General features: G+C 53.2%; 110 protein-coding genes (1 of these 110 running past the window's edge). 49 read left to right on the forward strand and 61 right to left on the reverse strand.

All coding sequences use genetic code 11. The features are described 5' to 3' along the window. Positions 1-411: 411 nt before the first annotated feature. The 3 genes from ACTG3Z_RS03640 to ACTG3Z_RS03650 all read right to left on the reverse strand — a co-directional run bounded on the left by ACTG3Z_RS03640 (position 412) and on the right by ACTG3Z_RS03650 (position 4612). Positions 412-2337 (reverse strand): ATP-binding protein, encoded by a 1926-nt coding sequence (locus tag ACTG3Z_RS03640; protein ID WP_439141291.1) that lies wholly within the window; start codon positions 2335-2337, stop codon positions 412-414. Between the two features lie 64 nt (positions 2338-2401). Continuing rightward, positions 2402-3535, reverse strand: coding sequence for a hypothetical protein (locus ACTG3Z_RS03645; RefSeq protein ID WP_439141292.1), 1134 nt, complete (start codon positions 3533-3535; stop codon positions 2402-2404). After that, positions 3536-4612, reverse strand: coding sequence for a hypothetical protein (locus ACTG3Z_RS03650; RefSeq protein ID WP_439141293.1), 1077 nt, complete (start codon positions 4610-4612; stop codon positions 3536-3538). 164 nt (positions 4613-4776) lie between these two features. Between ACTG3Z_RS03650 and ACTG3Z_RS03655 the strand changes: the two genes are divergently transcribed. After that, a complete protein-coding gene (locus ACTG3Z_RS03655; RefSeq protein ID WP_439141294.1) occupies positions 4777-5898 on the forward strand; it encodes a serine/threonine protein kinase in 1122 nt (373 codons plus the stop codon). 41 nt (positions 5899-5939) lie between these two features. Here the strand turns inward: ACTG3Z_RS03655 and ACTG3Z_RS03660 are convergent, their stop codons facing one another. Continuing rightward, positions 5940-7148, reverse strand: coding sequence for an aminopeptidase P family protein (locus ACTG3Z_RS03660; RefSeq protein ID WP_439141295.1), 1209 nt, complete (start codon positions 7146-7148; stop codon positions 5940-5942). 241 nt (positions 7149-7389) lie between these two features. Between ACTG3Z_RS03660 and ACTG3Z_RS03665 the strand changes: the two genes are divergently transcribed. Continuing rightward, positions 7390-8865: an NAD-dependent succinate-semialdehyde dehydrogenase gene (locus tag ACTG3Z_RS03665; protein WP_439141296.1), complete on the forward strand. Its 1476-nt coding sequence runs from the start codon at positions 7390-7392 to the stop codon at positions 8863-8865. A gap of 37 nt (positions 8866-8902) precedes the next feature. Beyond that, the gene (locus ACTG3Z_RS03670) at positions 8903-9697 is read left to right on the forward strand and encodes a PaaX family transcriptional regulator C-terminal domain-containing protein (protein ID WP_439141297.1); all 795 of its coding nucleotides are present in this window, start codon (positions 8903-8905) and stop codon (positions 9695-9697) included. Here the strand turns inward: ACTG3Z_RS03670 and ACTG3Z_RS03675 are convergent. Then, positions 9683-10552, reverse strand: coding sequence for an SDR family oxidoreductase (locus tag ACTG3Z_RS03675; RefSeq protein WP_439141299.1), 870 nt, complete (start codon positions 10550-10552; stop codon positions 9683-9685). The two genes, ACTG3Z_RS03670 and ACTG3Z_RS03675, sit on opposite strands and share 15 nt — an antisense overlap. A gap of 65 nt (positions 10553-10617) precedes the next feature. Here ACTG3Z_RS03675 and ACTG3Z_RS03680 point away from each other — a divergent pair, with 65 nt between their 5' ends. Continuing rightward, on the forward strand, positions 10618-11244 hold the full coding sequence (locus ACTG3Z_RS03680) for a class I SAM-dependent DNA methyltransferase (protein WP_439141301.1): 627 nt from the start codon (positions 10618-10620) through the stop codon (positions 11242-11244). Positions 11245-11257: 13 nt separating this feature from the next. On the opposite strand, the gene ACTG3Z_RS03685 is transcribed toward ACTG3Z_RS03680, so the two are convergent. After that, positions 11258-12010 carry a class II aldolase and adducin N-terminal domain-containing protein gene (locus ACTG3Z_RS03685; RefSeq protein ID WP_439141303.1) on the reverse strand — a complete coding sequence of 251 codons (753 nt, stop codon included), beginning with the start codon at positions 12008-12010 and terminating at the stop codon, positions 11258-11260. Then, complete coding sequence (locus tag ACTG3Z_RS03690; protein WP_439141305.1) at positions 12007-12450, reverse strand: VOC family protein; 444 nt, start codon at positions 12448-12450, stop codon at positions 12007-12009. The genes ACTG3Z_RS03685 and ACTG3Z_RS03690 overlap by 4 nt, the downstream gene beginning before the upstream one ends. A gap of 68 nt (positions 12451-12518) precedes the next feature. Here ACTG3Z_RS03690 and ade point away from each other — a divergent pair, with 68 nt between their 5' ends. From ade to ACTG3Z_RS03720, 6 genes are all read left to right on the forward strand, one after another. Continuing rightward, the gene (gene ade / locus ACTG3Z_RS03695; protein ID WP_439141306.1) at positions 12519-14315 is read left to right on the forward strand and encodes an adenine deaminase; all 1797 of its coding nucleotides are present in this window, start codon (positions 12519-12521) and stop codon (positions 14313-14315) included. Between the two features lie 18 nt (positions 14316-14333). Then, complete coding sequence (locus ACTG3Z_RS03700; RefSeq protein ID WP_439141307.1) at positions 14334-15806, forward strand: AMP nucleosidase; 1473 nt, start codon at positions 14334-14336, stop codon at positions 15804-15806. A gap of 132 nt (positions 15807-15938) precedes the next feature. Then, positions 15939-16226, forward strand: a complete 288-nt coding sequence (locus tag ACTG3Z_RS03705; protein ID WP_439141308.1) for an HU family DNA-binding protein — start codon at positions 15939-15941, stop codon at positions 16224-16226. 74 nt (positions 16227-16300) lie between these two features. Further along, positions 16301-17176: a DMT family transporter gene (locus ACTG3Z_RS03710; RefSeq protein WP_439141309.1), complete on the forward strand. Its 876-nt coding sequence runs from the start codon at positions 16301-16303 to the stop codon at positions 17174-17176. Positions 17177-17234: 58 nt separating this feature from the next. Then, entirely contained in the window at positions 17235-17948 is a 714-nt protein-coding gene (locus ACTG3Z_RS03715) for a cytochrome c biogenesis CcdA family protein (RefSeq protein ID WP_439141311.1), read from the forward strand. Between the two features lie 24 nt (positions 17949-17972). Further along, positions 17973-18389: a thioredoxin family protein gene (locus ACTG3Z_RS03720; RefSeq protein ID WP_439141312.1), complete on the forward strand. Its 417-nt coding sequence runs from the start codon at positions 17973-17975 to the stop codon at positions 18387-18389. On the opposite strand, the gene ACTG3Z_RS03725 is transcribed toward ACTG3Z_RS03720, so the two are convergent. Next, entirely contained in the window at positions 18386-19384 is a 999-nt protein-coding gene (locus tag ACTG3Z_RS03725) for an asparaginase (protein WP_439141313.1), read from the reverse strand. The two genes, ACTG3Z_RS03720 and ACTG3Z_RS03725, sit on opposite strands and share 4 nt — an antisense overlap. 174 nt (positions 19385-19558) lie before the next feature. Here ACTG3Z_RS03725 and ACTG3Z_RS03730 point away from each other — a divergent pair, with 174 nt between their 5' ends. The 4 genes from ACTG3Z_RS03730 (at position 19559) to ACTG3Z_RS03745 (ending at position 22178) form a co-directional block, all read left to right on the forward strand. Further along, the gene (locus ACTG3Z_RS03730; RefSeq protein ID WP_439141315.1) at positions 19559-20086 is read left to right on the forward strand and encodes an invasion associated locus B family protein; all 528 of its coding nucleotides are present in this window, start codon (positions 19559-19561) and stop codon (positions 20084-20086) included. Positions 20087-20147: 61 nt separating this feature from the next. After that, on the forward strand, positions 20148-20537 hold the full coding sequence (locus ACTG3Z_RS03735) for a GFA family protein (RefSeq protein ID WP_439141316.1): 390 nt from the start codon (positions 20148-20150) through the stop codon (positions 20535-20537). Between the two features lie 85 nt (positions 20538-20622). Beyond that, positions 20623-21798 (forward strand): 23S rRNA (adenine(2503)-C(2))-methyltransferase RlmN, encoded by a 1176-nt coding sequence (gene rlmN, locus ACTG3Z_RS03740; protein ID WP_439141318.1) that lies wholly within the window; start codon positions 20623-20625, stop codon positions 21796-21798. Between the two features lie 167 nt (positions 21799-21965). Further along, complete coding sequence (locus ACTG3Z_RS03745) at positions 21966-22178, forward strand: hypothetical protein (protein ID WP_439141319.1); 213 nt, start codon at positions 21966-21968, stop codon at positions 22176-22178. A gap of 4 nt (positions 22179-22182) precedes the next feature. Here the strand turns inward: ACTG3Z_RS03745 and ACTG3Z_RS03750 are convergent, their stop codons facing one another. Then, positions 22183-22809, reverse strand: coding sequence for a TetR/AcrR family transcriptional regulator (locus ACTG3Z_RS03750; RefSeq protein ID WP_439141320.1), 627 nt, complete (start codon positions 22807-22809; stop codon positions 22183-22185). A gap of 177 nt (positions 22810-22986) precedes the next feature. On the opposite strand from ACTG3Z_RS03750, the gene ACTG3Z_RS03755 reads away from it, so the two are divergent. The 5 genes from ACTG3Z_RS03755 to ACTG3Z_RS03775 are packed head-to-tail and all read left to right on the forward strand — an operon-like array spanning position 22987 to position 26751. After that, positions 22987-23916: an AEC family transporter gene (locus ACTG3Z_RS03755; RefSeq protein WP_439141552.1), complete on the forward strand. Its 930-nt coding sequence runs from the start codon at positions 22987-22989 to the stop codon at positions 23914-23916. A 30-nt stretch (positions 23917-23946) separates the two neighbouring features. Then, positions 23947-24777 (forward strand): S-formylglutathione hydrolase, encoded by an 831-nt coding sequence (gene fghA / locus ACTG3Z_RS03760; protein ID WP_439141322.1) that lies wholly within the window; start codon positions 23947-23949, stop codon positions 24775-24777. Continuing rightward, on the forward strand, positions 24774-25229 hold the full coding sequence (locus tag ACTG3Z_RS03765; protein WP_439141323.1) for a YaiI/YqxD family protein: 456 nt from the start codon (positions 24774-24776) through the stop codon (positions 25227-25229). Before fghA ends, ACTG3Z_RS03765 begins: the two co-directional genes overlap by 4 nt. Next, on the forward strand, positions 25229-25849 hold the full coding sequence (locus ACTG3Z_RS03770) for an HAD family hydrolase (protein WP_439141324.1): 621 nt from the start codon (positions 25229-25231) through the stop codon (positions 25847-25849). The genes ACTG3Z_RS03765 and ACTG3Z_RS03770 overlap by 1 nt, the downstream gene beginning before the upstream one ends. After that, a complete protein-coding gene (locus ACTG3Z_RS03775; RefSeq protein ID WP_439141326.1) occupies positions 25846-26751 on the forward strand; it encodes an ornithine cyclodeaminase family protein in 906 nt (301 codons plus the stop codon). Before ACTG3Z_RS03770 ends, ACTG3Z_RS03775 begins: the two co-directional genes overlap by 4 nt. Positions 26752-26801: 50 nt before the next feature. Here ACTG3Z_RS03775 and ACTG3Z_RS03780 read toward each other — a convergent pair whose 3' ends face one another. Next, positions 26802-28043 (reverse strand): MFS transporter, encoded by a 1242-nt coding sequence (locus tag ACTG3Z_RS03780; protein ID WP_439141327.1) that lies wholly within the window; start codon positions 28041-28043, stop codon positions 26802-26804. Positions 28044-28145: 102 nt separating this feature from the next. Here ACTG3Z_RS03780 and zapE point away from each other — a divergent pair, with 102 nt between their 5' ends. Continuing rightward, positions 28146-29204 (forward strand): cell division protein ZapE, encoded by a 1059-nt coding sequence (gene zapE / locus ACTG3Z_RS03785; RefSeq protein WP_439141329.1) that lies wholly within the window; start codon positions 28146-28148, stop codon positions 29202-29204. A 4-nt stretch (positions 29205-29208) separates the two neighbouring features. On the opposite strand, the gene ACTG3Z_RS03790 is transcribed toward zapE, so the two are convergent. The 8 genes from ACTG3Z_RS03790 to ACTG3Z_RS03825 all read right to left on the reverse strand — a co-directional run bounded on the left by ACTG3Z_RS03790 (position 29209) and on the right by ACTG3Z_RS03825 (position 36452). Continuing rightward, entirely contained in the window at positions 29209-29811 is a 603-nt protein-coding gene (locus ACTG3Z_RS03790; protein WP_439141330.1) for a pyridoxamine 5'-phosphate oxidase family protein, read from the reverse strand. A 582-nt stretch (positions 29812-30393) separates the two neighbouring features. Beyond that, the gene (locus ACTG3Z_RS03795) at positions 30394-31302 is read right to left on the reverse strand and encodes a LysM peptidoglycan-binding domain-containing protein (RefSeq protein WP_439141331.1); all 909 of its coding nucleotides are present in this window, start codon (positions 31300-31302) and stop codon (positions 30394-30396) included. A gap of 10 nt (positions 31303-31312) precedes the next feature. Next, positions 31313-31954: a rhodanese-like domain-containing protein gene (locus tag ACTG3Z_RS03800; RefSeq protein WP_439141332.1), complete on the reverse strand. Its 642-nt coding sequence runs from the start codon at positions 31952-31954 to the stop codon at positions 31313-31315. Between the two features lie 121 nt (positions 31955-32075). Further along, complete coding sequence (locus ACTG3Z_RS03805) at positions 32076-33350, reverse strand: bifunctional folylpolyglutamate synthase/dihydrofolate synthase (protein WP_439141333.1); 1275 nt, start codon at positions 33348-33350, stop codon at positions 32076-32078. After that, positions 33347-34327 (reverse strand): acetyl-CoA carboxylase, carboxyltransferase subunit beta, encoded by a 981-nt coding sequence (gene accD, locus ACTG3Z_RS03810; protein ID WP_439141335.1) that lies wholly within the window; start codon positions 34325-34327, stop codon positions 33347-33349. The genes ACTG3Z_RS03805 and accD overlap by 4 nt, the downstream gene beginning before the upstream one ends. A 62-nt stretch (positions 34328-34389) precedes the next feature. Then, complete coding sequence (locus ACTG3Z_RS03815) at positions 34390-35301, reverse strand: lysostaphin resistance A-like protein (RefSeq protein WP_439141337.1); 912 nt, start codon at positions 35299-35301, stop codon at positions 34390-34392. Between the two features lie 25 nt (positions 35302-35326). After that, entirely contained in the window at positions 35327-36283 is a 957-nt protein-coding gene (locus ACTG3Z_RS03820; RefSeq protein ID WP_439141339.1) for a fatty acid desaturase family protein, read from the reverse strand. A gap of 49 nt (positions 36284-36332) precedes the next feature. Further along, entirely contained in the window at positions 36333-36452 is a 120-nt protein-coding gene (locus ACTG3Z_RS03825; protein ID WP_439141341.1) for a helix-turn-helix transcriptional regulator, read from the reverse strand. 442 nt (positions 36453-36894) lie between these two features. On the opposite strand from ACTG3Z_RS03825, the gene ilvD reads away from it, so the two are divergent. The 6 genes from ilvD to ACTG3Z_RS03855 all read left to right on the forward strand — a co-directional run bounded on the left by ilvD (position 36895) and on the right by ACTG3Z_RS03855 (position 43908). After that, complete coding sequence (gene ilvD / locus ACTG3Z_RS03830; protein WP_439141343.1) at positions 36895-38652, forward strand: dihydroxy-acid dehydratase; 1758 nt, start codon at positions 36895-36897, stop codon at positions 38650-38652. Further along, positions 38633-39433 carry a hypothetical protein gene (locus ACTG3Z_RS03835; RefSeq protein ID WP_439141344.1) on the forward strand — a complete coding sequence of 267 codons (801 nt, stop codon included), beginning with the start codon at positions 38633-38635 and terminating at the stop codon, positions 39431-39433. Before ilvD ends, ACTG3Z_RS03835 begins: the two co-directional genes overlap by 20 nt. A gap of 51 nt (positions 39434-39484) precedes the next feature. Beyond that, positions 39485-40258, forward strand: a complete 774-nt coding sequence (locus ACTG3Z_RS03840; protein ID WP_439141346.1) for a DUF6478 family protein — start codon at positions 39485-39487, stop codon at positions 40256-40258. 43 nt (positions 40259-40301) lie between these two features. Next, a complete protein-coding gene (locus tag ACTG3Z_RS03845; protein WP_375265393.1) occupies positions 40302-40679 on the forward strand; it encodes a hypothetical protein in 378 nt (125 codons plus the stop codon). Between the two features lie 103 nt (positions 40680-40782). Continuing rightward, positions 40783-42810 (forward strand): FAD-dependent oxidoreductase, encoded by a 2028-nt coding sequence (locus ACTG3Z_RS03850; protein ID WP_439141348.1) that lies wholly within the window; start codon positions 40783-40785, stop codon positions 42808-42810. A 192-nt stretch (positions 42811-43002) separates the two neighbouring features. Further along, complete coding sequence (locus ACTG3Z_RS03855; RefSeq protein ID WP_439141349.1) at positions 43003-43908, forward strand: LysR family transcriptional regulator; 906 nt, start codon at positions 43003-43005, stop codon at positions 43906-43908. 70 nt (positions 43909-43978) lie between these two features. Here ACTG3Z_RS03855 and rsmD read toward each other — a convergent pair whose 3' ends face one another. Next, positions 43979-44536, reverse strand: a complete 558-nt coding sequence (gene rsmD / locus ACTG3Z_RS03860; RefSeq protein ID WP_439141350.1) for a 16S rRNA (guanine(966)-N(2))-methyltransferase RsmD — start codon at positions 44534-44536, stop codon at positions 43979-43981. Next, positions 44533-45744, reverse strand: a complete 1212-nt coding sequence (locus ACTG3Z_RS03865) for an NAD(P)/FAD-dependent oxidoreductase (RefSeq protein ID WP_439141352.1) — start codon at positions 45742-45744, stop codon at positions 44533-44535. Before ACTG3Z_RS03865 ends, rsmD begins: the two co-directional genes overlap by 4 nt. Before the next feature lie 94 nt (positions 45745-45838). On the opposite strand from ACTG3Z_RS03865, the gene ACTG3Z_RS03870 reads away from it, so the two are divergent. Next, positions 45839-46327, forward strand: coding sequence for a peroxiredoxin (locus ACTG3Z_RS03870; RefSeq protein WP_375265398.1), 489 nt, complete (start codon positions 45839-45841; stop codon positions 46325-46327). 42 nt (positions 46328-46369) lie between these two features. On the opposite strand, the gene ACTG3Z_RS03875 is transcribed toward ACTG3Z_RS03870, so the two are convergent. Genes ACTG3Z_RS03875 through mnmD form a run of 7 tightly spaced genes read right to left on the reverse strand, consistent with a single transcriptional unit; the run spans position 46370 to position 51245 of the window. Beyond that, the gene (locus ACTG3Z_RS03875; RefSeq protein WP_439141353.1) at positions 46370-46945 is read right to left on the reverse strand and encodes a YdeI/OmpD-associated family protein; all 576 of its coding nucleotides are present in this window, start codon (positions 46943-46945) and stop codon (positions 46370-46372) included. Continuing rightward, positions 46942-47232: a 4a-hydroxytetrahydrobiopterin dehydratase gene (locus tag ACTG3Z_RS03880; protein ID WP_439141355.1), complete on the reverse strand. Its 291-nt coding sequence runs from the start codon at positions 47230-47232 to the stop codon at positions 46942-46944. Before ACTG3Z_RS03880 ends, ACTG3Z_RS03875 begins: the two co-directional genes overlap by 4 nt. Next, positions 47229-48416 carry a GNAT family N-acetyltransferase gene (locus ACTG3Z_RS03885; protein WP_439141356.1) on the reverse strand — a complete coding sequence of 396 codons (1188 nt, stop codon included), beginning with the start codon at positions 48414-48416 and terminating at the stop codon, positions 47229-47231. Before ACTG3Z_RS03885 ends, ACTG3Z_RS03880 begins: the two co-directional genes overlap by 4 nt. Continuing rightward, on the reverse strand, positions 48413-49183 hold the full coding sequence (locus ACTG3Z_RS03890; RefSeq protein ID WP_439141357.1) for a glycerophosphodiester phosphodiesterase family protein: 771 nt from the start codon (positions 49181-49183) through the stop codon (positions 48413-48415). The genes ACTG3Z_RS03885 and ACTG3Z_RS03890 overlap by 4 nt, the downstream gene beginning before the upstream one ends. Then, positions 49180-49644 carry a RidA family protein gene (locus ACTG3Z_RS03895; protein WP_439141359.1) on the reverse strand — a complete coding sequence of 155 codons (465 nt, stop codon included), beginning with the start codon at positions 49642-49644 and terminating at the stop codon, positions 49180-49182. The genes ACTG3Z_RS03890 and ACTG3Z_RS03895 overlap by 4 nt, the downstream gene beginning before the upstream one ends. A gap of 60 nt (positions 49645-49704) precedes the next feature. Next, positions 49705-50580 (reverse strand): DMT family transporter, encoded by an 876-nt coding sequence (locus tag ACTG3Z_RS03900; RefSeq protein WP_439141360.1) that lies wholly within the window; start codon positions 50578-50580, stop codon positions 49705-49707. Beyond that, entirely contained in the window at positions 50577-51245 is a 669-nt protein-coding gene (gene mnmD, locus ACTG3Z_RS03905) for a tRNA (5-methylaminomethyl-2-thiouridine)(34)-methyltransferase MnmD (RefSeq protein WP_439141362.1), read from the reverse strand. Before mnmD ends, ACTG3Z_RS03900 begins: the two co-directional genes overlap by 4 nt. A gap of 51 nt (positions 51246-51296) precedes the next feature. Here mnmD and ACTG3Z_RS03910 point away from each other — a divergent pair, with 51 nt between their 5' ends. After that, the gene (locus ACTG3Z_RS03910) at positions 51297-52337 is read left to right on the forward strand and encodes an NAD(P)/FAD-dependent oxidoreductase (protein WP_439141364.1); all 1041 of its coding nucleotides are present in this window, start codon (positions 51297-51299) and stop codon (positions 52335-52337) included. On the opposite strand, the gene ACTG3Z_RS03915 is transcribed toward ACTG3Z_RS03910, so the two are convergent. The 3 genes from ACTG3Z_RS03915 to ACTG3Z_RS03925 all read right to left on the reverse strand — a co-directional run bounded on the left by ACTG3Z_RS03915 (position 52334) and on the right by ACTG3Z_RS03925 (position 54651). Further along, entirely contained in the window at positions 52334-52870 is a 537-nt protein-coding gene (locus tag ACTG3Z_RS03915; RefSeq protein WP_439141365.1) for an NADPH-dependent FMN reductase, read from the reverse strand. The genes ACTG3Z_RS03910 and ACTG3Z_RS03915 overlap by 4 nt on opposite strands. Before the next feature lie 149 nt (positions 52871-53019). Further along, positions 53020-53685, reverse strand: a complete 666-nt coding sequence (locus ACTG3Z_RS03920; protein ID WP_439141366.1) for an OmpA family protein — start codon at positions 53683-53685, stop codon at positions 53020-53022. A gap of 96 nt (positions 53686-53781) precedes the next feature. Then, positions 53782-54651: a methylated-DNA--[protein]-cysteine S-methyltransferase gene (locus ACTG3Z_RS03925; protein WP_439141367.1), complete on the reverse strand. Its 870-nt coding sequence runs from the start codon at positions 54649-54651 to the stop codon at positions 53782-53784. A 194-nt stretch (positions 54652-54845) separates the two neighbouring features. Here ACTG3Z_RS03925 and ACTG3Z_RS03930 point away from each other — a divergent pair, with 194 nt between their 5' ends. The 3 genes from ACTG3Z_RS03930 to ACTG3Z_RS03940 all read left to right on the forward strand — a co-directional run bounded on the left by ACTG3Z_RS03930 (position 54846) and on the right by ACTG3Z_RS03940 (position 59770). Then, complete coding sequence (locus ACTG3Z_RS03930; RefSeq protein WP_439141368.1) at positions 54846-58052, forward strand: reductive dehalogenase; 3207 nt, start codon at positions 54846-54848, stop codon at positions 58050-58052. 75 nt (positions 58053-58127) lie between these two features. After that, positions 58128-58781 (forward strand): endonuclease III, encoded by a 654-nt coding sequence (nth, locus tag ACTG3Z_RS03935; protein WP_439141369.1) that lies wholly within the window; start codon positions 58128-58130, stop codon positions 58779-58781. Further along, on the forward strand, positions 58778-59770 hold the full coding sequence (locus ACTG3Z_RS03940; protein ID WP_439141371.1) for an adenosine kinase: 993 nt from the start codon (positions 58778-58780) through the stop codon (positions 59768-59770). Before nth ends, ACTG3Z_RS03940 begins: the two co-directional genes overlap by 4 nt. Positions 59771-59828: 58 nt before the next feature. Here ACTG3Z_RS03940 and ACTG3Z_RS03945 read toward each other — a convergent pair whose 3' ends face one another. Further along, positions 59829-60647 (reverse strand): sulfotransferase family protein, encoded by an 819-nt coding sequence (locus ACTG3Z_RS03945; RefSeq protein WP_439141372.1) that lies wholly within the window; start codon positions 60645-60647, stop codon positions 59829-59831. A gap of 160 nt (positions 60648-60807) precedes the next feature. Between ACTG3Z_RS03945 and ACTG3Z_RS03950 the strand changes: the two genes are divergently transcribed. Both ACTG3Z_RS03950 and ACTG3Z_RS03955 read left to right on the forward strand, forming a co-directional pair. After that, entirely contained in the window at positions 60808-62385 is a 1578-nt protein-coding gene (locus ACTG3Z_RS03950; RefSeq protein WP_439141374.1) for a DUF5928 domain-containing protein, read from the forward strand. A 74-nt stretch (positions 62386-62459) separates the two neighbouring features. After that, positions 62460-62930, forward strand: a complete 471-nt coding sequence (locus tag ACTG3Z_RS03955) for a DUF1203 domain-containing protein (RefSeq protein WP_439141375.1) — start codon at positions 62460-62462, stop codon at positions 62928-62930. Here ACTG3Z_RS03955 and ACTG3Z_RS03960 read toward each other — a convergent pair. Next, the gene (locus ACTG3Z_RS03960) at positions 62927-63856 is read right to left on the reverse strand and encodes an ABC transporter ATP-binding protein (RefSeq protein WP_439141376.1); all 930 of its coding nucleotides are present in this window, start codon (positions 63854-63856) and stop codon (positions 62927-62929) included. The two genes, ACTG3Z_RS03955 and ACTG3Z_RS03960, sit on opposite strands and share 4 nt — an antisense overlap. 84 nt (positions 63857-63940) lie before the next feature. Here ACTG3Z_RS03960 and ACTG3Z_RS03965 point away from each other — a divergent pair, with 84 nt between their 5' ends. The 3 genes from ACTG3Z_RS03965 to polA all read left to right on the forward strand — a co-directional run bounded on the left by ACTG3Z_RS03965 (position 63941) and on the right by polA (position 68052). Further along, the gene (locus ACTG3Z_RS03965; protein ID WP_439141377.1) at positions 63941-64120 is read left to right on the forward strand and encodes a zinc-finger domain-containing protein; all 180 of its coding nucleotides are present in this window, start codon (positions 63941-63943) and stop codon (positions 64118-64120) included. Positions 64121-64323: 203 nt separating this feature from the next. Beyond that, on the forward strand, positions 64324-65172 hold the full coding sequence (locus ACTG3Z_RS03970) for a calcium-binding protein (protein WP_439141378.1): 849 nt from the start codon (positions 64324-64326) through the stop codon (positions 65170-65172). Positions 65173-65256: 84 nt separating this feature from the next. Beyond that, positions 65257-68052, forward strand: coding sequence for a DNA polymerase I (gene polA / locus ACTG3Z_RS03975; RefSeq protein ID WP_439141379.1), 2796 nt, complete (start codon positions 65257-65259; stop codon positions 68050-68052). Between the two features lie 90 nt (positions 68053-68142). Here polA and ACTG3Z_RS03980 read toward each other — a convergent pair whose 3' ends face one another. Then, positions 68143-68712 (reverse strand): DUF1285 domain-containing protein, encoded by a 570-nt coding sequence (locus ACTG3Z_RS03980; protein WP_439141381.1) that lies wholly within the window; start codon positions 68710-68712, stop codon positions 68143-68145. A gap of 67 nt (positions 68713-68779) precedes the next feature. Between ACTG3Z_RS03980 and ACTG3Z_RS03985 the strand changes: the two genes are divergently transcribed. From ACTG3Z_RS03985 to ACTG3Z_RS04000, 4 genes are read left to right on the forward strand one after another with little or no spacing between them, the layout of a single operon-like run. Next, positions 68780-69790, forward strand: coding sequence for an AAA family ATPase (locus ACTG3Z_RS03985; RefSeq protein ID WP_439141382.1), 1011 nt, complete (start codon positions 68780-68782; stop codon positions 69788-69790). Next, entirely contained in the window at positions 69787-70662 is an 876-nt protein-coding gene (locus ACTG3Z_RS03990) for a DUF58 domain-containing protein (protein WP_439141384.1), read from the forward strand. The genes ACTG3Z_RS03985 and ACTG3Z_RS03990 overlap by 4 nt, the downstream gene beginning before the upstream one ends. Next, a complete protein-coding gene (locus ACTG3Z_RS03995) occupies positions 70659-73391 on the forward strand; it encodes a DUF4159 domain-containing protein (RefSeq protein ID WP_439141385.1) in 2733 nt (910 codons plus the stop codon). Before ACTG3Z_RS03990 ends, ACTG3Z_RS03995 begins: the two co-directional genes overlap by 4 nt. Beyond that, positions 73388-75430 (forward strand): hypothetical protein, encoded by a 2043-nt coding sequence (locus ACTG3Z_RS04000; protein WP_439141386.1) that lies wholly within the window; start codon positions 73388-73390, stop codon positions 75428-75430. Before ACTG3Z_RS03995 ends, ACTG3Z_RS04000 begins: the two co-directional genes overlap by 4 nt. Here the strand turns inward: ACTG3Z_RS04000 and ACTG3Z_RS04005 are convergent. Together ACTG3Z_RS04005 and ACTG3Z_RS04010 are read right to left on the reverse strand one after the other, a co-directional pair. Further along, complete coding sequence (locus tag ACTG3Z_RS04005) at positions 75427-75786, reverse strand: hypothetical protein (RefSeq protein WP_439141387.1); 360 nt, start codon at positions 75784-75786, stop codon at positions 75427-75429. The genes ACTG3Z_RS04000 and ACTG3Z_RS04005 overlap by 4 nt on opposite strands. 48 nt (positions 75787-75834) lie before the next feature. Continuing rightward, complete coding sequence (locus tag ACTG3Z_RS04010; RefSeq protein WP_375265425.1) at positions 75835-76542, reverse strand: DUF599 domain-containing protein; 708 nt, start codon at positions 76540-76542, stop codon at positions 75835-75837. Between the two features lie 85 nt (positions 76543-76627). On the opposite strand from ACTG3Z_RS04010, the gene ACTG3Z_RS04015 reads away from it, so the two are divergent. From ACTG3Z_RS04015 to ACTG3Z_RS04035, 5 genes are all read left to right on the forward strand, one after another. Further along, positions 76628-78076, forward strand: a complete 1449-nt coding sequence (locus ACTG3Z_RS04015; RefSeq protein WP_439141388.1) for an FAD-linked oxidase C-terminal domain-containing protein — start codon at positions 76628-76630, stop codon at positions 78074-78076. Next, a complete protein-coding gene (locus ACTG3Z_RS04020; RefSeq protein ID WP_439141389.1) occupies positions 78073-79188 on the forward strand; it encodes an FAD-binding protein in 1116 nt (371 codons plus the stop codon). Before ACTG3Z_RS04015 ends, ACTG3Z_RS04020 begins: the two co-directional genes overlap by 4 nt. Continuing rightward, on the forward strand, positions 79185-80504 hold the full coding sequence (gene glcF / locus ACTG3Z_RS04025; protein ID WP_439141391.1) for a glycolate oxidase subunit GlcF: 1320 nt from the start codon (positions 79185-79187) through the stop codon (positions 80502-80504). Before ACTG3Z_RS04020 ends, glcF begins: the two co-directional genes overlap by 4 nt. Positions 80505-80562: 58 nt before the next feature. Continuing rightward, a complete protein-coding gene (locus tag ACTG3Z_RS04030; RefSeq protein ID WP_439141392.1) occupies positions 80563-81381 on the forward strand; it encodes a trypsin-like serine peptidase in 819 nt (272 codons plus the stop codon). Positions 81382-81527: 146 nt separating this feature from the next. After that, positions 81528-81995 carry an Hsp20 family protein gene (locus tag ACTG3Z_RS04035; RefSeq protein WP_439141393.1) on the forward strand — a complete coding sequence of 156 codons (468 nt, stop codon included), beginning with the start codon at positions 81528-81530 and terminating at the stop codon, positions 81993-81995. A 58-nt stretch (positions 81996-82053) separates the two neighbouring features. On the opposite strand, the gene ACTG3Z_RS04040 is transcribed toward ACTG3Z_RS04035, so the two are convergent. The 9 genes from ACTG3Z_RS04040 to ACTG3Z_RS04080 are packed head-to-tail and all read right to left on the reverse strand — an operon-like array spanning position 82054 to position 90965. Next, entirely contained in the window at positions 82054-83946 is a 1893-nt protein-coding gene (locus ACTG3Z_RS04040) for a vWA domain-containing protein (protein ID WP_439141394.1), read from the reverse strand. Next, a complete protein-coding gene (locus ACTG3Z_RS04045) occupies positions 83943-84473 on the reverse strand; it encodes an RNA polymerase sigma factor (protein WP_439141395.1) in 531 nt (176 codons plus the stop codon). The genes ACTG3Z_RS04040 and ACTG3Z_RS04045 overlap by 4 nt, the downstream gene beginning before the upstream one ends. 52 nt (positions 84474-84525) lie before the next feature. Then, a complete protein-coding gene (locus tag ACTG3Z_RS04050) occupies positions 84526-85716 on the reverse strand; it encodes a cytochrome P450 (RefSeq protein WP_439141397.1) in 1191 nt (396 codons plus the stop codon). Beyond that, positions 85713-87641, reverse strand: coding sequence for a 1-deoxy-D-xylulose-5-phosphate synthase (dxs, locus tag ACTG3Z_RS04055; RefSeq protein ID WP_439141399.1), 1929 nt, complete (start codon positions 87639-87641; stop codon positions 85713-85715). Before dxs ends, ACTG3Z_RS04050 begins: the two co-directional genes overlap by 4 nt. A 24-nt stretch (positions 87642-87665) precedes the next feature. Next, positions 87666-88520: a polyprenyl synthetase family protein gene (locus ACTG3Z_RS04060; RefSeq protein WP_439141554.1), complete on the reverse strand. Its 855-nt coding sequence runs from the start codon at positions 88518-88520 to the stop codon at positions 87666-87668. Between the two features lie 14 nt (positions 88521-88534). After that, positions 88535-88777: an exodeoxyribonuclease VII small subunit gene (locus ACTG3Z_RS04065; RefSeq protein WP_439141400.1), complete on the reverse strand. Its 243-nt coding sequence runs from the start codon at positions 88775-88777 to the stop codon at positions 88535-88537. After that, positions 88759-89700, reverse strand: coding sequence for a histone deacetylase family protein (locus ACTG3Z_RS04070; RefSeq protein ID WP_439141402.1), 942 nt, complete (start codon positions 89698-89700; stop codon positions 88759-88761). Before ACTG3Z_RS04070 ends, ACTG3Z_RS04065 begins: the two co-directional genes overlap by 19 nt. Before the next feature lie 60 nt (positions 89701-89760). Then, the gene (locus ACTG3Z_RS04075) at positions 89761-90462 is read right to left on the reverse strand and encodes a response regulator (protein WP_439141403.1); all 702 of its coding nucleotides are present in this window, start codon (positions 90460-90462) and stop codon (positions 89761-89763) included. Continuing rightward, on the reverse strand, positions 90459-90965 hold the full coding sequence (locus tag ACTG3Z_RS04080; RefSeq protein ID WP_439141404.1) for a MarR family winged helix-turn-helix transcriptional regulator: 507 nt from the start codon (positions 90963-90965) through the stop codon (positions 90459-90461). The genes ACTG3Z_RS04075 and ACTG3Z_RS04080 overlap by 4 nt, the downstream gene beginning before the upstream one ends. A gap of 149 nt (positions 90966-91114) precedes the next feature. Here ACTG3Z_RS04080 and ACTG3Z_RS04085 point away from each other — a divergent pair, with 149 nt between their 5' ends. Then, positions 91115-91984, forward strand: a complete 870-nt coding sequence (locus ACTG3Z_RS04085) for a branched-chain amino acid aminotransferase (protein WP_439141405.1) — start codon at positions 91115-91117, stop codon at positions 91982-91984. A gap of 74 nt (positions 91985-92058) precedes the next feature. Here the strand turns inward: ACTG3Z_RS04085 and ACTG3Z_RS04090 are convergent, their stop codons facing one another. The 8 genes from ACTG3Z_RS04090 to ACTG3Z_RS04125 form a co-directional block, all read right to left on the reverse strand. Next, positions 92059-93237 carry an ABC transporter permease gene (locus ACTG3Z_RS04090; RefSeq protein WP_439141407.1) on the reverse strand — a complete coding sequence of 393 codons (1179 nt, stop codon included), beginning with the start codon at positions 93235-93237 and terminating at the stop codon, positions 92059-92061. A 4-nt stretch (positions 93238-93241) separates the two neighbouring features. After that, positions 93242-94522 carry an ABC transporter permease gene (locus ACTG3Z_RS04095; RefSeq protein ID WP_439141408.1) on the reverse strand — a complete coding sequence of 427 codons (1281 nt, stop codon included), beginning with the start codon at positions 94520-94522 and terminating at the stop codon, positions 93242-93244. 82 nt (positions 94523-94604) lie between these two features. After that, on the reverse strand, positions 94605-95714 hold the full coding sequence (locus ACTG3Z_RS04100) for an extracellular solute-binding protein (protein WP_439141410.1): 1110 nt from the start codon (positions 95712-95714) through the stop codon (positions 94605-94607). Positions 95715-95834: 120 nt separating this feature from the next. Then, on the reverse strand, positions 95835-96935 hold the full coding sequence (locus tag ACTG3Z_RS04105; RefSeq protein ID WP_439141411.1) for an ABC transporter ATP-binding protein: 1101 nt from the start codon (positions 96933-96935) through the stop codon (positions 95835-95837). A 207-nt stretch (positions 96936-97142) separates the two neighbouring features. Continuing rightward, positions 97143-97889 (reverse strand): SGNH/GDSL hydrolase family protein, encoded by a 747-nt coding sequence (locus ACTG3Z_RS04110; RefSeq protein ID WP_439141412.1) that lies wholly within the window; start codon positions 97887-97889, stop codon positions 97143-97145. Between the two features lie 107 nt (positions 97890-97996). Beyond that, complete coding sequence (locus tag ACTG3Z_RS04115) at positions 97997-98959, reverse strand: DMT family transporter (RefSeq protein WP_439141414.1); 963 nt, start codon at positions 98957-98959, stop codon at positions 97997-97999. Between the two features lie 106 nt (positions 98960-99065). Continuing rightward, on the reverse strand, positions 99066-100169 hold the full coding sequence (gene leuB / locus ACTG3Z_RS04120) for a 3-isopropylmalate dehydrogenase (protein ID WP_439141415.1): 1104 nt from the start codon (positions 100167-100169) through the stop codon (positions 99066-99068). 61 nt (positions 100170-100230) lie between these two features. Then, positions 100231-101139: a LysR family transcriptional regulator gene (locus ACTG3Z_RS04125; RefSeq protein ID WP_439141416.1), complete on the reverse strand. Its 909-nt coding sequence runs from the start codon at positions 101137-101139 to the stop codon at positions 100231-100233. Between the two features lie 90 nt (positions 101140-101229). Between ACTG3Z_RS04125 and ACTG3Z_RS04130 the strand changes: the two genes are divergently transcribed. Then, entirely contained in the window at positions 101230-102135 is a 906-nt protein-coding gene (locus tag ACTG3Z_RS04130) for an epimerase (RefSeq protein WP_439141417.1), read from the forward strand. Here the strand turns inward: ACTG3Z_RS04130 and ACTG3Z_RS04135 are convergent. The 5 genes from ACTG3Z_RS04135 to ACTG3Z_RS04155 form a co-directional block, all read right to left on the reverse strand. Further along, positions 102116-103087 (reverse strand): endonuclease/exonuclease/phosphatase family protein, encoded by a 972-nt coding sequence (locus tag ACTG3Z_RS04135; RefSeq protein WP_439141419.1) that lies wholly within the window; start codon positions 103085-103087, stop codon positions 102116-102118. The genes ACTG3Z_RS04130 and ACTG3Z_RS04135 overlap by 20 nt on opposite strands. Before the next feature lie 23 nt (positions 103088-103110). Then, the gene (locus ACTG3Z_RS04140; protein ID WP_439141421.1) at positions 103111-103941 is read right to left on the reverse strand and encodes a hypothetical protein; all 831 of its coding nucleotides are present in this window, start codon (positions 103939-103941) and stop codon (positions 103111-103113) included. Positions 103942-104336: 395 nt separating this feature from the next. Further along, positions 104337-104942: a 3-isopropylmalate dehydratase small subunit gene (gene leuD, locus ACTG3Z_RS04145; protein ID WP_439141555.1), complete on the reverse strand. Its 606-nt coding sequence runs from the start codon at positions 104940-104942 to the stop codon at positions 104337-104339. 435 nt (positions 104943-105377) lie between these two features. After that, complete coding sequence (gene leuC, locus ACTG3Z_RS04150) at positions 105378-106784, reverse strand: 3-isopropylmalate dehydratase large subunit (protein WP_439141423.1); 1407 nt, start codon at positions 106782-106784, stop codon at positions 105378-105380. Between the two features lie 256 nt (positions 106785-107040). Further along, entirely contained in the window at positions 107041-107658 is a 618-nt protein-coding gene (locus tag ACTG3Z_RS04155; RefSeq protein WP_439141425.1) for a hypothetical protein, read from the reverse strand. Between the two features lie 181 nt (positions 107659-107839). Between ACTG3Z_RS04155 and ACTG3Z_RS04160 the strand changes: the two genes are divergently transcribed. Then, positions 107840-109225 (forward strand): mechanosensitive ion channel family protein, encoded by a 1386-nt coding sequence (locus ACTG3Z_RS04160; RefSeq protein WP_439141426.1) that lies wholly within the window; start codon positions 107840-107842, stop codon positions 109223-109225. 271 nt (positions 109226-109496) lie between these two features. On the opposite strand, the gene ACTG3Z_RS04165 is transcribed toward ACTG3Z_RS04160, so the two are convergent. From ACTG3Z_RS04165 to ACTG3Z_RS04175, 3 genes are read right to left on the reverse strand one after another with little or no spacing between them, the layout of a single operon-like run. Continuing rightward, positions 109497-110276, reverse strand: coding sequence for an SDR family NAD(P)-dependent oxidoreductase (locus tag ACTG3Z_RS04165; protein WP_439141427.1), 780 nt, complete (start codon positions 110274-110276; stop codon positions 109497-109499). Further along, the gene (locus ACTG3Z_RS04170) at positions 110276-110803 is read right to left on the reverse strand and encodes an aromatic-ring-hydroxylating dioxygenase subunit beta (protein ID WP_439141428.1); all 528 of its coding nucleotides are present in this window, start codon (positions 110801-110803) and stop codon (positions 110276-110278) included. Before ACTG3Z_RS04170 ends, ACTG3Z_RS04165 begins: the two co-directional genes overlap by 1 nt. Beyond that, the gene (locus ACTG3Z_RS04175) at positions 110800-112119 is read right to left on the reverse strand and encodes an aromatic ring-hydroxylating oxygenase subunit alpha (RefSeq protein ID WP_439141429.1); all 1320 of its coding nucleotides are present in this window, start codon (positions 112117-112119) and stop codon (positions 110800-110802) included. The genes ACTG3Z_RS04170 and ACTG3Z_RS04175 overlap by 4 nt, the downstream gene beginning before the upstream one ends. 100 nt (positions 112120-112219) lie before the next feature. Here ACTG3Z_RS04175 and ACTG3Z_RS04180 point away from each other — a divergent pair, with 100 nt between their 5' ends. Continuing rightward, a complete protein-coding gene (locus ACTG3Z_RS04180) occupies positions 112220-113116 on the forward strand; it encodes a LysR family transcriptional regulator (RefSeq protein WP_439141431.1) in 897 nt (298 codons plus the stop codon). 731 nt (positions 113117-113847) lie between these two features. On the opposite strand, the gene ACTG3Z_RS04185 is transcribed toward ACTG3Z_RS04180, so the two are convergent. After that, on the reverse strand, positions 113848-115343 hold the 3' portion of the coding sequence (locus tag ACTG3Z_RS04185) for a flotillin family protein (protein WP_439141433.1). The gene runs 70 nt beyond the window's last position; only the last 1496 of its 1566 coding nucleotides appear in the window; the start codon falls outside the window, past its right edge; the stop codon is at positions 113848-113850.

Raw genomic sequence — 115343 nt, forward strand, 5'->3', positions numbered from 1 at the left:
CAACTGCTCATGTCCGCGAGCTATCACGCTGGATTCACACAGTGAATCCTACAGTGCCCGATTTGTGCAACAAAGCCACACTCACTAAAACCGTTGCCCAAATTCCAAATTTCATTGGTAACGCAGCAACTAAATATCTGCGCGTCAGGCACCTCGGAAGATGCCTCCAAGTTTTGTTCCGTTTCTTCTTCTCCGAACCCAACAAAACGTCAGTACTCCTCACACCCGTTCCACTCACCAGCGAGACTATGTCCCGTAGCGCCTTCCCTTCCCCCCATGGGGAAGGCGCTATTTTGCTGAAAATCTGTTTGGCGCGTAATCATTGCTTAACCCGTTTCGGTATAAACAAACGCACCACCCAAACCACAGGGGTTACCAGAAAGAACCAACCAAGTATGTCCCGAACCCGCTTCACCGTTTCGACTCCAAATACCGCTTCTTCGCCACCTCGGTCCGCTCATAATCCCGCACCATCGCGTCAATCGCCACCTCGTCCGACTTATCCGCATAGCGGAACTCACTATCGGCGTAGCGGTTGATCTCTTGTATGACCATCTCCACCGTGATCGGCTGGCGTAGCTCGGAAATCATGCCTTTCTTCTCGTCATAGGATTTGAACAGGAACAGATCAGGCTCTTCCATCCATTCATCGGGCAATTCAAAGTCCATCGCGCGCACCTTTACGGCGTCGGTGATATTCTTGATCGCACGGCCTGTGAAACGCTCATCCGCCTCCTGAATACCTTTCAAATAGGTACCCAGTTTCGCAATCGTATCCAACTCGCCCACTTGCGATTGCACAGCATCAAAGACCTTAACCAAGCCTTCTTCATGCGGTTTACCGTGGCTCTCAAAACTAGCAGCGACCGCCTTCTGGATCGCTTGCGCTTCGAACAGGTTATGCTCGCCCAGCGGAATATCGTGGTTCTTCCCCATCAAAAGCGCGAGGATGTCGATATAGTCATCACGCGTTTGCGGCCCATCCACCAAGAAGCGCGCGCCGGCGCGTTGGCGCAGCGCATCATCGACGTTTTCAGGATAGTTAGAGAACATACCAAACGTACAATTCCCGCGCACGACGGTATTCGCCCCCGCAAAACTCTCCATCAGAACAGCGGTAATCTCAAGCTGTCCCGCTGACGACTGACGATCCCCGCGTTTGCCTGCAAGCTGGTCGATGTCATCAATCGTGCCAAAGCCGATCACGCTTGGATCAATCACATGGTTAATAAACGCCTTCGCGTTCTGGCCTGATTTACCTTGGTAACTGTCAATATTCTCTGTGCTGAGATTTTGGTAGCGGAACGGATATCCGGCAACCTGACAATAATCGTTAATCAAGCCCGCCATCATCTGGATCAAAATGGTTTTGCCCGTCCCCGGCGCGCCATCGCCCATGAAGGTAAAGATAAACCCACCGAGTTCTGCGAAAGGATTGAGCCTGCGCTCAAAGTCATAGGCCATCAGCATTTTGCTAAGCTTCATGGCCTGATATTTGGCGATATGGTTGCCGACGATCTCATTCGGCTTCTTGAACGTCATCGTCAGCTTCGACGCCTTGCCTTTGGTGGCAGGCGTAAACCCGTTGACGACGAAATCATCCGCCTCGACCTTCCACGTTGCCGATTTAAACGCCTCTAAACGCCCGACGCTGCCAGCGCGCGCGGCAACCTTTTCCATCAACGCTTCGGCATAGGCCGTCACCGTCGCCACAAGCTTGGGATCATCAGACGCATGATCGCCGATGTCCTGATCCAGCTCCCACAAAGCGCCATGCAACGCCAAAGATGCGTTATCGGTCAGCACTTCTTCGACGTCGCTCAAAACAACCGACACCTCGCTCGCATGGGACGCCAGCAAGAACGACGATGCAGATGCAAACACATAGAGCGAGATCAACGCCTCCGCCGTAAGCATTTCGGCAAACTCGGCTTCTTTTCCGCTGGAAACGCCGCCCTGCAAATTCGCGCGCTTTAAATCGGACAAACCAACCTGTTCCGCATAATTTTCCGCAACCGCCATGGAAATCGCCAAGGCCCGGCGCAAGGCATTCATTACGGACGCCTGCAAAGGCGAAACCAGACCGCCCTCGTCGCCCTCAATCTGAGCAAGCAATTGAACACCTTCTGCACGCGCTGTGGAGCGTGTCACAAGGCCCGGTGTTGTAGATCGAAACCGCCGACGCGTGCCAATGCCAGAAGATTTTTCAACCGACGCCTCGCGCCCTTTCGCCACCCGAGGCGTATGATCAAACCCCTGCAAAAGGGCCAGAGCCGCTGGATAGTGTTTTTCAATATCCGCTTCGCGAAGTTCCATCTGATCAGCTGTCACACTCATTTAAATACCTCTGAATATCTTCATTTTTCAAAATAAACTCATCCGCAATATCCCGCTGCACAGCCTATCGATAACTCAGCACACGCCCCTCGGAACTGACAACAAACTTTCGCACGGAGGAAAAGCCGGGCGGGTTCTTCTCTTCCAAAACCTGATAGGGACGCTGTGGCAAAATAATACTACGCTCCATCCGCGTCGCACCGGTGTCCGCGCCCCGCCCTGCAAAAGGATCGAGCGCAAAAACCTCGCGATCTACAGTGCCAAACCAGCCAGAGCGTTCCTTTTCCACCCGCTCACTTTCCAGCTCCTCACGCGTCCACGCGAGCGCCCAGTCCTCGCCCTCTGGCGCTTTAGCCTCGGCTAAAACCGCATGCAAAGGGCCAGACTGACGCGTGTAGCCATGGGAATACATCGGGCCCAAATGAAACCGTCGCAGACTTTTGGGATGCAAATCATCAAAAGCTTCGTCAAAGCCTTTCGCGATTGTCAGTAGCTTCAAACCCGCCAAAGCCTGCCCCATCAAATGCGTTTGCACTTCTGGCCAGCGGTATTGATCCTTGGGCAAAGCAGTGCGCCCGCTGTCCTCAAGCTCCAACAAGTATACAACGGGCAAGTTCACCTGACTGTCATAAACGGCCCAATGAATCAGAAAACTGCGCCGCCCACCGACAAGGTTTTCGATCCAGATGCATTCAGGATCATTCTGAGCCCAGAACAATTGACCACGCGAAAGCTCTTCGTAGTAAAGCCGCTGGGACAAAGCGAATTGCAGTTTCGTCGGCAATTCTTGATCGCCCACAATGCGACGGACCATCTGTTCTTTATACTGGTCCACTGACGGCATATTTGCGAGATGCTTTTCCGCCTGAGCAGCATCATTGGCCATCGTGAGCAATTCACGATGCACAGGAAATCCACTTTCGCGCGTATCCATCGAGAGCGAACCGAAAAATTGTCCAGTGTCACGTCCAACAAGCAAATATTTCATCGAAAGCGCGCGGAAGGTGAACGATAGTTTCGTCACATATCGAGTGATCACCTCAACGTCGTTTTTGCTGAGTCTGCCTTCCGCCTGCATGACCGCTGCGACACGAGTCAAATGCTGGGTAATCTTGCCAAACTTGCGAAAATAGCGCCGGGACGCAAAGGCATCACTAAGACCCGCGTGATCCTGAGCAACATCAACGTGATCGCTCACTTACCCACCATACGCATTGCTATCGTGCTTCTCTACGATCTGCGCAAACCGCCGTGCAAACCGCTCATCCGCTTTCGCTTTGGCTTCCAAAACATCGCGGGCGAAGACCATGTGATCCTCGTGGGCTTCCATCATGTCGGCCATGCGCTGGTTTGTTGCTGTACCAATCGCAGCCATGGCAGTTTGGGCTTCTTGATCTGTCTCAACACCAATTTCATTGATGCGGTGCGCCACATCTTGCTGCTGGGCGGTCTTGAGGGACTTGGTCAACGCATCATAAAGCACAACACGCTGCTTTGTGTCTGTTTGCAGCTTGTTGATCAAAACCATCTGCGTCGCTGCTTGGTTTTGAAGGGAATCGATCCAAGTCTTGCCCTTCTCGATATACCGCTCAAGGGTTTGGGACTTTGCAAGTTTCACCTGCTCGTCTTGCACCAGCTCGTTATATTTGGCGTTCATATCCGCCAGTTCTGTTTCCAGTTTGGTGCGTGCGGCGGCGTCTTGCTCTACAGCAATTTTGCCTTCCAACGCGATAATCTTGGGGTCCATCGCCATGATGTCCATTTTGACGCCTTCAAGTTCACCAACCGTGAATTCACGCTCATCGAGGGTTTCCGCTAAATTCGCCTCAACCTTTGTTTTCTGATCGTTCAAAACGCTCAACTGACCCTCAAGCAACTTGGTGATAACATCCGACTTGGAAATCAAGTCTTGCAATTTGTCGTCAATGGACGCCGTGCGCACACGCTCTTGGCGCATGGAATCTGACTTGGCGCTGGCGAAAATCCCGACAAAGCTTTCCCAGCCCGTCTTATTGCGCATCTCATCGAAGTCTTTCGAAAAGGCCGCTGTGACGTCATCAAGCCCCATGATCAGTTCTGCAATATTGGCGTTCATCACGTCGGTGTGCGCATGCACATCCTCAAGGTTCGCATTTTCAATATCGATCATCGCATCATCACCCGCCTTCATCTTTTGGCGCGCAACTTCAATACGGCTTGTGAGTTCGGAAATTTTGGACTGCGCTTCGGCAACTTGGCTTTGTGACTCGGCCACTTGGCTTGCAAAATCGGACATTTAAAACTCTCCCGTTTTTATTGGTCTTTTATTTAATATAGGTATGTTAAAGCAATTTACATCACTTGATACCGCAAGAATCCGTCTGAGTGTCGCAAAACTCATGGCGGTTGGGAAGACGGATCGCTAAGAATGCCCAGAATTTATACAAATGGGAGCGATTCATGAGCTGGTCCGCGGATAAAACCGAAGTCAAAAGTTGGAACGAATGGGACACTTTGCGACACGTCATCGTGGGTCGCGCAGATGATTGCCACATCCCACCGGAAGAGCCCGCACTGGACGCAAAAGTGCCCGAAGACAGCGATATGCGTGGCCAATGGGGCCGACGACCGCAAGAAACAATTGATCGTGCCAATGAACTTTTGGACAACTTTGCAGGAATGCTTGAAAAACGCGGCTTGCGCGTCGATCGACCGACCTCAATCGATCATTCTGTGCCAGCGACCACGCCTGATTTTCACACACAAAGCCAGTTCGGCTGCATGCCACCGCGCGATGTTTTACTGACAGTCGGTCGCGAAATGCTTGAGGCGACGATGTCCTATCGCTGCCGCTGGTTTGAATACCTGAACTATCGGCCACTGATGCAACAGTATTTCAACGAGGACCCGAAATTCCGTCACGAAAGCGCACCAAAACCACGTTTGACAGATGCGGATTACCATCCTGACTATCTCAGCGATAAAATCGGCGTGGAGAAGCGTCTGAAATGGGCAGAAGAAAAGTTCTTTGTCACGACAGAAGAAGAGCCTTTGTTTGATGCTGCGGATGTTTTGCGCTTTGGCAAAGACCTGGTCGTACAACACGGTTTCACGACCAACCTCAAAGGCATCGAATGGCTCAAGCGTCATTTCCCTGAGCACCGCGTTCACACCGTGAATTTCCCCGGCGATCCGTATCCGATCCACATTGATGCGACTTTCACGCCTTTGCGCCCTGGCTTGATCCTGAACAATCCGCAGCGCCGCTTACCGGACGATCAGCGCAAAATGTTTGAGGCCAACGATTGGGAGATCGTGGATAGCGCACAGCCCGCGCACAACACACCGCCCCCTCTGTGCTATTCTTCTACGTGGCTCAGCATGAATGTGTTGGTTTTGGACCCGAAAACAGTCTGTGTCGAGAAATCTGAGGTCTATCAGGCAGAACAGATGGACAAGCTGGGAATGGAAGTCGTCGAGGTTGAACTACGCGATGCCTACGCCTTTGGCGGTGGTTTGCACTGCTGCACAGCAGACGTTTATCGCGATGGCGACTGCGAAGACTACTTCCCGAATATGTGAAGCATGTAAGGTGCGTGATATCACGCACCTTACCACTCCAACTACCCAACCACGTTGAACTCAGGCCCGTAAGGGTACTTGGTGATATTCTCGTTCCCATCTTCTGTAATGATCAGAATATCATGTTCGCGATAGCCACCTGCCCCCGGCTGGCCCTCTGCGATTGTCAACATAGGCTCCATTGATATCACCATCCCCGGCTCAAGAACGGTGTCGATGTCTTCACGCAACTCCAAGCCAGCCTCTCGGCCATAGTAATGCGAAAGCACACCGAAGCTGTGGCCGTATCCGAACGTCCGGTATTGCAGCAGATCGCGTTCTGCAAAGAAGGCGTTGATCTCCTCGGTAACCGCAGCGCAACTTACACCCGATTTAAGCAGAGACATCCCGAGCTCATGCGCACCGATATTCGCCTCCCAAAGCTTTAAAGACGCATCATCTACCTCCCCGACAAACAAGGTGCGTTCTAAGGCGGTGTAGTATCCTGAAATCATCGGGAACGTGTTGAGCGAGAGAATATCACCACGCTCCAAAACCCGACTTGTTACCGGGTTATGCGCGCCGTCTGTGTTGATGCCGGATTGGAACCACACCCAAGTGTCACGATATTCAGCATCTGGGAAACGTTTGGCAATCTCTGCCTCCATTGCATCGCGCCCCGCCATCGCAACATCAATCTCGCGTGTACCAGCGCGAATTGCATCCTTGATCGCAAAGCCACCAACATCCGCAACAGCAGCGCCAGCACGAATAAGCATTAATTCTTCCGCCGATTTATGCATGCGTTGCACCATCGACGCCTCGTAAAGATCGACGCACTGCTTCGGCATGAGGAAACTGTCGAGTTTGGCTTTTTGCAGCAGGCTCAGATGATCGCTCTCATAGCCGATGGATTTGCCTTTGTCCGCAACAGCTTCAATTGCGCGCCAGTAATTGTCACGCTGCCAATCCGTGTAGGTGATGTTATCCCCGTAAGAGCGCCGCCATGGTTGCCCTGCATCGATCCCTGCTGAGATCGTGACGGACGTGCTTTGTGTTACAACCAGCGCATATGGGCGTCCAAACGCGCAGTAGGTAAAGCCTGAAAAGTAAGAAACATTGTGCATAGACGTAAACACAGCAGCATCTACGCCCATGTCAGACATCGTTTGGCGTAGCTTTTGCAGACGGCCTTCGTATTCTGCTTCGCTGAATTGTAGGGGGGCTTTTTCACCATTGTGAAAACGATAGAAATTTGGTCGTGCAGTCATCGTATGACCTCCATTTTGACGTATCAAAGAGAGGTCCCGGCGTTCAGGACGTATTATGTGAGTTCGTCTTTGGTTCAGACGGGGTGACGCCATCACCCAGAAACATCAGTATGTGAGGGCCGAAACGCAGGCTCGTCGATCCGCGCCAAAGACCATTCTAAATCCGACACTCGCCGCACCGCACTAGACAAAATCACACCGTCATGCTTTTCGTCTTTCGGACACCACTTTGGAGAATATCATGCTCGACACACCAACAAACCTCGTCTCTTTACTCGAAGACCCAACTTTGTTGGCGACCAGAGCGTACATTGGCGGTGAATGGGTCGACGCCGACAATGGTACTACGTTTGAGATTTTGAACCCCGCTCGCGGTGACGTCATCGCAGAGGTCGCCGATGTAAGCCGCGCACAGGTTGCGGGTGCCATTGCTCAAGCCGAAGTCGCGCAAAAGGAATGGGCGAAAAAGACCGGTAAGGAGCGCAGCAACATATTGCGCGCTTGGTATGATTTGATGATGGCCAACCAAAAAGATCTGGCAGTCATTCTGACAGCCGAGCAAGGCAAGCCACTGGCAGAAGCGATGGGTGAGATTGCGTATGGTGCGTCATTCATCGAATTCTTCGCAGAAGAGGCCAAACGCATCTACGGCGAAACGATCCCCGGCCACCAACCTGACAAGCGCATAACAGTAATCAAGCAACCTATCGGTGTCGCTGCATCGATCACACCGTGGAATTTCCCAAATGCCATGATCGCACGCAAAGTTGCGCCAGCCTTGGCCGCAGGCTGTGCAATGGTCGCACGCCCTGCAGAAGACACGCCATTATCCGCATTGGCGATGGGCGTTCTGGCGGAACGCGCGGGCGTCCCTGCGGGTGTTCTAAGTATTCTACCGTCAACCCTGTCGAGCGAGATCGGCAAAGAGTTCTGTGAAAACCCCATTGTGCGCAAACTGACCTTTACAGGGTCCACGCAAGTTGGCCGTATTTTAATGCGCCAAGCCGCTGATCAGGTGATGAAGTGCTCAATGGAGCTTGGTGGCAACGCACCCTTCATCGTGTTTGATGATGCCGATCTCGATGCCGCTGTTGACGGAGCGATCATGTGCAAATTCCGCAACGCCGGCCAAACCTGCGTTTGTGCAAATCGCATTTACGTTCAGGCAGGCGTCTATGATGAATTTGCCGAAAAGCTGGCAGCAAAAGTTGGTGCAATGAGCATCGGTGACGGACTTGCGGGGACTGTTGATTTTGGCCCTCTGATTAATCCTAAAGCAACCGAAAAAGTGAGCGCGCACATCGCGGATGCAAAGGCAAAAGGTGCTACAGTCATCTTGGGTGACGAAGCAGATATGCAAGGCAACTTTATCGCACCCACGATTGTAACCGGCGCCACAAAAGAGATGGCGTTTTCAACAGAAGAAACCTTTGGACCGCTCGCCGCATTATTCAAATTCGAGGACGAAGACGAAGTGATTGCGCTTGCCAATGATACGATTTTTGGTCTGGCCTCCTATTTCTACGCCAATGACCTTAGCCGCGTCTACAAAGTCGCTGAAGCTTTGGAGTACGGTATTGTTGGTGTGAACACGGGGATCATCTCTACCGAAGTAGCTCCGTTTGGCGGTGTGAAGCAGTCTGGGCTCGGTCGCGAGGGCTCTCATCACGGGATCGAGGATTACCTCGAAATGAAATACATCTGCATGTCGGTTTAATCGCTTTTTTGCAGAGCAAAGCCTCGGTGAAAAAGACATGAAAAGCGCCAACTTTCTAACTGCAATAGATGCGCTTGGTGGGGATGAGGTGCCGCGCGTGTGGTCTCTTATCATCACTGTGTTTGGCGATCTTGCGCAACAAAACGGGGAGGAGATCGCTGGGCCAGTTTTGGGCGAACTTCTTGCACCTGTTGGCGTGCGTCCCGAAGCAATGCGTGTGGCTTTGCATCGATTGCGCAATGAGGGTTGGATAGAGACCAGCAAACAAGGGCGCACAGCGCGCCATGCGCTTAGCATATTTGGACTTGAGCAGAGTGCCGCCGCCAGTGAACAGATCTATGGTGAGGCACTCGTCGCGGATCCGGAGTGGCATATCCTATGTTTTGCTTCGAATACGACAAGCTCGGAGCAGACCCGCGGCAAAACACTCGCCCAGCGCGGCTACGTGAAGGCAACGAACGGGATCTATATCAAGAACAGTGCTTGTGATGATCTCGTAGACGACGCTCTTATTTTGCAAGGTGACGTGAAAAATATCCCACCTTGGCTAAGTGGCTCCCTTGCTCCCAACCCGCTTCGCGCGGGGTTTAAGCAACTCAGTAAAACGCTCAGTGATTTGAGCATCGACCCAATCTTCGCGCGCGAATTAACAGCTTTGCAAACAGCGACATTGCGTACTTTGATCGTGCATCGCTGGCGCAAGTTGGTGTTGAAATTGCCGCTTGTTCCAGACGCCCTTTTTGGCGGGGGCTTTGAAGGCACACAGTGCAGAAATCAGGTCTTAAGCATCCTAACCCTCTTAGAGCGCCCTAATATTTCAGACCTGACCTGAGCCACGCTCTGTTTCAAGCAAAGACGCAAGGCCCACGCGGTAATCAGGAAAGAGAAGGTTCACCCCTAACTCGGATTTGATGCGGTCATTTCGCACGCGCTTGCTCTCTGCATAAAAACTGCGCGCCATAGGTGTCATCTCGGCGGTCTCGAAATCGACTTCCGGTGGCAAAGGCATATCAAGCAGCTCTGCGGCATGGGCAATTACGTCTTGGGGCGGAGCCGGGTCATCATCGCACATGTTATAAATTGCACCCGGATTGGGGCGCGCAATGGACGCGGCAAGAATTTGGGCGATGTCATCAACGTGAATTCGACTAAAAACTTGACCCTTTTTGATGATACGCCGCGCGGTCCCTTCCCTTACTTTGGAAAACGGGCCACGTCCGGGTCCGTAGATACCTGCAAGGCGAAAAATATGCAGCGGCAAAGACGAAATAGAGCGCCAATCCGCTTCCGCTGCGACACGCATCTGGCCGCGTTTTGTTGAAGGCTTTAATGGGCTGTTCTCGTCAACCCAACCCCCATTCGCGTCGCCATAAACACCGGTTGTCGACAAGTATCCAACCCACTCAAGTTTGGGCGCATGTTTCGCAATATCATCTTTCAAAGCACTAAGGACAGGATCGCCATCAGCACTCGGAGCGGCGGAGATCAATAGATGCGTGGCGCGCTCTAGTTCACCCGATAGATCAGCGCCGGGCCAGGTCAGCGGGCGAACGCCTGTTGCTGCAAGTGCTTCGGCTTTCTCCGCAGATCTTGTCGTGCCAGCGATGCTGAAGCCTTGCGCCAACAAAAGCGGCGTCAAAGCGCGTGCAGAAAACCCGTGGCCAAAGGAAAGGAGGTGTTTTGTCATGTCCTGTTTGTGCGGCAGCTACGCTGGGGTTGCAAGAGCGCGCCGCGTTCGTTTGAATGCCTCCTATGACAGAGGATCCAGATTTATCGAAAGCTTATAGTCTGCAAGGCCCAGAAGCGTCCCAAAAGCTCTATGCTGCATGGGCAGACACATACGACACCGATTTCGCCGCGGGCATGCACTACCTTGCACCACAGGCGGTTGCTGACTGTTATGCGAAAGTCTCAGGCGCATCGCCTGTTCTTGACTTGGGCGCAGGCACTGGTTTGCTGGGACAAGCCCTCATGCAACATGGCATCACACACGTGGACGGCACTGACATTTCACCAGAAATGTTGGAACAAGCCAAAAAGAAGGGTGTGTACAATCGCGTGTTCGAAGGGGATCTGACAGGCCAGCTTGATGTCGCGACGGGCACCTATGATGGGATTGTCAGTTCTGGCACATTTACACACGGCCACGTCGGACCAGAGGCAATAGCCGAGGTCCTACGTTGCATGTCACACGGCGCATGGGCGGTTCTGAGTGTGAACGCTGCACATTGGGATGCACATGGGTTTGAGGATACGTTAAACCGCCTGACCCCTGAAATAGCAACCTGGCGCAAGCAGGCCTTCGCGCTTTACGGTGCAGGGTCGACAGGGCCCCACGCAAAAGACAAAGGCTGGCTTTTACAAATTTGCAAAGCTTAGGAATGAGGCGCAGTTAGGTGGCGTAATTGCTTCCCTCATCGTCCAGAATTCCCTTCAGTTCAGCCAAGTGTCGCGCGTCTTGTTCGGGATACTGCTCTAGCTCCCGCGCGGTCTTTTCTGCGATATCATCTGGCAAAACACGCAATGGCTGGCCCGTTTGCAGCGCTCGGATATAAGTCTCGCAGGAGCGTTCAAAGTAGAACAATCGGTTGAATGTATCAGCGACAGTATCGCCAATAATCATCACGCCGTGATTGCCCATGACCATGACTTTTTTCTTGGGATCATCAAAAAGTTTCGCACAACGCTCCCCCTCTTCTTCAAACGCAAGCCCACCGTAATTTTCATCAATCACAACACGGTTGTAAAACGTGGCGGAGTTCTGATCGATCGCAGGCAAACGACTATCCGCAAGCGAAGCCAATACTGTCGCAAAAATTGAGTGCACATGCATCGCACACCGCGCATGCGGACAGTGACGATGCATACCGCCGTGCAATCCCCACGCCGTCGGATCCGGTGCATCAGGACCTTTCAAAGTTTCAGGATCATTCGCATCCACGATAATGAGATCGGATGCTTTGATCCGACTAAAATGCACTTGGTTCGGATTCATCAAGAACCGCGTGCCTTCATCGTTAATGGATAATGAAAAATGATTTGCGACGGCTTCATGCATGTTCAAACGTGCAGTCCAGCGAAAGGCCGCGGCGAGATCAACGCGTTCTCGCCAGTGATCCATGTTCGGGCGTGCATTTGCGTTCATTTTAGATCTCTTTCTTCTTGAGTAAGTACACGCGACGGTACCCATGCATATCCGTTTTCGCACAGGATAAAGGCTTCACGTAATCCATGCGGCTTGTTTTTCGGCTCTTGCAAAACATGCCCGCCCAGCGCTTCGGCTTTGCCTGCGGCAACGTCGGGATCTGTCGCAAACAGATGAAACTGCGCCCCGCCACCACGTGGACCGGATTCGGGCATCAAGGATGGCAAAGGATGCGAGTGATACGTGCTATCACCGTGGAGTTGAAACACTTGGCCCTCGTAGGTCATAATCGCAAAATCGGCAGACACACGATGTGCTTTGATACCAAAAACTTCGCTTAAGAAGTGCGCTTGCGCGATCACATCACGCACCAAAATGTTCAAACCCAATCCCTTCAGGGACGCGCCAAACTCGGCAGCACCAACTGTCTCATAGTCCATCTTCACAAGCTCCTTTGGACATTCAATCAGATGCTTGAACATCCCTCTGGCTCATGTCAACTTTGCACATGAACTCAACGAATTTAAAAACATGGGCGCAAAGCGCGCCTCGTCTGGTCGCCGTTGCCGCAGGACGCGCAGCAGCAGACCTTGTTATTCAAGGCGGAATTTGGGTGAACGTGCATACCCGCGAATGCCTTGAAAACCACGACCTCGCGATTGCAGATGGACGTTTTGCGTATTGCGGACCAGATGCGTCTCATTGCATTGGGCCAGATACAAAAGTGATCCAAGCAGAGGGTCGCTATATGATACCCGGTCTTTGCGACGGGCACATGCACATCGAGAGCGGTATGCTTACCCCTGCAGAGTTCGCGCGTGCAGTGATACCGCATGGCACAACTTCTATGTTCACGGATCCGCATGAAATCGCCAATGTGCTTGGTCTTGCAGGTGTGCGCATGATGCATGATGAAGCATTGATGCAACCCATCAACATCTTCACACAAATGCCGTCTTGCGCGCCCTCTGCGCCGGGATTGGAAACAACTGGTTTTGAAATCTCAGCCGACGACGTCGCTGAAGCGATGCAATGGCCCGGCATCATTGGCCTTGGTGAGATGATGAATTTCCCCGGCGTTGTGAACGGTGATGCGCAAATGCTCGCCGAAATTGCTGCAACGCAGGACGCAGGTAAAACTGTCGGTGGGCATTATGCATCGCCTGATCTCGGCAATGCCTTTCATGCCTATGCGGCAGGTGGTCCAGCAGATGATCATGAAGGGACATGTGAAGCAGATGCCATCGCACGTGTGCGACAAGGGATGCGACACATGATGCGATTGGGGTCTGCTTGGTATGATGTGGAAAGCCAGATTACCGCGGTGACGGAAAAAGGGTTGGACCCGCGCAGCTTTATACTTTGCACCGACGACAGCCATTCCGGCACCATCGTAAATGAAGGTCACATGAACCGCGTTGTGCGCCATGCTATCGCGTGCGGCTGTGATCCTGTGATTGCTCTGCAAATGGCAACGATCAACACGGCGACACATTTCGGGTTAGAGCGCGAGTTAGGTTCTATTGCTCCGGGTCGTCGCGCCGATGTTATTCTGAGTTCTGATCTGACAACACTCCCGATTGAACATGTCATTGCGCGCGGTGAAACTATTGCACGAAACGGAATCTGCGAAGCAGAGTGTCCACACTTTGAGTGGCCAGATCATGCGCGCAACACGGTGCATATGGGTTCTGCGAAAACCGCTAAAGCGTTTGAAATTCAAGCGCCAGAGGGTGCGAATACGGTGCGCGCCAACGTTATTGGCGTCGTGGAAAACCAAGCGCCTACAAAAGCACTGCAAGCCGATTTGGCTGTGACGGATGGTTTGGTCGAAACGTCCGGCGATATTTGTCAGATTGCATTGGTTGAGCGGCACCGCGCGACAGAAGGCGTGGTGAACGGTTTTGTTTCCGGCTTTGGATATGACGGCAGAGTGGCAATGGCGTCGACCGTTGCGCACGACAGTCATCATATGATCGTCGTTGGGACAGATCGCGACATGATGGCTGCGGCCGCGAACAGATTGTCAGAGGTTGGCGGTGGTATCACGGTTTGGAAAGACGGTGCTGAATTAGCGCTTGTGGAACTGCCGATCGCTGGCCTTATGTCTGACGAACCCGCAAAAGACGTAGCGCGCAAGGCCGATCAAATGGTGCAAGCCATGCGCGATTGCGGATGCACACTTAACAATGCCTATATGCAGCATTCTTTACTCGCGCTCGTTGTGATCCCCGAAATCAGGATTTCTGATCTTGGGCTTGTTGATGTTACCAAATTTGAATTGACCCCGCTCTTTGAAAGCTAGGGGCATATTGAGGATATTATGACCGATAAATCTGTCGTCACACCAGACACCCTTCATCCAGAAGCGTTCCGCGATCCAAAAGCAGCGGTTGATCAGCTTGTTAAGCTCTACGATCAAGCAACGACGTTCCTGTGCGAAAAATTTACCGAAGCGATGCAAAAGGGCCATCCAGGCCATCGCTACCGCGCGTTTTACCCAGAAATTCGGATCACCACGACAAGCTTTGCGCAAGTCGATAGCCGTTTAAGTTTTGGTCACGTTTCATCACCAGGGATGCACGCCGCCACAATCACGCGACCTGATTTGTTTCGCAAATATCTGGAACAGCAGATTGGCTTACTGATTGAAAATCACGACGTCGCGGTCGGCATCTCAGTTTCTGACACACCGATCCCTGTACATTTCGCTGTCGCCAACGACGCGCGCATCTCTGTTCCGCAAGATGGCGCTGCTGAATTTACACTACGAGACGTGTTTGACGTGCCAGACCTAAGCACCACAAACGACGACATCGTAAATGGCACGTTCGACTTGCCCGAGGATGGCACAGAACCGCTTGCGCCCTTCACAGCGCAGCGCGTTGATTACTCGCTTGCGCGCCTTGCGCACTACACTGCGACCGAACCTGAGCACTTCCAAAATCATGTGCTGTTCACAAACTACCAGTTTTATGTTTCCGAATTTGAAGCCTATGCGCGTACGCAACTGGCAGATCCAGAAAGCAGATATACAAGTTTTGTCAGCACCGGAAACGTCGAAATCACGTCACCAGATGATGTGATCGATCCGGTGATGAAGATGCCGCAAATGCCGACATATCACCTGAAGAAAGCCGATGGCAGTGGAATTACTTTGGTCAATATCGGTGTTGGGCCTTCAAACGCAAAAACTGCAACAGACCACGTCGCTGTTTTACGTCCACATGCATGGTTGATGGTTGGGCACTGCGCGGGCCTCCGCAATTCGCAAAGCTTAGGGGATTTTGTGCTCGCACATGCGTATTTGCGCGAAGACCGCGTCCTTGATGATGACCTTCCCGTCTGGGTGCCAATTCCTGCGCTTGCAGAAATTCAAATTGCTTTAGAGAAAGCTGTGGCTGAAGTGACAGAGCTTGAAGGGTACGATCTAAAACGCATCATGCGCACAGGAACCGTCGCATCCGTTGACAATCGCAACTGGGAGTTGCGCGATCAAGATGGGCCAGTCCAGCGCCTTTCACAATCCCGCGCTGTTGCGCTTGATATGGAAAGCGCCACGATTGCTGCAAACGGCTTCCGGTTTCGCGTCCCCTACGGCACGCTTCTTTGCGTCTCAGACAAGCCCTTGCACGGCGAACTGAAGCTCCCCGGGATGGCGTCAGATTTCTACACAACACAGGTCGCGCGGCATTTGATGATTGGGATTCGCGCTATGGAAACACTTAGCAAAATGCCGCTTGAACGCATTCACAGTCGAAAATTGCGCTCATTTCACGAGACCGCCTTCCTTTGACCCTGCGGAAAATGGCCAAAACACCTGTTTTTCGCATTTTTTTGCGCCTCTATGCGTTGTGCTATCTCTCAAGATAACGTTACATGCATCGGTAGAGCCCCAAAATACGGGCAGTAAAGGGAGACCATGAACATGGCAAAACCAATGACAAAAACTCAACTGGTCGCTGCACTGGCTGACGAAATGGGCGGCGATAAGAAAGCTGCAGGCGCGGCACTTGATGCTGTATGTGCGTTGATCACGCGTGAAGTATCCGGCGGCGGCGCTGTGACACTTCCAGGCGTTGGCAAAATCTATTGCCGTGAGCGTCCAGAGCGTATGGTTCGCAACCCAGCAACGGGTGAGCAGATCAAGAAAGACGCGGACAAGGTTGTTAAGATGACAATCGCGAAAGCACTTAAAGACAGCGTCAACGGCTGATCTTGCTTTCAGAGAAAAATTTCAGGAAGGGTCGCTCAGGTTGAGCGGCCCTTTCTACGTTTAGGAGCAATCGAATGGATCTGCGCGCACTCTTCATGGGCCTTGCCTTTGCCTTCATGTGGTCAAGTGCGTTCACCTCGGCGCGCATTATTGTCCAAGATGCGCCGCCCCTCGCTTCCTTGAGCCTGCGTTTCATGGCGTCTGGCCTCATCGGAATTGCCATCGCCAAAGCACTCGGACAGCATTGGAAGCTCACCCCCGGACAATGGCGCGCGGTGTTCGTTTTTGGCTTGTGCCAAAACGCACTGTATCTCGGTTTGAACTTTGTGGCGATGCAAACCATTGAAGCTTCGCTCGCCTCGATCATCGCTTCAACGATGCCGCTGATGGTGGCAGGCGCAGGCTGGCTATTCTTAAACGACAAACTTCCAACACAAGGGATCATCGGCCTTGTGCTGGGTATTGTTGGTGTTGTTTTGATCATGGGCGCACGGTTTGACGGCACCGCAGATGCGTTTGGCATGGCAATCTGTGTAATCGGTGCACTTGGCTTGACCGTAGCGACCTTGGCGATGCGCGGTGCGTCCTCGGGCGGCAATCTGTTGATGATTGTTGGCTTGCAAATGATTGTTGGCTCTTTGATCTTAGGGATCGTCTCCGCTTTCACCGAAACGCTGTTTCTAAACCCGTCCCTAAAACTCGCCGCTGCCTTTGCCTACACGACACTCATCCCTGGCCTTGTTGCCACTTTCATATGGTTCAGCTTGGTCGAGCGGATTGGCGCAGTACGTGCATCAACATTCCACTTTCTGAACCCGTTTTTTGGCGTGTCGATTGCAGCCTTACTTCTTGGCGAAAAACTAGGGATTATGGATGTTGTTGGCGTCGTGATCATTACCGTCGGAATTTTGCTGGTGCAGCTTTCGAAACAAAAACCCACGGATAGTTGAACGCGCGCGAACACCTTGTTGCGTGACAGGCCAGTGGGTTTCACCTTAGGTCGTTCGTATGGAATTACTCTTTGCATACGGCGCAGGGCTGCTTACGCTTATCAACCCTTGCGTCTTGCCGGTGTTACCAATCGTGCTGGCCACTGCTCTGCAAGCCAGCCGTTGGGGGCCCGTTGCGCTAGCTGCTGGAATGAGCTTGTCGTTCGTCCTTCTTGGCGTCGCTGTCTCTGCCTTTGGACGTGCCGTTGGGCTTAACGCGGATGATATCGCACAAGCAGGCGCGGTTCTGATGATCCTTTTCGGGATTGTGCTGTTGGTCCCGCAAGCCTCTGCCGTATTCTCAACCGCAACTGCTGGTTTTGCCGCCAAAGCAGATAGCGGCCTTGACGATGTGGATCGCCGCTCACTCACGGGGCAATTCGTCGGTGGCATGCTGCTTGGCGCGGTATGGAGCCCCTGTGTTGGTCCGACACTTGGCGGTGCAATTTCCCTGGCGAGCCAAGGAGAGAGTTTGCTGCGCGCGACGTCCATCATGATCTTCTTTGCACTCGGCATCTCAACAATCATTCTCGTACTCGGCTATGGAGCCCGATCAGCTCTGCAAAAACGCCAAGCGGCGATGCGTCGCTTGGCAGTTGCTGCGCGTCCCTTACTGGGTGCCGTCTTCATCGCTGTGGGCTTTATGCTTTTCTTCAAATGGCACTATGTCATCGAAAGCTGGCTGCTCGATATCATGCCGATCTGGCTACAAGATCTATCCGTTGTTTTATAATTTGAACCAATCAAGGAGTTGAAAATGAACCGTAGAACTTTGATCCTCTCTGGCGCAGCAACGCTGGTACTGCCTGCTTTGCCAGCATTTGCGGCACCGCTGGACTATACGCCGGGCCTCATGAAAGAACGCCTCGCAGCCGGTGAAACCGTATTTCTGGATTTCAAAGCTCCTTGGTGTGGAACTTGCCGCGCGCAAGAGCGTGTCCTGAACAAGCTCAAGTCCGAAGATGGCGCATATGAGCAGAACATTACGTTCATCAATGTTGATTGGGACACATACGGTAAATCACAAATGGCAGATCGTTTGAAGATTCCACGCCGCTCGACATTGGTTGCCCTCAAAGGCAAGCAAGAGATAGGCCGCATCGTTGCGGATACGTCCGAGCGCAACATCAAGAAGTTGATGGATGCAGCCCTTAGCGCGGCAACAAACGCCTAAGCTGCCAGACTGGCCGCTGGCCTGATGTATCCTGTGAGCGTCCCGCGCCAATTGGTGATTGGGGCGTTCATGCGTTTCAGCGTTGCGGGATGGTTCGCATCAAGCACACCCGCACGTACCAAGAGCGCTGCAATCGCACATTCCGCACCGCGCGTTGTTCCGTCTGCCACCTTGAGAGCTATGCCAAGCTGTTGCTCTGGCAAGATCGCTACATAGAATGCTTCGGCGCCTGTCTTGATTGCGGTTCTTCCACCCATCGCACGCATGAGTTCGGTGCAAGCACGTGTTTCACCGGCAACCAATTCAGGATGCAGCGCCATCGCCTCGGTCAATCGCGCAGCAGCAGTGCTGAAGGTATCAGAACGCGTATGCGCAGATGAAAAGAAACCCATTGCACGCGCAATGCCATGCAAGGAACTTGCATGGTTGGGGGCAGAACAGCCATCAATGCCAAAACCCGGTGATGTAAGCTGAGTTGCCTGCTCAAAAGCGTCAAGACATGCTTTTTGCACAGCATGTGTAGGGTCAATATATTCCGGTCCCGCCCCCAGATGCTTGCTGAGCGTTAGAAAGCCAGCGTGTTTGCCAGAACAGTTGTTGTGAATCTGGCAAGGGCTTTTGTCTGTTTTGATCAAATCAGTTTTTGCAGGTAAATCGTCCGGCATTTGCGAACCGCAGCGCATATCGCTTTCCCCAAGTCCTAGATCATCGAGCCATGCGGAAACACGGTCAGTGTGGATCGCAGCTCCTTGATGAGATGCGCAGGCCAGCGCGAGATGCTCAGTGCTCAAACCTGCGGCGTCCGCAGCGCCCGAAGTGATCAACGGGATGCCCTGCAACATCTTGGAAGACGACCTAGGCAGTACAATTTCTTCAGGATTGCCCCAAGCGTCCACAATCTCGCCTGCGCCATCACAAATGATGGCATGCCCGAGATGAACGCTTTCCAAAAATTCGCCGCGCCAAATCTCAGCTAAAGGAACAGGTGCAATCATGGTAATCTCCAGAATTTGAACGGCGAAAAAATGCCAAGCAGGCATTCACCTGTGGTGGATTTCAGGCTAATGTGTTTTTGTCGAGAAGAAAAATACCTTTAGCGAGGAGAGCCGAGAACAGGTGGCGCGCAAAAGGTAGTGATTGAGGTTAAGGACAGCTGGAGGCTGGACACGATGAATTCATGGATCACGCGCACAAGTTTGGCAGCAGCTTTGGCTGTGGCAGCGACGGGCGCATTTGCTCAGGCACAGAGCACGAACCGCGTTGGCGCAAACACCGATTGGAGCGTTTTCGTAGAAAGCAATCCTAAGGAATGCTGGAGCGTTTCGTCCCCAAAAGAGACAGTAAACACGCGCGGCGGCCGTGTTGTCGCGGCCCGTCGCGGTGATATTTTGTTGTTCGTCTTCAATCGCCCGGGGTCCGGTGTGACGGGTCAAGTCACGTTTACAGGTGGTTATCCGTTTGCAAGCGGGTCGACCGTTAATATGAACATCAGCGGCACTCAGTTTGAACTGTTTACAGATGGTGAATGGGCGTGGCCTGCAACACCTGCGGATGATGCGAAGATCATTACAGCTATGAAGCGTGGCAGCAGTGCTGTCATGACAGCGCGGTCTGGCCGTGGCACACAGACAAAAGATACGTTTTCTCTTCTAGGTTTCACCGCGTCTGTTGAAGAGTCTGAGAAGCGCTGCAAGTGATATGGGTGCGTGCAAAAGCACGCCACCCTACTGAAACCCAGTAACGAGTGAAGGATGGGGCATGACCGAAGCCGTAGTGCAAGGACATTGCTTATGCGGCGCATGCACATTCACTCTGATCGGGCCACATAATTTTGTCGGGCATTGCCACTGCGAGAGTTGCAGACGCGCGACGTCCTCCCCATTCACGACTTGGATCGGACAGGAAAGCGGGCGATGGCACTGGACTGGCAAAACGCCTGTTTCTTATGACAGCAGCCCCGGCAATGAACGTGGGTTTTGCGGAACATGCGGATCCCCGATGTTTTTTCGCAGCGAACGCTTTCCAAATGAGTGTCACTTCTATGCGGTGCTCTTGAATGATCCCAACGCCGTCATGCCCGCAGCACAGTATCACAGCGACGAAATTCTGAATTGGACTCACGCCGCGTTGGAGCAACCTAATCACTGACCGTAGGGTGCGTGATATCACGCACCTTCACTTCGCCCCCGAATCCGTTGTATAGCGCGCCAACACCTCAAAAAGGCGATCCATCATGACGGCCACAGCTCCGATCACGCAAGATGTAATGACGATCCCGCGCAAATTGCCTGAGGGTCCGATCAACCTTGTTGGACTTACGCGCGAAGGCATGCGAACCGCTTTGATTGAAACTGGCACGCCTGAAAAGCAAGCCAAGATGCGCGTTGGTCAGATTTGGCAATGGATCTATCAATGGGGCAAGCGCGACTTTGCCGAAATGACGAACCTGAGCAAAGCGTTTCGGGCTGATCTTGCTGAAAAATTTGTTATTGAAGTGCCTGAAGTTGTCACACGCCAAGTCTCTGAAGATGGCACACGCAAATATCTCGTCAAAATCGCTGGCGGTCACGAGGTAGAGGTCGTCTATATTCCCGAAGACGGTCGCGGCACGCTCTGTGTGTCCTCTCAAGTTGGCTGCACACTGACCTGTTCCTTCTGCCACACAGGCACACAAAAGCTGGTTAGAAACCTGACCGCAGGTGAGATCATCGGCCAAGTCATGATCGCGCGTGATGATCTGGATGAATGGCCGGAGCAAGGCGCGCCCAAAGACGAGACACGCTTGCTCAGCAACATCGTTTTGATGGGCATGGGCGAGCCGCTGTATAACTTTGAGAACGTGCGCGACGCGATGAAGATCGCTATGGACGCCGAGGGCATTCAGCTGTCGCGCCGTCGTATTACATTGTCTACGTCAGGGGTTGTTCCCGAAATTGCCCGCACTGCAGAAGAGATTGGCTGCCAACTCGCCATTAGTTTCCACGCAACCACAGATGAGGTGCGGGACAAGCTGGTACCGATCAACAAACGTTGGAATATCGAAGAGCTTGTTGAAGCTCTGCGGGCCTATCCGCGCGTGTCCAATTCTGAGCGGATTACCTTTGAGTATGTGATGCTAGACGGGATCAATGACACGGATGCCGATGCACATCGTTTGATCAAATTGATCGAAGGCATTCCAGCCAAGATCAACCTGATCCCTTTCAACGAATGGCCAGGCGCCCCTTACAAACGCTCTTCGGGTAATCGCATTCACCGCTTTGCCGATATCATCTACAAAGCCGGCTATGCGTCGCCCATTCGAAAGCCACGCGGCGAGGATATTATGGCCGCCTGTGGCCAGCTTAAATCGGCGACAGAGCGTGCGCGCAAATCTCGTAAACAGATCGAGGCAGATGCCGGTCTGTAAAAGACACGCCAACGCTTCATTTTATATTCATACCTTGAGTCTACTTGATCAGTGGACAGGTCTACGGCGTCAAAGCTGCACATTTTGCACTCATTAAGGACACAGTCCTAGCGGAGCGTGAAACTGCATCGAATATGACTTTCGTACCACCACTCAAGGAGACGACTATGACATATCACGCGGCAGACCCAGTTACGATCTCACGCATCTTGAACTTGGTGCGTCCAGAACTTCGTAATGTTGCAACTCGCGATGAGCTAAAGCACCGACTGGCACGTTTGGGCTATGGAATAAGTGATACGCGGCGCGGCCGAATGTTGACGACTGTGCCTCACGGTATCGAAATTGCGCCGATCCCAGCGTCCTTCAACACGTTTTAATGCGTCAAAGATCTTTGGCACCATATTTCGCTAAGAAGGTGCTGACTGCACCGTCTATAATGCGGTCTAATTCTGATTGTTCGAAAACGGTCTGAAACCCGAAAAGAATCTTAAGAAAAATGTCGGCTTTGCAAAGCTCACCAAACTGATCTGCCGCCAAGTCAAAATCCGCAATTTCAAGCTGGCCTGCCTCTGCCGCCACCCTGAGATAAGCGCCAAGCTTTTCCCGCACGACCATGGGTCCGCTTTGATAAAATGCCAAACCAAGTTCAGGAAACCGATCTGCTTGGGCGACACATATGCGAAACATGCTTTGTCCGAAATCAGAGGTCATGAAACCTAAAAGGTGCCGTGCAGCGTTGCTTAGAACGATGGCTGGCGGTTCATTTTGATCAATGTGTTCCATCGCCTCATCAGATTGGCGCGCGCATTCGGTTTGGACAACAACGATGAACAAGCTCTCCTTGTCCGGAAAATAGCTATAAAGCGTTGCCTTAGACACACCGCTGGCTTTTGCAACATGATCCATATTGCTCGCACTAAAGCCTTGCGCAAGAAACACGTCCCGCGCGCCTGCTAAGACCTGAGCAAATTTGCGCCCCTTGCGGATTGCTGTGTCTTGTATGTTCACAAAAAACTCCAAAGCGCAGTTCGACTGCCGTGCTAGATGCATTTGCTAACATAAACACGCTTGCTTACCTACTTCGCGAACACAACTTATCGAAAAAACCTAACACTGTGACGTTTGAGGCAAGGACCACGCTCTTCCATCTTGCTCCGTTTCGCAGAGCAAGTTACCTCTGATGCAATGCTGGATATCTTTTTACAAACGCTGCCTTTCTTTGCGGTCATTGCTCTTGGCTTTGGCGCAGGGCGCACGGGCTTCTTCACCCCTGAAGCGACAGCATATCTCACAAAATTCGTCTTTTATTTTGCCCTGTCCGCAATGCTATTTCGCTTTTCTGCGACCCTATCGTTCAGCGACATTTGGAACGGCAGACTTGTCGTCGCGTACCTTTGGGGCACGGCATTCATATATGGTGTCGCAACCATCGTGGCACTTTTACGCAGACAAAGCATGGCCAAAACCGCAATCGAAGCGCAATGCGCAGTGATCGGAAACACAGGCTTCTTAGGCGTGCCGATGCTGGTTCTACTCATGGGGGAACAAGCGATTGGCCCTGTGATGTTGGTGTTGGCTGTAGATCTTGTCGTGTTTTCCAGCCTGATCGTTATTTTGATGTCCATCGCCCAAGACGGGCGCTTTGAGCTTTCAATCTTCAAAACCATCGGGATTGGCCTGCTGAAAAACCCAATGATCGTCTCTATGGTGCTTGGCCTGACGTGGTCAGCGACTGGCCTGCCTTTGCCCAAACCGGTTTTCGCCTTTACAGAGCTACTTGGCGCGGCGGCAACACCCGGTGCGCTTTTCGCGATCGGGGCGTCACTGGCGAGCAAGTCCACAGAAAAGATCGAAGTCGCTGCGTGGCTTACGTTCTGCAAATTGGTGTTGCATCCTGCTTTCGTCGCCATCGCTGCAATTTACATCTTCCCGCTCGACCCGTATTCCGCAGCAGTGATTATCGCCGCTGCCGCCTTGCCAGTCGCAGGCAACGTCTACATGTTGGCGCAGCATTATAACGTCGCTCCTCAAAGGGTGTCCGCCGCCATTTTGGTCTCAACCGCGATAAGCATTGTGACCGTTTCTTTAGTCATTGGGTGGGTCGGCCAACTATAGGCCAAGGCCCCGAAATAGGAGTTAATATCCATGATAACTGTATCCGAAAATGCCTGCTTTGGTGGTAAACAAGGTGTATACACGCACACTTCAAAGGTCTGCGGTGGCGATATGACCTTCGGCTTATTCATGCCAGCTGAAGCAGAAAATGGCCCTGTCCCCGTTTTGTGGTTTCTGTCTGGCCTGACCTGCACACACGAAAACGCGATGGTCAAAGCGGGTGCGCAAAACTGGGCGGCAGAGCAAGGAATTGCATTGATCTTCCCCGACACTTCCCCGCGCGGCGAAGGCGTTGCCAATGACGAAGCATACGATCTTGGCCAAGGTGCTGGATTTTACGTGGATGCAACCGAAACCCCATGGTCACCTCATTTCAAAATGTGGAGCTACCTTGCAGATGAGCTCCCTGCGCTCATTGAGGATCAATTTGAAGTCGATATGGAGCGTCAGGGCATCACGGGTCATTCGATGGGTGGCCATGGCGCACTCACTCTGGCGATGAATTTAGAGGGGCGCTTTCGCTCTGTTTCCGCTTTCGCACCCATCTGCAATCCGACTGCATCGGATTGGGGACGCAAGCAATTGGGCGCATATCTTGGTAGCGACGAAAGCACATGGGCCAAGCACGACGCCGCTTTGTTGATGAAGGAAAAGGGCTTTGATGGACCTGTGCTCATCGATACAGGCACCAACGATCAATTCCTTGATCTGCTCAAGCCTGAAACTCTGGCTGATGCCGCAACTCAGCGCCGACAGCAAATGACCTTTCGCATGCAGCCGGGTTATGATCACAGCTACTTCTTTATTTCGACCTTCATGGAAGATCATGTGACTTTCCACGCCGAAGCGCTGTATGCATGAGCGTCTACATTGACGCAGATGCCTGTCCGGTTAAAGCCGAAGCAGAAAAGGTCGCAACCCGCCACGGTGTAACGATGTATGTCGTTTCAAACGGTGGCTTGCGCCCCTCATCAAACCCATTGGTGGAAAACATCATCGTCGATGCCGGACCAGATGTTGCTGATATGTGGATCGCAGATCGTTGTGGCCCTGCGGACGTTGTAGTGACAGGCGACATTCCCTTGGCCGCGAAATGCGTTGAAGCAGGGGCAGAAGTGTTGCAGCACAATGGGGACCGTTTCACGGCGGCCAACATAGGGCAACGTTTGGCAATGCGCGATTTAATGGCTGACCTGCGCGAAGCCAATCCGCTTGGTGCGGGTGGTAGCGGCAAGCCTTTCTCCAAAACCGACAGATCGCGGTTTCTGGATTCATTGGAACGCGCGTTGAGGGCAGCAAAAGGAAAAAGCTAATGACTGTAGACGCGGTAATCTTTGACATTGGCAACGTGTTGATCGAGTGGCAGCCAGAGCGGTTTTATGATCGCGTGATTGGCGAGCAACGACGCCGCGCAATTTTTGATACCGTCGATCTGCACAAAATGAATGACCGCGTGGATCGCGGTGAGCCGTTTCGCGATGTGATTTACGAAACAGCTGAGCTTTATCCTGAAATCCGCGATGATATCCGTATGTGGCACGACAACTGGATAGAAATGGCCTCCCCCGCGATTGCGCATTCGGTGCGTTTGATGCGGGCTTTGCAAGCGAAAGGTGTTCCCGTATTCGCACTCACCAATTTCGGGGTTGAGAGCTTTGCCTACGCGCAAACAGAATATGACTTTCTCAACGAATTTGATCGCGCTTATGTATCTGGGTATATGAAGGTCATCAAACCTGACGCGGATATCTATGCACAGCTCGAAACCGATTGCGGGATTGAGCCCAAGCGCTTGCTTTTCACAGATGATCGTTTGGACAACATTGAAGCGGCTGCAGCACGGGGCTGGCAGACACATTTGTTCGAAGGATCGAAAGGCTGGGCAGCGCGGCTGGTTTCTGAACACCTGTTAAGCAAAGGCGAAGCAGCATGAGCGTTCAGATCGGGTTTGACGATGGGCAAAAAGGGCTCGACTGGATTGGCCTGACGGAGGCATTGGTCGCGGGACATCAGCTTCCCAAAGCAGAAATTGCTGATACGTTTCTTTATCGTGGTAAGGATACTCTGCTGAACCGATCTGCGTGGATTGATGGGCTTGGTCTTGCTGTGAAATGCGCCACTGTTTTCCCTGACAATCCGCAAGCGGGTGTGCCGATGATCAACGGTGCGGTGTCGCTGTTTGATGACGCGCATGGAAAACTAGAAGCAATTATCGATTTTCATTTGATCACCAAATGGAAAACCGCAGGGGATAGCTTGCTCGGTGCATTGCGTCTTGCGCGTCCAGAGAGCCGCAAAATTCTGATCATCGGGTCAGGCACTGTAGCGCGCTCTTTGCATGACGCCTACAGCGCTGGGTTTGCCGATGCAGAGTTCACAGTTTGGAGCCGCACGCGCGCGAACGCTGAACAGTTTGCGAATGAGCGTAGATCAGTTGTTGCCGATGACTTGGAACGCGCAGTAAGCGAGGCAGATATTATTACCAGCGCGACAATGAGCACAGAGCCTATCTTGCGCGGCGAATGGTTGCAAGCGGGTCAACACGTAGATCTGATTGGCGCTTATCGGCCTGACATGCGTGAAGCAGATGATGCCGCACTACAGAAAGCGCGGGTTTTTGTAGATAGCTTTGACACTACGATTGGGCACATCGGCGAGGTCCAAATCCCTTTGGAGAGCGGCGCAATAAGTCGCTCTGATTTGATTGCAGATTACTATTCCGCTGATGGCTTCAAACGACGTTCAAGCGATGACATAACGCTCTTCAAAAATGGCGGTGGCGCGCATTTAGATTTGATGGTGAGCCGGTATGTTCTGGATCGCTACAAAGGTTAGAGCTGGGGGCCAGCCCCCAGACCCCCGGAGTTTATTTGGAAAAATGAAATCTAAGCCGTGAGTGGGCGTGCGAGTTTTCGTTCCCTGATGGGCAAATGTATGATTGCACTAAACGCGCCAACACCGATGCCGACCCACCATACGACGGTATAGCTTCCATACACATCATACATTCGGCCACCGAGCCAAACGCCTAGAAAACTACCAAGCTGGTGACTGAAAAACACGATCCCATAGAGCGTACCCATGTAGCGCAGGCCATAAATGTGTGCGACGAGACCAGACGTGAGTGGGACCGTGGCCAACCATAAGGACCCCATGGCTACAGAGAAAATAATCACCGACGTTGGCGTAATCGGCATCATGATGAAGATGATCGCGATAATCGTACGGCCCGTGTAAATTCCCGCCAACAAGTATTTTTTGGAATAACGGTTACCGAGCCACCCGGCGAACAGCGTGCCCGCTATATTGGCCGCCCCGATCAAGGCGATTGCGAGAGCGCCAAGGGCAGACGTCGTCGTAATGCCAGCCGCGTGCAAAGCACCACCTGGCAGGATTGGGCCACACATCTCGGTCACAAATGCTGGAAAATGCGCAGTGATAAAGGCGAGCTGATAACCGCAGCTGAAAAAGCCGAGGAAAATGAACGTGTATGTTGGATCCTTGAACGCGCCTTTTAGGACTTGGCCAAGGCTCTGCTCCAGCTCTGCTTTGCCCGCAGTTTGTGGAGCGCGCATAAAAGGCAGCAACATCAGCACTGCAAGAATGGCAGCAGCAAATACGATGAACACGTTTTGCCAAGGCATAAAGGTCAACAGCAATTCGGCAGTCGGTGCACCAACAACCTGACCCGCGCTGCCAGCAGCTGTGGCAATCGCAAGTGACATAGACCGGTTCGCATCAGAACTTGCCCGCCCAACGACAGCAAGAATAACGCCGAACCCCGTGCCAGCGACGCCAAATCCAACGAGAATTTCGAGCATCTGATGGGCTTCTGGCGTCACTGCGAAAGACGATAGCACAAGGCCTGCAGCATAAATGACAGCACCGATGATGATGGCTTTGCGATCTCCGATCTTTTCAGCCAAAGCCCCAAAAATTGGCTGGCCGATGCCCCACGCGAGGTTCTGAATCGCAATGGCGAGCGAGAATTCTGAACGCAGCCAGTTAAACTCTGTCGCGATCGGGATCTGGAATACGCCAAAAGACGCGCGGATCGCGAAGTTTACCAAAATTATAACGCAGCCAACGATAAGGACGGGCGTGAACAAGGAAGACTGCTGTTTCATATTTGGACTTTCTGGTGGTCGCCGCGCGACGTTAAGCCTTTTAAAGCGCAGGTCAATCGCACGCGCTCTTTTCGCGCCGCAACACACAAGTTAAAGAGCAGCATGGACACCCTCTTAGACATCTACGCCGCGCGCGTTACAAATGGTGAGCTCACCGCCGACCCAGTACAAGAGCTTGCGCTTACGCGGTTCGAGCGCATTCGCGCAGCACTTGCTGAGCCTGTGAAAAAAGGCCTATTTCGAAAAGCGCCGCCACCCCCCAAGGGGCTTTATCTTTGGGGCGGCGTTGGTCGCGGCAAGTCGATGTTGATGGACTTGTTTGTAGATGCCTCTCCTGTTCCGTCGCGACGCGTGCATTTCCATGCTTTCATGCAAGAAATTCATGCGGGTATGCACAAGGCACGCAAAGACGGGATTGAAGACGCTTTGAAGCCCGTCGCACAAGCCGTCATCGCTGAAGTCAAGCTGCTTGCTTTTGATGAAATGCAAATCACCGATATTACCGATGCCATGATCGTGGGGCGCTTGTTCGAGATGTTGATGGAAGCAGGCGTTGTCATTGTAACGACGTCCAACCGCATCCCCGAAGACCTATATAAAGACGGTTTGAACAGGCAGCTCTTCTTACCCTTTATTGCCCTCTTGAAAGACCGGATGGAGGTGGCGGAACTCTCCAGTGACACGGACTATCGTCAAGATCGGCTTGCGGGCTCGCCGAGTTATTTCACGCCGATTGATCACACCTCACGCGCGCAGATCGAAGAGGTTTGGCAGCGTTTGAGCGATGGCAAAGGCAAGCCGCTTGACCTGATCGTGCAGGGACGAAAAGTAAGATTGCCCGGTTTTCACAATGGTGTGGCCCGCGCAAGTTTCTTCAATCTGTGCGGCGCGCCACTTGGGCCTGCGGATTATCTGACCATAGCGGAAGCCGCGCGCGTCTTGATCCTTGAAGATATTCCCCGCCTTAGTCGCAATAACTTTAACGAAGCAAAGCGGTTCGTGACGCTAATCGACGCGCTTTACGAAGCCAAGGTACAGCTGATTGCATCCGCGGCGGCGTCACCAGAAATGCTATACGTTGAAGGCACGGGTACGTTCGAGTTCGAGCGCACCGCAAGCCGACTGCGCGAGATGCAAAGCGCCGACTGGGGGCATGCGTAAACCGTTACCACATGCGCGACTTGGCATACTCTGGATAGCCCGCATCATAGCCATCCGCGTCAAACATCGCATCGCGTTCTTTGACGAAGGCACCAGCTGTCGGGACCGTTTGATCGCTTTGTTCATCGCTCCAAAGTTTAGAGCGCATCAAGGCTTTCGCACATTGGAAATACATCTCTGTAATCGTGATCGCGAGAACGCTTCTTGGAAGCTTACCCTTTTTCTCAAATCGCTTCAGCACTTCGGCATCATCCGTCACTATCCCCGTGCCGTTCACACGCACAACATTGGTACTGCTAGGGATCATAAACATCAGGCTCACGCGTTCGTCTCGCACCACGTTGCGAAGGGTATCCACACGATTGTTGCCGAACCAGTCGGGCATCAATAGCGTTTTATTGTCAGCAATTGTAACAACGGACCCGTCATCACCCCTTGGGCTGCCATCTGTTCCTTCTGGACCGACGGTTGAAATCACAACAAAGCGGCACGCTTCAATCCATTCGCGATAAAGCGGTGTCATCTGAGTAACGACTTTGGTCAAAGAGCGTGGATTTGCTTCGCCATATATCTCCTCCAAAGCAGCTATGGTTTTGATAGGTTTCATGATGCGCTCCAATGCCTGACAGGTGTCTTATGATAACACTTTTTCTGCGGGTTTTGAAAATCAATCCAACAAAAAAAGAAGGAGCCTTAAAAGCTCCTTCAAGTCTTTGCCTGTTATTAAGTCCCATTTTCCGCACGCCGCTCGATCAGACGTTGGTCCCGGAAGGATCTTTGGTTTTTAGGCTATTGAGATGAGAACACACATTGCGCGAAATAATTTTGCGTGTGTGTGATTACATAATTACGTCTCCCCCAATCGGATCTTTTGAAAAAACAACACTGGCAGGCGTTGCGTGATCCGGTTGGGATAAAGCTATAAGCGAATCGATTCGTGACAGTCAACATTCTGTGATTCGTCAAAATGTAACCACAGGATGTTGCAGCACATGCACGGCGATAGCACGAAGGAATAAGGATAAATCAGCGGAACGAATTCAAAGTACAGCAAGCCATTGAAGCGACTCATCAATTTAGAAGCGGCGTGCTTGGCAGACTAAATGTAGATAGTTCCGCACGAGAGCATTTCTGCCCTTTTCAGCTGTCGAAAAAAAATTGAAAAAAATTGAAATTTTTGCATTTCAGCCTAAGGCATGCTGTATTTTAGGACCTGACCAATACGCAACGCATTTGGATTTCGTCGCAAAGATGGGTTATCTGACAAAAGCCGATCGGTAGCGAGCGCGGATCCATAGAGCTTAATAGCAATCAGAGCCAGCGTATCGCCGGAGGACACTGTGTAGGTGTTGGACGCAGAACCGCTCAGCCCAGTCGTGCCGCGCTCGGGAGCAGCCAAGCGCGCAGTACGCTGTACCGGAACTTGTGCAGCAGGCACCGCAGTCGTGCGGGGCGCTGTGAAGGTGGTCGGGGCTGCTTGCAACGGCTGCGTTCCATCAACGTGACCCATGGAGCGGCGCACAATCGAGTTCAATAGGCTGCCCTCTTGGCCTGGCGCTTTGGACACCTGACCAAGACTGTTGAGCGCGTTGAGCGTTTGCCAGCTCATATCGCGCAACTCAGGTGCGATATAAGGCGTTGCATCGCGCGGCATAGTACCCGGTGTTGCGGCACGAACTGGCGCAGGTGTCGCCGATTGAGCTTCCCTTGCGGCTAGGATGGCCGCAAATGGTGTTGCCGCAGGCGCCGTGTTTGCAGGTGCAACCATCGTTTCAGGTGCAACAGCATCAGATCCTGTAAGTGCTTCGCGAACCGCCGCAGATGTGTCCAATGTTGCTTGCAAGCTTGGCTCGGGTTCAACCGTTTCTCGCGCTTGCGTATCTCTTGCAGCTTTAAGCTCGGACGCAACATTGTCAGGCATCTTGAGCATTGCATCAGCTACAGGCTCATCAAGAACTTGGAGCTGATTGCGTGATGTCTCAAAGAGCTCTAGATCGCTAGGCGAAGACGAAAAATCTTCACGCGGACCAGGCTGCAATACAATTACAAGAACCGTAGACAGAGTGAAGAAGGCGAAAATAGCTATACCACGTATCATATTACGACACTCACTTTGAAACTGTTAAACCAAGAACATGCCACATCTGCAAACCACCCCGATAATACAGGATCTTTTGCGCTGGGTATCCGGCGTCCAGTAGCAACTGAACGGCTTGGCGCGCAGTTGGCGACCAAGGTCCATCATCAAAAATCATTAGATCGAACGCACCAGAAAAATCCATCTGCCCGATTGCGCCTTTTGCACCCAGCGCGAGCAGCAGATCTTCACGGTAAGGGTTGTTGCCAACCAACGTCGCTGCAGGAACAGATATCGCGCCCGGTATGGTGCCTGCTGCGTACTCCTCGGGCAAACGCGCATCCACCAAAAGGCCACTTCCCGATGAAACGGCCTGTTGCATGAACGCAAACACTTCAAGTTCTGTAAGTGTTGTTACACCCGCTGCCGCAGTACCCGGTTCGATGCAATGTTCAGGGCAAGTGCGATCCGTTTGCGCGTACTGGCTTGGCAAGGTGGCTTCACCACTCGTGGCGCGTCGAATACTCAACGCTTGTCCACCAAATTCGAACTCAACACTCGAAAGGCCCAAAGCGATATCCGCCTTAACCGCTTGCGGCACAAACGCTAAAAGGAAAACGCATATAGAAATAGCGGACGCAAAAGCGCCGTAAACTGACTTAGAAATAATCATACCTGCTCGAAACGTTTTTTCGTTTTCGTTGGTTTTAACCTAGGTCCTCAGACTCTCGCGGTCAATATAGATCCAGGGTTGTATCGAAATCTTACATCACATTGAAAACGTTAAGATAGAGTTAACCGTTTTCCCGCAATACGTGACCTGCAAGGTACAGCGATCCACATATCAAAACACGCGCGCGTGGTGATCCTTTGGCGATAGCGTCAAGCGCTGCTTCAACGCTGTTAGCTTCATGTGCCGTCATGCCCGCAGCATGCGCCGCGTTGGCGGTGACCTCGCTTGGCAATGTGTTTATCTCACCTGGAATGCTGACCGCGTGTAAAGAATGCACATGCCGTGCAAGCGGGTTCATGTAGCCGCTCACGTCTTTCGTATTCAGCATACCGCAAATCAAATGCGTCTCGCGCTTGGGGAGTTTGTCCAGCAAATCAGCGATTGCCAACGCAGCAGACGCGTTGTGTCCACCATCAAGCCACAGCTCAATGCCCGGCACGCTCTCTGCCAGCGCACCGCTTTTCAGCCTTTGCATACGCGCGGGCCACGTCGCATCCGTCATCGCAGCTGCGCAAGCATCTTCACCGAACCCAAGAACACGCAAGCCTGCAATCGCAGCACCCGCGTTTTGAACCTGATGCGCCCCCAAAAGCGCGGGCATCGGTAAATCCAAAAGCCCTGTCTCATCTTGATAGATGAGACGATCCCGCTCTGTGCTGACGTGCCAATGCTGACCGTAAGCTAAAACAGGCGCACCAAGTTGGGCGGCCTTCGCTTCGATCACATCAAGCGCCGTATCCTCTTGCGGGCCAACGATGCACGGCACCCCACGTTTAATGATGCCAGCCTTTTCCCCCGCGATCTCTGGCAACGTCTCACCAAGGAACTGCTGATGATCGATCGACACAGGCGTGATAATCGTCAATGCGGGGCTATCGATCACATTCGTCGCATCAACGCGCCCACCAAGGCCAACCTCAAGCAATGTATAATCCGCATGCTTGCGCGCAAAGGCGAGCATGGCGGCGCAGGTCGTAATCTCGAAATAGGTTATGCTTTCACCGCCGTTGGCGCTGTAGCACTCATCCAAAATCTCGGTGAGATACGCTTCAGAAATCAGCTCTCCCGCGACTCGGATGCGTTCGTGAAAACGCGCAAGGTGCGGCGAGGTGTAGGCATGAACAGACTTACCTGCCCCCTCAAGGCCAGCGCGCATCATTGCTTGCGTGCTGCCTTTGCCATTGGTCCCCGCAATATGGATCACAGGGGGCAGTTTGCGCTCTGGGTGATCCAAAGCTGCAAGCAAACGTTCGCAACGATCTAGAACCAGATCAATAACTTTAGGATGCAGCTTCATCATCCGCTCTAGGATGACATCGGAAGAGGCTGCGCTCACTCTTTGGTGCCCTCAGGGTTTGAGGGGGCGAATTCTACAGCCTCACCATTATCAGCGTTAGCCGTTTCGACATCCGCCTCAACCAAAGCAGTAAGTTCTGGCTTTGGTAAATCCCCCATTACAGGCGGTGGCATATGCATGAGCATTCGGATGATCTGAACCAACTCCGCCTTCATCTCTGTGCGCTTGGTCACACGGTCAAGCATGCCATGATCAAGCAAATACTCGGCGCGCTGAAAGCCCTCAGGCAATTTTTCACCGATCGTTTGCGCGATCACGCGTGGCCCTGCGAAACAAATCAACGCATTCGGCTCTGCGATCTGCACATCACCAAGCATCGCATAGGACGCGGTAACACCACCCGTCGTCGGATGCGTCAGAACCACAATATAGGGTAAACCCGCCTCTTTCAGCATTTGCACCGCAACTGTCGTGCGCGGCATTTGCATCAAGCTAAGAATACCCTCTTGCATGCGTGCTCCGCCAGCAGCGGAGAACAAGACCAAAGGCTTGCCCGTTGCAACAGCACGCTCAGCCGCCGCGATAATCGCGTTGCCAACGTACATGCCCATGGAACCCGCCATGAACGAAAAGTCCTGACAGGCGGCGATGATTGGCGTGCGGCCAATCTCACCCTCGGCCACAAGCATGGCTTCTTTCTCGCCCGTGTCTTTTTGGGCAGTTTTCATGCGATCAGGGTATTTCTTTTGATCTTTGAACTGCAAAGGATCTGCAACAGGCTCTGGCACCTCCACCTCAGTAAAGATTCCGCCGTCGAACAACGCCTCAAAGCGGTCGCGCGCCGTGATGGCCATATGATGCCCGCAGGACGTACAGACATTCAGATTCCCGCTGAGTTCGCGGTGAAACAGCATCGTGCCGCATTCGTCACACTTGGACCACAAGTTCTCCGGCGTTTCGCGGCGCGAGAAAATCGAGTTGATCCGTGGACGGACGTAGTTGGAGATCCAGTTCATCGCAGTCCCTTTCCTGCGTTATTCTTTCTTTTGCAGATAAAGGCCCTTTGCCCCAATTGCAATCAGCGCCGCAAAGCAAGACGCGCTGCGAGCCAAGTGACCAGCATCATCGCAAAGTCTATGGGCAAAAGCGCGCGCACAGCTGCTTCGTCACTTGCGTCAAACGGATAATGAAATAGCGCAAGCCCTGACATTTCCCCCTGAGGTGCAATGATCAAAAGCGCCGCAATATTGTTGACAAAATGCATCGCGATCGCAGGACCAAGCGTGCCTGAACGCGCAGTCAAATCCGCTGCAAGCACACCGAAAACCGTAGCCCAGATCACGACAAGCCAAGCATTACTACCGTAGCTTTGGGGTGCATAATGCGCGAGGCCAAAAAGCAACGATGGGATCATCATCCAAACAAACGGACTGTTAAATCGTGCAGCAAGCTGTTGCTGGATATAGCCGCGAAACAGCACCTCTTCTGCGCTGGTTTGGATGAAAACAGCGACGAGTGCGGGCAATAGAAACCCAGCCCACTGTGCAAAGGGTAGCCCAGGCTCCAAAGCAGGTTCAAAACCGTAGGGCGGCAGCACCATCAGCGCAGCAGTCACTAAGAGCAACGCCACCACAACAAATTTTGCCTGCAAAAACGCAATGGTTGGAGAGCCAATCAACGTCTCAGGCCGGCGCAAATGAAGAACGATCACAACCGCTGCGACCGCAATCCACACCAGACCAAACGAATAAAGCAAAACAAGCATGCTTTGTGGCAACAAGAGCGTTTCGAAGTCGTCATAAAGTGCCTGGTGGCCCTCTTCGCTCATCACATACGACAAAAACTGCCAAAGAAGTGGCGAGCACAGCATGATCACCGCAGTCGCAAGCGCAAGTCCCACAATCAAACGCCAAAGCTCCGAACGTTCGCGCGCAGGGGCAACGAAACGCGCGTGTGCGGAATAATCAAAAGAGAGGAGAGTCTTCAACATACGCCCTATCTAGGCGCGCGCACAGCTAGGTACTAGTGGGCATTTCAGCTTTCGACGCGGCAAGGCGCAAGACCTGCCAGTAGCTTCGCGCAATTTGCATCTTGTCACCATAACCGCGCGCCACCATCTGCTCATGCATTTTTGGTAAACGATGGCAAGGAACGTGCATAACCAGATGATGTTCTAGATGGTAATTCACATAGTAGGGCGCAAGAAAAAGGCGCGTGATCGGTCCCGCATGGGTCGTGCGCACATTACGCAATGGGTCGTCGCCCTTCTCCACAACACCATGCTCTGCGATGTTGCGCACGCGCAAAACCAACTGGAACCACGTAAGCAGCGGCAACGCCCAAAAAGCAAACCACCACCACCAAGCGCCAAAAGCCCACATCAAAACAAAGATAATGGCGTTGGCGATCACGGCACGCCCGATCACAGGACCCGAAAACGCCTGAGCAAGATCTTGCGAGCTTGGTGCGTTCTCCACCTCACCCGCCATTTTGAATGCGAACATGATCTGTTGGCTACGCTGCCTGAAACCCGTTTGCCCTGTAATGTCTCGGATCAACTTGCGCTGCATCGACGCTTTGGTCGTTGGAAAAGGGGCAGAAAGCTTGAGATCGGGATCTTGCTCCGTTTGCGTATAGCGATGATGCTTGAGATGGTAGCTGCGATACTCATAAAGATCCGCAAGAATTGGGCGCCCGCAAAGCCACTCCCCGACAAACTCGTTCAGTGCGCGTGTCTTGAACATCGCCATATGTGCCGCCTCATGCATCAAGATCGCGAGGCCCAGCTGACGCGAACCGATGACAGTAAAAGCCAGCGCGAAGGTAACGATGTTCGGGGTGAAGCTGAACAAAACAAGCGCCGCGATAATAACACCCCAGCAATGCAAAATCAGCCAAACGCCCCAAAGGTCAGAGCGCTGCGCAAGGGGGCGGATCTCTTCAGATGTAAAAAAGCGTTCTTCGGTCGTCATAAAACGATCTTCATCGTTTGAGTTGTAAGCTGTCAAATCTAACGCTGTGTCACACAAACGCTTCGGGTTGTTTTTGAGTGTCACTCCATTGGCGAGGAGATTGCCCATAGGCGCGCTTGAATTTTCGATGAAACGCGCCCCGGCTCATACCTGCCCGCGACCAAGTCATCCACGCTAATCCGCGCGTTCAAATTGGAAGAAATGTCCGCAATCCATCGCGAAACAGCATTTCCGACGCCGAAGGCTTGCGTCGCAACTAAACCTGCCTCGCTTTTTAGAATCGCATAATAAACTTCGCGCAGACGCACACATACGATTTATCCGGATGGAACTCTCTGAGCTGGCGCGTCTGCGTGTTGCCGCCGCGCAGGTTCTAAGGGCGCTCCACGGGCCCACAGGACACATGGAAAGTGTCGGGCCCGTTGGGAAGGCAACGCTGAATTCCCACGCTTATGACAAAGCTCTAGGAGTTTCAGAAGAAGCGGCCGGTATACGTTGGACGTTTTCAGACTAAGTTGGCAATGCCAAAGCGACCCGCTTGAGTCACGTCGCACCTTGCGGCGCTGCCTTTGCTGATTTATCCCCGTTCCAAAGCATTTCGGGAGCCCTTCATGACCAAGTTCGACAAAAGCAAATTGCCCAGCCGCCATGTGACCGAGGGCCCTGCCCGCGCGCCACATCGGTCTTACTACTACGCTATGGGTATGACGGAGACGGAAATTCACCAACCCCTCGTTGGTGTCGCAACATGCTGGAACGAAGCAGCGCCATGCAACATCTCTTTGAACCGTCAGGCGCAAGCAGCAAAGATGGGCGTCAAAGCTGCTGAAGGTACGCCGCGCGAATTTACGACAATCACCGTCACAGACGGCATTGCAATGGGCCATGAAGGAATGCGCTCTTCCCTTGCGTCGCGCGAAGCGATTGCAGACACGGTCGAACTTACCATGCGCGGGCATTGCTATGATGCGCTTATTGGCCTTGCAGGATGCGACAAATCCCTTCCTGGCATGATGATGGCGATGATCCGTTTGAATGTCCCGTCCGTGTTTGTATATGGCGGTTCCATCCTTCCGGGTCGCGCCCCTGAGGGTGCAAAGGTTCCAGAAGCCTACGTTGATCGCGATTTGACCGTGCAGGACATGTTCGAAGCAGTCGGTCATCAGCAAAACGGCACCATGTCAGAGGCAGAGCTTGAGATTCTCGAGCGCGTTGCCTGCCCATCCGCGGGTGCCTGCGGTGGTCAGTTCACAGCCAACACAATGGCCTGTGTGTCTGAGGCGATTGGTCTTGGTCTGTTGAATTCCTCCGGTGCCCCCGCGCCATTCGAGAGCCGTGATGAGTATTCCAAAGCCTCTGGTATGGCGGTGATGAACCTGATCGAAAAGAACATCCGTGCGCGCGACATCTGCACACGCGAAGCGTTTGAGAACGCAGCGCGCATCGTTGCATGTACAGGCGGCTCCACGAACGCAGGTCTGCACCTGCCAGCCATGGCGCATGAAGCGGGTATTGATTTCTACCTTGAAGACGTCTGCGACATCTTCCGCGACACACCTTACTTTGTAGACCTCAAGCCAGGTGGGCAGTACGTTGCAAAAGACCTCTATGAGGCGGGCGGGGTTCCTGTTGTTCTCAATGAGTTGCGTCGCGCTGGCTTGCTGCATGAAGATTGCATGACCGCGACCGGCTATTCCATCGGCGAAGAACTCGAAAAGCACACGCTCAAGGCCGATGGCCGCGTGGTGTATCCTGTTGAGACACCCATCACCAAAACAGGTGGCGTTGTAGGCCTTAAGGGCAACCTTGCCCCTGAAGGTGCAATTGTGAAAGTCGCGGGCATGGCAGCACAGCATCAGCGTTTTGTCGGTCCTGCGCGTATCTTTGAATGCGAACAAGACGCTTTCGAAGCTGTTCAGAACCGTACCTATAGCGAAGGCGACGTCTTCGTGATCCGCAACGAGGGTCCAGCTGGTGGTCCGGGTATGCGCGAGATGTTGGCGACAACTGCCGCACTTTCTGGGCAAGGCATGGGTCTCAAAGTTGCTTTGATCACCGATGGTCGCTTCTCAGGCGCGACACGCGGCTTCTGCGTTGGTCACGTCGGTCCAGAAGCGGCGCATGGCGGGCCAATTGCATTGCTCAAGCAAGGTGACATCATCACGCTCGACGCTGTTGAAGGCAGTCTGGACGTTGATGTTTCTGACGAAGAGATGGCGAAACGCCGTGCCGAGTGGAAAGGCCCACGTCAGACAATCTATGCATCCGGCGCACTCTGGAAATATGCGGACCAAGTTGGTGAAATCTACAAAGGCGCGGTCACGCATCCGGGCGGTAAGGCAGAAAAGCATGAGTATTGGGATCTGTGATCTCACCAAAGGCCAAGCCCGTCGTTTGGGCTTGGCTTTGGTATGTTGCGCATCGTTAAGTGCATGTGTGGGTGGCGAAGGTTTTTCCTTTGCGCCCAATGGCGCTGCTGGGCCTGAAAACTCTCAAGCTGATAGAGCCTATGCGAAATCTACGCAGGTCACCTTGGCGCGCGGGGCCGTTAAGCTCAAAGCGCCCGAAGGGTTTTGCATTGATCCAGCTTCAGTCAGCTCCGGTCTACGCGGCAGCTCTGCAATGCTTGCAAAATGCTCCTCCTTGGATGGCAAAGGCGCAGGTGAGGATACCGCTGTCATGAGCGTGCAGATCTCTGCGCGTCGTGGAAGCACCGCAACTGCACCAAGTGGGCAAGACTTGATAAACGCAACACGTCCGCGTCGTACCCTTCAGTCCAAACAAAAAGGCGATCTCGCGCTTATCCAGATCGCAACTGGCGGCGATGAAGTCTTCTCTGCTGCTGATCCGGTCCATTGGCGCGGCGCAACCGCACTTAATACGCGGCTTGTGCTGTTAGGGCTTTTTGCGCCGAAGGGATCTGAAATAGCCTCTGATGAAGGTGCAGAGCTTTTGGCCTCCCTCGCGCGCGGTATTTCTGCGACACAGGGGTCTTTGTTGGGACTGGGACCAGCCGCTTCCGATGCTTCAAGCGAAACTGATGCAAAAAATCAAGCTAAAGATGTGTCTGAAAATTCCACAACCGAAAAAGTTGAACCAACAAAAAAAGGTGGCCAAGGCTTCATTGCCCGTTTGTTAAACCGCTCTTAATTTGGTTAAGGTACGTCCAAGAGCAGTTGATCAGGCAGGTAACTGAATACCATGGCAGCGAACAAACAGTCTATGCTGAGCAAATTGTTGTTCAAGCGTTCGGTACGACGCTGGGCACGTATTGCTGACGGTGCAAAAAGCGCGCACATCTCTGCCTTGCGCAAGCAGCGAGCCTCTGCGCGGCGTCTTTTGGTCCATCTTAACCGCTTTGTGCATGTGGCAGACAACCGCTTGGCGCTGCCCCTGATTGGCAGTCAGGCCATTCAAACCTCACACGATTCAGACTGGGCTTGGCGCCCCGAAGCATGGAGCGGCCCGCTTCCAGTGCAAGGCATGGCCACAGTTCCAAGCAAAGCGATGCTCGGCAGCGAAATTTCGATGCACCATGATTGCGAATTATCCGAGCTGTCGTTGCGCCAATTGCGCAATACCCGCGAAGCAGACTTGGCACCCTACGGTCTGCGCATGGATGTTTTCAAATTTGATGGCTCTTTCCTGTCCTTAGTGATTGATTTCCCTGAAGCGAGCGTTGTGGGTTTGCGCCGCAAACATTTAATCCGGTTGGAACCCATTATTGAAATGGAAAAGCCGCTTGAAATATTTGCGCGCTTAAACATCAAGCACGGGCCAAATACAGAACAGGTCGTTCGCGAACTGCCCTTGAACGAAAAAGTCCCAATGGTGGAATTCGATTTGGCTTACACCAAGCTAAACGAAAAGCGCATCGACAACATGTGGCTGGATTTAATCTTTGAAGGCCCACAGATGAACCAAGTGACTCTGCGGGATCTCACCTTTAGCAGACGCCCTCGCGCTGAGATGTAAAAGCCATGGCACCGCAAACCCAAACAACTGAAAGAGCAGCAAAATGAGTGCATTTGAACTAAGCAAAACGCGCCTGTTTGAGGGTGTTTGGGAAGGTGTGCTGACAGCGATTGATGAAAACGGGACGCAGCCGGACTTGGGTGTGACGCACTTGGACAAACCACTGGGCGAGTTGCAGCTCAAAGAGACCAAAGAGCCAAATCAATGGGCGGTGCGCATTCCGATCCCCATCGAATTAATCGGTGACGGTGCGCAGACTTTTTTGATCTTTGATAAAGACACAGGCGAAACGCTTGATAGTTTTACGATTATTTCTGGCGATGCTGTGAGTGATGACATCCGTGCGGAAGTTGCGCTGCTCAGGGCTGAATTGGACCTCGTCAAACGCGCCTTTCGCCGCCATTGTGTTGAGACAACTTAGACCCCTGACGCCCATATAAATTACGTAAAGCAAATTGACGCGGCGTTTAGGGTGACTCCGCGCCATGCCTTGCGCACTCTCATACCAACTTTGGGAGATATCTATGACCACCTATCCGCATATGCTTGCACCGCTTGACCTTGGCTTTACCACTTTGAAAAATCGTGTGCTGATGGGATCGATGCACACCGGTCTTGAAGAGAGCAAAGACTGGAACCGTGTCGCAGAATTCTATGCAGAACGCGCACGCGGTCAGGCAGCATTGATCGTCACAGGTGGTATGTCCCCAAGCAAAGAAGGCGGCGTGTTTCCCGGTGCGGCGGGTCTGTTCAGCGACGAAGATATTGCCAACCACAAGATCGTCACCGATCGCGTCCACGAAGCAGATGGCAAGATCGCGATGCAGATTCTGCACGCAGGGCGCTATGCCTATGGGCCTGAATGCGTCTCTGCGAGCGCGGTGAAATCGCCGATCTCCCCTTTTCCGCCTAAAGAGTTGGACGAAGAAGGGATTGAAAAACAGATCAACGACTTCGTTGTCGCCGCAACACGCGCGCAACAAGCGGGCTACGATGGGGTCGAGATCATGGGCTCTGAGGGGTATTTCCTCAATCAGTTCCTTGTCACCCACACCAACAAACGGACGGATCGTTGGGGTGGCTCTTACGAGAACCGCATGCGCCTGCCTGTAGAAGTGGTGCGCCGCGTGCGCGACGCTGTCGGCACCGATTTCATCATCATCTATCGCCTCTCAATGATCGACCTTGTGCCCAACGGCTCCACTTTTGACGAAGTCATCACGCTCGCCAAAGCTGTCGAAACGGCAGGTGCAACAATCATTAACACCGGTATTGGCTGGCACGAAGCACGCATCCCGACCATTGCAACGTCCGTGCCACGCGCAGCGTTTACTTGGGTCACGAAAAAGCTAATGGGCGAAGTGAGCATACCTGTCATCACCTCCAACCGTATCAATACGCCTGAGGTGGCCGAAGATGTGATCAGCAGTGGCGCGGCAGACATGGTCTCTATGGCGCGGCCTTTCTTGGCCGATGCGGAATTTGTCAGCAAAGCGATAGACGGCAAAGCCGATCACATCGCGCCGTGCATTGCATGTAACCAAGCCTGCCTAGATCACACCTTTGGCGGCAAGATGACATCATGTTTAGTGAACCCGCGTGCATGCCATGAAACGGAACTGACGATTGATCCTGCTGCGAAAGTTAAGAAGGTCGCTGTCGTTGGCGCAGGGCCAGCAGGCTTGAGCACAGCCATCACCGCCGCAGAGCGCGGGCATAATGTGACACTGTTCGATCGCGCCGATGATGTGGGTGGCCAGCTCAACATGGCAAAACAAGTGCCCGGCAAGGAAGAGTTTTGGGGACTGGTGGATTGGTATCGCACCATGCTTGAGACAAGCGGAGTCACAGTCAAACTGAACACTGAAGCGAGCGCAGATATGCTTGCTGACTTTGACGAGGTGATTATCGCAACAGGTGTGATGCCGCGTGATCCGGGCATCCCCGGACAGGATGCACCGCATGTGCTTTCGTATATAGACGTGCTGCGCGGTAAGGCTGAGGTTGGCAAACGCGTCGCGATTATTGGCGCTGGCGGCATTGGCTTTGATGTTGCAGAGACCCTTGTGCACGAAGGCACAAGTCCCACAGTTGACCTTGACGCTTGGAAAGAAGAATGGGGCGTAGGTGATCCCTCCGAAACACGCGGCGGTCTTGCACCTGCAGGCCCTCAACCGGATGCACCGGCGCGCGAAGTCACGCTTCTGCAACGCAAGGCCACTAAACACGGCAAGGGATTAGGCAAGACGACAGGCTGGATCCACCGCGCTGCGCTTAAAATGAAAAACGGCAAAATGATTGGTGGCGTAAATTACGAACGTGTTGAAAAGGGTGGGCTTTATGTCTCCTTTGGTGAAGCGCGCGAAAACCCACAGCTGATCGAAGCGGATACGATAGTGCTTTGTGCTGGCCAATTACCCGAACGTTCCCTTGCGGATGCGCTAGAAGCAAAAGGTGTCGCCTGTCATGTGATCGGTGGCGCAGATGTCGCCGCTGAGTTGGACGCAAAACGCGCGATCAACCAAGGAACACGACTAGCAGCCGCGCTTTAAATCTAAACCGTGGCAGGGGGCCAGCCCCCCTGACCCCCCGGGATATTTTTGGAAAGAGGAAACAGACGAGTTGTTTCCCCGCCGCAAACGATCCGCGACAAAACCCCAGCATTGTCCCGAGAGCGCCCCAATCGCGCCCTGATTGTGGTTGATACCTGATCCTCGAACACAGGAACGCAAAGGTAGACACGAATGGATCGCCTCACAGAAATGGAAGCCTTCGCCACGGTCGTGGATCAAGGTGGATTCACGGACGCTGCTAAGAAAATGGGGATTTCAAAATCCGCAGTTTCCAAGCATGTTTCCTCACTAGAGGCGCGCCTTGGAGCTCGTCTTTTAAATCGCACCACACGACGTGTGAGCCCAACCGAAATCGGCCTTGCTTATTACGACCGCGCCCGCCGCGTGCTGAATGACGCTGGTGAAGCCGATGCCTTGGTGACGTCCATGCAGTCTGCACCGTCTGGATTGCTGCGCATCTCTGTTGCGACAGATTTCGGGGTCAATCACCTAAGTCCAGTTTTAGGGGATTTCCTTTCTGAGTTCCCCGATATCACCGTCAATATGGTCTTGAATAACCGCTATGTTGAGTTGATTTCCGAAGGCTTCGACATGGCCGTACGTATCGGTGAGTTGGAAGACAGTTCATTGCGCGCACGCAAATTGACTGAGACCACAAAGCGGATGATCGCCTCGCCCGCGTATTTCGAGAAATACGGACGACCCGAGAAGATCGACGATCTGAACGATCACAAGTTGCTCCACTACTCAAACCAATCCAGCGGAAATGTTTGGAAAGTGACAGCACCGTCCGGCGAAAAACGTCAAATTCGCACCGCCGGTTGGCTCAGCGTGAATGATGGGCAGTCTTTGTTGAACGCTGCAATCGCAGGCCTCGGCATCGCTTATCTGCCAAGCTTTCTATACTCAGAAGCAATGGAGCAAGGTTTGGTTATCGACGCAATCCCAGAGCTTCCTACTGAAACCCAGGGCATCTACGCCGTATATCCGCCCGGTCGTTTCACACAACCAAAAGTACGCGCCTTCATCGATTTCCTTGTACATTCGTTTGCAGCAAAAGGACCCTCTGAGTGGTAATTTCGCTCAAGCTTTTGAAATCTCCCCCCGACCCGACTGGCCCTGTTGCTTTACGCATCAGGGCCATTTTTTATGTTGTCAGGAAACTGATGTTCGTGCCGCCAAACTTACGGGTCTCTCGCAGTTCACATTCAAGCGGCGGCGCGATAACTGCGCTCTCCTCCCATAAAATCAAAGCATCCTCAGCAATCCAGCCGCCAGTCAGCGCGCTTTTCAAAGCCGCTTCACCCATAGATTTCCCGTAAGGTGGATCGAGAAAGATCAAGCCATAGGGTGCATCTGGATTTGTCGGCAAACGCGTCGCATCGCGCGCAAAAAGCTTGGACATTGCTTTACAATCGCACAGCGCAATATTTTCACGGACGAGACTTTGACCTTTGCGACCCGTCTCCACAAACGTGGTATAGGATGCGCCACGCGAAAGCGCCTCAAGCCCCAAAGCGCCAGTGCCTGCGAAAAGATCAAGACAGCGCATATCCGTGATCGGGTCGCCGTAACGACCACCCGCTAGTACGTTGAACAAGCTCTCGCGCACGCGATCTGTCGTAGGACGCAAATGCGCACCAGCGTCGCCTTTGCCAACGTAGGCCAACGCACGACCACGAAAAGAGCCCCCAATAATCCTCACGCTTTGAGCAATGCTTTCATGTCGGTCTTTGGATCGGCGATGACATTAGGCGCTGGTGATTTACCAGCTTCGATCAGGCGTTTGCCAATCATATAGTTTCGCGGATCGTTCATCGCATCGACGGCCAAAAGCGTTGGGCCTTGATAGTACCAAAACGATACCGCAGCACTATTAGGATCACGACGCGCGACGACGCTGTCATAGCCAACATTCAAACCTGCGATCTGGAGTTTGACGTCGTATTGATCGGACCAGAACCAAGGTTTTGGCGTGTAGCTCTTGCCCGCGCCCATCATGTTTTCTGCAACTGCTTCAGCCTGATCAATCGCGTTCTGCACACTCTCTAGACGCCGCCGCGCACCGCGAAGCTCAAAGGACGCACAATCACCTGCAGACCAGATGTTCGGGTCAGAGGTACGGCCCTGCTCATCCACCGCAATACCGTTTTCGATACTCAAGCCAGCCTTTTCCGCAAGCGCGCTATTGGGCGTAATGCCAACGCCTACGATAACAAAATCAACATCAACCACTGTGCCATCGGACAGGGTCGCGCCACTCACGTGACCCTCACCATCGAGGGTCTTGAGACCCACGCCCTCCAAAACATTCACACCATGTGACCGATGCAAAGCCCGGAAATAATCAGACGTGTCAGGCGCTGCGACCCGTTGCAAAATACGCTCTGCCATCTCGACGACGGTCACTTCAACGCCCATCTTGCGCGCAACGGCTGCCGCTTCTAGCCCAATGTAGCCACCACCCACGATCAAAGCGCGTTTACCTTCAACAAACAAGGATGCCATCGCGTCAACATCTGCCAAGGTGCGCACGGTATAAACACCACCCAAATCACCACCAATGGACGCTGGCAGCGTATTTGCAGACGATCCAGTTGTCAGCGCAAGTTGATCATAAGGGACCGCTTCGTCGCCCAAATGCACTACGCGGCGCGCAGTATCAATCGACGTCACGGGCGTACCCATCTTCAAGGTGATCTTTTGATCCGCGTAAAAGCTTTCTGGTCGTAAAAACAAGCGCTCAAGTGACATATCCCCGAGCAAATACGCTTTGGACAAAGGAGGACGTTGATACGGCGGCACAGGTTCCTCACCGATCAAAGTGATCTCTCCCTCAAAACCAGCACTGCGCAGCTTGGCGACCAGCGAAGCGCCCGCTTGGCCTGCTCCGATAACGACATAATGTGCCATAAACACGTGTCCTTCTTGAATACGGGTGGCGAATATCTGCGCGGACCCTATATCTTTGAAGGGCAAGAACGCAATTCCAACAAAGGGCAACTTCATGACAATTTCTAAAGGCGACCGCCTCCCCTCATCCACTTTGGTCCATTTGGGCGACGCAGGTCCCGCACCTGTCGCTTTGGCGGACAAACTTGCAGGGCGCAAAGTTGTGATCTTTGCCGTTCCGGGCGCATTCACGCCGACATGCCATTCCGCGCATGTCCCCAGCTTCATGCGCACCAAAGATCAATTCACCGCTAAAGGTGTGGACGAGATTATCTGTGTGTCAGTCAATGACCCTTTCGTCATGAAAGCGTGGGGCGACGCAACAGGCGCAGCTGCGGCGGGCATCACGATGCTCTCTGATGCAGAAAGTGCGTTCACCAAAGCGATTGGCATGGATTTCGACGCGCCACCAGCGGGCCTCATCGCACGCTCCAAGCGCTATGCGATGGTGGTTGAGGACGGTGTTGTCACACACTTGAACGAAGAAAGCAGCCCAGGTGAGTGCGAGATTTCCGCAGGCGAAGGTTTGCTGGACGTTATGTAGGTCATTGGCACGCGCTCATATCGTGTGACGCGTGCCAATCACTTAGTATTGCGGAATTTTTTCACCGCGGGCGGAATACTCCGCGATTTTCTCAGCCCTCGCAACTTGGGTCTTTTGTTGCTTCGCCAAGTTCAACCATCGCAACACATTGCGACGATAGGATGGGGCCATCACGTCAAACTTTGAACGTGCATGTTTCGCTTCAAGCGCTTCTACTAGGACATCTGGCACCAAAAGCGCATCAACATCTTTCCCTGCATTCCAAAGACCTGCAGACTTTGCGAAAGCGATAGCAGCCCGGCCCGCGTCTTGCATGCGGCCCTCCTGCTCTAGCTTTACGGCTCTTTGCTTATACGTTTCGGCCCAAACAGTCTGGGCGCGCGGCGCTATTAGTTGGATCGTGCGCATTGCATCTTCATGTTTGTAACGGCGACCATCAATCCAACCATAAGCGATCAAAGCATCAAGTACGGCATCGCGGCCCACATAGGTTTCGCCAGCTGCTTTTTTCCAAGTGACCAGCAAAACGGACGCGTCTTGAGAATGATGTGTCTCGAGCCAAGCCCAGAGGGCTGCTTGCGACGTCACTTCGACCTGCTCTAAATCTGGCAGGGTCACAGACTATCCAACTTGCGCGCCAATTTCACATCCAGCGCACTTAACCCATCAACATCATGGGTCGTCAAAACCACATGCACCTTGTTGTAAACATTGAACCATTCGGGATGATGATCCCACTTCTCTGACCAGATCGCCGCACGGGTCATCCAGCCAAAGGCATCGGCGAAATTCTTGAACTTGAAGTGTTTTTCAATCGCATCGCGACCCTCCACCATGCTCCAACCAGTTGCAAACAACGGATCGAGCAAAATATCGCGTGTGTCATCAAATAGCTTTTCGCTCATTCGTGTTCCTCCACTTGGATTTTCTTGAACGGGCCATAGTCCGTGAGCACTTCAATGTTTTCTTCAATGGCTTCACGTTCTGCTACCAAATACCGCTCAATCGCTTCGGAGAACCCCTTATCCCCGACCCAATGCAGCGAATGGGTCGTTACCGGCAAATACCCGCGCGCGAGCTTATGCTCACCTTGAGCGCCTGCCTCGACACGGCTCAAACCCTGTTCAATCGCTGCATCAATCGCGCGGTAATAACAGAGTTCAAAATGCAGGCAGGGATGATCCTCAACACAGCCCCAATAGCGGCCATAAAGTACATCACGCCCTATGAAGTTCAAAGCCCCAGCAACTGGCACACCATCACGCTCTGCCAGCACAAGGATCACATCATCACGCATGCTTTCTTGCACAATATCAAAGAACTGTCGCGTCAGATAAGGCGTGCCCCATTTGCGCGCACCGGTGTCTTGATAAAATTGCCAAAAGGCATCCCAATGTTCAGGCAAAATATCATCACCCGTCAAAGCACGAATAGTCCCGCCAAATCCGTTGGCTTGCTCGCGTTCTTTGCGGATGTTCTTGCGCTTGCGCGACGCGAGCGAAGCAAGGAAAGCGTCAAAGCTCTCATACCTATCATTCATCCAATGAAACTGCTGACTGGCGCGTGCCATCAGGCCCATCTCCACGCCCGCTTGCATTTCCTCTTCGGTGCAAAACGTCAAATGAAGCGAAGAAATCTCGTTGTTCGCCGCCAATTGCACCGCACCTTGGATCAATGCAGATTGCCCGACCTGTTCAAACTCAGGCTTAACCAACAAACGTCGCCCCGTGGCCGGAGTGAACGGAACTGCAACTTGCAATTTGGGGTAATAGCGCCCGCCAGCATTTTCATAAGCATGCGCCCAGTTGTGATCAAAAATATACTCGCCCTGCGAATGATTTTTTGCATAAAGCGGCGCGACGCCGATGAGCTCACCGTTCAGCTTTGCAGTCAAATAATGCGGTTGCCAGCCTGTGCCCGCCCCGACAGAGCCACTTTGTTCAAGAGCGCTCAAAAACCGATACGTCGTGAAAGGATCGTTGGGCGCACCACCGTCACGCGTTTCTGGGCAAGCGCACGCATCCCAATCCTCTGGCGTGATCTGCGAAAGGCTTTGGACGATTTCAATTTCGACAGGCGTGTCGCTCATGTGTTAGGCAGCTTTGCCAAATATTGCTCAAACGTGATGTTATCGGCGACAACGCGCGCGCGCATTTCCTGCGCTTCGCTTTTTACGGTCCAGCACAAAATATTTGCGCCTTTGTTCTTCAAATCTGCCACACGCGTTGCTCCTAGATCTTCCACTTCGTGAGAGATAAAGCACGCGCCGACACTGTCAAAGTCAGGGATAGCGCGAAGACGATCCCGCGTGCCCGCAGGAAGAAGCGGCCAATCCTCAGCCCTATAAGAACTGGTGACGATGCCACGTGGCGCTTGCGGCGCATGAATTGCCATTTGTTGCACAGAATGGGGATTAAACGACATCAGGCCAATCGGTCCTTCATAGCGCTCGATATCGCGTGCCACAGCTTGTTCCAAGCGACCCACGTTCGCACCCATCATGCCGTCTTGATCCTTGATTTCGATAAGTAAAGGAACCCGCCCTGCAACCAATTCCAGTACTTCTACAAGCGTTGGAATTCCTTCCTCACTCCCGCGTAAGATAACGCGCGCAAGATCAGCGCCTGAGCGTTGCTGGATCGGCCCACTGTCTTTGGCGAGACGTTTCAGATCATAGTCATGAAACACCATCGCCGCGCCATCGCTCGACAGTTGAACATCGATCTCGATACCATAACCCGCGATAATCGCGGCTTTGATCGCCGCGCGCGAATTCTCTGGCCGGCCATCTTTGACATCATGCAAAGCACGGTGCGCGAGCGGTTTACTAAGAAACGAGGGGTCTAAACGGTTCATTTAATCTGAAAGATGCCTTCAATCTCAACAGCAACACCAAAGGGCAATGATGCCGCAGACACCGCAGAGCGTGCATGACGGCCCGCATCACCCAGCGCTTCAACCATGAAATCGGACGCGCCATTGATGACTTTTGGCTGCTCGCCAAAATCGCTGGTCGAATTCACAAAACCCACCAATTTCACAACACGCACCAGACGATCCAAATCGCCACCACATGCCGCTTTCGCCTGAGCCAGCAATGAAATCGCGCAAGTCTTGGCCGCCGCAGCGCCCTCCTCTGCGGTCATCGTTTCACCAAGCTTGCCGGTGATGAACCCATTCGCGTCATTCGAAATCTGACCCGACACGTGAACCAATTCACCCACTTGCACGAAAGGTACGTAATTCGCAGCAGGGGCGGGCGCATCGGGTAGTGTCACACCAAGTTCCGCAAGCTTGCTTTCAAAAATTCCAGCCATGTCGTCTCTCCTATTTGGATTTATGTACAGGCAATCATGCACGCTCATTGCACGCAAGCCTCAAACGCGGCGCGCAGCCATACGCTCCCGCACAAGCGTGAAAATTCCTGCCGCCACGATAAGCGATGCGCCGATTACAACGTTGGTGCGCAATTGCTCTGCAAAGACCAACAAGCCAAGCGAGGACGCCCAAACGAGTTGCAAATATGCGAAAGGTTGCACTGAACTCGCCTCTGCCACTTCGTATGTCTTGATCAGCAAGAAATGCCCCCCTGCCCCTGTCAGACACAAAAGCCCCATCCAAAGCCAATCTGAGCGGCTCATGGGCTCCCAAAAGGTGAGGCCAACCACAGTCATCGCCACCGCACCTGACACACCTGTCCAGAAAAAACTCGTCGCGGCACTGTCTTTGCGGGCCACAAAGCGCGTGAGCAAACCGTAAAGCGCAAACATCAAAGCTGAGACGAGCGGAATAAGCGCATAGGGCGAAAAGACCCCTGTGCCGGGCTGTAAAATAATCAACATCCCAATAAAACCAACCCCAATCGCTACCCATCGCCGCCAACCAACTTTCTCACCGAGCACTGGACCAGACAGGGCCGCGATAAGAAGCGGATAACACGCGAAGACCGCGTGACTGTCGATCAAGCCCAGATAGACGAAACCTTGAATCGCGATGCATATTTCTGCAGCAAGAAGAACCCCGCGGAATATCTGAAGTTTGGGCTGATCCGTGCGTACTGCCTGACGCAACCCCCCTGTCGCGCGCGAAGCAACCGCAACAACAAAGGCCGCAAAAAACCAATAGCGCACCATCACAATCATCATCACATTGTATTCACGCGCGAGGTGTTGAGAAATCCCGTCTTGCATCGCAAAAACGAATGTCGTGGCAATCATCAGCGCAATGCCGAGGGGGGCGTTATTCTGCGTCATGCTTGCTTTGTCCCGATACTCATATGGCGCTTGCGTCCAAAACCTTGAACCCGCTGCACATCAAAACCCGCATCCATTAGCGCGCGCCGCACAAATCCGGCGGCGGTGTAAGTTGCGAAGGTACCATTTGATCTGGTGTGTGATCCAACGTGGTCTAGCAACGAGGCCTCCCATAGTTCTGGATTTTTTGCCGGGGAAAAACCGTCAAGAAACCAAGCATCCGCTTTGCTTTGCCACTTAGGAAGCGTTTCTCGTGCATCGCCCACAACAAGGCTGAACACGAGATCATCACAGCTCGCACCCGTCGCGCTCAACCTGCTCAGCAACTCATTCGCCAGTTCCGACACGTCTGGAAATGCGTCCAAGGCTTTGCGCATCTCTGTCACGTCTAATGGATACGCTTCAAAACTGGTAAAATGAAGCGCGCCCTCTACACCGCTTTGTCGCCAAGCCTGCCAAGTTGCGAGCAAATTAAGCCCTGTGCCAAATCCAAGTTCGGCCACATGAAATGTGTCTACAAAACGCGCTGGCAAATCATTACCGCCCAAAAACACATGTTTGGTTTCAGCAAGACCGTCTTGTAGCGAAAAATACGGATCATCAAAGCGCTGCGAAATCGGGACGCCGTCTTCGTTCCAATCGAGCTTGCCTGTCTGGTCGTTCATGCGCGTTTGCCTTAGGTGCTATTCAAACGCATTGGACACGAGGACGCGCAAATGGCAATGGCAGATATCACCGTCTATGGCGCAGGTATTTTTGGCCTAAGCATAGCGTGGAGCTGTGTTCAGCGCGGCGCGCGCGTTCAAGTGATTGATCCTTATGGCGTTGGCGCAGGGTCTAGCGGCGGTGTTGTTGGTGCCTTGGCACCGCACACGCCAGAGAATTGGAACGACAAAAAACAGTTCCAATTCGAAAGTCTGATCATGGCAGAAAACTATTGGCAAAATGTCGAAGACGCAGGCGGTAAAAGCACCGGTTATGCGCGTTCGGGCCGTTTGCAACCTATCAACGATGAGCGGACGCTAGAGTTAGCAAAAACACGTCGCGAAGGGGCCAAAGAGCTTTGGCAAGGATTAGCTCAGTTTGATATCATCGACGCCCCTGGCCCATGGTCGCCAAAAAGCGAAACAGGTCTGGTGATCTTTGATACGTTAAGCGGGCGTATGCATCCTCGTATGACATGCGATGCTCTTGTTGCTGCATTGCAAAGCAAAGGCTGCTTTGTAAACGCGCAGGGCACCGCGCAAGGCATCATCGTTGAAGCGACCGGTTGGAAAGGTTTGCTCGCGCTCGCTGAACAGATGGCGCAACCTGTGGGCAATGGCGTCAAAGGTCAGGCGGCAGTCATGCAATTTGAGACCCCGTTGGATGCACCACAGCTTTTCGCAGATGCGTTGCACATTATTCCACATGCCAATGGAACAATCGCGATTGGCTCTACCAGTGAGCGTGAATTTGACGACCCCACCAGCACCGACACACAACTGGATGATGTTGTTTCGCGCGCGAAACATGCGTTTCCAGTGCTTGCGGATGCACCCGTTATTGAGCGTTGGGCAGGTGTGCGACCGCGTGCAAAATCGCGCGCACCAATGATTGGACATCATCCTGTGCGAAAGGGCGCTTTCATTGCGAACGGCGGCTTTAAAATTGGCTTTGGCATGGCTCCGAAAATCGCAGAGGTCATGGCCGATCTGATATTGGACAACACCGACCGGATTCCAGAAGGTTTCCGGCCGGAAGCATCTATTCGTTAGCCCGCAACGCTGCGCAAAACTTTAACGGCAGCATCAAGGCTCGCTTGATATTGCTCGCTTTTCAACGCGCCATCGTCGTTAAACTCGCCAAACGCACCAGCCACCAAAACCGCAGGGGTCGCTAAGACAGTCGCGCCCAAAGGCGTCAAACAATGGCGCGTCATGAAATAAGCCGTTTCGCCACCCGTGCGCCCCGCAGCCGCGCCAATGACAAGTGTTGGTTTGCCGCGAAAGACATTTCCTTCAACGCGGCTCACCCAATCCAAAGCGTTCTTGAGCGCACCAGAAATACCCTTGTTATACTCAGGGCTGGAAATGATGACAGCGTCGGCGTCAGCGACCTGAGCCGCGAATGCTTGAACCGCGTCTGGGATGCCCTGTGCTTCGATGTCACCATCGTAGAGTGGAAAGTTAATGTCCGCGACATTCGCTTCCGCGTCACCAAAAGATGTGATCGCAACGTTGAGCAACTTTGTGTTGAACGAGCCAGAGCGAAGCGAGCCGGAAATGCCAAGTACTTTAGGGGATGCCATGAGATAGGACCTTGTATGAATGAACGTTGACCTCACAAAAACTAAAGGAGGAGAGAGTTCAATCTCTGCTCATGCAGAGTGTCTGTGCAAAAATAAAAGCCCCACCAAAAAGGCAGGACTCTCATCAATGAAGTATGAAACGTTGTGGCTTAGGTTGTCGGAAGAATGACAATCTCAACCCGACGGTTCTGGGCTTTGCCCTCTTCCGTGAGATTGCTTGCTACGGGCTGATCTTCACCGCGGCCAATGCCTTGAAGGCGGAACTGTGGAACACCCGACCTTGCAAGAACGTTGGTTACGGCATTGGCGCGCTGTACAGACAAGTTTTGGTTATACCCTGCTTCGCCTGTGCTGTCGGTGTGACCGATGATTTGAACTGTGGAGTCCGGATAAGATTGCAGGTTGTTTGCAACCGCCATCAGATCATTCTGGATACCACCTGAAAGTACGGCACTATCAGATGCAAAGGTGATGTCCTGTGGCAAGGTTACGATCAAGCGATCACCCGTATTGGTAATTGTCACGCGGTCATTGCCAAGGTTTTGCTGAAGCTCTGCGGCTTGCTTATCAAGCACATTGCCAACGACCGCACCGCCAGCGGCACCAATAAGCGCGCCTTTGATTGCGTTGGATTTACGTTCTTGCGCGCTATCGCCGGAAATCAGGCCTGCGACTGCGCCGACACCTGCACCAATGGCGGTTCCTGTCTTAGTCTTTTTGAAATCATTGTTCGCTGAACTGTCCGGCGAAACGCAGGCTGTCAAAGCGATAAGGGATGCCGCCGAAAGCGCGAGTAGGGATTTGGATCGTGTCATTGTGTGCCTCATATGCTCTCTCCGTTGATCGGAGCTAAGCGTACTATAACACCTGCGAATCAGTTTCCCAAGAATTGGTTTTGGGGAATTTCAGCGCTATTTCGCCATTTCGTTCTGTGCCGCTTCGCGCCCAGCGCTTTCAAACGCCAACATTGCACGCTTTATAGGTGTTCCCCAATGATACCCACCAAGTTCGCCTGACTTGCGCAAAGCGCGGTGGCACGGGATGAGCCAACTGACAGGGTTCTTGCCAACCGCCGTTCCCACTGCGCGTACTGCTTTGGGGCTGCCAACCGCACGGGCAATGTCAGAATATGTGGTGACATGTCCGCTAGGAACATGCAGCAAAGCCTCCCAAACCTTGATCTGAAAGGGTGCGCCAATCAGATGAAGTTTCCGCTCGCCAGCACCCCCAAAAGCAGCGCTGACCCAAGCATCCAGCCGGTCAGGGCTTTCTACAAATGTCGCGTCGGGCCAGCGGCGCGCCATATCAGCATAACTGGCATCGCTACCCGTTTCCTCCGCAAAGGCCATGCCGCACAGACCTACGTCTGTTCCCATCGCGAGGACACGCCCAAAAGGGCTGTCAAACCACCCTGTGTAGATCGTCAAGCCCGCGCCGCCTTTCGCATATGTACCCGGGCTCATGGCTTCCCACCGCAAGAAAAGATCGTGCAAACGACCACCACCTGAAAGCCCTGTATCAACTGCAGTTTCCAAGGTGGAATGATGGGCCCGCAATAGCGTTTTGGCGTGATCCAGCGCAAGAAACTGTTGATAGCGTTTCGGAGACACCCCAGCCCATTTCGAAAACAACCGTTGCAGATACGTCGGACTGAGCTGCATTTCCTGCGCAAGCGCTTCAAGGGATACTGGCGCGTCACTGGTATCCAAACGCTCAATCGCTCTGCGAACAAGTTTGTAGTGATAGCTGGCCTCTTGGCCCTGTGTAACATGTGTGTTCATCACTGAACTCTAAGGGTTCAAATCCCTCAGAGCGATCCGTTTTTTGCACAAAGGCGGCGGGTCTATTAATTTTAGACTTTGGCAAGCCTTCCCCTGCCTGTTAGCGTTCATCAACATGAGCGATTGCTATCAACCCAAAGCTTTTTTGTTTGAGGGCCTGCGCTTACGAAACCTTGAGCAAGGCTGGATACGACATGGGCATGCGCTTCTTCTCAACCAAGGACCGTCCTTTTCATTTGGGGCCTTACCCGCTTGAACGCTTAAAACGCAGTGCAATCATGCCTAATTTGAGCCGCGTGCCGCAGGCAAAGCAGCTTGATTTTCGTGATCTCGCAACACCCCATTCGCTTGTGAACGCGATGGGAGAATACCAAGCCATGATGGATGCGATCCGCGACGGCGTGGTAAACGAGACACCCGCAGCCCTGCCCGACGATGTGCAAGAACGTAGCAATCATTTGAAAGCGTTTGGCTATTTTCAGGACACATCTATGGTGGGCATTTGTGCGCTGCCGAGCACTGCGTTTCTGGACGTCCCAACACGCAATCCGGACATAGATCGCCTAGCGGATGATATTCGCAACAAGCAGACTAAGACGCTTGCCTCTGGTATTGATCAAATCATGGCTGCGCTGAAGGAATCGATCGAAGCGCCGCTAGACAAAATCACCCATCACACCCATGCAATTGTCTTGCTCGTGGAGTATCACCGCGACCCTAAAGGGCATGAACCGGGGGCCGATTGGATTGTTGGGACGCAAGCACATCGCGCAGCGCTTCGAGCGACGGAAACTGCGACTATTCTGGCTGAATACCTACATCTATTGGGCTTCTCAGCGCGTGCGCATTCACCCACCTCTGCTGATGTTGATCTCAATCAACTGGCCGTAGCAGCAGGTCTTGCAAGTGTGGAAAAATCTCGCCTTTTCGCCCCATACATTGGGGAAGGCTTCGGCCTTGCAGTAGTCACCACCGATTTGGACATGGCAATCGACGCACCGCTTGCCCCATGGTCAGACCAACCAAATGGCCCAGACTGGTGGATTGGCAAAGGCACGTCCAAGAGCGCGTTCAACCGCGACCCATATGCCAAACGCAACTATGTAGACGGGGCACATGCGTTTGAAAAACTCAAGCGTGTCGAAAACCCAACAACCTACATCGACGAAGCCCGTGTTGCACGCGTGCCTAAGCGCGCAGATATGTTTGCCCGCGCACAATTTGGCGATATGGGCAAAAAACAACAACAAGCAGCAAGCGGTGGTTGGTATGCGCGCAAAAGCCCAACGGCCTTTGCCCAACGTCGCCTTCTTGGTGCGTTTGTCCTTTTGCAAGACGGCGCAAGCGATGTGGTTGAAGAACGGCCCAGCGACCCCAAGCAAAACGCTGCAAATGTGAAAGCAGCGAGCTACTTTTTGGGCGTCGATGCTGTTGGTATCTCACGTTGCCCAGATTGGACTTGGTATAGCCATGATGCAACGGGTGCGCCGATAGAGCCGCCCCATGATCAAGCGATTTCGATGATCATCGATCAAGGCTATGAAACGATGGAGGGTGCATCTGGTGATGATTGGATCAGCGTGGCGCAGTCTATGCGCGCCTATCTGCGCTTTTCACTTTTGGGTGGCGTGATTGCCAAACAGATCCGCAAACTGGGGTACAAAGCCAAAGCCCATTCTGTGATGGACGGCGAAGTCCTGCAGCCACCCTTACTGCTGCTGTCGGGGCTTGGCGAGGTCAGCCGCATCGGAGAAGTGATCTTGAACCCGCTTCTTGGGCCACGTTTGAAATCAGGAGTGGTCACAACAGACATGCCAATGGAGCACGACAAACCCATTGATTTTGGTCTGCAGAATTTCTGTGAAAGCTGCAACAAATGCGCGCGTGAATGCCCCTCTGGTGCGATCACGGCTGGCCCAAAACTCATGTTCAACGGCTACGAAATTTGGAAATCTGACAGTCAAAAATGCACGACCTATAGAATCACCACCGAAGGCGGTGCGATGTGCGGGCGCTGCATGAAGACATGTCCGTGGAACCTTGAAGGCATCTTCAAAGAAAAGCCGTTTCGCTGGGCTGCAATGAACTTTCCAAAAGCAGCACCTGTGCTTGCCAAACTGGATGATACACTTGGCAATGGCGGTCTCAACGATCTTAAAAAGTGGTGGTGGGATTTAGAACTAAAAGAGGACGGCGGTTACAAAGAACCGGCCGCGCCTGTAAACAGACGTGGAATCGAGCCTACGCTTGATCTGAAATATGAGGATCAAACTCTTGCGGTTTATCCTGCTCATCTTGCGCCGTGGCAGTATCCTTATCCTTTCATGATGGACCGCGAAGCAGGTATCAAAGCTTACCGCGAAATGATCAGTGCATCCGAGTACCAAGCCCGACTGGCGCGGGGCGACACGGATGGTTTGGCGCATCAACGCCCTGACTTCACAGATGCCCCAGTCATTATGGCGCGCGTCAGCAAAGCTGAAGCGATGACTCCAGATGTGACCAAATATGAGTTTAGCGCTTGGGATGGCTCCCCCTTGCCAGAGTGGACAGCGGGCGGGCATCTCGACGTGGTCGTCACCCCTGACTTTTTGCGCCAATATTCGATGTCCGGCGATCCTGCGGATACCTCCAAATATCAAATCGGCGTGTTGCGAGAGGACGAGGGCCGAGGTGGTTCCAAAATGATGCACCGTATCTTTAACGAAGGGCGCCGTGTTTTCATTTCTAAACCCATCAACCATTTTGATCTGGTTGAGGACGCCAGCAAAACATACTTGATGGGGGGCGGAATTGGTATCACGCCAATGATCGCTTTCGCGCATCGACTACATGCTTTGGGTAAACCGTTTGAGCTTCATTATTCCGCAAGCACAATGGCTGGTGCGGGCTATGTGAGCGACTTAAAGGCGATGCCTTGGGCGAAACACGTCACATTTCACTTTTCAGATCAAGGCAAGCGCGCAGATTTAGACAACTTGCTTACAGGCTACAAAGAGGGATGGCACGTCTACACATGCGGACCCGATCGCTACATGGAAGGTGTTATTCAAGCGGCTGCGAGACAGGGTTTCCCGGAAGACGCGCGGCATTTGGAGTATTTCTCCGTGCCCGAACAGCCCGATTATGTGAACCATCCCTTCACTGTGACACTCGCAAAATCAGGCAAAGAGCTGTCTGTGAGTGCTGAACAAGATCTGTCTGATGTACTGATCGAAAATGGCATTTCTGTTGATGTAAAATGCTCTGATGGCATCTGTGGCGTCTGCAAATGCGGGCTTGTTAAAGGAGAGGTCGAGCACCGTGATTTTGTGCTATCCAACAAACAACGCGAGAGCGAAATCATCACTTGCCAATCACGCGCAGCGACAGATGGCGGGCATATCGTGATCGATCTGTAGCGCTGCCGGTTATGTGCCGCCCGAACTAGCGACCCGCTCTTGCCGCGCAGTACCTTATCAGGCTACCCCATCAACATGACAAAGCCTGCAAAGCAATTACCCTATCACACCATCCGCGAGATTTTCACGCGGTTTGAAGCGTCTGAGCCTGAACCCAAAGGCGAATTGGATCACACCAACGCCTATACTTTGGTCGTCGCCGTCGCGCTTTCTGCACAATCAACCGATGTGGGTGTGAACAAAGCCACCAAAGTCCTGTTCAAGATCGCGGATACACCCCAAAAAATGCTTGATCTCGGGCTGGACGGCGTCATTGAGCATATCAAGACAATCGGCCTCTATCGCAACAAAGCTAAAAACGTCATTAAACTGAGCCAGATTTTGGTCGATGAGTATGATGGCGTTGTGCCGAACTCGCGCGCGGCACTCGTATCATTGCCTGGCGTCGGACGCAAAACAGCGAACGTTGTTCTGAATATGTGGTGGAGATATCCCAGCCAAGCCGTTGATACACACATCTTTCGCATCGGCAATCGCACGGGCATATGCCCTGGCAAAGACGTGGATGCCGTGGAAAGGGCTATCGAGGATCATATTCCTGTCGATTTTCAACAGCATGCGCATCACTGGTTAATTCTGCATGGGCGTTATATCTGCAAAGCGCGCAAACCTGTTTGCGGAAATTGCATCATAAAAGACCTGTGCCCCTTTGAGGAAAAGAGCGAATGAAGAACTATAAAGTCGTCGGTATCGGCAATGCAGTCGTAGACGTGATCACACAAAGCGATGACAGCTTTCTGGCCAATATGGGCATCGAGAAAGGCATCATGCAGCTGATCGAGAAAGATCGCGCGGAGGTGCTTTATGGGTCTATGTCCGATCGCACGCAGGCGGCGGGTGGCTCGGTTGCGAACTCTATTGCGGGCATCGGTTCGCTCGGGTTGCGCACGGCGTTTGTCGGGCGTGTGAGCGATGATGCGTTGGGCAAGTTTTATGCCAAAGCGATGACGGATGAAGGCACTGTATTTGTGAACGATCCTGTGGCGGGCGGTGAATTGCCAACTTCGCGCTCGATGATTTTCGTCTCTCCGGATGGGGAGCGTTCGATGAACACATATCTTGGTATTTCTGCTGAACTTGGTCCCGAGGATGTGTCCGCCGATGTGGGTGCGGATGCAGAGATTGTGTTCCTAGAGGGCTATTTGTTCGACAAGGACAAAGGCAAAGAAGCGTTTGTAAAACTCGCGCGTGCGTGCCGTTCGGCTGGCGGTAAAGCAGGCATCGCGATATCTGATCCGTTCTGTGTTGAGCGTCACCGCGCGGACTTTCTCAACTTGATTGAGAATGAGCTCGATTACGTGATCGGGAACGAAGAAGAAGTGAAATCGCTGTTTGAGACGGATGATCTAGACGAAGCGATTATGAAGCTGAGCGCGATTTGCCCGCTGGCGGTCTGCACGCGCTCTGGCGATGGGGTTTCGATCATGTCAGGCGGCGCGCGTATTGATGTGCCTGTGAAAAAGGTTGTTCCAGTCGATGCCACAGGCGCTGGCGATCAGTTTGCTGCGGGTTTTCTTTATGGGCTTGCCACAGAGCGTGACTTGGAAACATGTGGCAAGATGGGCTGCATCTGCGCAGGCGAAGTCATTGGTCACGTGGGTCCACGTCCTAAAGCAAACATCGCGGCTATGTTCCGCGATGCGGGACTGCTGGCGTAAATTTTTTGCAAAAAATTCACCAAAGCCTTTTCAAAAGGCTTTGGCTCCTCAGCCAACGTTACTCGCCTAGTTTGGCATGCACCTCATCAAGGTCGATTTCAGCGATAGGCATCTTGTTACTTGGATCGTTGAAATCATATTTGAACAGATCGAAATCACGTTTGTAGATTTCGTAGACCAAGTGCATCGACAGATCGTCAAAATAATCCTCAACAGGGTGCGCGCGCTTAGGGCCGTGCCCTTCGGATTCATTGAAACGAGGGATCTTGCTAAGATCAACTTTGTTAGGCGTTTCAATCTGATCAAGCACTTGCTGCATGCCGTCATTGAAGCTTTCAGTCCAAAAGATCTTGTCGTAACGCCCACCATTTACAATGAACGTGGACACATGACCTGACATGGCAGACCAATGGATGTCTGGATCCATGGGCCGGCGCCAACGGATGGTATCTCGCGCGAATAAAAGGAAACGTCGGAAACTGGCGATCTGATCAAATTCTTGTTTGCCATCTTCACCACCCACTTCGATCCCGTACTTCTGGACCAGTGTCGGCACCAGCTTGCCGCGATAGCGATTACCGTTGCGCTGAATGCCGCAGATTTTGTCGAAGAATGACGACAAGATGCGCGTGTAAGGGTTTCGTACACATGTAAATGAATAAGACTGATGGGCCTGCACATTGCTTGAGATCAAAGGTTGGCTTTCGTCCAATGCCCATTTGTGCATGCCACCCTTGGCATCATGGATATCGCCCTCGAAAAACGCACCATGGTCTGAATAATACATGATCTGGCCAATGGTCGAGCAAGCGCACTTCGGAACAACCCGATACACGACACTTTCGCTTTCAGTCATCCACGTGCCGGGAAAACCCATAATTCTTGCCTCCGGCTACAACATGCAGCCAATAAGTTACCATATCTTCATCTAGCTTATGTAAAACAGAAAAAAGCTTGTTTATTCAAGGGACATTCCTCGCTATCACTGTAGACAAATTTCAAACAGTCCTACGAATTTAAGGTGTACGGTTTCTAAAATGGCAAAAATCGCCTACATCCTTTTATGCCACAAAGATCCGGAAGCGATCATCGAACAGGCTGAGCGCTTGACCGCCGTGGGCGACTATATGGCCATCCATTTCGATGCGAGCGCCAACCCCAAACATTTTGCCGCGATCAAAGCAGCCTTACAAGACAATCCCAATGTCGCGTTTTCACGCAAGCGGATCAAATGTGGCTGGGGTGCCTGGTCGCTGGTCCAGGCGACACTTTATGCAGTCGAGGCGGCTGTTGATACGTTTCCGCGCGCCACACATTTCTACATGCTCTCCGGCGATTGCATGGCGATCAAATCCGCAGAATATACGCATGCCTTTCTCGATGCTGAGGATGTCGATTATATCGAGAGCTTTGATTACTTCGAAAGCGACTGGATCAAGACAGGCATGAAAGAAGAGCGGTTGATCTACCGTCATTTTTTCAACGAACGCACACAGAAGCGGCGTTTCTATGCATCGTATAACTTTCAAAAGAAATTCGGGCTAACCCGCGAAATTCCAAAAGATCTGCAAATACAGATCGGCTCACAATGGTGGTGTTTGCGCAGGCGCACGATTGAGTGGATCCTGGAGTTTACACGCCAGCGCAAAGACGTGATGCGCTTTTTCAAAACCACATGGATCCCAGATGAAACGTTCTTTCAAACTTTGGTGCGTCATCTGGTGCCTGAAAATGAAATTCAAATGCGCACGCTGACATTCTTGATGTTCTCTGACTACGGCATGCCCGTGACATTTTATAACGATCATTATGAGCTTCTGCTCAGTCAGGATTTCCTTTTCGCGCGTAAGATCAGCCCGGAAGCGACCAGTCTAAAAGAACGTCTTGGCGCGCTTTATGCGGCAGAAGATCAAGTTTTTCAAATTTCTAATGAGGGGGCCAGCCTTTTCAAGTTTTTGACTGAGCGCGGTCGGATCGGACGTCGCTTTGCCAGCCGTTTTTGGGAAACCGAAGCCACCATCGGCCGCGACCGCGAACTGATGATTGTGGTTTGCAAGAAATGGCACGTGGCGAAGCGCTTGGTCGAAAGCATCAGCCACGGCACTAATATTCCTGTGGTGGAGTATATCTTCAACGAGGAGAGTGCGCCGCTGCCTGATTTAGGTGGCATCCAACGCACTTTGTCTAAGCGTCACCGCCACCGACGCGCGTTGACACGGATGCTGTTTGAATATTTCGAAACAAACAGACTGATTATCTGCATGGACCCAGGTAACTTCTATCTCTTGGAAGATTTTGGGTCAGACCGCTCAGGCACGCGTATTCTCGAGGTAGAGTGCGACTATACCGATGAATTCTTAATCGGTCACGCCAAACGCATCGGACTTGCGGGGGAGCAAACGTCAGAAGAAACTTTACAGCGCCTGTTACCGACTATTCGCAATGAAATTGCCTTTGAAAAGGATCGCATGCACGAAGCCAACTTCGACTCGCTCTATACAATTAAGGAGAGCGACTCAGCGCAGGAAAACGCAGCACCTTTAGCCGAATTTCTTGGGGTGAGTCCTGAGAAAGCACAGCAGATCGCAGATACACCTTATCTGTTTTCAGACTGATCTTTTGCGCAGGAAACGGGTCGCTTCAATGGTCTGAACGCTCTTATCTGGCACAATCAGGATAGGAGCCAGACATGTCATACGTTTTTACTGGAATACCAACAGAAGATGCCAAAGCGATTAGAACAGGCGCAGCAGACGCTTACGCGAACGCACCAGAATATGGGATTTCAAATGGCATTGGTATGCCCTGCCGTCATTGTTTGAAAATCATCCCGAAAGACGAAGCTTACCTTGTTTTTGCGTATCGCCCTTTTGAAACGCTTCAACCATACGCCGAAACAGGACCTGTCCTTATCTGCGCAAAAGACTGCACTGGAACGTGCAAGAGCGACATCCCTGAAGTGTTCAGGGTCTCACCTGAATATTTGATCAAAGGCTATACTGCGGATGAACGGGTCAAATATGGAACGGGTGCGATTGTCCCTGTCGCGAAAACAACTGACAGGCTAAAAGAACTTCTGAGCGACGCTGAACTTTCATTTGTCGATGTGCGCTCGGCCAAAAACAATTGCTGGCTTACGCGCGTAAAGCGCGCGGCTTAAGTGCTGCGCGTCAGCTCCAAGAACACATCCTCAAGATCAGCTTGTTCGGTGCGCACATCGCGGATCGTGACACCTGCGGTACGCACCGCTTCCAAAACTGCATCCGCGCTGGTCTGACTGGCGCGGTAACTAAGACGCAAAGCGCCTTGCGTGGTTTTGCTCAGCTCGATCCCTTGTGGCACCTCAAAAAGATCTGTTGGGCTATCGGGCTCAATGACCATCGTCTTTAGATCGATGCTTCCCAGCAAATGCGCTGTCGTATCACGCGCGACGACTTGGCCATGATTGATGATGGCGATCTCGTCGCACATTTCTTCAGCTTCTTCGAGATAATGCGTTGTCAGAACAATTGTCATGCCCAGCTCGTTCAACTTGCGCACATTGGCCCAAAGCATTTGCCGCAATTCTATATCAACGCCCGCAGTTGGTTCATCCAACACCAAGATTTGTGGATGGTGCACCAAAGCCTTGCCCAAGAGCAAACGACGGCGCATGCCACCTGACAAGGTGCGCGCATAAGCATTGGCTTTGTCAGACAAACCTACCAGTTCCAGAATCTCATCAGAGCGGCGTTCCACTTTGGGAACGCCATAAAGACCCGCCTGCACATCTAAAGCCTCACGTGGCGAAAAGAATGGGTCAAGATTTAACTCTTGGGGCATAACGCCAATCGATGCGCGCGACTGTCGCGGGTTCACGTCTTGATCAAAGCCCCAAATAGAAACAGTGCCAGACGACTTTAAAACAAGCCCTGCCAAGATATTGATAAGCGTCGATTTGCCTGCACCATTTGGCCCGAGCAAACCAAATATCGAGCCTCTTGGAATGGCCAGATCGATACCTTTCAGCGCCTCTTTCGCCGGTGCCCCTTTGCTGCCCGAGTAGGTTTTATGCAGATTGGTGATCTGAATGGCATCTTGTATCACAGGCTTTTACTCGCTCTTGCCGAATGGGCTATCTTGGCTCATAACGCCTCTATCGCGATCACCCAAAAAAGGGAACACACCGAAATGAACACCCCTGCACCAGAGACCAAAATTGTCGATAGTTTTCGCGTTGCGTGTGATGGCGGTGAAGGTGCGTTGGGCCATCCTCGCGTATGGCTGCAAATACCCGATCAGCATGGTTGGGTCGAATGCCCTTATTGCGACGCAAAGCTTGTGCACAAGGAATTTGAAGGAAAAGTCTAACAGGCTTCCTGATCCTCAGATCCAGCGAAAAACATTGTCTCTCGAGCCATTAGCCCGGCTCTGGCTGCATAGTTGCGGCAAAAGTTTCGCCTCAACTGAACCCGACTGTCCGCATTTTAGCAACAAAAGCGGCAAGCCATTTAATAGTTAACGATTAAGAAACAGTTAGTAACTTTTTCTAGAGGTACACCGTTAAGGGCGCCATGGTTTTGACACAATTGGGCTGTGCAGGCCCCGATCCAATTGACCCGAGTCCCGTTCCAACTATGCCTGTCCCTGGTCCAGCACCAGTAGATGGTCTGATCGAAAATTCCCTGACCAACGTTTTGTCTGGGACAAGTGGCGACGACCTCATTTTGGGTCGCGGTGGCGCAGACGCGCTTGACGGACAAGACGGGAACGATTCAGTGAATGGCGGCCCTGACGACGATATTTTGCTTGGTGGCTTAGGCAATGACCTTCTAGAAGGTCTCGATGGCAACGATAGCGCCGACGGTGGCGAAGGCGATGACACAATAATCGGCGGCGGCTCTGACTTCTTCAGAACCACATCTGGTGTTGGGAACTGGACTGCTGAAATGGAAGCGGCACTCGATGAACTCGCCTTGAGCGATCCTGTTCTAGCAACAGGCGGTCCTATCGCTGACATTCTTGCCTCTGCTTCGTTCGCCGGTGTGGATGTGAGCAGCTTTTCGATGCCTCCTGTCGCTGACACGGCAGCCGATTTCATTAACGGTGCTGCAGGCAATGACATGTTATTGCTAGAAACGAGCGATGTTGGCGTTGGTGGAATCGGTGACGACACATTCCACCTGAACGGCGATGGTGCTCCAGCGCGTATCATGACCATTATCGACTTTGCTGCGATGGATGACATGATTGTTGTAGAGCACGACGCAAGTCTACCTGCACCCGTTGTGACGGTGGCCGACAATGGCAGCAATGCAGATATGTTGATCGATGGCGTGAGGCTCGCGTCCGTCCGCGGCGCAGCTGGCGTGCTCACGGCCGCAGATGTCACGCTCGCGAGCGTAGACCGCTCTATCGCATAAAGACGCAACAAACGGGCTGGCATCGTCCGACCCGACACGTCTAATATGCCCCCGACACAAATTCGCTTTCGGGGGCATTTTTTCATGAGCACGACATTCGGCAAAGGATGCCATCTTCACCTGATTGACGGCTCTGCCTTCATTTTTCGCGCCTATCACGCACTGCCGCCTTTGACGCGCAAATCAGATGGCTTGCCGATTGGAGCCGTCTCCGGTTTCTGCAACATGCTCCAACGTTACGTTGAAGGAAACGCAGGCAGCGATGTTACCCATGTTGCAGTGATTTTCGACAAAGGCAGCCACACATTTCGCAACGACATGTATGATCTCTACAAGGCCAATCGCGACGCGATGCCAGAAGACTTGCGCCCGCAAATGCCGCTGACGCGCGAAGCAACGCGCGCTTTCAACATCGCCTGCGAAGAAATTGAGGGCTACGAAGCAGACGACATTATCGCAACCCTCGCTGTTCAAGCGCGCGCTGCAGGTGGCCGCTGCACCATCATTTCCTCTGACAAAGATCTGATGCAACTTGTGGGCGACGGTGTCGAAATGCTCGACGCGATGAAGAACAAAACAATTGACCGCGAAGGCGTGCACGAAAAATTTGGTGTCTATCCTGAACGCGTCGTCGACGTTCAAGCCCTCGCTGGCGACAGCGTCGATAACGTCCCCGGCGCACCCGGCATTGGTATCAAAACCGCAGCGTTGTTGATCAATGAATACGGCAATCTTGAGGACCTGCTGGATCGCGCTGAAGAGATCAAACAGCCCAAACGCCGCCAAACCTTGATCGACAATCGTGCGCAGATCGAACTCAGCAAACGACTTGTTCAACTCGATTGCGAAACCCCCTTGGAGTTCACGCTCGACGATCTCGAAGTGCGGGAACCGATTGCGGACGAATTGATTGATTTTCTCGCGCGCATGGAATTTCGCACTCTCACCAAGCGCATATCAGAGGCGCTCGATGCACCCATGCCGGAAATCAAAGACGTCGCCGTTACCGCGCCAAGCGATGCACCCGAAGCCGTTGCTTTTGAGGAAGCTACGTATTCTTGCGTTCAAGATATGGCAGCACTACAACCTTGGATCGATCACGCCTATGCGCGTGGGTATGTGGCTGTTGATACAGAAACCACAGGTCTCAACGACATGCGCGCAGACCTTGTTGGCATATCGCTTTGCACCGAAGCTGGCAAAGCCTGCTACATTCCTCTCACCCATAAAGACGCCGGTACGGATGATTTGTTCGGATCTGACGCGCTCGCAGAAGGTCAAATAGATCTGGACGCTGCAATTGCAGCACTCAAACCTTTGCTCGAAGATCCTTCGGTCATGAAAATTGGCCATAACATGAAATACGACGCCAAGATTTTTTCACGCTACGGCATCGATATCGCTCCGATCGATGACACAATGCTGTTGTCTTACGCGCAACATGCAGGGTTGCATAACCACGGGATGGATGCCCTGTCAGAACGTTACTTAAATCACACGCCTATTCCCATTAAGCCCCTGCTCGGCACTGGTAAATCCGCGATCACATTTGACCGTGTCCCAATTGATCAAGCCACAGACTACGCCGCTGAAGATGCCGACATCACACTTCGTTTGTGGCAACATTTAAAGCCATCTTTGCACGCTGCAAAAACAACCCGTGTGTATGAAACCATGGAACGCCCATTGGTCCCCGTATTGGCCCAAATGGAACGCAATGGAATAAAAGTAGACCGCGATACACTGAGCCGCATGTCAAATGCATTTGCTCAGAAAATGGCGGGTTTAGAAGCAGAAATTCACGAATTTGCAGGGCGGTCGTTCAATGTTGGCAGCCCCAAACAATTGGGCGAAATTCTCTTTGATGAGATGGGCTTAGAAGGCGGGAAAAAGGGAAAAACTGGTGCCTATGCGACGGGTGCAGATGTGCTCGAAGACCTCGCAACAGAGCATGAACTCCCGCGCCGTGTCCTCGATTGGCGCCAGCTCTCCAAACTTAAATCAACCTACACAGATGCCCTGCAAGATCACATCAATCCCGACACTGGTCGCGTTCATACCAGCTATTCTATCGCAGGTGCTTCGACTGGTCGTCTCGCCTCTACTGATCCAAACCTGCAAAACATCCCTATCCGCTCAGAAGAAGGCCGTCGCATTCGCGAAGCCTTCATCGCTGAGCAAGGCAAGGTTCTGGTTGCACTTGATTATTCGCAAATTGAACTGCGCATCCTTGCTCATGTTGCTGGTATCGACAGCCTCAAACAGGCCTTTCGCGACGGGCAAGATATTCACGCAATGACGGCTTCAGAGATGTTTGATGTTCCTCTTGATGAAATGACAGCCGATGTGCGCCGCCAGGCCAAAGCGATCAACTTTGGCGTCATCTATGGGATTTCCGGTTTTGGTCTCGCCCGCAACCTGCGCATACCAAGATCCGAAGCGCAGGGCTTTATCGATCGCTACTTCGAGCGTTTTCCCGGCATCAAAGAATATATGAACGACACAACTGAATTCGCAAAAAAGCATGAGCGCGTGGAAACCCTCTTTGGCCGCGTCATTCATACGCCCAACATCAACGCGAAAGGGCCCCATGCGGGCTTCGCCAAACGCGCTGCGATAAACGCGCCTATTCAAGGGACAGCCGCCGATATTATCCGTCGCGCTATGATCCGAATGCCAGATGCGATCACCGATCAACCTGCTAAAATGCTGTTGCAGGTTCACGATGAATTGTTGTTCGAGGTTGACGAAAATGGCGTCGACCAACTGATTGAAACAGCAAAAGACGTGATGGAAAATGCAGCGAATCCCGTCGTCAGACTTGACGTCCCGCTCATCGTGGATGCAGGCCAAGGCGCAAACTGGGCGCAAGCGCACTAAGCTTCATTTTTCAAAATAAACTCTCGGCCTTGAGGCCGAAACAAATTCCTTCCCAAAGGAATTTAACAGCTCTTTTTCAAAAATAGCTGTCTACCCGTCCAATTCTTGCGACGGAATAATCTTGAAAAACACACCATCGGACCAAACTCCGAACCAGCCCTCATGATGCACGCCAATATCTACAAGCCGATAAAAACTTTTGCGATCAATTAAGGCCTCAAGCCCAGCGCGCACCATCACATAGGGTGATGGCTCACCCGTCTCAACGTCACGCACTACGCGAATAGGATGCTCAACGCTTGCTGCAACAAAATCACCAACATGGGTTTCGAAAGTCAAAACACCGTCGGAAACTTCATAATCCACAGCAACAAACGGCGCGTCCTCAACACTGATGCCCACTTTCTCAACCGGGGTGACAAGGAAGTACTTCCCATCCTCAAGTTTCAAAATCGACGAAAAAAGCTTCACAAGCTCAAATCTGCCGATAGGCGTGCCCATATAGAACCACGTCCCATCACGCTTGATCTGCATGTCCAAATCGCCACAAAACGGGGGATTCCATAAGTGAACAGGCGGTAAACCACGCCCATTTGCAGCCGCTTTAGCCGATGCAGCAATGCCCGCTGCATCTGGGGTCACAATATTTTGTCCAGCCATGTTTTGCTATTTGTCCTCCGACGCCTACTCTCATAGCATCATACCTAGAGTTCAAGGGAGAGTTGTCATGGCCAGCGCAGAAGACTTAGTCACAGATATTGAAACGTTGGGCACGCGTCTGGCCGAGGCGAAGGATTCGATCAACCGCCGCTTTATCGGCCAGCAGCGGGTTGTAGACCTCACGCTTTCAGCACTCCTATGTGGCGGTCATGCATTGCTCATCGGGCTACCTGGCCTTGGAAAGACGCGTCTTGTTGAAACCCTTTCAACCGTGATGGGGCTTAATGGCAATCGCGTGCAGTTCACACCTGACCTAATGCCTGCAGACATCCTCGGCTCAGAGGTTCTCGAAACTGGCAATGACGGAAGTCGAGCTTTTAAGTTCATCGAAGGCCCGATCTTTTGCCAACTTCTCATGGCAGACGAAATCAACCGTGCCTCACCACGTACGCAGTCTGCGCTTTTGCAAGCCATGCAAGAAAAGGTGGTCAGCGTTGCAGGCGAAGATCGCCAACTTTCAGCGCCATTTCATGTGCTCGCCACGCAAAACCCGATTGAGCAAGAAGGCACCTACCCTCTCCCAGAAGCACAGCTCGATCGCTTTCTCGTCCAAATCGATGTGCCCTACCCGGATCGCGCAACTGAGCGTGACATTCTGATTGCAACAACAGGTGTCAGCGAAGATGACGCGCATGCGGTTTTCACCACTGACGAGCTCCTCGCGGCGCAAACGCTTTTACGGCGCATGCCTGTCGGTGACAGCGTGGTGGAAATGATCCTCGATCTCGTCCGCGCGTTCCGCCCTGATGAAACTGACGCAAGTACGCAGGTCAAAGAAACGGTTGCATGGGGTCCAGGTCCGCGTGCGGCGCAGGCCCTAATGCTTACTGTGCGCGCGAAAGCTTTGCTTGATGGCCGGCTCGCACCTTCTCCTGAGGACGTGATTGATATGGCAGAACCTGTCCTATCGCACCGTATGGCACTGAACTTTGCAGCGCGCGCGCGCGGCGACAGTTTGTCCGCTCTCATCCTCGAAACAGCAAGCCAGATCACAACAAGCAAGGCTACAGCCGCGTGACATCCTCCCCGCGCGCCCTACGACTTGATGCGGAAAAAGAAGCATCGCGCCTGCCGCCGCTTTTGGCGCGCGCAGAGCAATTGGCGGGTACCGTGTTGCTTGGTGAACACGGCCGCAGGCGCGCTGGCATGGGCGACGATTTCTGGCAGTACCGACCTGTTCAAACGGGCGATGCGCGGCGCATGATTGATTGGCGTCGCTCCGCGCGCTCTGACATGGAATTTGTGCGCGAACGGGAATGGCAAGTCGCGCAAAGCGTGATGCTTTGGCTCGACACCTCAGCATCCATGCGTTTTGCGAGCGACAAAAACCTGCCTGAAAAAGCGGATCGCGCGCGGCTCATCGCACTTTCCGCTGCAATCCTTTTGATCAAAGGCGGCGAGCGTGTTGGCGTTACAGGGACAGCACTGCCACCGCGACGTGGGCGGGCGCAGGTTTTGCGCCTTGCAGAGCATTTTTCGAATGAACAAAACGCTGATTATGGCGCGCCAGAAGCACGCGCTATGCTGCCACATGCCCGCGCCCTTTTTGTCTCAGATTTCATGGGGGACATCGACGCTGTCAAATCGGCCCTCACCAAAGCTGCAGATCGTGGTGTACGTGGTGTTCTGATGCAAGTGCTGGACCCTGCGGAAGAGAGTTTTCCCTTCCATGGGCGCACAATTTTCGAAAGTGCGGGCAAAACGCTGCGCTACGAAACTCTCAAAGCAAACGATTTAAAGACCCGCTATCTAGAAAAACTCGCCGCGCGCAAAGCAGACCTCACGCATCTCTGCGCTGTTGCTGGCTGGCAATTTACGACCCATCACACAGATGCTTCAGCGCAATCTGCTCTTCTTTGGCTCCACAGAGCGATGGAGAAATCCGCATGATTGGCGCAATAGGTTTCCTCACGCCATGGCTTTTACTTGCGCTCGTAACGTTGCCCATCCTTTGGATTATATTGCGCGCCGTGCCGCCTGCGCCTGTACGCCGCATTTTTCCGGGCGTCACACTTTTGCTTGGTCTCAAAGACGAAGAACAAGTCAGCGACAGAACCCCTTGGTGGCTTTTGCTTTTACGTATGCTCGCAATTGCCGCGCTGATTGTTGGTCTTGCTGGACCAGTTCTCAATCCGCGCAGCGATGATATCGGACGTGGGCCGCTTTTAGTCGCTATGGATGCAAGCTGGGCAAGCGCTGCGGATTGGAGCAACCGCATCACCATGGTGGAGCGCATTCTCGATGACGCGCAGCGTACCGATCGGACCGTCGCGATTTTGAACCTTGGCGATCCAAAGCAAGTGACTTTTCAATCGGCGAATGAAGTGCGCAGCACGCTTGCAGGGCTTCGCCCCAATGCTTGGGAGCCCATCGTAAGCGCGCAATCCCTTGTTACGCTGCTACCAGATCAGGGTTTCGATACGCTCTGGCTTTCGGATGAGCTCGCGCGCGAAACGCGAAGTGAGATTGCCGACCTCTTCAACGAGAAGGGCGCATTACGTATTCTCGCATCACAAGGTGAGAGCATTGCACTCGCCCCTGCCCGTTTTGAAGGCGGTGCAACAATTGTGGAAGCACGCCGTTCCGTCGACGGTGCTGCGAGAACGGTCCAAGTTGAAGTGCATGGCAAAGACCCATCTGGTGCAGCGCGCATCCTTGCGACAGCTGATATTGATTTCGAGAGTGGCGCAAAGACGGCAATCCAAGATATCTCTCTCCCCGCTGAACTGCGTGCGCGGGTCACCCATTTTGCAATCGCCGGTGTGCGTTCTGCAGGTGCTGTGTCGCTCTCTGATGACAGCCTACGACGACGCGAGGTCGCGCTCATTGCCGGACGCGAAGATCGCGAAGGGTTGGAACTTTTATCACCACTTCACTATTTGCGCCAAGCCTTAGAACCAAACGCGGAACTTTTGGAAGGCAGCTTGCTCGATATCCTCCCTGCCGCGCCTGATGTCGTGATTTTGGCCGATGTTGCCAAACTTGCCCCTGTTGAAGAAGTAGAGCTGACCCAATGGGTCGAAGAAGGTGGCCTGCTTGTGAGATTTGCAGGGACGCGCCTTGCTGCAAGTGAAATCAGCCGCAGTGAAGAAGACACGTTGATGCCTGTACGCTTGCGCGCTGGCGGCCGTACAGTTGGCGGCGCGATGAGTTGGGGCACACCCAAAGAATTAGCCGCCTTTACGGAAGATAGCCCATTTTTTGGACTGGAGCCGCGCACAGATGTCACAGTGCGCTCACAGGTCATGGCGCAACCTGATCCGACCCTTGCTGATCGCGTTATCGCGAGCCTGAGTGATGGGACACCCTTGGTCACGCGCAAGCCGCTTGGGGATGGGCAGGTGGTCTTGTTCCACGTTACCGCGAATGCCGAATGGTCAAGCCTTCCGCTGTCAGGGCTTTTTGTCAGCATGCTGGATCGTCTCGCAATTTCATCGCTTGCGGGAACACCGCAGGCAGGTGATCTGGACGGCAGCATTTGGCAACCGATCAGCGTTATGGATGGGTTTGGACGGATCACAGATGCGGATAACCTTGCTGGCATCGCAGGTGAGCGATTGTTGAGCGATGCCCTGAGCCCAGACTTGCAGCCAGGCCTTTACGAAGGAAATGCGCGGCGTATTGCGCGCAATGTGATTGGAGCGGAGACAGATTTGAGCGCAGCAAACTGGCCAAGTGGCACCGATATCCAACCCCTCCAAACTCAACCAGAAACCCCGCTCGGCGGGATCCTTCTTGGCCTCGCACTTGCGCTCTTGATGATCGACATCGTCGCATCTCTTGCAATGTCAGGACGTCTGCGCGGTGCTGTGGCAGGTGTTGGTGCATTGATGTTGCTTGGCTTGCCTGCTGACGCACAACAAGATAATTTCGCGCTCGCAGCATCATCTGAAATGGTGCTGGGCCATGTTATCACGCGCGATGCAGCGATTGATAACACCGCAGAGGCGGGATTGCGCGGGCTTTCAGAAACGCTCTTTTTCAGAACCTCAATTGAACCCGCGGATCCTATCGGCGTTGATCTGGAAACAGATGAACTTGCGTTCTTCCCGATGCTTTATTGGCCGATAACGCCCAATCAACCAACGCCTTCAGCAAACGCGTATGCCAAACTGAATGACTATTTGCGCTCTGGCGGGATGATCCTTTTTGACACACGGGACGCTGATATTGCGCGCTTTGGTGCCTCTAGTCCCAATGGCGTAAAGCTGCGCGCTTTAGCAGAACCCTTGGACATTCCCCCGCTTGAACCTTTGCCACAAGATCACGTGCTCACACGGACCTTTTACCTGCTTCAGGATTTCCCTGGTCGCCACACAGCACGCGATGTTTGGGTCGAAGCCGCACCCAAGAACGCAGAGCAAATCGAGGGGATGCCATTTCGCAATCTCAACGATGGGGTCAGTCCTGTCGTGATTGGTGGCAACGATTGGGCCACTGCGTGGGCGATGGACACGCGCGGCAATGCACTGTTCCCAATAGGGCGTGGTTTCGCGGGTGAGCGGCAACGCGAACTTGCTTACCGCTTTGGCGTCAACCTTGTGATGCATGTGCTCACGGGCAACTACAAATCGGATCAGGTACACGTCCCTGCATTGCTAGATCGGCTTGGCCAATGACCCAGACAATCGTCTTTGATCCGCTTGTGCCCTTAGCGCTCTTAATAGCAGCAGCAGTTGTCGTGTTTGCGGGTCTTGCACTTGCGCTTTGGCGCGGTTTGGCTGGCGCATGGCTCCGCGGGTTAGGTGGCTTTGTTGTGATTGCTGCACTTGCCGGCCCAAACCTGCAACGCGAAGAGCGTGGCGCTTTGAATGATATCGTTGTGGTTGTGAGTGACGAAAGTGCGTCGCAGAAACTAGCCGAACGGGCAGGCGTGACAGCAAGCGCCGCTGAAAGTTTGGAAGATATTTTAAGCGAACGTGGCGATACCGAAGTTGTGCGAGTGTCTGTGACCGACGGACAAGGCGACGCAGGGACGCAACTTTTGACCGTTTTAAGTGACACGCTTGCAGAACTGCCCCAATCGCGCATTGCGGGTGTCTTTTTGCTCAGTGATGGCCGTTTACATGATCTAGAGCGCACACCGGATTTACCTGCCCCACTTCATCTATTATTGAGCGGGAAAAGTACAGATTGGGATCGTCGCCTAAGCGTCACCAACGCCCCTGCATTTGCCATTCTTGGTGAGCCTGTAACACTTACTTTGCGAATTGAAGATATGGGGAACGCTCCTGTTGGAAACGGCTTTGCCCCGTTGGACATTTCCATCGATGGCGCCCCGCCCCAACGCTTTGAAGTCCCAGTAGATGCGGAGATTACATTACCGCTGACCCTGCCCCATGGCGGGCGTAACGTGATCCAATTTACTGTGCCGACTGGCGAAGGCGAACTGACAGAGCGCAACAACACGGCTTTGATTCAGATGAACGGCGTGCGTGACCGGTTGCGCGTTTTGCTTGTCTCTGGGGAGCCACACCCGGGCGGACGCACTTGGCGCAATTTGCTTAAATCAGATAGCTCTGTGGACCTTGTGCATTTCACCATTCTGCGTCCTCCGGAAAAGCAAGATGGCGTGCCAACGTCTGAGTTATCGCTGATCGCCTTCCCCACGCGCGAATTGTTCTTGGAAAAGATCGAAGATTTCGATCTGATCATATTTGATCGCTACAAACGCCGCGGTATTTTGCCGAGCATCTATCTCGATAATGTAGTACGTTATGTCCAAGAAGGTGGCGCAGTGCTTGTCGCTGCTGGCCCTGACTTTGCCTCTGCAGATAGCATTTACCGCTCCCCCTTGGCTGAGATTATGCCTGCTGCTCCGACGGCTCGAGTGATCGAACAAGGGTATCGCCCGACCATCAGTGACCTTGGCAATCGCCACCCTGTGACCGCTGGCCTGCCAGATACAGAAAACTGGGGCCGCTGGATGCGCCAGATCGAAGTTGAGCCCAGCGATGGTGACGTGATTATGACGGGAATAGATGACAAGCCCTTGTTGATATTGAACCGTGTCGGCGAAGGGCGTGTATCATTGATTGCTTCGGATCATGCTTGGCTTTGGAACCGCGGGTTCGAAGGCGGTGGTCCACAACTCGAACTTTTGCGCCGTCTTGCGCATTGGATGATGGGAGAGCCTGAGCTTGAAGAAGACGCGCTTTTGGCCGAAGCCACTGGGCAAAATATGCGTATCGTCCGCCGCACTTTGGACGAAGCCGCAGCACCTGTCACTGTTACTTCACCTGATGGCAGTACGGTAGAACTGAGCTTGAGTGAAACCGCACCTGGTCGTTTCGAGACGCAATTCACTGGTGCAGAAATCGGGCTGTATCGCTTGAATGACGGCACACATGAAACCGTCATTGGCCTTGGGCCGGCAGCGCCGCGCGAATTTGAAAAGACGATAGCAACCGCTGAACTCCTAGAGCCGTTGATCGATGGCACCCGTGGCGGCGTAGCGCGTCTTGAAGATGGCGTGCCCAGCATTCGCACAGTCCGTGAAGGACGTCCTGCAGCGGGTCGCGGCTGGCTTGGGATCACGCCTAGGGGTGCCTATGAAACGCTGAACGTGCGTCAAACACCCTTGCTTCCTGCTTGGCTGGTTCTTCTTCTCGCGTCTGGTTTGATCTTGGCGGCTTGGTTGCGCGAAGGACGCAGTTAACGGCTCAAGGAAATTTTGTAGCCGCTGTCTTTCCAACCATGTTCACTGCACTTCACCCGCACGAAGACTTCGCGCGTGCCATCTGGCAACATAACGTTGTTCAAACTACGTGTGAAGGGCTGTTCCTCTACGTGAGGGTGATGCAGGATGCGCGTACCTAGCACTTTACCAGTGTTATCCACAATTTCCCAACCATCCGCGTAGTGGTCCCAACCTGTATCGGGATGCTCCAGCGTCACGCTAAAGTTCCATCCCATGCCTGTCGATTTTGCGACAGCCTTGGTGACTTTGGGAGACTCTGCAAAGGCAGGCGCTGCCAAAAGTAAGAGCGCGGCGATATGTGCTGATGTTTTCATGACACATCACTTAGAGCGCACGCGGCGATTCGGGCAATCACAAGCCCGTTAAGCACGGTGAGCGTCACCCGAGAGCAACACGTCCCGCGACTGTGACGCAAATTCACGACGCCATAACACAAGGCAGGTGACCAAACTCGCTGCAACCAACGCAAGCGGCCCTGCGAGCCAAGCTGCGGACGCCAGCCCGAAATAGACAGAGCGCAAGCCCCGATTAAATCCGCGCGCAGCTGTAATGTTGATTTCAGCCGCCTGCATCGCACGCGGCATTGTGCGGGGATCGTCCACTTCGTTTGGCACAGAAGACATAAGCACCGCGCAATAGCCAAACAGACGGTTGGACCACACGAATTTGAGAAACGCGTTGGTGACAAAGAACAGCGTTACCATCAGCTTTAGTTCCCAAACGATACGCGGATCTTGGTTCAATGTCAGATCGTCCGCAAAGCCGATCAACTGCTCTGTATTGCCCACCAAAGCTAAAACGCCACCTATCGATATCATGCTTGCAGAGGCGAAAAAGGCCGTACCTTGGCGTAAATTACCTAAGATCGTCGCGTCATAAATCCGCGGATCACGGGTAACCATTTGGCGCATCCACTCGCGGCGATATCCCGCCATCAAAACTGACACAGACGCATGTTTCTTTGAGGGGTGTTCAATGCGCCAGCCAATCACCAACCACAGCACAAAAATGAGCGTGAGAGCACCGTAGTCAAAGTATGAAAATAGGGTGAGCCGATTAAGAATATCCATGCCCATCTCTTTGGCTGAGCAATCATTGCTTGCCAATACGATAAATTGGTTATATTTTATTACCAATATTGAAAAGGATGCGTTCATGGACATGCCAAGCCCCAGCAAAATGGTACTTTCTCGCAAAGCCGAACTTGTTTCTCGCCTTTTGCAGGTCTTGCCCACCGACGCGGTGATCGAAGACGAAATGGAAACACGCGCTTACGAGTGCGATGCGCTGACCGCTTATAAATGTCCACCGCTCTTGGCTGTGCTCCCGCGTTCCACAGAAGAAGTCAGTGCAGTTCTACGGATCTGTCATGAGATGGATGTGCCGGTCGTCCCACGCGGGTCTGGCACGTCGCTCGCTGGCGGTGCCTTACCAACTGCGGATTGCGTTATCTTGGGCGTCGCGCGGATGAATGATGTAATTGAAACCGACTATGCCAACCGCGTTATTCGCGTACAAACAGGGCGCACAAACCTAAGCGTCTCTGGCGCGGTTGAAGAGGACGGCTTCTTTTACGCCCCCGATCCCTCAAGCCAACTCGCCTGCGCGATTGCAGGCAACATCGCGATGAATTCCGGCGGTGCGCATTGCCTTAAATATGGCGTCACAACAAACAACCTCATGGGCGTCACGATGGTGATGATGGACGGTGAGATTGTCGAAATCGGCGGCGCACATCTAGATAGCAAAGGGCTTGATTTGCTTGGCGTCATTTGTGGCTCTGAAGGGCAGCTTGGCGTTGTAACCGAAGCCACGCTGCGCATTCTGCACAAACCAGAAGGCGCACGTCCGGTTCTCGTGGGCTTTGACAGCAACGAAGTTGCGGGCGCTTGTGTTTCCGACATCATCAAAGCGGGTGTTCTGCCTGTTGCCATTGAGTTCATGGACCGTCGTGTCATTGAAGTGGTCGAAAACTATGCGCAGGCAGGCTATCCTTTGTGTGAAGCCTTGCTGATTATCGAAGTGGAAGGCTCCGAGCTTGAAATCGACGCACAACTCGCGCTAATCCGCGAAATTGCAGAGCGCCATAACCCTGTTGAATTCCGCGAGGCACGCGATGGCGATGAAGCCTCGCGCATTTGGTTAGGTCGCAAAAGCGCCTTTGGCGCAATGGGGCAAATCAACGATTACATGTGCCTCGACGGGACAATCCCTGTCTCTTCTCTGCCTATGGTGCTCCGCCGCATTAACGAACTTTCCGACGAATTCGGCCTTGATGTGGGCAACGTTTTTCATGCTGGCGACGGCAACATGCACCCGCTCATCTTGTTTGATGCGAATAAAGAGGGCGATTTGGAGCTATGCGAAGCCATGGGTGCAGAGATACTGAAGCTTTGCGTTGAAGCTGGCGGATGTCTGACAGGTGAGCACGGTGTAGGTATCGAAAAGCGTGACCTGATGCATGTGCAATACGCACCCGCTGATTTAGACGCGCAAATGGCGGTGAAAGATGTGTTTGATCCAAAATGGTTGCTGAATCCGGCAAAGGTTTTCCCGCTGGATGCATCCGATAGTCGCCGCGCTTTGCAGGTGGCCGCGGAATGAAACCAACATCAGAACAAGAACTGTCCGAACTGATCGCAAAAGCCACTGCGCCTTTTCACATCAAAGGCGGTGGCACACGGTTGAGCGGTCTTGCTACGAGTAATACGCTCGATACAAGCGGCCTGACAGGCATCACGCTTTATGAACCGGGTGCACTAACCTTGGTTGCGCAAGCGGGCACCCACATCACAGAAATTGAGAGCGCACTTGCCGCTGAAAACCAACGCTTAGCCTTTGAACCTGCTGATTTGAGAGATGTTCTTGGAACGCAGGGGGAAAGCACACTTGGCGGCGTTGCTGCCTCCAATGCGTCTGGCCCCCGCCGAATTTCTGCAGGAGCGTGCCGGGATTTCATGCTTGGCGTACGTTTTGTGGATGGTCTTGGCGGCATCGTGAAGAACGGTGGACGCGTGATGAAGAACGTCACGGGCTATGACCTCGTTAAGCTGATAAGCGGCGCACATGGCACGTTGGGCGTATTAAGCGAAGTGTCGATGAAAGTGCTACCAAACGTAGAGATGCAGCTTTGCCTACGTCTTGAAGGGCTGGACCCTGCAGGCGCAGTCGCTGCTATGTCAGCTGCGCTCGGCTCCCCTTTTGAAGTATCAGGCGCAGCACAGGACGCAGACGGAATAGTGTTGCTACGTCTGGAAGGATTTGAAGCCTCTGTGCGCTATCGCGCGGCACAAATCACTGATGTTTTGGCAAATTTCGGCACCGTCCAAACTGAAGATGACCAAGACATGTGTATCAAAATTTGGCGTGATATTCGCGATGCGCGCCGCTTCAAGGATACGCAGGGCGACCTTTGGCGCATATCTGTTAAACCGAGTGATGCGCCAAGCATTTTGGAGGCGCTAAGCCCAAGCCAAGCACAACTTGACTGGGGCGGCGGTTTAATTTGGCTCGCGGTTCCAAAAGGAACGGATGTTCGTGCAAAAATGACTGTTACAGGTCATGCGATGCTCATGCGCGCCAGTTCAGATATGATGCAAACCCTTGCGCGTTTTCATCCCGAACCCACACCAGTTGCCAAGATCAGTGCCGATTTGCGTGCACGTTTTGATCCCAAAGGTTTACTTAATCCCGGCTTGATGGGGGGCCTCTCATGAAGACTGAATTCACCGACTTGCAGATGCAAGAACCCGCAATTCAACGTTCTAATGCGATCCTGCGGTCTTGCGTGCATTGTGGGTTTTGCACGGCAACTTGCCCTACATATCAAGTGCTTGGCGATGAACTCGACAGTCCACGCGGACGTATTTACCTGATCAAGGACATGCTTGAGACGGGGCGCGTTCCAGATGCAAAAACGGTCGGTCACATTGATCGCTGCCTTGGGTGCCTTGCTTGTATGAGCACATGCCCGTCGGGTGTGAATTACATGCATCTCGTTGATCATGCCCGCAATTATATCGAAGAGCACTACAAACGCCCCTTGAGCGAACGCGCATTGCGCTGGGTCCTTGCGCGTATTCTGCCCTACCCAACACGTTTTCGCGTCGCTTTGCTAGGTGCGAAAATGGCACGCCCGTTTTCCCGACTGATCCCTGACAAACGCTTACGAGCAATGATTTCTATGGCGCCAAAACAGGTGCCTCCTGTCAGCCGCAACGATGATCCGCAAAGCTTTGCGCCGAGTGCGCCGCGAAAGAAACGCGTGGCTTTGATGACAGGCTGCGCACAGCGCGCGCTGGATACCGACATCAACGATGCAACCATTCGACTACTCACGCGCTTTGGCTGCGAAGTCGTTGTCGCGCAAGGTCAAGGGTGTTGCGGTGCGCTCACCCATCACATGGGCAAGGTCAGTGAAAGCCACGCGGCGGCGGCGGCAAATATCAAAGCTTGGACGCGCGAAATGGACAAAGATGGCTTAGATGCGATTGTTATCAACACCTCCGGTTGCGGCACAACTGTGAAGGACTACGGCCACATGTTCGAAGGCGATCCTTTAGAAGCGGATGCAAAGCGCGTGGCCGCGATTGCCAAGGACGTCAGTGAAGTCCTCAAGGATCTGGAACTGCCAAAAGGCGGCGCGCCTGAGATGACAGTTGCTTATCACGCTGCCTGCTCGCTCCAGCATGGCCAACAGATCAAGGCAGCCCCGAAGGACCTACTGAAGAACGCAGGCTTCAGCGTGGTTGAACCAAAGGACAGTCATCTGTGCTGCGGATCCGCAGGCACTTATAACCTGATGCAGCCAGAAATTTCAACACAGCTTAAAGAACGTAAAGTCACAACATTAATGGCGAAAAACCCAGATGTAATCGTCGCTGGTAATATTGGGTGCATGATGCAGATCGGCTCTGCCGCTGGCGTTCCAGTTGTGCACACCGTTGAGTTGCTCGATTGGGCGACAGGCGGTCCAAAACCCGCAAAAATGGATAACACTAAAACCGTTTCAGACGTTCCTATTTTGCGCTGATTGCCTTATTTATGCCCTACGCTTCACCTATCCGATGTGAAACGTAGATGGAGACGGCATGACGCGGATCGCATTTTTGATCTCATTGGCTTTTGTCTTTGCCCAAAGCGCACAGGCGCAAACAAGCGGATTGAAACGTCTCAACACCGGCGACGAGTCGCGCGGGTGGGAAGGCGTCGGCCGACTTGATGTTGCAGGCAAAGGGTTTTGCACAGGCGCCTTGATCGCGCCCGATCTTGTCCTGACAGCAGCTCATTGCCTTTACGATCGCGATACTGGCGAACGCGTTGACCACGAAACGATGGAATTTCTGGCAGGCTGGCGCGATGGTCGTGCGTCTGCCTATCGCAATGTGCGCCGCGCGGTGGTGCATCCTGATTATCTTTATGACGGAACAGCGACAACGGATCGTGTGCGCAACGACCTCGCTCTGATCGAGCTTGACCGCCCCATTCGCAATACGCAAGTGATCCCTTTTGAAACGGCAGAGCGCCCTGCAAAAGGCGATAAGATCGGTGTTGTATCGTACGCTTTGGATCGATCCGAGGCACCGTCTTTGCAAGAGATTTGCCACGTTATGGCCCGTCAGAAGGGCGTTTTGGTTATGTCGTGCGATGTGAATTTTGGCTCATCCGGTGCGCCAATTTTTACGATGGACGGCGACTCCGCCAAGATCGTTTCCGTCGTCTCTGCCAAAGCCGAAGTGAAGGGTATTCCCGTCTCACTTGGTACCGCGCTTGAAAGTCCGTTAGCGCGTTTGCGCGCCGAACTGGCTGCAGGTCGTGGACGTTTCAGCGTCACAGGATCGCAAGAAAGCCGCAATGCAGATGCCATTGAAGGACGCGCCATATCTGGTGCGAAGTTTGTGAAGCCCTAGCAAAATTTCACGCCATATCCTCTTGAAACCGCAAAACCCTTTCCCAAATCAGTAACAACGCAGCGCCAATGATGGGCTGCGTGAACCGGTCTGTCCCAGATGGGAAGGCCACTAACATATTGTTATTGCTCAAGTGAGGATGACCCATGCGTACTTTTGATTTCGCACCGATGCACCGTGCATCTATTGGTTTTGACCAAATCGCAGACATGATGGACCGAGTTATGTCCAACGACGTCAGCACGAACACATACCCCCCTTACAACATCGAAAAGACCTCTGATGACGACTACCGCATCTCGATTGCAGTCGCAGGTTTTAGCGATGCTGACCTTTCCGTTGAAGTGAAAGACGGCGCGCTTTTCGTATCTGCCCGCAAAGGAGAAGATACAACTGAGCGGACGTATTTGCATCGCGGTATTGCGACCCGCGCGTTCGAGCGGCGCTTCCATCTGGCCGATCATGTGCGTGTCACAGGGGCGAGCCATGAGGACGGCATGCTCCACATCGAACTGACGCGCGAAGTGCCCGAAGCCCTGAAACCGCGCCAAATTGAAATTGCGCGCGCAGGCGCCGTGGAAAAAGACGTCGTAGAGGCAAAAGCCGTTAACTAAGTCCGGCTTAGCTTGAACGAGAAGGCCCGCGCCCCTCCCACGCGGGCCTTTTTCACGTCTATTGGCTTAAAGATGCGGCAAGGCGCATAAGTTGAATAGCTTCAGCGCGGTAGCCAAATGGGTCTGCCCCGCGTGCGCGGATCGCAGTGTCGATGGCATCCCCGTAAGACCAGGTTCCAAGACGATCACTGCCGCGCAGCAGTTCACCAAACCCCGAGATCGCCGCTGCAAATTCAAGTTCGCGATCAGCGTCTAGCGTGACTGGTATCGCGCGCTCAATAAGCTGGCTATTCTGCGCACCCGGCGCTTTATAACGCAGTTTCAAATACCCAAGTTCATCGTCTAGCCCATCACTGGCATTCTCGCCATAGCGCAAGGCATCCGTTAACGTTTCTTTGCCAACAGGTGTAGTTTCATAAAGCGCGGTCACCTGATGACCTGCACCAATATCGCCTGCATCAACCTTATCGATGTTAAAATCTTCTCGGCGCAGTGCACGCGTCTCATACCCGATCAAGCGGTACTCCGCGACAGTCGCAGGGTTGAACTCCACCTGAATTTTTACATCGCTTGCAATAGGGAACAAAGCTCCCGTGAGTTGATCAACCAACACTTTTTGTGCCTCAGGCAAGCTATCAATGTAGCTCGCATGACCATTGCCGTTTTGCGCCAGCGCCTGCATCGTCGCATCATCAAGATTGCCACGCCCAAAGCCAAGCACGGATAGAAACGTCCCGCTCTCGCGTTTGTTCGCGATGTAGTCCTTCAATGCGTCTACTGAGCTAAGCCCCAAATTGAAATCACCATCCGTTGCAAGCAACACACGGCTGATATCGCCCTCTTCCTGCATCTGTTGAGCAAGTGCATAGGCCTGTTGCAAACCAGCTTGCCCATTTGTACCCCCACCCGCTGCGAGACGGTCCAAAGCGTTCAAAATCACATCACGCTCGCTGGCCGCTGTCGGTTCTAGCACCTGCCCTGCACTGCCAGCATAGGCGACGATTGCGACCTGATCTTCTGCGCGTAGTTGTCCAAGCATGAGCCGCAAAGACTGCTTCAGAAGCGGCAGCTTGTCAGGTTGATTCATAGACCCCGATGTATCGATCAAGAATACCAAATTAAGCGGGGGGCGCGTGTCCACCGCTGGCATCTCACCTTGTAACGCGATGCGCAGAAGCTGGGTATTTTCGTTCCACGGTGTAGGCAAGAGTGCCAATGACGTCGCGAACGCCTCTCCCTTTGGGGCAGCGTAATCATAGGGGAAATAATTAATCATTTCTTCGACCCGTACCGCTGCTTCAGGCGGCAACTGACCGTTTTCCAATGATGATCGCACGATCGAATAGCTCGCTGTGTCGACATCAATCGAGAAAGTGGAAACGGGATTTTCACGCGTGACCTTCAATGTGTTTTCAGGCGCGTTTGCGAAGCTTTCAGTATTTCCTTCGGGCACAAACATCGGTGCATCTGCAATCAAGCCAGAAGTTGGAGCCGCAGGAGCGCTGAGACGAGACTTCGCCCTGATGCTCGGCGTAGGTGCTGCAATTGGCGCGCCGTCTTGAGCAAGGGCACCAACCACCAGGTCAGATGCGAGATCTGGGGAACTGCGGTCAATAGTGGCCTCTTCCATGATCAAAGCAGGTTCGGGTTGCAGCATTTGTGGCGCACCATCGCGCATCACAGGTGCGATCATCACCAAACCGAAAGCGGCTAAAGCTGTCGTCGCGGTCAAACCCGCCTTTGAAGAGAGAGCGTCAAACATGAAACGAAGTCCTTTTGCAAAACCACCCTGCTGTGGGGCGTCAGTCTTAGGACGTGCTTGGCTTTGTGATCCTTGGAATTTGGCGAAACTATCTTTGGCCAATGCAATATGCGTCGTACGTTTCGCAACATCAGGCTTGGGCGTCGCGACAGAGAATGCGCTCTTGAGATCGTCGAGATCATCGCTCATTGATCGTTCTCCTTTATACGCTTCAAGTGCTTTTTAACTTCGCTCATACGCCAACTGACCGTGCCTTCAGAAATGCCCAAGACTTCACCCACCTCGCGATGATTCATGTCATCCATCACTAAAGCGACCGTGTCGCGCAGATCGTCTGGCAAGGTGCCAATCGCGTGCATTAGCCAATTCTGGGCTTCTGCTTGTTCTTTGTTGGCCTCGGTTCGTTGCACTTCCCAATCACCCCATCCTTGGCTCGCTTTGGCACGCGTTGCAGCACGGCGACGGCGGTCATGGGAGGCGTTGACTGCAACACGGTAGAGCCACGTAGAAAAGCTGGAACCGCCCTCAAATTTAGCGAGTTTCGCGGGCAATGCGGCACAAATGTCCTGACACAAATCTTCCGCTTCATACTGCGAACCCGTCAGACGAAAACAAAGACCAAACAAACGATCATAGGAGCGCTCTAGAAGCGCCGCAAAAGCGTCGCTGTCACCACCAGCGGCCGCCATTGCCAAATCTATGTCGCTCGTTTTCATACGCATCACGCTACTATGACGCGCCAGAGGGTCCAATCCTTGGAACTTTTTTTCAGCTCAATTTCGCAGGCAACGTATTAAACCCTCTAAAACGGATGCGCCCCGCACGCGTAGCACCTTCAGTGATTTCATATTCGGGAAAGCGTTGAAGGAATTTACCGACCGCGACACGCCCCTCCATCCGCGCGAGTGTGAGCCCAACACAGGTATGTGCGCCCCCCGCAAACGCGAGGTGTTTGTTGGGCCGACGATCCAGCTGCAGCGTATCAGAATGGTCAAACTGCAAAGAATCGCGATTGGCCGCGCCAATGCAAAGGTGCAGATCAGTCCCCGCAGGGATGTGCGTACCATGAAGGATCATTGGTTCTGTGGTAAGCCGATTGCCAAATTGATTGGGACTTTCCATGCGCAAGAATTCATCAACTGCAGTCGTGATGAGGTCTTGCTCCGCACACAACTTGGCGCGTGCGTCCCGATCCGTATTAAGCAGCATCAACGCGTTGCCAATCAGGTTTGTCGTCGTTTCGTGACCCGCATTCAGAATGAAAATGCAGTTTTGATACAGCTCTTCTGGACTTAAACGCCCTTCTTCGGATTGAATAAGACGGGTCAGCACATCGGTTTCAGGATCACCCGGCGATGAGCGACGGTCCTTCACAATCTCTCGCAGGAAATCGACGAAATCGAGCACCGCTTGATTGCCACGCGCTTCTTGCTCTGGCGTCAACTGAGGTTCTAACGCCCCCAGAATGGCCAATGACCAATCGCGCAAAGGGGCACGTTGATCGCGCGGAATATCAAACAAATTCCCTATAACTTCGATAGGAATAGCACCTGCGAAGGATTCAATCAGATCGACCTCTGTTTGGCCTTTCAGCTCATCTAGAAGTCCGTCCACCAAAGTGATTAACCCCGGCTCCATCGATGCCAAAGCGCGCGGGGTCATCGCCCCAACCATAATTTTACGCACGCGCGTATGAAGCGGCGGGTCATTAAAAACAAGCGACGTTGTATGATGCTCATATAAAGGCGCGGCAGTACCGTATTTCGGCGCAAACACCTTCTTTTTGTCAGAAATAAAGCGCGTCGTATCGCGGTAGATCATATCCAGATCAGCATGGCGCGAAACGATGAACGAGCCATCAGGTTGCTCGCACAGAGGTGCGTTATCACGCAGTTGCGCGTAATGGGGGTAAGGGTCGTCATGAAAGCCGTTTGGCAAATCGATGAGCGTTAGACTCATGCCTTTTTGCTAGTGATTTGCGCGACGCCAAGCGTATCAAGCACTTTCGCCTCGATATCCTCCGCATTCAGCTTTGCGACAGCATACATATCGCGCGGGCTGGACTGATCGATGAATATGTCAGGCAACACCATAGAGCGATATTTGAGTCCCGTGTCGAACACACCTGCTTCTGCAAGTAGCTGCGCGACATGAGAGCCAAAGCCCCCAACGGCCCCCTCTTCGATCGTGATCAATGCCTCGTGGTCCTTTGCGAGTTGCAAGATGAGATCGCGGTCCAAAGGCTTGGCAAATCGTGCATCTGCAATGCTTGGCGTGATGCCTTTTGCGGCGAGCGCGTCGCAGGCATCTTCGACTTCCTTCAAACGCGTACCAAAGGAAAGAATGGCAACGCCGTTACCCTCACGGATCATCCGGCCTTTTCCAATCTCCAGTGGAATACCCTTTTCAGGCATTTCAACACCCACACCTTCCCCACGCGGGAAGCGGAAGGCGATAGGACCCTCATCATGCGCTACAGCTGTGGCAACCATGTGTACCAACTCTGCCTCATCAGCGGCGGCCATGACGGTGAAACCGGGCAAATTCGCAAGGTACGCGATATCGAATGCGCCCGCATGCGTCGCACCATCCGCACCAACAAGCCCCGCACGATCAATGGCGAACCGCACAGGCAAGCGCTGGATTGCTACATCGTGCACGACTTGATCGTACCCGCGTTGCAAGAACGTCGAATACATGGTGCAAAACGGCTTCATTCCACCAGCGGCAAGTGCTGCGGAAAACGTCACGCCGTGTTGCTCGGCAATTGCCACATCGAAACAACGGCTCGGGTAGCGCTCAGCGAATTGGGTCAGGCCTGTGCCATCTGGCATCGCCGCGGTGACGGCACAAATCTTGTCATCTGCGGCCGCTTCCTTCAGCAGGCTTTCCGCAAAAACTTTGGTGTAGCTGGGCGCGTTGGACGGGGATTTCTTTTGCTCGCCCGTCAGAACATCAAACTTTGCGGTTGCGTGCCCTTTGTCGCGTGCCGCTTCCGCAGGTGCGTAGCCTTTACCCTTCTTCGTTAGAACATGGATAAGTACAGGCCCTGTTGCCCGCGCATGCACAGTGCGCAGAACGGGCAAGAGCTGATCCATATCGTGGCCATCAATCGGACCGAGATAAGAAAAACCAAGCTGTTCAAAAAGTGTGCCGCCCACTGTCATGCCTTTAAGCATGTCTTTTGCCCGTTTCGCGCCCTCGCGGAAGGGTTCAGGCAAAAGACTTACAGCGCCCTTGGCAGCAGTCTTGAAATCTTGGAAAGGCTCTTCAGCATAAAGCCGGCTTAAATAAGAAGAAAGCGCGCCCACAGGTGGTGCGATGCTCATCTCGTTGTCATTGAGAATGACAAACATGCGCTTCTTCAAATGACCCGCGTTATTCATCGCCTCGAATGCCATGCCAGCACTGATCGAACCATCACCGATCACGGCAACGGCATCACCCAAACCGCCGGGTGCTTCGCCACCCAGATCGCGCGCCACCGCAAAGCCAAGGGCCGCTGAGATAGAGGTTGAACTATGCGCGGCACCAAACGGGTCATACACGCTTTCGGAGCGCTTGGTGAAACCGCTTAGCCCGTCTTTCATGCGCAGCGTCCGAATGCGTTCACGGCGTTCTGTCAAGATTTTATGCGGGTAACACTGGTGCCCTACATCCCAAATAATTTTATCCTTGGGCGTGCTGAACACCGCATGAAGTGCGACTGTCAATTCCACCACACCCAAACCTGCGCCCAAGTGCCCACCTGTTTCTGATACTGCTGAGATCGTCTCTGAGCGCAGTTCATGCGCGACGCGTGCAAGTTCTGTGTCGGAAAACTGCTTTAGATCACTGGGCCTATTTACACGGTCTAAAAGCGGGGTGATCGGGCGGTCAGACATGGCGAAGGTCCCTTTGGCAGTGTCCTAAGAGCGGCGCTCAACGACGAAACGCGCGACTTCGCGCAAGTTGTCAGCATCGCTCCCGTAGATAGATAGAGCATCGCAGGCCGATTCCACCAGAGTTTCAGCGCGGCGCTTCGCCCCATCTAGGCCCAGCAAGGACACAAACGTGGCTTTGCCTGCATCCGCATCCTTTTGCGCAGCCTTTCCAAGGGTCTCCGCGTCGCTGGTCACATCCAGAATGTCATCTGCAATTTGAAAGGCAAGGCCAAGCGCATCGCCGTAGGTTTTCAGCGCATCGGTGTCGGCTTTGGCAAGGATCGCACCTGCAGTCGCGGACCACGTAATAAGCGCTCCTGTTTTACCATTTTGCAATTCCGTGATCTGCTCCAGAGTTAACGGCATCGCCGCACTTTCGGCTGCTATGTCGAGTGCTTGACCATAGACCATACCCGCAGCTCCGCTGGCGCGCGCGAGTGTCAAAGCAAGTGTGGAGCGCACAAACGGATCATCATGGCAGGCCGGATCACTCACCAATTCAAACGCCAGCGTTTGCAACGCATCGCCACATAGAACAGCAGTCGCATCGTCCCATTTAACATGCACTGTCGGCTGACCCCGGCGTAAATTGTCATCATCCATACACGGCAGATCGTCATGAACGAGACTATAGGCATGTAGTGCTTCAATCGCACATGCGGGCCAAATGGCGCGGACGCGATCAGCACCACATACACGCGCGCTTTCCAGCACAAGAAAGGCGCGTAGGCGTTTGCCACCAGTGGTCGCATAGCGCATTGCTTGCACGACAGGCACGTCGGCAAAGCTTGATAAGACCTGCTTGAAATGCTGGTCCACCACACTCGAACACGCCGCCATTTCAGATTTTAGTGTCACAGACCCTCGACAGGTGTTGTTCCTTTGGGGGTGCCATCACCATCAAAGGTGATCGCTGCGACCTTTTCTTCGGCCTCTTTCAGCTTGGCCTCGCAACGCTTTTTCAACTCTGCGCCGCGCTCATAAAGCGTGATGGATTGCTCCAACGGCACATCACCGCGTTCCAACTGGCTGACCACTTGCTCCAGCTCGCCCATAGCTTGCTCAAAGCTCATCTCCGCTACGTTAGTGTCGCCCATCCGCTGGCCTCCCTCAAAGCATCCACATGCGCGGCCACTGCTTCGGCAAGCGCATCCAAATCATAGCCGCCTTCGAGCGCAGAGACCACACGCCCTTGGCAAATTTCGTCCGCAATTTTGCATAGCTCTTGTGTGAGCCATTTGAAGTCACCCGTGGACCAATTGAGGTTCGCGAGCGGGTCGTCTTGATGGGCGTCAAAGCCAGCTGAGATAAAGATCATCTCTGGCTTAAACGCGCGAAGGCGTGGGAAAACTTCAGATGTATAAAGCGCGCGCATTTGATCACCCCCACTTTCAGGGGCGATCGGTAGATTCACTACATTGTCGAACCCACCTTTGTCAGAACGTTCCCCTGTGCCCGGCCAAAGCGGCATTTGCTGGCTGGTAATCGACAAAGCGCGCTTTTCATTCCAAAGAAGGTCCTGCGTGCCGTTACCGTGATGCACATCGAAGTCCACAACAGCAACACGTTTGAGACTGTGATGTTCCAACGCATATTTCGCGCCAATCGCGACGTTGCCAAACAAGCAGAATCCCATTGGCGTGCTCGTCTCACAGTGATGCCCCGGCGGACGGATCGCAGCGAAAGCATTCCCCGCCTCGCCTGCCATCACCATATCCACCGCTTTGGTCACAGCCCCAACAGCGCGAAACGCAGCGTCGAGAGAGCCGGGCGACATATGCGTATCCGCATCAAGCTGGCGATTTCCCACATTCGGCAAAGCGCTACGCAGGTCAGTGATGTGGCTCGCAGGGTGACAACGCGTAATGTCATCTTCGCTCCCAAGGGGTGCTTTGACGCGAAGCAGGTCTTTGTCTTTCAATGCTTTGAGGATGTATTCCAACCGCGCAACCTGTTCTGGATGACCGTTTGGCGTGACATGCTCAAGGCAGGCGGGATGGGTGATGAGGGCAGTGGTCATGTGGTTTTATCCTTTAAGCTCAGGCCAAAGGATGCAGTTGTCCCATGGCAGCGCATAAAATCAATCAGGTGCGAGCATATATCCAGCACCACGAACAGTCTGCATGTAGCGAGGTTGCTTCGGGTCCATCTCAATCTTGCGACGCAAACGGGTGATCTGAACATCGACCGCACGCTCTTGCGCTTGGCCACGATCACGGCCCAAGTCTTCGACCAATTGCACACGGCTCACAGGTTCGCCCACATGTTTGGAAAAGATGCGCATCAGTTGGGATTCGGTCGCTGTTAAACGCACGATATCATCGCCATGCCACATCTCGCCGCGCTCAATATCATAGCGCACTGGGCCAAGGTGTAGAACCTTAGGCGCTGTGTCTGTCACTTCGGCCTCTGGCATGCGGCGCAAAATCGCGTTGATCCGCAACAGCAGTTCTTTGGGTTCAAACGGCTTGGCAAGGTAATCATCTGCACCTGCTTCCAACCCTTCTATCCTATTCTCTGTTTCGCCTTTGGCGGTCAGCAACAGGATCGGCGTGCTGGATGTCTTGCGAAGATCACGCGTCAGGCTCACACCATCTTCACCCGGCATCATCACGTCCATCACGATCATATCGAAATCAAGCCCAGACAATATGCGGCGCGCGTGACCTGCATCGCGTGCAGCGGTCACCAGAAATCCATGACGCATTAAAAATTTCTGCAACAAGCCACGAATGCGTTCGTCGTCGTCTACGATCAAAAGATGGGCGTCGGGATCGCTCATGTGCTGCCTTCCTTTAGCGCGCGCGATTTGCGGCGCATGTCTTTGTCCATCATTGCCTCAAGTACAGCGCGAAATCCAGTCACAGCCTCGGGACCAGCTTCACGATACGCGGCACGCATCCTTGCACGCTGCGCATCAGAGAGTTTGCGCTCCAGCTCCGCGCCCGCTTGCGTCAGAAACAAATGTCGCTCCCGCTTGTCTATGCGACCTACCTTGCTCTCAACCAGACCGTCCTTGATCAGGGTTCTTAGGACACGGTTGAGAGATTGCTTTGTAACACCCAGGATCCCTAGCAAATTGTTCACAGTCGTCCCCGGCGCGCGATTGATAAAGTGCACGGCGCGGTGATGTGCGCGGCCATAGGCCATCTCGGACAGGATACGGTCTGGATCCGCAGTAAAGCCCTGATAGGCGAAGAACATTGCCTCGATACCTTGGCGTAATTGTTCATCAGTAAGGAACAACAACATATCACTATGCTGGGCTGCACTTCGATCTGACATGATACCCCTTCCTATCGTTTCTCAAATTATATGTCAGCTTTGTTGACTTTCCAATAACAGACTGGTAGCGATTCACAGTTTCGGCGCAATATTATGTCCACTTCGGTCATAACTTGCGCAACAAATGAAAATATTGAAAGGAGAGCACAATGGCTGGATCTTATGCAGATCGCGACGGAAAAATCTGGATGGACGGCAATCTCGTCGAATGGCGTGAGGCCAATGTGCACATCCTGACCCATGCGATGCACTACGCGTCATCCGTGTTTGAAGGCGAGCGTTGCTACTCTGGTAAAATCTTCAAATCGCGCGAGCATTCCGAGCGATTGATCGCTTCCGGCAAGCTTATCGATTTTGACATCCCCTACACTGTGGATGAAATCGAAGCCGCAAAAGCGGCTGCTTTGGAAGCCAACGGTCTCAAAGATGCTTACGTGCGTGCAGTTGCATGGCGTGGAGCTGGCGAAGACATGGGTGTCGCATCCTCCAAAAACCCTGTCCATATGGCTGTAGCCGTTTGGGAGTGGGGCAACTATTACGGCGATGCTAAGATGAAGGGCGCCAAGCTCGACATTGCCAAGTGGAAGCGTCCATCCCCCGAGACAGCGCCGTCCCAAGCCAAGGCCGCAGGTCTTTACATGATCGCGACAATGTCCAAGCACGCCGCAGAAGCCAAAGGCTGCTCTGATGCGATGATGTTTGATTATCGCGGCTATGTGGCCGAAGCGACAGGCGCGAACATCTTCTTCGTGAAAGATGGCGAAGTGCACACACCCAAGCCCGATGCCTTCCTTAACGGCATCACGCGTCAAACCGTGATTGGCATGTTGCAAGAACGTGGCATCACCGTAAATGAACGTGTGATCATGCCTGAAGAAGTGGAAGGGTTCGAGCAATGCTGGCTTACTGGTACAGCGGCTGAAGTTACGCCCGTTGGTCAAATTGGTGACTACAATTTTGAGGTCGGTGCGCTCACGCGTGAGATTTCAGAAGCCTATGAGAAGCTCGTGCGCGAGTAATCAGCCCAAAGCGGTAAAATCAAAAAGCCGGCTCCCTTAGGATGCCGGCTTTTTGATTGTTCATGGAAGCCAAATTAACTCGGGCTCATACCGCGCAAACGTTCGGAGCGACGGCGCAGCATTTCGACGATCGTTAACAAGATGATCGAGATACCCACCAAAATCGTCGCAGCCGCCAAAATCGTCGGACTGATCTGCTCACGCAGGCCTGTAAACATCTGCCAAGGCAGCGTTTGCAACTTTGCCGAGCCAATAAAGATCACCACAACAACTTCGTCGAATGATGTGATAAACGCGAAAAGGCCACCTGAGATGACACCGGGTAGGATCAACGGCATCTGAATCTTGAAGAAGGTCTTAACAGGACCCGCCCCCATATTCGCGGCGGCACGTGTCAAAGAATTGTCAAAGCCAACAAGCGTTGCAGTCACCGTAATAATGACAAATGGAATACCAAGCACGGTGTGAGCCAGAACAACGCCCCAGTAGGTGCCGATAATGCCTATCTTTGCATAGAAGAAGTACATGCCTGTTGCAGAAATAATCAACGGAACAATCATTGGTGAAATCAGAATCGCCATAATCGCACGACGACCAGGGACGTGGCTCTGACTTAGACCGATCGCCGCGAGCGTACCAAGCGACACAGACAACAGGGTTGCGACAGGTGCAATGCGCAGCGAATTGGCAACGGCATTCGTCCACTCAGGGTTGGTCAGAAAGTCGCGATAATGCTTAAGCGAATATCCCGCGGGATCAAACTGGAGCATCTCTTGTGTAAATGTGAAGAAGTCCTGCGCATTGAAGCTTAGCGGCATGACGACAAGGATAGGCGTGATCAAAAAAACGAAGATCGCGCCACAAATTACTCGAAACGTAAAGTGCCAAAGCACTTGGCCGGACGTCAGATACGGTGGTACTTTCCCACGGTAGCGCCCTTCAAAAAGCCAATACGCGAACCACCCGTAGAACCAACCAAAAAGCGCGCCAATAATAAGCGCAGGCAAACCGGCCAAGACAAATCCAGCAAGCGCAAAGCCTACTGTAATGATCCACTTCATCATACGTTCAGGCAGGATGTCTTGCATGACGATAACGGCAATAACCGCCAGCAACGCTGCGCCAACAACAAACCCTAAGATCGAAGAGCCTTGCGCAGCGCCAACGAAAATCCCTGCCAAAGCGCCAGAAGCTGCGACAGTCGGCACAACGAAGGACATGGGTTTGCGCGAAATCGGTGTAAGTGCGACCATGATCTTATCCCAGCTTTACGTTGTCGATGCCGACAATCTTGTCATAGGCCCAATAGAGCGCCATCACGACCACCAACAAAATAGTGCCAAGCGCAGCAGCGAGACCCCAGTTCAGCGATGACAAAATATGGAAGGCAATTCGGTTGGAGATGAACACACCCTTCGTGCCACCCACCAATTCAGGCGTGATATAATATCCAATAGACAGGATAAACACGAGGATCGACCCCGCGCCGATGCCCGGAACAGACTGCGGAAAATACACGCGCCAGAATGCTGTCCAATCCGTTGCGCCCAACGACTTCGCCGCGCGCAAATAGGTCGGTGAGATCGTCTGCATGACCGAATAGAGCGGCAAAATCATAAAGGGCAATAGAATATGCGTCATCGCGATAATCGTACCTGTCTGGTTATTGATCAGCGCAAGCCGAGACTCGTCAGCAATAAGCCCGATCCAAACAAGGACTTCGTTCACAACCCCTTGATCTTGCAACATGACCTTCCAGGCGGATGTCCGCACCAAAAGTGATGTCCAGAACGGCAACAGCACGAGGATCATCAAAAGGTTCGCCGTACGCGAAGGTAAATTGGCCAAAATCCAAGCGACTGGATACCCCAGCAGGATACAAAGCGATGTAATCGCAAGCGACATGATCAGCGTACGAATGAACAAGGTAATGTAAATCTGTTCGTTCTCGGGCCGTGCTTCGGGGCCATCCGCGCCCTTTTGCATATCGATAGAGTTCAGAAAATAACCATTGGTATATGCGCCGCTATAGGTCTTGATCGTGCGCCACACTTCGACGTCAGCAAAGCCATCGTTCAGATCTATAAACTTTTCTTTGTAAGGCCCGTCATTGGGAATATCCCACTTTTTCACCTTTCGCCCCGCTTTGCGGAACAGCGATGAAATACCGGGTTTTTCGTAGTTCAGCCGCGACCCGATACGCGTGTGTATCTTCTTTTCAATCGCAACCTGTAGATCGCCTGCGAAGGCCTCAAAGACTGCTTCATCAGGCAACTCACCGCTGTTGGCATCCCAATCTTCCAACACGACCACCGTCTGTGGAAGGTTGTCAGAGATCAGCTGGTTCTCGACGGAGCGGAACAACATATCAAGGATCGGTGCCACAAAAGACACGAGAACAAAGATCAAAAGCGGGGCAATCAGCGCGAGTGCGCGTAGCTTCTGACGGCGCAAAGCGCGGTTCAGAGATTGCTTGAGGGGGGTGCCATCGGCGGCAAGGACTCTGCCGGAGGCATCTGTATCGGGAACGCTTGTCATCATTATCCTCAGGGGAAAAAAGACTTGAGAAAGAAAGGGGTGAGACGGGCCGTGATAGCCCGTCTCGGATCGTCAGGAAGGCTTACTTAGCCAACCATGCCTGGAATTTTGCATCGATGTCGTCGCGGTAGTCAGCCCAGAACTCGTAGTTGTAGAGGAACGTGTTCTTTGCGTTCTCAGGATCTGTTGGCATGTGTGGTGCCATCTCGATACCAAGATCGATGTGCTTACCAACCAACGGCGCTGAAGACGCGCGTGCAGGACCGTAAGAGATGTACTTGGACTGGTCTGCAAGACGCTGTGTGTCTGTTGCGAACTTAACGAAGTCTTTGACACGCGCCAAACGCTCATCAGAAAGACCCGCCGGGATGATCCAACCATCAAGGTCGAACACCTGAGCGTCCCAAAGCATCGCAACTGGCTGCTTCTGCTCTTCGATCAAGCTGAACAAACGACCGTTGTATGTGGAACCCATGACAACTTCGCCATCTGCGAGCAACTGAGGCGTATCCGCACCAGCAGACCACCAGATCACATCGTCTTTGATCGTGTCGAGCTTCGCAAGCGCGCGCTCTTGACCTTCAGCTGTTTCCAGAACTGAATAAACGTCGTCTTTTGCAACGCCGTCACAGATCAAAGCCCATTCCATGTTGTTGATTGGACGCTTCTCAAGCGAACGCTTGCCAGGATACGCTTCTGTATCGAAGACTGCGCAAACGCTTGTCGGCGCTGTGTCACCAACGAGGTCCGTGCGGTAACCCATTGTCGTTGAGTAAACGATCTGTGGAATAAAGCAGTCAGAGACGAGCAAGTCGCCAAAGTCCTCAGATGCAGGTGTGCCGTCTGGCGCTGCTGCGAGGTCTTCGTCAGGATTGATCTCCATCGCGAGACCTTCGTCGCACAGACGGATCGCATCAGCCGCGACGACGTCTACGAGATCCCAAGTGATGTTGCCTGCTTCATTCATGGCACGCAACTTCGCAACTGCTTCAGCAGAGCTCTCGTCCCAAACAGCGGAAACGCCTTCGTTCATTGCAATGTAGGGCTCTACATATGCTTTTTGTTGGCTGTTTTGGTATGCACCGCCCCAGCTAACGAGTGTCATGTCAGATGCCATATGGCCGTCTGCAAAGGCTGCGCCACCAACTGCGACAAGCGCGGAAGTAGCAAGTAGTGTACGTGTAAATGTCATTATAACATTCTCCCTAGTTACCCGTGTTGGATTTTTGAGGCTTCCGGTACGGGTCGAAATGGAAGCCTCTTAAGGTATCGGGCCATGTTTGATGAAAAGCCCGATATTCGTTGAAATCAGTTACGCATCAAGCGCACGGCAGTCTTCCGCCATCCAACCGATTTCAATCTCGCTGCCGGGTTCAAGGCGAACCTGATCCGGCGCATTTCGTGATTTGATAACAAAATCATCTTGTCCTGCGACACGTAAACGCGTGCGGAAAATATCACCCATATAGATGAACTCAAGAACCTCAGCCTTTAGCGTGTGCGCTTCAGCGCTCAGGCGCGACTTGTCGAACTCAACCCGCTCAGGTCGGATTGAAACGCGCGTTCGCTCGCCGGCTTTGGTGACGTTCACAGGTTTGCAATCAATCAACCCGCCACCATCAAGCTGCACCAATGCGATGCCATTCTTGATTTCTTTGACAGTGCCCTCAAGCGTATTGTTTTCGCCAATAAATTGCGCAACGAAACTATTCTGCGGGCTTTCATAAAGCTCATCCGGCGGCGCAAGCTGTTGAATGCGACCATCCTCAAACACAGCCACGCGATCAGACATTGTCAACGCTTCTGTCTGGTCATGTGTGACGTAGACAACGGTAATGCCCAAGTCATCCGCAATGCGTTTAATCTCAAACTGCATGGTTTCGCGCAATTGCTTATCAAGCGCGCCAAGCGGCTCATCCATCAAAACCAATTCGGCTTCAAACACCAACGCGCGCGCAAGTGCGATACGTTGCTGCTGACCACCAGAGAGCTGCGAAGGACGACGCCCACCGAATGCGCCCATCTGTACCATTTCAAGGACGTGCTTTACCTTCGCCTCACGCTCGGCCTTTGGCATCTTGCGCACTTCCAATGGGAAGCTCAGATTTTCAGCAATCGTCATATGTGGGAAAAGCGCATAGTTTTGGAAAACCATGCCAATGCCACGCTTGTGCGGTGGAATATTGTTGATCGGACGACCGTCTAGACGAATATCGCCGTTGGTTGCTGTCTCGAATCCCGCGAGCATCATCAGGCAAGTCGTCTTGCCAGACCCCGATGGCCCAAGCATTGTGAGGAACTCGCCTTTCGGCAATGAGAGGTTAAGATCTTTTACGACGAGGTTCTCCCCATCGTAGCTTTTCTGAACGCGGTCGAATTCTACGAACGCGCCACCTTGGTCAGTTTCGGCCAAAAGAGGCTCCCTTGATACATTCAGCAGGTTGGCCCTGCGTTTCGCTTTAGTGAGTAAAACGCGCAGCCAGCGCCAACGCAACCAGTTTGACTACCTGTTTCGTACTTTTAGTCCAAATCCGTTTATTTCGCTGCAAATTCTAGCAACGAAAGTTAAAAAAACTGCCAAACACGGCACGTGCAGAAAACTAGGAATGCATGACATCGCTTAAGAATCAACTCCGCCCTCACGCATTAAAGCAGAAATGCCCATACCACCTCGATCCCCCAAGACCGCGTAGCTCTCAGCATTTGGATGGTATCCGTCCTGAGCCATCGCCTCGGAAGTCAACGGCAAATCAAATGGCAAAAAGGCAATGCACTCCTCTTTGCTCAAGGCTTGTGACAATGCCCCGTCCAGCCGACGTGCGTGGTTACCAAGAACCCAGCGCATCAACGGTGTTAGTGCAGGAAAATCGCTCAACGGCGGGACACCGGGCACAACGATGGCACCGACCCCAAAGCGCGTGCGCAAAACCTCTCTTACAGCTTGATGACGACGCAAAAACACCCGTTTTGATCGCAGCCTAACCGCGTCATTCACCCCGAGCGCAATAAACGCGACATCGAACGCATCGCTGTTTACCGCTCTGTCAGCTTCCAACATCTCAAGCGTCGATTGGCAAGTCGCCCCGGTCTTTGCAATCAAGCGCCATGTCACACTAAATTTTGGCGCAAGCGTTTTCACCAATTGCCCGCTTAGTGCTTCACTTTGGGTCTGCGCGCCCACACCTGCTGCGGATGAATCGCCAACAATCAATAGCCGTAACTTAGGGCCAGTGCCGCTCTGTCCCTCACGCAGGCCAGCCGCTTCGGGCAACGACAGCGCAGCGCGTCGAACGCCTATCGATTGCCATAACAGGATTGGCAATAATATTGGCCGCAAAGCAACGTCCAAAGGTGGGAGCCAAGCCATGTTCAATCCAATAGCAATGTTTAAACCCGATTAAGCTAACGCGACTCCGTCTTGAACGAAACGCATAGTTTCAGAGTTAACCTTGGAAAGCTTCGGAAACCGCGATACTACTCCGTCATTTCACGTTTGCGGCGTGCACGAATTAGCGGACCAATACGAAGGCTTGTTCCCGTCTCGGTCCGTGTGCGCGTGCGCAAGACCGGTGTATTTTCAGACGCGTTTCCTCGCCCTTCTCGCAGTACAATATAGATGCCACTGCCGATGATGATGAGTGCGCCAAGCAGTGTCATCGCATCCATTTGTTCGCCAAATATCGTGAAACCGAAGAGACTGGCCCAAATGATCTGCGAATATTGCATCGGCGCGACGATAACTGCTTCGCCTGCTTTGTAAGCTTCAATCACCAAAGCCGATGCGATTAAGGCCATGATCGACATGACCGCGATCCCGCCCATATGCATTGGCTCCATCGGCACATAGACGAATGGCAAAACTGCCCCCATGACCACAAAGTTCGTCATCATTGGAAAGATCAGCAAAGCAACGCTGCGCTCATCCTTGCCAATCTTGCGTACGATGATGGACGCCAGCGCGCCGCCAATCGCAGCAATCAGAGCTGCCAGATGGCCCAACGTCAAAGGCTCTGCCCCCGGGCGCAAGACAACCAAAACGCCGCCCAGTCCAACCAAAACTGCGATCCAACGGCGCAATCGTACACGCTCACCCAAAATCGGGATTGAAAGGATTGTGATCAACAAAGGCGCCGCAAACAAAATCGCATAAACTTGTGCAAGCGGAAGGACCGTAAACGCATAGAATGCTGAAATCGCTGTCGCCATCGTCGCCATCGTCCTAAGCGCCATCCACCAAGGGTGTTTTGGGCGCAGATTTCCCGAACTCGTGTCACGGATCAGCATCAGCGTGACCCAAGGAAAGCCAAACAGGACCGAGAAGAAAACAATTTGAATCGGTGAATAAATCGCACCAAGGAACTTTACGATGATGTCGTGAGTCGAAAAGATCGCAAAGGCGAGCAGAGCGATCAAAGCCCCTTTTGTGTTGCTGCCCATTGGTCAGCTCCATCCTGTCATTGGTTTATGTTACCGCAAACATCACATGATGGGATGCTAAGGCAAGCGTTTATACCTGCCTTAGCCAATATCTGTGGATAATCGCTTAAAGCGACGCTTCGAGCGCTGCCAAAATTGCATCACCCATTTCAGTCGTGCTTACGGGTGTACCGTCGTTCGCCTGCATCAAATCCGCCGTGCGCACACCATCCGCAAGAACCTTTTCGACAGCCGCTTCCAAGCGGTCCGCTTCAGCCCCTTGATCAAAGCTATAACGCAGCGCCATAGCAAAGCTGAGGATACAAGCAGATGGGTTTGCTTTGCCCTGACCTGTGATATCTGGTGCAGAGCCGTGTACTGGCTCATAAAGCGCCTTGGGACGTCCATTTTCCATAGGAGCGCCGAGCGAAGCAGACGGCAGCATACCAAGCGAGCCCGTCAACATCGCAGCGCAATCGCTTAGGATGTCACCAAACAGGTTGTCAGTGTAAATGACATCAAACTGCTTAGGCGCACGGACCAGCTGCATCGCGCCATTGTCCGCATACATGTGGCTCAGCTCGACCTCTGGGTAGTCCTTGGACACCTCTGTTACAACTTCGCGCCACAGAATGCCGCTTTCCATCACATTGGCTTTCTCCATAGAGCAAAGCTTTTTGTTACGGCGCATTGCCAATTCAAATGCGGAACGCGCGCCGCGCTCGATCTCTGCTTCAGTGTAGCGTTGTGTGTTGATGCCAACGCGCTGATTGCCCTCTTCAAAAATGCCGCGCGGTTCGCCGAAATACACACCAGACGTCAATTCGCGCACGATCATAATATCGAGGCCGGCAACCAATTCCGTTTTGAGCGACGAAAAATCCGCGAGCGCGTCAAAGCACTGGGCAGGACGCAGGTTGGAAAACAAGTCCATCTCTTTGCGCAAGCGCAGCAAGCCACGCTCGGGCTTTACCGAGAAATCCAAATCATCATACTTCGGGCCACCAACGGCACCCAACAAGACCGCATCCGCCGCTTGCGCTTTGGCCATCGTGTCATCGTGCAAAGGCGTACCGTGTGCGTCGTAAGCCGCACCACCGACAAGATCTTCGCTAACGTCGAAATTCAGACCGCGTTTGTCGCCATACCAGCCAATAATCCGCTGAACCTGCGCCATAACTTCGGGGCCAATGCCGTCACCGGCCAAAATAAGGAGAGATGGGTTGCTCATTGCGCACTTCCTGAATGGGTTAAACTGTTGCGCATCGCCCTACCTATAAGGGGCCTTAGGGTCAAGCTTCGCCTCTTGCAAAGACCGCGCTGATCCCCTCCTCAAGCATGTCCCAAACCCTCTTGATCCGTGGCGTGCTGCGCATCACCTCAGGTGCAGCCAGCCAAATAGGAAGTGTGGGTAGCTCAACCTCTGGCAAGACACGCTGTATCAACGGATCAACGCTGGCAAAGGACTGCTGAGTAAAACCAACGCCACAACCAGCGCGCACAAGTTCCCAATATGTATTTTGGTCATCGCAGCGCACATCAAAAAAATCACGCGATGCAGGCCAACCCAAATCTCGCATCCCGACAATAATGCGATCATCGCGATCATATCCGACAATTGTATGATTTAGCAGATCTTCAATCCGCTCGGGCGTGCCATGCTTTGCAAGATACTTTTTGGCAGCGAAAATTCCCATTTCTACCGTTCCGATCTGTTTGGTGATGACATCAAGCTGAGTGCTGCGATACATGCGCACAGCGATGTCTGCTTCTCGAAACAAAAGGTTTTCACTTGAATCAGACGGCACCAATTCGATTTGAATGTTAGGTTCTGTCTCTCGCATTTGTGCGATGATTTGCGGTAGCACATGATGCGCCATAACTTCGCTCGAAGCAATGCGCACAGTCCCTTGAATCTTATGGTCCTGTCCCGCGGCACGTAAACGCAACTGGCCAAATGCAGCACGCATCGCGCGCGCGGGTTCAAGCAAACTCTCACCTGTCTCAGTCAACTCCAAACCGCGCGCTTGGCGTTCAAACAAGCGCAACCCGATCTGATCTTCAAGCTGTTTGATCTGTCGTCCCAAGGTTGGTTGGCTTTGCGACAGGTGCCGCGCAGCCGCAGACAGCGAACCCGTTTCCGCAACCGCCAAGAACGCCCGAACGAGCGACCAATCAAAATCATTGAGAACTTTATCCATTCAATTATGAATACATGATCTTTGTTTTTGGTAAATACCCAAATGATTACGCATGGGGCATACAGTCTTCATCAACACATGGAGAATGACATGACACAGACAGTTTTAGTTCTTGGCCCGACAGGTCGTTTTGGCCGCAACGCCGCAATCGCTTTTGAAAATGCGGGGTGGCAAGTGCGTCGCTTTAATCGCAAGACCGATAATCTCGAAACAGCAGCGCGCGGCGTTGATGTAATCGTGCAAGCATGGAACCCCGTTTATTCCAAATGGAATGCGCAAGTGCTCAAAATGCAGCCCGCCGTTCATAAAGCAGCGCTCGCCAATGATGCGACAGTGATTATCCCGGGCAATGTTTATGTGTTTGGCGAACAAACGACCGCCCCTTGGTCACCAAACACGCCACACCGCGCGGCCAACTTGCTGGGTGCAATCCGCATCAAGATGGAGCAAAGCTATCGTGATGCAGGGGTAAAAACGATTGTGCTGCGTGCCGGAGACTATCTGGACACCGAACCTTCCGGCAATTGGTTTGACAAGATTATGGCCCCTAGTCTGCGCAAAGGCGCGCTGACCTTTCCCGGCAAGCCAAACATTAAACGCGCTTATGCCTTCCTCCCTGACCTTGCACGTGCAGCAGTCCTGCTGGCCGAACAGCGCGACACACTTGATCGCTTCGAGGACATTTGCTTTGAGGGCTACACGCTTACAGCCCAGCAAATGGCACGCAGCATTGCAACTGCGCGGGGACACGATGTGAAAGTCAAAGAGATGGCATGGTGGCCCTTGCGTTTGGTCTGGCCGTTTATGCCTGACATGAAACACATCTTTGAAATGCGCTACATCTGGAACACGGAACACTTTCTTGATGGCACACGGTTTGACGCACTCGTACCTGACTTTGAGCCGACAGAAAAAAGTGATGCTTTTCGCCAAGCGACAGAGTTCGTCGCGCTGCCAAAACGCGCCGCACCAAAGCTCACTCAAGCGCAGGCATAATATCTATCCACACCATTCTATGCCGGCTCGCCTGCTCCGCTGCTTTGCGGAGCGGGCCTTTGTTGGGCCAAAACACCTCTGCACGTTCAATCTGCCAATCGACACTTGGCAAAATATAAGACACACGCATCGGTCCCGGATTATCCCATTGGGCCGTTGAATCGCCCCCTAGCGTACTTCGCGGCGCTGCATCCTTGAGACGCTTGTCAGACAACAAAGCGCGCATCGCTGCGCGGTCTCCCTCGCCTCTGATCGGATCGAGGTTGCTGTTACCTATCAACACAAAGCGTTTTGTAGGAAAGTCACCATAAGTGCCGTCCATTACGTCGCTCAGAAGTCTCAGCTGCGCGCGATTACGCAGACCATTTAAATCCTCCGGCCCATCAAAAACAGGCGTTTGATTTTGGAAGGCAACAAGCGTAATGGGCGTGCTTTCAGCAGGAAAAACATCCACGGCCCAAAATCCTTGGCTCACCACTTTCAAATCCGCAACCGCAGCCGCACTTAGAAACCCATCGCTGGGCATTTGCGGATTCGACATATCTTTCCAAAGCAAATCATTAAGGTGGAAACGCCATTCAATCGGGTGCTTTGACAACAAAAGCATCGCGCCCTCACCCGCATACCGCGCCCACGCTTGGCGATCACCGACGCGCCCGTCGCCATCAAGATCAAGCGCGGTCAGCTTCATCGAGTTCGGCGCGAGTGTGAACATATGAGGATAGCCCAGCGCGTCGCGCAAGGCGCGCGCCGAGCGCTGCTCAAGATCGAAATCAACCTTTGTGAGTAGTAAAATATCAGGCTGCACAGACCCAACAACAGCCTGTAGCGCTTCAATTTGCTTGTCTTCACCTCGCTCTATGTCGCGCAGCAAAAGGCCGGGCCCTTTACGCGTCAACTCAGCATGAAGGGTTGCAACGCGAAAACCCTCCGCACTCAGTGCGAAGGGCATCAAGATAATGAATAGAATTAAGGTTAAGCGACTTGCGCCTCTGTTTGCGCATAGGCGCGGCGGCGTTTCTCTTCGATCATTTCTGCCACACGACCCATGGCGACACCGCGCATGATCATGCTTGCAGGAAGGAAGGCCCATGCGCTTATCGTCCAGATTAGAGTTTGCGGATCATCCATCGTCAGGTTGCCGACAAGATCAGTCGCAGTCTTCACCACAGCTGGGATCAAGAATGGCAGCAAAAATCCAAAGATAATGTTAATATTCGCGTCTCTCTTCAAACGCACCAAAACATCGCCACCACCAGTCGGGTCAAACAAGGGCAGGTTCAGCCACACATTAAACGCGCCAGAGCGTGTGGGCCATTTCGCAACACGGACAAGTAGAATGAAAACAACAAGCGACATCAGCGAGATAGCATAAGCAAGTCCAGCCGCAGTGCGCACAATTTCCACCAACTCAATCGAAGCATTGGCATCGAGCATCAGAATGATAAGGCGCACAGGTGAATACGGCACATCAATAGCGCGCCCCAACATGTCACCCCAGTGTTTGATAATAAGCGTTAGCTCTGTCGGCTCAAACACACCTTTACAGACCAACGACAGCAAAGTGACGATCGCAAGGATTGTCACATAGCGATGGCGGTTAAACGGAGCCGCAAAGCGGAATTCGATAATTGAAGGGTACTTGAAGAAATACTCAACGAAGGTGAACAAAGCTGCCAAGAAGGCAAACAAAACCACCATCATGCTATTCTCGCCGAGTATCCCGGTCAGAATCACAGATGGTGTGATGACCAAAATCCACACAAGTATGGCACGCAAAGCTGCGCCAATAGTATTCGTAACCACGTCGTTTCCCTTCAACTTGGACGCTGTCGATACGATGCCGACCGCTTGTTCCAACTTGAGCCCGTTCGCAAAAACGGTATGCCTCAATCTTGCCCTATTTGTGCCTTGATCGAGCCAGCATCTCAAGCTGCCTCTCTAATAAGCTTAATCAAATGGGCCAAAAGAGGGCGCGACTGGTGCGAGATTGCATCATTAGACGCACAAGAAAAAGGCGCTGGAAAATCAAAGCACTACATATTGTGGTCGATAGGTTTTTTAGCGCTATTCACCCAACAACGGGATACCAATGAAGCAGTGCGAGCGACAAAAGCCGCAAAATCCTAGATCTTTCATTAACTAAAAAGGCGAAGCTGGGTGAACCAACTTCGCCTTTCGGTAGTACTGCTGTTTTTTGTTTAGACCCAAGGGCGCGCGGCCGAAGCAGATGCCTCAAACGTGTCAATCGCACTGGCCTTTTCCATCGTCAGACCGATGTCATCCAACCCTTCTTTGAGGCAATGTTTTTTGAAGCTGTCCAGCTCGAACGAAAACACTTCACCATCCGAGGTTGTGACAGTCTGCGCCTCTAGATCAATGTCCATACGCGCGTTCGCGCCTTTCTCTGCGTCCTTCATCAACACATCAACTGCCTCTTGTGGCAGCACGATGGGCAAAATGCCGTTCTTGAAACAGTTGTTGTAAAAGATGTCCGCGAAAGACGTGGAGATCACAGATTTAATGCCGAAGTCCGCAAGCGCCCAAGGCGCGTGTTCCCGCGAAGAGCCACAACCAAAGTTGTCGCCCGCCACAATGATCTGCGCTTCGCGGTAGGCTGGCTTGTTAAGAACGAAGTCCTCGATCTCATTGCCTTCACGGTCAAAACGCATCTCGTCAAAGAGGTTCGCGCCAAGGCCCGTGCGTTTGATCGTCTTGAGGAACACTTTCGGGATAATCATGTCTGTGTCGATATTCACCAGCGGCATAGGGGCCGCGATACCTGAGAGGTTTTCGAATTTTTCCATTGTCGTTTCCTTTGTCGCATCTGCGCGGTCCGCAGTGCTGTTTGGAGTATTTTGTGTGCGTGGCTGTCTGGCGTCGTTAAGATCATGTGCAGCCCCCTTGCTGGCAACAACGCTACCAGCTGGACGTTGCCACATGCGACTGCGCGCGTAGCGGCCGGACTGGGTTGCGCCCTGCAGGGGGCCAACGACACCCTTCTTGGAGAGATCAACCATCAATGCCTCGGCTTGATCCAAACCAAGGCCCAATTGCTGCGCCATGGTGAAGACAGAAAAATGAACTCTGTGCCGTGCTTGATCCAGCGCCATCTTCATTGCCATCGCGGGATAAGCCGCTTTGGATGCCGTTCCCACAGTTGCAGCGCCCGCAGGAAGTGCGGGCATCAGGGGCGCAGTCATTGCGCTCCCAAGCAACTGAAGGAAACCACGCCGTTTCATTTAGACCAGCTCACGAATATCAGTGAGACGACCCGTAAGTGCAGCAGCCGCAGCCATCGCAGGGGACACAAGATGCGTGCGCCCTTTGTAGCCCTGACGCCCCTCGAAGTTACGGTTCGATGTCGCTGCACAGCGCTCATTCTCGGAAAGCTGATCTGGGTTCATCGCCAAGCACATTGAACAACCCGCAAGACGCCAATCAAAGCCAGCTTCGCGGAAGATATCTGCCAGACCTTCTTCTTCAGCTTGCGCACGCACCAGACCAGAACCCGGCACGATCATCGCGCGCATGCCTTCTTTGATCTTCTTGCCTTTGACAACTTCTGCGACTGCGCGGAAATCCTCGATACGGCCGTTTGTGCAAGAGCCGATAAAGACTGTATCGATCTCGATATCCGTTAGCTTCTGACCCGGTGTGAGACCCATATAGTCAAGCGCACGCTGCGCTGCTTCAACTTTGCCGCCTTCAAAGTCGGACGGTGATGGAACAACGCCAGAGATCGGCAGAACGTCTTCAGGCGATGTGCCCCAAGTCACGCTAGGCTCAATATCCGCGCCATTCAACGTCACGACCTTGTCAAAGTGTGCGCCTTCATCCGTGAAGAGCGTGCGCCAGTACGCCTCCGCCGCTTCCCACTCAGCGCCTTTCGGCGCGTGCGGGCGACCTTTGCAATATTCATACGTTTTCTCGTCCGGCGCGATAAGCCCAGCGCGTGCGCCGCCCTCAATCGCCATGTTGCAGACGGTCATACGCCCTTCCATCGACAAATCACGGATCGCTTCACCACAATACTCGATGACATAACCAGTGCCGCCAGCCGTGCCGGTTTCACCAATCACAGACATAGTGATGTCCTTGGCGGTCACACCGGGCTTTAGCTTGCCTGTGATCTCGACCTTCATGTTCTTGGACTTCTTTTGGATCAGCGTTTGCGTCGCCAGAACATGCTCCACCTCGGATGTACCGATGCCATGCGCAAGCGCACCAAAGGCACCGTGTGTCGCTGTGTGGCTGTCACCACAAACTACCGTCATCCCCGGCAACGTCCAACCCTGCTCTGGTCCAACGATGTGCACGATACCCTGACGCACGTCAGAGACGGGATAGTAATGAATGCCGAACTCTTTCGCATTCGTATCGAGGGCTGCAACCTGAATGGCACTGTCCTCTGTCATGTTCTTTGGATCATTACGGCCCGCGGTTGTGGGCACGTTGTGATCTGGCACAGCGATTGTCTTATCAGGTGCGCGCACTGTACGGCCAGTCATGCGCAGTCCTTCAAACGCCTGCGGTGAGGTCACTTCATGGACAAGGTGGCGGTCGATATAAAGCAGGCATGTGCCGTCTTCCGCTTCATGCGCGACGTGCGCATCCCAGATTTTGTCATAGATCGTTTTGGGGGACATTTGGTCCACTCCCGTCATTGTTGGCTGGATAGAATTAAGGGGCAGCGAAGTGCTGCAAGATCAAAGCGTGCTTAGGATAGTCGTGCAAGCACGGCGCGCGATGCGCCATAAAAGCGTTCGCGCAAGCGCGCATGCTCGTTAAGATCGAAAACTTGTTTCATGGGAGTTTAAATACACATCCGCGCAGTCGCGGGCAAGTGGGCATGCCAAAGTCGCAAGACTCTGCCACACCCGTTCGTATCAAGAGAAAAGCACTTTACTGGCGCGCAGCGTTCAAAGAGATGTTCGTGTTAGATGTCGCGCCACCAGAAGTGACTGTGATGTCATCAAAACCATTCAAGTATTCACCACCTGGACCAAAGAAACCGCCCGTAATATTGCCATCAACATCATAAGACGTACCCGCATTCGTCAGCGTTCCGGCCACTTTACCACGGACCTGAGGGCCGTTCGCCCCGGCGCTGATTGTTCCAGCACTGACCGCAAGGGAGCCACCGTACTCTGTGCCATTGTCGTCAAAATCATCAATTGTACCGGTCATGCTGCCGGTTCCTCCGAATCCAACCTCAAGGCTCGCTTTGCCGACAAGCTCAGTGCTCACGGTCGGAATCACTGTGCGATCAGAAATCACTTGTGCGTAGCCAACATACGTCGCGCCGCCTGACGGCGGCAGATCTGCCATCGCAGAACGCGTTAATGTTTGATTTTCCTCCTGCAACGCTTCAAGCAAAGGCTTGTTCGCCCCGCCCGATGTTGGCGTCGCCGCCATTGTTACCATCGCCGCCTGGCTCACTGCGTTGTTCACTCCACTTTGGCATCCCATCAATCCTATTGTGCCCAATGCGCATATCGCGGCTGTCATAACTCTTTTCATTTTAGGTCCTTTTGATCCAAAAATCGTTTATCAAAATCCGCACAATTCAATGCAGCGTTCATCCTCAACAAATTTGTGAGGGGTCATTTCTGCGCTGTCGCCCCCCTGAATAGAGGGGCTTGCGACTTGCACGGATGCCCGACACACTAGAAAAGCGCAGAAAAAGGCAAATTAACGCCCGATGAGTGAAACAAGCGATCAAAGCACCAGCGATGGCACCGCGATTGAAACAGGCACTGACACGACAGCCCCTGCTATCGTTGAACCAGATGCGCTGGCTGATCTACGCGACGCCGCGTTTTCCTTTGCGGACTTTGCACAAGGGATCACCGAAAGCCTGTTGCGCCCTTGGATCGCCTACCAAATCGCGATTGCAATCGGCGTTTTCGCACTCGCTCATTTAGTCACTGTCTTTTTGAAACCGCGCATGCACAGTTGGATGCGTTCGCGAGAAGGGTGGCCCACATGGCGCATGCGCATTCTGGTGATGCTTCATCGTCGTCTGCGCTTGCTTGTTTATGTTGTGCTGATCTGGATCACCGTGCTGGTCATGCGCGAAATCACATGGCCATCGCGCTCTTATCTTTTGGGGATCATCGCCAATCTTGCTGCCGCTTGGTTCTTTGTCGCCTTCGTCACACGTTTCATTCACAACTCGCTTTTACGCGGGATCATTCGCTATGGCGCTTGGATTTGGGTCACTTTGAGCATCGTCAATCTGACGGATGAAACTCAAAACCTTCTTCAGAATGTTGCATTTGAGCTCGGAACTATGCGGTTATCGCTTTGGACTGTGATCCAAGCGGTGATCATTCTTGCCGTGCTTTTTGCAGGTGCGCGCTTCATCTCGACTGTGTCGAGTTCCACGATCCGTAAGAACGAAGACATCTCGCCCTCCATGCAAGTGCTTGCGATCAAGTTCTTGCAAGTGCTGCTCTATGGCTCTGCCTTCTTTATCGGGATGCGCACGGTGGGCTTGGACCTCACTGGCCTTGCAGTTCTGTCAGGTGCGATTGGTGTTGGCCTTGGTTTTGGTCTGCAAAAAGTGGTCTCGAACCTCGTGTCCGGCATCATCATTCTGCTGGATAAATCGATCAAACCCGGCGATGTAATTTCCCTCGGTGAGACGTTCGGTTGGATCAACGCACTTGGTGCGCGCTACGTCAGCGTCGTCACACGCGATGGCAAAGAATATCTGATCCCGAACGAAGACCTGATCACAGGCCAAGTGGTCAACTGGTCCCATTCCTCCGATTTCGTCCGTCTCGATATCTTCTTTGGCGCGGCATATGACGACGACCCCCACAAAGTACGCGCTTTGGCGATTGAAGCGGCGCAAACGGTCAACCGCGTGCTCGGAGCCCCCCGCGCCCCTGTGTGTCACGTGGTTGGGTTTGGAGATAGCAGCGTGGATTACATCCTACGCTTTTGGATCATGGACCCGACGGGAGGATTGACGAATGTGCGCGGCGCGGTGTTCTTGGCTTTGTGGGATACGTTTAAAGAGAACGGTATTTCTATTCCGTTCCCTCAACGGGAGGTGCGGATGTTGGGGGAGGAAGCATGAGAGATACTTGTTATCGATGACCGCTTCGAGCCCTCCCCGTGAATTCGTCTTTCTCGCTGCGTGCCCTCGCAGCGCCGAGTTTTCTGCATCGGCATAATATCTCTTACTGCTGTGCGGATGGAAATCCGGTCGTTGGAGACACCCCAACCTTCTTTCGGAGGCAAACTTTCAGATCGAGAGACTAATGCTGACAATCTTACCTCAGTTTCCAAAATCATTTATCGCAGCTTGGCGCAAATACAACATCCGCCCGGCAATACGGCGGTCCCCGTCAGATCGTTACGCCGCCATCTAGGCCGATGATCTGACCGGTGACATTGCGCGCGGAATGGGAACAGAGAAACACCGCCATCGCTGCAATCTCCTCCGGGCTTTGCGGGCGGCCCATCGGGATCAGGTCGCGAACCCGGCTGTCGAACACCGCTTGCGCTGTTTCGCCCAATGCACCGCCGGTAACGTCAGCGATCGTGGCACCCAGATCCTCCCATAGTGGAGACCAGACGTAACCCGGCGCGATGGCGTTTACCGTGACGCCTTCGGGCGCAAGCTGCCGGGCCAGAACGCGGGTCATCCCGTTGGCGGCAGTTTTCGAGACTGAATAGGGCGGCAGGAACGGAGCCGCGATGACGCCGACGATGGAGGTGATATTCACAACCCGGCCTTGGGTGGCGATCAAGTCATCCCGTAACGCGCCCACCCAGAAAACGCCTGCCTTCACGTTCACGGCGAATGTCTGGTCCCAATCGTCTTCTGAGTTTTGCGTGAAGGGCTGCCCGGGCGGCGAGACGATGCCAGCGTTGTTGATCAGATAGCGCACGGGGCCAAGTTGGCGGTGGATCGCTTTGGCAGTCGCTGCAACGGCCTGCTGGTCGGTCACATCACAGACGAATGCATGGCCGTTGACTTTCTGCGCCACTTCATTCGCGGCCGATGCGTCGACGTCCACAACCGCCAGTTTCGCGCCTGCGTCAGTCATGCCGGCAGCGATGGCAGCACCGATACCTTTGGCACCGCCGGTCACAACGGCAACCCCATCCAAAGTGATCAGCATCAAAAGAAAATCCCGAGTGATTTTTGCGTCAGAACCGCATGGTCGAGGATAATCGTCCGCTCGGCGATCTTCCAGCCTGTGTCGGGATCGGGCCGAAGCCCGTCGATGCGCGTCCCCGAGAAGATTTCCTGATCCGTTTCAAGATGGGAACGGTAAATCAGGAATTGACTGCGTGCCTTGGTGAGCCCGTCCTTTTCGCCCAAAAGCTCGACGTTGGACACCATATGGTTTGTCCGACCCGGAGGCGTTTCTGCCCAGGCACGTCCGGTCGCGAGCCGTTTCACGCGGTTGGATAGGCTTTCGAAATCATCTTCGAAATGCGCAAGCTCTCCCAGTCGGGTGAGCTCGGTCCCGATGTGCCGCCCGATTCGGTTAGAAACGATCGGCATCCAATAGCGCACATCCTTCGCCATGCAGCCGATCCACTTGTCGAATTCCAGATCGTCCAGATGGCGGGCCTCGCGTGTGTAGAATTGCGAAACGGAATACCAGGTTTCAATTTCGGTCATTGGCATATCAAGGCTCATGCATTTGCTCCGGGCACCACAGGGCTTTCGCCGTCCATCATCCGTCCCCATTGGGCATAAAGATTGCGCTGATTGATTTCATTCTGGAAACCTGCAATCCGCCCACGAAAATCCGGATGGATCGACTTGGGGTCATCGATTTCGTGATTGACACCCATTGACAGGTTCTGCTTCACTTGGCGTCCGACATATCCACGGCTAGACATGGTCGATTGAACCCAGTTGTCCACGTCATCCTGTTCCCATGTTCCGGATGTACCATGTCGTTGAAGGTCGTGGATGCGGACAAGATCGCGATGCTCTTGAGTGGCCTTCTTGTCGACAAAGCACCAGGACCAACCCTCTGTGTTGCTGACGCCGCGCGGGTGCCAGACGCGCATGTTACCGGACTGCCAAAGCATCGAGAAGTTCGGGAAGATCGAACAATGCATCGGGCTTAGGTGCATACCGCGCAAGTCACCGAGCCTTGAGTGGGTTTCGGGAAAACGCTCTTTTTCGTAGCCCAGGAACTCTGGCAGGGCCATTTCATAGACCTGCTCTTCGTTTTCAGCCCATCTTGCGCCAAAGCCGTGGCCATTCCCAGCGTTTACCTGAAACCCTTCATAGCCATAACCTTTCTTTCGGCGCGGCATACCCTCGAACCCGCTTTCCCAAGCAGAGCCATGGCTGACAGGCCCGTGATAGCTATCGCCGATGAAGTTATCGACGGGGAATTTCCAATTACACTTGATCCGCCATTTATGGACGCCGGGTAGAAATTCGATCCCGTTGTCACGTCGGTCGACCGCCATGTCCAGATACCAAGCCATGTCGCCAAGATACTCGTCAAGCGACGGGGCGTTTTTGTCAAATGTCGCAAATATCATGCCTTTGTAGTCGTCGATGCGGGCGACCGGGATCAAGCCATGCGCCTCCATATCCAGTTCTTCATGATAGACCTGCTTATACCCCGGCACGACCTTCAACTCGCCTGTGTTTCCGAAGGTCCAACCGTGGAACGGGCAGGTGAACGTTCGCTGATTGCCACTGTCGGCGCGGCAAACACGGTTGCCGCGGTGACGGCACATATTGAGGAATGCACCAATCTTTCCATCTGAATGCCGGGTCACGATAACCGGATCTTCGCCCATGTAGGCGGTGAAGAAATCATTCTCATTGGGCAACTGCGTCACATGGCCAAGAAACAGCCAACAGCGCGCGAAAATCTGTTTGAGTTCCCGCTCATAGATTGCCGGGTCGGAAAAGATGCTTCGATTGAGTTCGCCCTTGGTCAGGTCCACCAGATGAGAGAAATGGCTGGATTGGGTGTCTAGCATGATGGTTCCTTCGGCCTGTCCATTATTGACCCAGCATAGCATTTCAATGAATTCCGATCTAATATCGAAATCGACTTGCTATTCGAAAAAGGAATAAGGCGTGAACATCTCGCAATGCGAAGCACTGGATGCAATTGCCACGCATGGCAGTTTCAGCAAGGCGGCCGAAAGGCTTGGACGCAACCAACCTGCGCTCTCAAAATCGATTCAATCATTCGAGGCGGAACTCGGCATTGTTCTTTTTGATCGCACGCCGGGCGGCGCGCAATTGACCGAAGCCGGAGAGCGAATGCTGCGAAGGGCCCGTTCAGTTCTGGCCGGCGTGGACGTTTTGAAAGAAGAAGCCGCCGCGATCCTTGGATCAAAGGGAGGCTCTGCCCGTGTTGGTGTGTCGCCTGCGGCCGCAACAACGATTGTCCCGATGGCGGCCAAAAGATTTCTTGCTCAGTTTCCCGATGCAGAGCTTGATATCGTACCAACACTCTACCCGAAGGCGGCAGTTCAACTGCGCGAGGCCTCATTGGATCTGGTTATCGGCCCGGTCCCCGATAGGGTCGACCGCGATTTGCGCGTAGAGCGTCTGTTCAGTATGCCCGTGGCGATCGTGACGCATTCCGCTCATCCCAAGCGCCACGCCACTTCGCTGACGGATCTGGCCGAAGCACGCTGGATCGTTCATGGCCCGGCAGAGGGTCCCAGCAGCCTTTTTGCGGCGGCATTCAAGGTCAATGAACTTGGCCTTCCTAAAGCACAGGTCCGGTGTCATTCGATTTCGGCCACACTGGCCTTGCTGCAGCCGCTAAATGCATTCTGCGTGCTGTCCCGGCCAGTATTCCAGCACTATGCCGCAGAAAGCGATATTTGTTCCGTTCCTATCTCCACAAATCTCTCTGCCTTCCAGATGTCTTTGCTTTCGATGAGAAATCTGGCGCCAACACCGGCGGCCTATTATTTTTCGGACTGCGTTCGAAAAGTTTCACTCGCCGCCAAGGGCTGATGTTGGATTTGGCGTGCTCTAGTCCGGCGAACAAACCGCAAAACCAAAGTCGGTCCGAGCATTTGATTGGTGCAAGGTGCTTTGCCGACGTTCGCGAGGGACTCACATTGCTTGCCAATGAGGTGCGCGGCAAATGGTCAATTTGGGTTTCGCCCATTTACGGCGGTTTGAATGACCGCATCTGGGAAACTTGCTGCGACGCCGCAGTTTTGTTGCGGCGAGTGCGAATGGATGCTGCGCCAGCGAAGGCGGAAAATCCAAAGTCGGGTAAGTCCCGCATCGGTCCATTTCGTTAGCAGTGTAGCGAAAGAGTGTTTGTACCAGATCAGCCGTTTGTTGACCGCGCGGCGAATGCTGGTCGAGAGCCCGACTCGGCTATTGTGATTTCGAGCTGCGTGCGCGCGCAGCGTGAAAAATGCGGTAGGAGCGAAAACTGCCGTGCCGTCGCGCGGCGAGAGAACCGGTCATTGGTACGGTCCGCAGCATGGTTCAAGTGTCGAATTTACGAGTCGCGGGACAAACCTACCATTGCTCGATTACAGTTCAATGGCGAGTTTCATCGGCCAAGCACGACAAGGATCTCATTTGTTGCGCGCGAATAGACTGAAATGCAATCCGAGAAGCGTTTCGCAACGCAGATCTACGCCTTTCGCAACAAGTCTTGGTCGCTGTGCAACTCTGCTGGCCGCATGAGATAGTGAACATTGCTTGTAGTTAGCTCTTTAGGTGCTTCATGATCGATCATCTTTTGGCTTTGGTTCCGCTTTTGACAAGGTTGCATCAACATTGACACCGATACTTTCGCCAAGTTTTTGTAACGCTGGCAATGACACGGCCATATCCATGATAGCATCCACGGTTTGATTGACGGGCGATGCAGAACCTGAGCTACCCGAGCGCTCAAGACCACCCATTTGGTTGATTGAAATACCAGTGATTTTCTCGGCCGGTTTCACCATTTCGGAAATAATTTTTGGAAGCGCCTGAAGACGGGCCAGCTCCAGCTCCATCGCCACCTGAGCGTCAGACCGTGCATTTTCTGCATTGATCTGGGCAAGGCTGGCTTCAGTCTCGGCAAGCTTCATAGCTTTCAACGCTTCGGCTTCTTCGCGTTTTGCGGCTGTTTTGTCAGCTGCTGTCGCCTTGTCGCTGGCTGCTGTGATCTTGGCACGCGCGGCTGTCGCCTCGGCCTGTTCTTGGGCTCCAATCAACGCCAAGGCTTTGCGTCGTTCGGCTTCGGCCATTTGGCGGGCGGTCTGGACCGCCTCGGCGGCCTTGACGGCATCGATGCGCGCGGTGTCAGCCTCCGCATGGGCGCGGCTTTCTTCCTGAGACTTGGCCGCAAAGGAAATGGCGCGGTCCTGTTCGGCCACTTCAAGGGCGCGCGCCTGGGCGATTTCAGCTGTACGCAACGCCTGCTCCTTTGCGATATCGGCAGAGGCAATGTCCTGCTCCATCTGAATGCGGGAATGGGCGGCTGATCGTTCGCTGTCTGCCTTACGTGCGGCGACCTCTGCAAGCTGGGCCGCAATCAGGGATTCGACCTCCTGTGCCTGAGCAATTTCAGCGCGTCGTTGATCGAGATTGATTTCAAGCTTGCGTCGCTCGGATACCATGGCAGCACGGGCAACACTGACCTGACTGTCACCTTCGATTTCCGCCCGCTCTTTTTTGGACTTGGCAATAACCTCGGCCAGTTTGCGCATGCCGACTGCATTAAAGGCGTTATTTTCATCGAGGGTCGCAAAGGGTGTCTGGTCAAGGGCAGTGAGGGAGACGGAATCAAGTTGCAACCCGTAGTTCGCAAGGGTGTTTGTTAGGGCTTCGCGCACCTGTTTGACAAAGCTGGCACGGTTTTCATGCAGCTCGTCCATGGTCATCTGGGCGGCAACAGAGCGCAGCGCGTCGATCATCATCCCGTCAATCAGGTTCTTGAGCTGATCGGGCTGAAAGACCCGCTTTCCTAAGGTTTGTGCGGCCCGCGTCACCGCGTCATCATTTGGCGTGACGCTGGCGTAAAACTCCGCCCCTACGTCGACGCGCAGGCGGTCCTTGGTGATCAAAGACGACTCTCCGGATCGGGCCACGTCCATGCGCAGGGTCTGCATATTGACGCGATTGATCTCGTGAAAGAAGGGGACCGCCAAGGTGCCACCGTCGATGACAACACGCCTGCCGCCAAGGCCTGTGCGCACGAGGGCAACTTCGTTCGTTGCGCGTTGATAAA

The organism is Planktotalea sp. (genome assembly GCF_965659345.1).
Lineage (GTDB): Bacteria > Pseudomonadota > Alphaproteobacteria > Rhodobacterales > Rhodobacteraceae > Planktotalea.

Bases quoted from the DNA above. Each gene is read 5' to 3' on its own strand.
- ACTG3Z_RS03640 (WP_439141291.1), bottom strand. From the start codon at position 2,337: ATGAGTGTGACAGCTGATCAGATGGAACTTCGCGAAGCGGATATTGAA.
- ACTG3Z_RS03650 (WP_439141293.1), bottom strand. From the start codon at position 4,612: ATGTCCGATTTTGCAAGCCAAGTGGCCGAGTCACAAAGCCAAGTTGCC.
- ACTG3Z_RS03655 (WP_439141294.1), top strand. From the start codon at position 4,777: ATGAGCTGGTCCGCGGATAAAACCGAAGTCAAAAGTTGGAACGAATGG.
- ACTG3Z_RS03660 (WP_439141295.1), bottom strand. From the start codon at position 7,148: ATGACTGCACGACCAAATTTCTATCGTTTTCACAATGGTGAAAAAGCC.
- ACTG3Z_RS03665 (WP_439141296.1), top strand. From the start codon at position 7,390: ATGCTCGACACACCAACAAACCTCGTCTCTTTACTCGAAGACCCAACT.
- ACTG3Z_RS03670 (WP_439141297.1), top strand. From the start codon at position 8,903: ATGAAAAGCGCCAACTTTCTAACTGCAATAGATGCGCTTGGTGGGGAT.
- ACTG3Z_RS03675 (WP_439141299.1), bottom strand. From the start codon at position 10,552: ATGACAAAACACCTCCTTTCCTTTGGCCACGGGTTTTCTGCACGCGCT.
- ACTG3Z_RS03680 (WP_439141301.1), top strand. From the start codon at position 10,618: ATGACAGAGGATCCAGATTTATCGAAAGCTTATAGTCTGCAAGGCCCA.
- ACTG3Z_RS03685 (WP_439141303.1), bottom strand. From the start codon at position 12,010: ATGAACGCAAATGCACGCCCGAACATGGATCACTGGCGAGAACGCGTT.
- ACTG3Z_RS03690 (WP_439141305.1), bottom strand. From the start codon at position 12,450: ATGGACTATGAGACAGTTGGTGCTGCCGAGTTTGGCGCGTCCCTGAAG.
- ade (WP_439141306.1), top strand. From the start codon at position 12,519: ATGAACTCAACGAATTTAAAAACATGGGCGCAAAGCGCGCCTCGTCTG.
- ACTG3Z_RS03700 (WP_439141307.1), top strand. From the start codon at position 14,334: ATGACCGATAAATCTGTCGTCACACCAGACACCCTTCATCCAGAAGCG.
- ACTG3Z_RS03705 (WP_439141308.1), top strand. From the start codon at position 15,939: ATGGCAAAACCAATGACAAAAACTCAACTGGTCGCTGCACTGGCTGAC.
- ACTG3Z_RS03710 (WP_439141309.1), top strand. From the start codon at position 16,301: ATGGATCTGCGCGCACTCTTCATGGGCCTTGCCTTTGCCTTCATGTGG.
- ACTG3Z_RS03715 (WP_439141311.1), top strand. From the start codon at position 17,235: ATGGAATTACTCTTTGCATACGGCGCAGGGCTGCTTACGCTTATCAAC.
- ACTG3Z_RS03720 (WP_439141312.1), top strand. From the start codon at position 17,973: ATGAACCGTAGAACTTTGATCCTCTCTGGCGCAGCAACGCTGGTACTG.
- ACTG3Z_RS03725 (WP_439141313.1), bottom strand. From the start codon at position 19,384: ATGATTGCACCTGTTCCTTTAGCTGAGATTTGGCGCGGCGAATTTTTG.
- ACTG3Z_RS03730 (WP_439141315.1), top strand. From the start codon at position 19,559: ATGAATTCATGGATCACGCGCACAAGTTTGGCAGCAGCTTTGGCTGTG.
- ACTG3Z_RS03735 (WP_439141316.1), top strand. From the start codon at position 20,148: ATGACCGAAGCCGTAGTGCAAGGACATTGCTTATGCGGCGCATGCACA.
- rlmN (WP_439141318.1), top strand. From the start codon at position 20,623: ATGACGGCCACAGCTCCGATCACGCAAGATGTAATGACGATCCCGCGC.
- ACTG3Z_RS03745 (WP_439141319.1), top strand. From the start codon at position 21,966: ATGACATATCACGCGGCAGACCCAGTTACGATCTCACGCATCTTGAAC.
- ACTG3Z_RS03755 (WP_439141552.1), top strand. From the start codon at position 22,987: ATGCTGGATATCTTTTTACAAACGCTGCCTTTCTTTGCGGTCATTGCT.
- fghA (WP_439141322.1), top strand. From the start codon at position 23,947: ATGATAACTGTATCCGAAAATGCCTGCTTTGGTGGTAAACAAGGTGTA.
- ACTG3Z_RS03765 (WP_439141323.1), top strand. From the start codon at position 24,774: ATGAGCGTCTACATTGACGCAGATGCCTGTCCGGTTAAAGCCGAAGCA.
- ACTG3Z_RS03770 (WP_439141324.1), top strand. From the start codon at position 25,229: ATGACTGTAGACGCGGTAATCTTTGACATTGGCAACGTGTTGATCGAG.
- ACTG3Z_RS03775 (WP_439141326.1), top strand. From the start codon at position 25,846: ATGAGCGTTCAGATCGGGTTTGACGATGGGCAAAAAGGGCTCGACTGG.
- ACTG3Z_RS03780 (WP_439141327.1), bottom strand. From the start codon at position 28,043: ATGAAACAGCAGTCTTCCTTGTTCACGCCCGTCCTTATCGTTGGCTGC.
- zapE (WP_439141329.1), top strand. From the start codon at position 28,146: ATGGACACCCTCTTAGACATCTACGCCGCGCGCGTTACAAATGGTGAG.
- ACTG3Z_RS03790 (WP_439141330.1), bottom strand. From the start codon at position 29,811: ATGAAACCTATCAAAACCATAGCTGCTTTGGAGGAGATATATGGCGAA.
- ACTG3Z_RS03795 (WP_439141331.1), bottom strand. From the start codon at position 31,302: ATGATACGTGGTATAGCTATTTTCGCCTTCTTCACTCTGTCTACGGTT.
- ACTG3Z_RS03800 (WP_439141332.1), bottom strand. From the start codon at position 31,954: ATGATTATTTCTAAGTCAGTTTACGGCGCTTTTGCGTCCGCTATTTCT.
- accD (WP_439141335.1), bottom strand. From the start codon at position 34,327: ATGAACTGGATCTCCAACTACGTCCGTCCACGGATCAACTCGATTTTC.
- ACTG3Z_RS03815 (WP_439141337.1), bottom strand. From the start codon at position 35,301: ATGTTGAAGACTCTCCTCTCTTTTGATTATTCCGCACACGCGCGTTTC.
- ACTG3Z_RS03820 (WP_439141339.1), bottom strand. From the start codon at position 36,283: ATGACGACCGAAGAACGCTTTTTTACATCTGAAGAGATCCGCCCCCTT.
- ACTG3Z_RS03825 (WP_439141341.1), bottom strand. From the start codon at position 36,452: ATGACTTGGTCGCGGGCAGGTATGAGCCGGGGCGCGTTTCATCGAAAA.
- ilvD (WP_439141343.1), top strand. From the start codon at position 36,895: ATGACCAAGTTCGACAAAAGCAAATTGCCCAGCCGCCATGTGACCGAG.
- ACTG3Z_RS03835 (WP_439141344.1), top strand. From the start codon at position 38,633: ATGAGTATTGGGATCTGTGATCTCACCAAAGGCCAAGCCCGTCGTTTG.
- ACTG3Z_RS03840 (WP_439141346.1), top strand. From the start codon at position 39,485: ATGGCAGCGAACAAACAGTCTATGCTGAGCAAATTGTTGTTCAAGCGT.
- ACTG3Z_RS03845 (WP_375265393.1), top strand. From the start codon at position 40,302: ATGAGTGCATTTGAACTAAGCAAAACGCGCCTGTTTGAGGGTGTTTGG.
- ACTG3Z_RS03850 (WP_439141348.1), top strand. From the start codon at position 40,783: ATGACCACCTATCCGCATATGCTTGCACCGCTTGACCTTGGCTTTACC.
- ACTG3Z_RS03855 (WP_439141349.1), top strand. From the start codon at position 43,003: ATGGATCGCCTCACAGAAATGGAAGCCTTCGCCACGGTCGTGGATCAA.
- ACTG3Z_RS03865 (WP_439141352.1), bottom strand. From the start codon at position 45,744: ATGGCACATTATGTCGTTATCGGAGCAGGCCAAGCGGGCGCTTCGCTG.
- ACTG3Z_RS03870 (WP_375265398.1), top strand. From the start codon at position 45,839: ATGACAATTTCTAAAGGCGACCGCCTCCCCTCATCCACTTTGGTCCAT.
- ACTG3Z_RS03880 (WP_439141355.1), bottom strand. From the start codon at position 47,232: ATGAGCGAAAAGCTATTTGATGACACACGCGATATTTTGCTCGATCCG.
- ACTG3Z_RS03885 (WP_439141356.1), bottom strand. From the start codon at position 48,416: ATGAGCGACACGCCTGTCGAAATTGAAATCGTCCAAAGCCTTTCGCAG.
- ACTG3Z_RS03890 (WP_439141357.1), bottom strand. From the start codon at position 49,183: ATGAACCGTTTAGACCCCTCGTTTCTTAGTAAACCGCTCGCGCACCGT.
- ACTG3Z_RS03895 (WP_439141359.1), bottom strand. From the start codon at position 49,644: ATGGCTGGAATTTTTGAAAGCAAGCTTGCGGAACTTGGTGTGACACTA.
- ACTG3Z_RS03900 (WP_439141360.1), bottom strand. From the start codon at position 50,580: ATGACGCAGAATAACGCCCCCCTCGGCATTGCGCTGATGATTGCCACG.
- mnmD (WP_439141362.1), bottom strand. From the start codon at position 51,245: ATGAACGACCAGACAGGCAAGCTCGATTGGAACGAAGACGGCGTCCCG.
- ACTG3Z_RS03910 (WP_439141364.1), top strand. From the start codon at position 51,297: ATGGCAATGGCAGATATCACCGTCTATGGCGCAGGTATTTTTGGCCTA.
- ACTG3Z_RS03915 (WP_439141365.1), bottom strand. From the start codon at position 52,870: ATGGCATCCCCTAAAGTACTTGGCATTTCCGGCTCGCTTCGCTCTGGC.
- ACTG3Z_RS03920 (WP_439141366.1), bottom strand. From the start codon at position 53,685: ATGACACGATCCAAATCCCTACTCGCGCTTTCGGCGGCATCCCTTATC.
- ACTG3Z_RS03925 (WP_439141367.1), bottom strand. From the start codon at position 54,651: ATGAACACACATGTTACACAGGGCCAAGAGGCCAGCTATCACTACAAA.
- ACTG3Z_RS03930 (WP_439141368.1), top strand. From the start codon at position 54,846: ATGGGCATGCGCTTCTTCTCAACCAAGGACCGTCCTTTTCATTTGGGG.
- nth (WP_439141369.1), top strand. From the start codon at position 58,128: ATGACAAAGCCTGCAAAGCAATTACCCTATCACACCATCCGCGAGATT.
- ACTG3Z_RS03940 (WP_439141371.1), top strand. From the start codon at position 58,778: ATGAAGAACTATAAAGTCGTCGGTATCGGCAATGCAGTCGTAGACGTG.
- ACTG3Z_RS03945 (WP_439141372.1), bottom strand. From the start codon at position 60,647: ATGGGTTTTCCCGGCACGTGGATGACTGAAAGCGAAAGTGTCGTGTAT.
- ACTG3Z_RS03950 (WP_439141374.1), top strand. From the start codon at position 60,808: ATGGCAAAAATCGCCTACATCCTTTTATGCCACAAAGATCCGGAAGCG.
- ACTG3Z_RS03955 (WP_439141375.1), top strand. From the start codon at position 62,460: ATGTCATACGTTTTTACTGGAATACCAACAGAAGATGCCAAAGCGATT.
- ACTG3Z_RS03965 (WP_439141377.1), top strand. From the start codon at position 63,941: ATGAACACCCCTGCACCAGAGACCAAAATTGTCGATAGTTTTCGCGTT.
- ACTG3Z_RS03970 (WP_439141378.1), top strand. From the start codon at position 64,324: ATGGTTTTGACACAATTGGGCTGTGCAGGCCCCGATCCAATTGACCCG.
- polA (WP_439141379.1), top strand. From the start codon at position 65,257: ATGAGCACGACATTCGGCAAAGGATGCCATCTTCACCTGATTGACGGC.
- ACTG3Z_RS03980 (WP_439141381.1), bottom strand. From the start codon at position 68,712: ATGGCTGGACAAAATATTGTGACCCCAGATGCAGCGGGCATTGCTGCA.
- ACTG3Z_RS03985 (WP_439141382.1), top strand. From the start codon at position 68,780: ATGGCCAGCGCAGAAGACTTAGTCACAGATATTGAAACGTTGGGCACG.
- ACTG3Z_RS03995 (WP_439141385.1), top strand. From the start codon at position 70,659: ATGATTGGCGCAATAGGTTTCCTCACGCCATGGCTTTTACTTGCGCTC.
- ACTG3Z_RS04000 (WP_439141386.1), top strand. From the start codon at position 73,388: ATGACCCAGACAATCGTCTTTGATCCGCTTGTGCCCTTAGCGCTCTTA.
- ACTG3Z_RS04005 (WP_439141387.1), bottom strand. From the start codon at position 75,786: ATGAAAACATCAGCACATATCGCCGCGCTCTTACTTTTGGCAGCGCCT.
- ACTG3Z_RS04010 (WP_375265425.1), bottom strand. From the start codon at position 76,542: ATGGATATTCTTAATCGGCTCACCCTATTTTCATACTTTGACTACGGT.
- ACTG3Z_RS04015 (WP_439141388.1), top strand. From the start codon at position 76,628: ATGGACATGCCAAGCCCCAGCAAAATGGTACTTTCTCGCAAAGCCGAA.
- ACTG3Z_RS04020 (WP_439141389.1), top strand. From the start codon at position 78,073: ATGAAACCAACATCAGAACAAGAACTGTCCGAACTGATCGCAAAAGCC.
- glcF (WP_439141391.1), top strand. From the start codon at position 79,185: ATGAAGACTGAATTCACCGACTTGCAGATGCAAGAACCCGCAATTCAA.
- ACTG3Z_RS04030 (WP_439141392.1), top strand. From the start codon at position 80,563: ATGACGCGGATCGCATTTTTGATCTCATTGGCTTTTGTCTTTGCCCAA.
- ACTG3Z_RS04035 (WP_439141393.1), top strand. From the start codon at position 81,528: ATGCGTACTTTTGATTTCGCACCGATGCACCGTGCATCTATTGGTTTT.
- ACTG3Z_RS04040 (WP_439141394.1), bottom strand. From the start codon at position 83,946: ATGAGCGATGATCTCGACGATCTCAAGAGCGCATTCTCTGTCGCGACG.
- ACTG3Z_RS04045 (WP_439141395.1), bottom strand. From the start codon at position 84,473: ATGAAAACGAGCGACATAGATTTGGCAATGGCGGCCGCTGGTGGTGAC.
- ACTG3Z_RS04050 (WP_439141397.1), bottom strand. From the start codon at position 85,716: ATGAGTCTAACGCTCATCGATTTGCCAAACGGCTTTCATGACGACCCT.
- dxs (WP_439141399.1), bottom strand. From the start codon at position 87,641: ATGTCTGACCGCCCGATCACCCCGCTTTTAGACCGTGTAAATAGGCCC.
- ACTG3Z_RS04060 (WP_439141554.1), bottom strand. From the start codon at position 88,520: ATGGCGGCGTGTTCGAGTGTGGTGGACCAGCATTTCAAGCAGGTCTTA.
- ACTG3Z_RS04065 (WP_439141400.1), bottom strand. From the start codon at position 88,777: ATGGGCGACACTAACGTAGCGGAGATGAGCTTTGAGCAAGCTATGGGC.
- ACTG3Z_RS04070 (WP_439141402.1), bottom strand. From the start codon at position 89,700: ATGACCACTGCCCTCATCACCCATCCCGCCTGCCTTGAGCATGTCACG.
- ACTG3Z_RS04075 (WP_439141403.1), bottom strand. From the start codon at position 90,462: ATGAGCGATCCCGACGCCCATCTTTTGATCGTAGACGACGACGAACGC.
- ACTG3Z_RS04080 (WP_439141404.1), bottom strand. From the start codon at position 90,965: ATGTCAGATCGAAGTGCAGCCCAGCATAGTGATATGTTGTTGTTCCTT.
- ACTG3Z_RS04085 (WP_439141405.1), top strand. From the start codon at position 91,115: ATGGCTGGATCTTATGCAGATCGCGACGGAAAAATCTGGATGGACGGC.
- ACTG3Z_RS04090 (WP_439141407.1), bottom strand. From the start codon at position 93,237: ATGGTCGCACTTACACCGATTTCGCGCAAACCCATGTCCTTCGTTGTG.
- ACTG3Z_RS04095 (WP_439141408.1), bottom strand. From the start codon at position 94,522: ATGACAAGCGTTCCCGATACAGATGCCTCCGGCAGAGTCCTTGCCGCC.
- ACTG3Z_RS04100 (WP_439141410.1), bottom strand. From the start codon at position 95,714: ATGACATTTACACGTACACTACTTGCTACTTCCGCGCTTGTCGCAGTT.
- ACTG3Z_RS04110 (WP_439141412.1), bottom strand. From the start codon at position 97,889: ATGGCTTGGCTCCCACCTTTGGACGTTGCTTTGCGGCCAATATTATTG.
- ACTG3Z_RS04115 (WP_439141414.1), bottom strand. From the start codon at position 98,959: ATGGGCAGCAACACAAAAGGGGCTTTGATCGCTCTGCTCGCCTTTGCG.
- leuB (WP_439141415.1), bottom strand. From the start codon at position 100,169: ATGAGCAACCCATCTCTCCTTATTTTGGCCGGTGACGGCATTGGCCCC.
- ACTG3Z_RS04125 (WP_439141416.1), bottom strand. From the start codon at position 101,139: ATGGATAAAGTTCTCAATGATTTTGATTGGTCGCTCGTTCGGGCGTTC.
- ACTG3Z_RS04130 (WP_439141417.1), top strand. From the start codon at position 101,230: ATGACACAGACAGTTTTAGTTCTTGGCCCGACAGGTCGTTTTGGCCGC.
- ACTG3Z_RS04135 (WP_439141419.1), bottom strand. From the start codon at position 103,087: ATGCCCTTCGCACTGAGTGCGGAGGGTTTTCGCGTTGCAACCCTTCAT.
- leuD (WP_439141555.1), bottom strand. From the start codon at position 104,942: ATGGAAAAATTCGAAAACCTCTCAGGTATCGCGGCCCCTATGCCGCTG.
- leuC (WP_439141423.1), bottom strand. From the start codon at position 106,784: ATGTCCCCCAAAACGATCTATGACAAAATCTGGGATGCGCACGTCGCG.
- ACTG3Z_RS04155 (WP_439141425.1), bottom strand. From the start codon at position 107,658: ATGAAAAGAGTTATGACAGCCGCGATATGCGCATTGGGCACAATAGGA.
- ACTG3Z_RS04160 (WP_439141426.1), top strand. From the start codon at position 107,840: ATGAGTGAAACAAGCGATCAAAGCACCAGCGATGGCACCGCGATTGAA.
- ACTG3Z_RS04165 (WP_439141427.1), bottom strand. From the start codon at position 110,276: ATGCTGATCACTTTGGATGGGGTTGCCGTTGTGACCGGCGGTGCCAAA.
- ACTG3Z_RS04170 (WP_439141428.1), bottom strand. From the start codon at position 110,803: ATGAGCCTTGATATGCCAATGACCGAAATTGAAACCTGGTATTCCGTT.
- ACTG3Z_RS04175 (WP_439141429.1), bottom strand. From the start codon at position 112,119: ATGCTAGACACCCAATCCAGCCATTTCTCTCATCTGGTGGACCTGACC.